At 36.5% G+C, this 115,343-nt stretch carries 109 protein-coding genes, 1 tRNA gene, 1 pseudogene and 2 riboswitches (2 of these 113 cut by a window edge); of the genes and pseudogenes, 24 read left to right on the top strand and 87 right to left on the bottom strand.

The annotated features are described in order from the left end of the window. From QUE18_RS00910 to QUE18_RS13920, 3 genes and pseudogenes are all read right to left on the bottom strand, one after another. Nucleotides 1-712 carry the 5' portion of a CAP domain-containing protein gene (locus tag QUE18_RS00910; protein WP_009203752.1) on the bottom strand. Its footprint begins 194 nt before the window's first position, so 712 of the gene's 906 nt are visible here — the first part of the coding sequence; its start codon is at nt 710-712; the stop codon falls past the left edge of the window. A gap of 36 nt (nt 713-748) precedes the next feature. Continuing rightward, complete coding sequence (locus tag QUE18_RS00905; RefSeq protein WP_008392372.1) at nt 749-1,381, bottom strand: endonuclease III domain-containing protein; 633 nt, start codon at nt 1,379-1,381, stop codon at nt 749-751. 13 nt (nt 1,382-1,394) lie between these two features. Continuing rightward, nucleotides 1,395-1,478, bottom strand: a pseudogene (locus QUE18_RS13920) (IS200/IS605 family transposase); the annotation flags it as partial. Nucleotides 1,479-1,561: 83 nt separating this feature from the next. Here QUE18_RS13920 and QUE18_RS00900 point away from each other — a divergent pair. Beyond that, nucleotides 1,562-2,701 (top strand): RNA-guided endonuclease TnpB family protein, encoded by a 1,140-nt coding sequence (locus tag QUE18_RS00900; RefSeq protein WP_009203751.1) that lies wholly within the window; start codon nt 1,562-1,564, stop codon nt 2,699-2,701. Nucleotides 2,702-2,958: 257 nt separating this feature from the next. Further along, entirely contained in the window at nt 2,959-3,687 is a 729-nt protein-coding gene (locus tag QUE18_RS00895; protein ID WP_009203750.1) for a hypothetical protein, read from the top strand. A gap of 94 nt (nt 3,688-3,781) precedes the next feature. On the opposite strand, the gene QUE18_RS00890 is transcribed toward QUE18_RS00895, so the two are convergent. The 5 genes from QUE18_RS00890 to QUE18_RS00870 form a co-directional block, all read right to left on the bottom strand. Further along, a complete protein-coding gene (locus QUE18_RS00890; protein WP_009203749.1) occupies nt 3,782-5,137 on the bottom strand; it encodes an MATE family efflux transporter in 1,356 nt (451 codons plus the stop codon). A 190-nt stretch (nt 5,138-5,327) separates the two neighbouring features. After that, nucleotides 5,328-5,933, bottom strand: coding sequence for a cytidylate kinase-like family protein (locus QUE18_RS00885; RefSeq protein ID WP_009265921.1), 606 nt, complete (start codon nt 5,931-5,933; stop codon nt 5,328-5,330). A 79-nt stretch (nt 5,934-6,012) separates the two neighbouring features. Then, on the bottom strand, nt 6,013-6,963 hold the full coding sequence (locus QUE18_RS00880) for an Rpn family recombination-promoting nuclease/putative transposase (RefSeq protein ID WP_008392368.1): 951 nt from the start codon (nt 6,961-6,963) through the stop codon (nt 6,013-6,015). A gap of 85 nt (nt 6,964-7,048) precedes the next feature. Beyond that, nucleotides 7,049-7,237, bottom strand: a complete 189-nt coding sequence (locus QUE18_RS00875; protein ID WP_008392367.1) for a DUF6472 family protein — start codon at nt 7,235-7,237, stop codon at nt 7,049-7,051. An 11-nt stretch (nt 7,238-7,248) separates the two neighbouring features. Beyond that, on the bottom strand, nt 7,249-7,974 hold the full coding sequence (locus QUE18_RS00870) for an HAD family hydrolase (protein WP_009203748.1): 726 nt from the start codon (nt 7,972-7,974) through the stop codon (nt 7,249-7,251). Between the two features lie 95 nt (nt 7,975-8,069). On the opposite strand from QUE18_RS00870, the gene QUE18_RS00865 reads away from it, so the two are divergent. Beyond that, nucleotides 8,070-9,767: an ABC-ATPase domain-containing protein gene (locus tag QUE18_RS00865; RefSeq protein ID WP_009203747.1), complete on the top strand. Its 1,698-nt coding sequence runs from the start codon at nt 8,070-8,072 to the stop codon at nt 9,765-9,767. Between the two features lie 711 nt (nt 9,768-10,478). Here the strand turns inward: QUE18_RS00865 and carB are convergent. After that, entirely contained in the window at nt 10,479-13,712 is a 3,234-nt protein-coding gene (carB, locus tag QUE18_RS00860; protein ID WP_009204713.1) for a carbamoyl-phosphate synthase large subunit, read from the bottom strand. A 467-nt stretch (nt 13,713-14,179) separates the two neighbouring features. Between carB and QUE18_RS00855 the strand changes: the two genes are divergently transcribed. Beyond that, on the top strand, nt 14,180-15,544 hold the full coding sequence (locus QUE18_RS00855) for an NCS2 family permease (protein WP_009204712.1): 1,365 nt from the start codon (nt 14,180-14,182) through the stop codon (nt 15,542-15,544). Between the two features lie 74 nt (nt 15,545-15,618). Here the strand turns inward: QUE18_RS00855 and QUE18_RS00850 are convergent, their stop codons facing one another. The 13 genes from QUE18_RS00850 to QUE18_RS00795 all read right to left on the bottom strand — a co-directional run bounded on the left by QUE18_RS00850 (nt 15,619) and on the right by QUE18_RS00795 (nt 26,727). Next, the gene (locus QUE18_RS00850; RefSeq protein WP_226796595.1) at nt 15,619-16,533 is read right to left on the bottom strand and encodes a C40 family peptidase; all 915 of its coding nucleotides are present in this window, start codon (nt 16,531-16,533) and stop codon (nt 15,619-15,621) included. Between the two features lie 112 nt (nt 16,534-16,645). Continuing rightward, on the bottom strand, nt 16,646-17,236 hold the full coding sequence (locus QUE18_RS00845) for a GTP pyrophosphokinase (protein WP_009204711.1): 591 nt from the start codon (nt 17,234-17,236) through the stop codon (nt 16,646-16,648). 15 nt (nt 17,237-17,251) lie between these two features. Continuing rightward, the gene (locus QUE18_RS00840) at nt 17,252-18,328 is read right to left on the bottom strand and encodes a sensor histidine kinase (protein WP_331489789.1); all 1,077 of its coding nucleotides are present in this window, start codon (nt 18,326-18,328) and stop codon (nt 17,252-17,254) included. Next, nucleotides 18,297-18,476, bottom strand: coding sequence for a hypothetical protein (locus tag QUE18_RS13670; protein WP_331489787.1), 180 nt, complete (start codon nt 18,474-18,476; stop codon nt 18,297-18,299). Before QUE18_RS13670 ends, QUE18_RS00840 begins: the two co-directional genes overlap by 32 nt. Continuing rightward, on the bottom strand, nt 18,473-18,988 hold the full coding sequence (locus tag QUE18_RS00835; protein WP_330380050.1) for a response regulator transcription factor: 516 nt from the start codon (nt 18,986-18,988) through the stop codon (nt 18,473-18,475). The genes QUE18_RS13670 and QUE18_RS00835 overlap by 4 nt, the downstream gene beginning before the upstream one ends. Nucleotides 18,989-19,362: 374 nt before the next feature. Beyond that, nucleotides 19,363-20,007 (bottom strand): hypothetical protein, encoded by a 645-nt coding sequence (locus QUE18_RS00830; protein ID WP_009204707.1) that lies wholly within the window; start codon nt 20,005-20,007, stop codon nt 19,363-19,365. 78 nt (nt 20,008-20,085) lie between these two features. Further along, nucleotides 20,086-20,265: a hypothetical protein gene (locus QUE18_RS00825; RefSeq protein ID WP_008392350.1), complete on the bottom strand. Its 180-nt coding sequence runs from the start codon at nt 20,263-20,265 to the stop codon at nt 20,086-20,088. 14 nt (nt 20,266-20,279) lie between these two features. Beyond that, complete coding sequence (locus QUE18_RS00820; RefSeq protein WP_274602367.1) at nt 20,280-20,402, bottom strand: hypothetical protein; 123 nt, start codon at nt 20,400-20,402, stop codon at nt 20,280-20,282. A 74-nt stretch (nt 20,403-20,476) separates the two neighbouring features. Beyond that, a tRNA-Gly gene (locus tag QUE18_RS00815) sits at nt 20,477-20,549 on the bottom strand. 72 nt (nt 20,550-20,621) lie between these two features. Then, the gene (locus tag QUE18_RS00810) at nt 20,622-22,787 is read right to left on the bottom strand and encodes a PTS sugar transporter subunit IIABC (protein WP_009204705.1); all 2,166 of its coding nucleotides are present in this window, start codon (nt 22,785-22,787) and stop codon (nt 20,622-20,624) included. A gap of 1 nt (nt 22,788) precedes the next feature. After that, the gene (locus tag QUE18_RS00805; RefSeq protein ID WP_015530623.1) at nt 22,789-23,844 is read right to left on the bottom strand and encodes an aldose epimerase family protein; all 1,056 of its coding nucleotides are present in this window, start codon (nt 23,842-23,844) and stop codon (nt 22,789-22,791) included. Between the two features lie 13 nt (nt 23,845-23,857). Continuing rightward, nucleotides 23,858-25,246: a 6-phospho-beta-glucosidase gene (locus QUE18_RS00800; RefSeq protein ID WP_009204704.1), complete on the bottom strand. Its 1,389-nt coding sequence runs from the start codon at nt 25,244-25,246 to the stop codon at nt 23,858-23,860. Between the two features lie 152 nt (nt 25,247-25,398). Further along, the gene (locus QUE18_RS00795) at nt 25,399-26,727 is read right to left on the bottom strand and encodes a 6-phospho-alpha-glucosidase (protein WP_009204703.1); all 1,329 of its coding nucleotides are present in this window, start codon (nt 26,725-26,727) and stop codon (nt 25,399-25,401) included. A gap of 205 nt (nt 26,728-26,932) precedes the next feature. Between QUE18_RS00795 and QUE18_RS00790 the strand changes: the two genes are divergently transcribed. Then, nucleotides 26,933-27,784 carry a MurR/RpiR family transcriptional regulator gene (locus QUE18_RS00790; RefSeq protein WP_055072888.1) on the top strand — a complete coding sequence of 284 codons (852 nt, stop codon included), beginning with the start codon at nt 26,933-26,935 and terminating at the stop codon, nt 27,782-27,784. Nucleotides 27,785-27,791: 7 nt separating this feature from the next. On the opposite strand, the gene QUE18_RS00785 is transcribed toward QUE18_RS00790, so the two are convergent. The 18 genes from QUE18_RS00785 to QUE18_RS00695 form a co-directional block, all read right to left on the bottom strand. After that, nucleotides 27,792-28,658, bottom strand: coding sequence for a MurR/RpiR family transcriptional regulator (locus QUE18_RS00785; protein WP_009204701.1), 867 nt, complete (start codon nt 28,656-28,658; stop codon nt 27,792-27,794). Nucleotides 28,659-28,678: 20 nt separating this feature from the next. Then, on the bottom strand, nt 28,679-29,839 hold the full coding sequence (gene moeB, locus QUE18_RS00780) for a molybdopterin-synthase adenylyltransferase MoeB (RefSeq protein ID WP_009204700.1): 1,161 nt from the start codon (nt 29,837-29,839) through the stop codon (nt 28,679-28,681). Nucleotides 29,840-29,855: 16 nt separating this feature from the next. Next, on the bottom strand, nt 29,856-30,794 hold the full coding sequence (gene cysK / locus QUE18_RS00770) for a cysteine synthase A (protein WP_009204699.1): 939 nt from the start codon (nt 30,792-30,794) through the stop codon (nt 29,856-29,858). Between the two features lie 187 nt (nt 30,795-30,981). Then, complete coding sequence (locus QUE18_RS00765; protein ID WP_040344651.1) at nt 30,982-31,800, bottom strand: Cof-type HAD-IIB family hydrolase; 819 nt, start codon at nt 31,798-31,800, stop codon at nt 30,982-30,984. A gap of 218 nt (nt 31,801-32,018) precedes the next feature. Continuing rightward, nucleotides 32,019-33,194 (bottom strand): trans-sulfuration enzyme family protein, encoded by a 1,176-nt coding sequence (locus tag QUE18_RS00760; protein ID WP_009204697.1) that lies wholly within the window; start codon nt 33,192-33,194, stop codon nt 32,019-32,021. An 18-nt stretch (nt 33,195-33,212) separates the two neighbouring features. Further along, nucleotides 33,213-33,551 carry a branched-chain amino acid transporter permease gene (locus QUE18_RS00755; RefSeq protein ID WP_009204696.1) on the bottom strand — a complete coding sequence of 113 codons (339 nt, stop codon included), beginning with the start codon at nt 33,549-33,551 and terminating at the stop codon, nt 33,213-33,215. A 17-nt stretch (nt 33,552-33,568) separates the two neighbouring features. Continuing rightward, on the bottom strand, nt 33,569-34,255 hold the full coding sequence (locus QUE18_RS00750) for an AzlC family ABC transporter permease (RefSeq protein ID WP_009204695.1): 687 nt from the start codon (nt 34,253-34,255) through the stop codon (nt 33,569-33,571). Continuing rightward, complete coding sequence (locus QUE18_RS00745) at nt 34,243-34,998, bottom strand: tRNA threonylcarbamoyladenosine dehydratase (RefSeq protein WP_009204694.1); 756 nt, start codon at nt 34,996-34,998, stop codon at nt 34,243-34,245. Before QUE18_RS00745 ends, QUE18_RS00750 begins: the two co-directional genes overlap by 13 nt. Before the next feature lie 185 nt (nt 34,999-35,183). Beyond that, complete coding sequence (locus QUE18_RS00740; RefSeq protein ID WP_022091211.1) at nt 35,184-36,137, bottom strand: Rpn family recombination-promoting nuclease/putative transposase; 954 nt, start codon at nt 36,135-36,137, stop codon at nt 35,184-35,186. 207 nt (nt 36,138-36,344) lie between these two features. Next, complete coding sequence (locus tag QUE18_RS00735; RefSeq protein WP_242852755.1) at nt 36,345-37,202, bottom strand: YncE family protein; 858 nt, start codon at nt 37,200-37,202, stop codon at nt 36,345-36,347. 443 nt (nt 37,203-37,645) lie between these two features. After that, nucleotides 37,646-37,888, bottom strand: coding sequence for a hypothetical protein (locus QUE18_RS00730; RefSeq protein WP_009204691.1), 243 nt, complete (start codon nt 37,886-37,888; stop codon nt 37,646-37,648). 311 nt (nt 37,889-38,199) lie between these two features. Further along, on the bottom strand, nt 38,200-38,643 hold the full coding sequence (locus QUE18_RS00725; protein ID WP_009204689.1) for a hypothetical protein: 444 nt from the start codon (nt 38,641-38,643) through the stop codon (nt 38,200-38,202). A 19-nt stretch (nt 38,644-38,662) separates the two neighbouring features. Further along, the gene (locus tag QUE18_RS00720; protein ID WP_242852754.1) at nt 38,663-39,946 is read right to left on the bottom strand and encodes a M56 family metallopeptidase; all 1,284 of its coding nucleotides are present in this window, start codon (nt 39,944-39,946) and stop codon (nt 38,663-38,665) included. A 64-nt stretch (nt 39,947-40,010) separates the two neighbouring features. Continuing rightward, complete coding sequence (locus QUE18_RS00715; protein WP_009204687.1) at nt 40,011-40,403, bottom strand: BlaI/MecI/CopY family transcriptional regulator; 393 nt, start codon at nt 40,401-40,403, stop codon at nt 40,011-40,013. A gap of 220 nt (nt 40,404-40,623) precedes the next feature. Further along, nucleotides 40,624-41,511 (bottom strand): DMT family transporter, encoded by an 888-nt coding sequence (locus QUE18_RS00710; protein WP_009204686.1) that lies wholly within the window; start codon nt 41,509-41,511, stop codon nt 40,624-40,626. A gap of 32 nt (nt 41,512-41,543) precedes the next feature. Next, nucleotides 41,544-44,897, bottom strand: coding sequence for an ATP-binding protein (locus tag QUE18_RS00705; RefSeq protein ID WP_040344660.1), 3,354 nt, complete (start codon nt 44,895-44,897; stop codon nt 41,544-41,546). Beyond that, a complete protein-coding gene (locus tag QUE18_RS00700; protein WP_009204684.1) occupies nt 44,845-45,501 on the bottom strand; it encodes a DUF4194 domain-containing protein in 657 nt (218 codons plus the stop codon). The genes QUE18_RS00705 and QUE18_RS00700 overlap by 53 nt, the downstream gene beginning before the upstream one ends. Further along, entirely contained in the window at nt 45,498-46,856 is a 1,359-nt protein-coding gene (locus QUE18_RS00695) for a Wadjet anti-phage system protein JetA family protein (RefSeq protein WP_009204683.1), read from the bottom strand. The genes QUE18_RS00700 and QUE18_RS00695 overlap by 4 nt, the downstream gene beginning before the upstream one ends. Before the next feature lie 184 nt (nt 46,857-47,040). Here QUE18_RS00695 and QUE18_RS00690 point away from each other — a divergent pair, with 184 nt between their 5' ends. Both QUE18_RS00690 and QUE18_RS00685 read left to right on the top strand, forming a co-directional pair. Then, a complete protein-coding gene (locus QUE18_RS00690) occupies nt 47,041-47,499 on the top strand; it encodes a MarR family winged helix-turn-helix transcriptional regulator (RefSeq protein WP_009204682.1) in 459 nt (152 codons plus the stop codon). Between the two features lie 6 nt (nt 47,500-47,505). Then, on the top strand, nt 47,506-48,837 hold the full coding sequence (locus QUE18_RS00685) for an MATE family efflux transporter (protein ID WP_040344647.1): 1,332 nt from the start codon (nt 47,506-47,508) through the stop codon (nt 48,835-48,837). Nucleotides 48,838-49,159: 322 nt separating this feature from the next. Here the strand turns inward: QUE18_RS00685 and QUE18_RS00680 are convergent, their stop codons facing one another. The 4 genes from QUE18_RS00680 to QUE18_RS00665 form a co-directional block, all read right to left on the bottom strand. After that, complete coding sequence (locus tag QUE18_RS00680; protein WP_009204680.1) at nt 49,160-49,567, bottom strand: helix-turn-helix domain-containing protein; 408 nt, start codon at nt 49,565-49,567, stop codon at nt 49,160-49,162. Nucleotides 49,568-49,646: 79 nt separating this feature from the next. Continuing rightward, complete coding sequence (locus tag QUE18_RS00675; RefSeq protein ID WP_009204679.1) at nt 49,647-49,976, bottom strand: HepT-like ribonuclease domain-containing protein; 330 nt, start codon at nt 49,974-49,976, stop codon at nt 49,647-49,649. Further along, nucleotides 49,969-50,445: a nucleotidyltransferase domain-containing protein gene (locus QUE18_RS00670; protein WP_226796584.1), complete on the bottom strand. Its 477-nt coding sequence runs from the start codon at nt 50,443-50,445 to the stop codon at nt 49,969-49,971. Before QUE18_RS00670 ends, QUE18_RS00675 begins: the two co-directional genes overlap by 8 nt. A gap of 308 nt (nt 50,446-50,753) precedes the next feature. Then, on the bottom strand, nt 50,754-51,089 hold the full coding sequence (locus QUE18_RS00665) for a hypothetical protein (protein ID WP_009204677.1): 336 nt from the start codon (nt 51,087-51,089) through the stop codon (nt 50,754-50,756). Nucleotides 51,090-51,209: 120 nt separating this feature from the next. On the opposite strand from QUE18_RS00665, the gene QUE18_RS00660 reads away from it, so the two are divergent. Continuing rightward, nucleotides 51,210-52,577, top strand: a complete 1,368-nt coding sequence (locus QUE18_RS00660; protein ID WP_009204676.1) for an MATE family efflux transporter — start codon at nt 51,210-51,212, stop codon at nt 52,575-52,577. 10 nt (nt 52,578-52,587) lie between these two features. Here QUE18_RS00660 and QUE18_RS00655 read toward each other — a convergent pair whose 3' ends face one another. From QUE18_RS00655 to QUE18_RS00645, 3 genes are read right to left on the bottom strand one after another with little or no spacing between them, the layout of a single operon-like run. Next, entirely contained in the window at nt 52,588-54,075 is a 1,488-nt protein-coding gene (locus QUE18_RS00655; protein WP_022091563.1) for an ATP-binding protein, read from the bottom strand. Beyond that, nucleotides 54,065-55,384 carry a vWA domain-containing protein gene (locus tag QUE18_RS00650; RefSeq protein ID WP_009204674.1) on the bottom strand — a complete coding sequence of 440 codons (1,320 nt, stop codon included), beginning with the start codon at nt 55,382-55,384 and terminating at the stop codon, nt 54,065-54,067. The genes QUE18_RS00655 and QUE18_RS00650 overlap by 11 nt, the downstream gene beginning before the upstream one ends. 22 nt (nt 55,385-55,406) lie before the next feature. Further along, complete coding sequence (locus tag QUE18_RS00645) at nt 55,407-56,366, bottom strand: leucine-rich repeat protein (RefSeq protein ID WP_040344645.1); 960 nt, start codon at nt 56,364-56,366, stop codon at nt 55,407-55,409. Between the two features lie 168 nt (nt 56,367-56,534). Here QUE18_RS00645 and QUE18_RS00640 point away from each other — a divergent pair, with 168 nt between their 5' ends. Next, nucleotides 56,535-57,338: an MBL fold metallo-hydrolase gene (locus QUE18_RS00640; protein ID WP_009204672.1), complete on the top strand. Its 804-nt coding sequence runs from the start codon at nt 56,535-56,537 to the stop codon at nt 57,336-57,338. 16 nt (nt 57,339-57,354) lie between these two features. Here the strand turns inward: QUE18_RS00640 and QUE18_RS00635 are convergent, their stop codons facing one another. Genes QUE18_RS00635 through QUE18_RS00625 form a run of 3 tightly spaced genes read right to left on the bottom strand, consistent with a single transcriptional unit; the run spans nt 57,355 to nt 61,365 of the window. Beyond that, nucleotides 57,355-57,924, bottom strand: coding sequence for an SGNH/GDSL hydrolase family protein (locus QUE18_RS00635; protein WP_009204671.1), 570 nt, complete (start codon nt 57,922-57,924; stop codon nt 57,355-57,357). Nucleotides 57,925-57,927: 3 nt separating this feature from the next. Further along, nucleotides 57,928-58,698 carry a tyrosine-protein phosphatase gene (locus tag QUE18_RS00630; RefSeq protein WP_009204670.1) on the bottom strand — a complete coding sequence of 257 codons (771 nt, stop codon included), beginning with the start codon at nt 58,696-58,698 and terminating at the stop codon, nt 57,928-57,930. A 24-nt stretch (nt 58,699-58,722) separates the two neighbouring features. Beyond that, entirely contained in the window at nt 58,723-61,365 is a 2,643-nt protein-coding gene (locus QUE18_RS00625) for a translation factor GTPase family protein (protein WP_009204669.1), read from the bottom strand. A 219-nt stretch (nt 61,366-61,584) separates the two neighbouring features. Here QUE18_RS00625 and QUE18_RS00620 point away from each other — a divergent pair, with 219 nt between their 5' ends. Beyond that, a complete protein-coding gene (locus tag QUE18_RS00620) occupies nt 61,585-62,115 on the top strand; it encodes a class I SAM-dependent methyltransferase (RefSeq protein ID WP_226799383.1) in 531 nt (176 codons plus the stop codon). A gap of 51 nt (nt 62,116-62,166) precedes the next feature. On the opposite strand, the gene spoIIR is transcribed toward QUE18_RS00620, so the two are convergent. The 11 genes from spoIIR to QUE18_RS00565 form a co-directional block, all read right to left on the bottom strand. Further along, on the bottom strand, nt 62,167-62,763 hold the full coding sequence (gene spoIIR / locus QUE18_RS00615) for a stage II sporulation protein R (RefSeq protein WP_040344657.1): 597 nt from the start codon (nt 62,761-62,763) through the stop codon (nt 62,167-62,169). A 134-nt stretch (nt 62,764-62,897) separates the two neighbouring features. Beyond that, nucleotides 62,898-62,980: riboswitch (ZMP/ZTP riboswitch) on the top strand. A gap of 176 nt (nt 62,981-63,156) precedes the next feature. After that, nucleotides 63,157-64,830, bottom strand: a complete 1,674-nt coding sequence (locus tag QUE18_RS00610; protein ID WP_009204665.1) for a glycoside hydrolase family 13 protein — start codon at nt 64,828-64,830, stop codon at nt 63,157-63,159. Continuing rightward, on the bottom strand, nt 64,827-65,807 hold the full coding sequence (locus QUE18_RS00605) for a pyruvate kinase (RefSeq protein WP_009204664.1): 981 nt from the start codon (nt 65,805-65,807) through the stop codon (nt 64,827-64,829). Before QUE18_RS00605 ends, QUE18_RS00610 begins: the two co-directional genes overlap by 4 nt. A 66-nt stretch (nt 65,808-65,873) precedes the next feature. Continuing rightward, nucleotides 65,874-67,202: a sensor histidine kinase gene (locus QUE18_RS00600; protein WP_009204663.1), complete on the bottom strand. Its 1,329-nt coding sequence runs from the start codon at nt 67,200-67,202 to the stop codon at nt 65,874-65,876. After that, on the bottom strand, nt 67,199-67,948 hold the full coding sequence (locus tag QUE18_RS00595) for a LytR/AlgR family response regulator transcription factor (RefSeq protein ID WP_009204662.1): 750 nt from the start codon (nt 67,946-67,948) through the stop codon (nt 67,199-67,201). Before QUE18_RS00595 ends, QUE18_RS00600 begins: the two co-directional genes overlap by 4 nt. A 163-nt stretch (nt 67,949-68,111) precedes the next feature. Beyond that, nucleotides 68,112-68,273 (bottom strand): hypothetical protein, encoded by a 162-nt coding sequence (locus tag QUE18_RS00590; RefSeq protein WP_009204661.1) that lies wholly within the window; start codon nt 68,271-68,273, stop codon nt 68,112-68,114. A gap of 54 nt (nt 68,274-68,327) precedes the next feature. After that, the gene (locus QUE18_RS00585) at nt 68,328-73,361 is read right to left on the bottom strand and encodes a leucine-rich repeat protein (RefSeq protein ID WP_009204660.1); all 5,034 of its coding nucleotides are present in this window, start codon (nt 73,359-73,361) and stop codon (nt 68,328-68,330) included. Between the two features lie 184 nt (nt 73,362-73,545). After that, the gene (locus QUE18_RS00580; protein WP_154663021.1) at nt 73,546-74,163 is read right to left on the bottom strand and encodes an APC family permease; all 618 of its coding nucleotides are present in this window, start codon (nt 74,161-74,163) and stop codon (nt 73,546-73,548) included. A 342-nt stretch (nt 74,164-74,505) separates the two neighbouring features. Continuing rightward, on the bottom strand, nt 74,506-74,736 hold the full coding sequence (locus QUE18_RS00575) for a hypothetical protein (RefSeq protein WP_009204658.1): 231 nt from the start codon (nt 74,734-74,736) through the stop codon (nt 74,506-74,508). A 26-nt stretch (nt 74,737-74,762) separates the two neighbouring features. Then, nucleotides 74,763-75,383, bottom strand: a complete 621-nt coding sequence (locus tag QUE18_RS00570; RefSeq protein ID WP_009204657.1) for a methylated-DNA--[protein]-cysteine S-methyltransferase — start codon at nt 75,381-75,383, stop codon at nt 74,763-74,765. A 55-nt stretch (nt 75,384-75,438) separates the two neighbouring features. Next, a complete protein-coding gene (locus QUE18_RS00565; protein WP_009204656.1) occupies nt 75,439-75,678 on the bottom strand; it encodes a hypothetical protein in 240 nt (79 codons plus the stop codon). A gap of 239 nt (nt 75,679-75,917) precedes the next feature. On the opposite strand from QUE18_RS00565, the gene QUE18_RS00560 reads away from it, so the two are divergent. The 3 genes from QUE18_RS00560 (at nt 75,918) to QUE18_RS00550 (ending at nt 77,952) form a co-directional block, all read left to right on the top strand. Beyond that, the gene (locus QUE18_RS00560) at nt 75,918-77,018 is read left to right on the top strand and encodes a serine/threonine-protein kinase (RefSeq protein ID WP_009204655.1); all 1,101 of its coding nucleotides are present in this window, start codon (nt 75,918-75,920) and stop codon (nt 77,016-77,018) included. 102 nt (nt 77,019-77,120) lie between these two features. After that, nucleotides 77,121-77,465, top strand: coding sequence for a hypothetical protein (locus tag QUE18_RS00555; RefSeq protein ID WP_009204654.1), 345 nt, complete (start codon nt 77,121-77,123; stop codon nt 77,463-77,465). A gap of 40 nt (nt 77,466-77,505) precedes the next feature. Beyond that, on the top strand, nt 77,506-77,952 hold the full coding sequence (locus QUE18_RS00550; RefSeq protein ID WP_009204653.1) for a helix-turn-helix domain-containing protein: 447 nt from the start codon (nt 77,506-77,508) through the stop codon (nt 77,950-77,952). Nucleotides 77,953-78,105: 153 nt separating this feature from the next. On the opposite strand, the gene ileS is transcribed toward QUE18_RS00550, so the two are convergent. The 4 genes from ileS to QUE18_RS00530 form a co-directional block, all read right to left on the bottom strand. Next, nucleotides 78,106-81,261 (bottom strand): isoleucine--tRNA ligase, encoded by a 3,156-nt coding sequence (gene ileS / locus QUE18_RS00545; RefSeq protein ID WP_040344636.1) that lies wholly within the window; start codon nt 81,259-81,261, stop codon nt 78,106-78,108. 350 nt (nt 81,262-81,611) lie between these two features. Then, nucleotides 81,612-82,445, bottom strand: a complete 834-nt coding sequence (locus tag QUE18_RS00540; protein ID WP_009204650.1) for a class II fructose-bisphosphate aldolase — start codon at nt 82,443-82,445, stop codon at nt 81,612-81,614. Between the two features lie 54 nt (nt 82,446-82,499). After that, nucleotides 82,500-83,756 (bottom strand): zinc-binding dehydrogenase, encoded by a 1,257-nt coding sequence (locus QUE18_RS00535; RefSeq protein WP_009204649.1) that lies wholly within the window; start codon nt 83,754-83,756, stop codon nt 82,500-82,502. A 219-nt stretch (nt 83,757-83,975) separates the two neighbouring features. Next, entirely contained in the window at nt 83,976-84,935 is a 960-nt protein-coding gene (locus tag QUE18_RS00530; RefSeq protein ID WP_009264797.1) for a sugar-binding transcriptional regulator, read from the bottom strand. Between the two features lie 296 nt (nt 84,936-85,231). On the opposite strand from QUE18_RS00530, the gene QUE18_RS00525 reads away from it, so the two are divergent. Beyond that, nucleotides 85,232-86,305: a 6-phosphofructokinase gene (locus tag QUE18_RS00525; RefSeq protein WP_008392283.1), complete on the top strand. Its 1,074-nt coding sequence runs from the start codon at nt 85,232-85,234 to the stop codon at nt 86,303-86,305. A gap of 704 nt (nt 86,306-87,009) precedes the next feature. Here QUE18_RS00525 and QUE18_RS00520 read toward each other — a convergent pair. Beyond that, on the bottom strand, nt 87,010-88,758 hold the full coding sequence (locus QUE18_RS00520) for a 1-deoxy-D-xylulose-5-phosphate synthase (protein WP_009204726.1): 1,749 nt from the start codon (nt 88,756-88,758) through the stop codon (nt 87,010-87,012). A 116-nt stretch (nt 88,759-88,874) separates the two neighbouring features. Between QUE18_RS00520 and QUE18_RS00515 the strand changes: the two genes are divergently transcribed. From QUE18_RS00515 to QUE18_RS00500, 4 genes are all read left to right on the top strand, one after another. Beyond that, nucleotides 88,875-89,312 (top strand): MerR family transcriptional regulator, encoded by a 438-nt coding sequence (locus QUE18_RS00515; protein WP_009204727.1) that lies wholly within the window; start codon nt 88,875-88,877, stop codon nt 89,310-89,312. A gap of 67 nt (nt 89,313-89,379) precedes the next feature. Beyond that, nucleotides 89,380-90,375, top strand: a complete 996-nt coding sequence (locus QUE18_RS00510; protein ID WP_008392280.1) for a TAXI family TRAP transporter solute-binding subunit — start codon at nt 89,380-89,382, stop codon at nt 90,373-90,375. 18 nt (nt 90,376-90,393) lie between these two features. Further along, nucleotides 90,394-91,581 carry a sodium/glutamate symporter gene (gltS, locus tag QUE18_RS00505; protein WP_009204728.1) on the top strand — a complete coding sequence of 396 codons (1,188 nt, stop codon included), beginning with the start codon at nt 90,394-90,396 and terminating at the stop codon, nt 91,579-91,581. Between the two features lie 21 nt (nt 91,582-91,602). After that, nucleotides 91,603-91,833, top strand: a complete 231-nt coding sequence (locus QUE18_RS00500) for a hypothetical protein (protein ID WP_008392277.1) — start codon at nt 91,603-91,605, stop codon at nt 91,831-91,833. A 77-nt stretch (nt 91,834-91,910) separates the two neighbouring features. Here the strand turns inward: QUE18_RS00500 and QUE18_RS00495 are convergent, their stop codons facing one another. The 14 genes from QUE18_RS00495 to gnd all read right to left on the bottom strand — a co-directional run bounded on the left by QUE18_RS00495 (nt 91,911) and on the right by gnd (nt 105,494). Then, nucleotides 91,911-93,284 (bottom strand): MATE family efflux transporter, encoded by a 1,374-nt coding sequence (locus QUE18_RS00495; RefSeq protein ID WP_015530605.1) that lies wholly within the window; start codon nt 93,282-93,284, stop codon nt 91,911-91,913. Between the two features lie 4 nt (nt 93,285-93,288). Further along, nucleotides 93,289-93,792, bottom strand: a complete 504-nt coding sequence (locus QUE18_RS00490; RefSeq protein WP_009204729.1) for an NUDIX hydrolase — start codon at nt 93,790-93,792, stop codon at nt 93,289-93,291. Between the two features lie 757 nt (nt 93,793-94,549). After that, nucleotides 94,550-95,746 carry a chloride channel protein gene (locus QUE18_RS00485; RefSeq protein ID WP_009203899.1) on the bottom strand — a complete coding sequence of 399 codons (1,197 nt, stop codon included), beginning with the start codon at nt 95,744-95,746 and terminating at the stop codon, nt 94,550-94,552. 63 nt (nt 95,747-95,809) lie between these two features. Then, nucleotides 95,810-95,883, bottom strand: a riboswitch (Fluoride riboswitch). Nucleotides 95,884-95,925: 42 nt separating this feature from the next. After that, nucleotides 95,926-96,285, bottom strand: a complete 360-nt coding sequence (locus tag QUE18_RS00480) for a hypothetical protein (RefSeq protein ID WP_009203900.1) — start codon at nt 96,283-96,285, stop codon at nt 95,926-95,928. 336 nt (nt 96,286-96,621) lie between these two features. Next, nucleotides 96,622-97,704, bottom strand: coding sequence for an IS701 family transposase (locus QUE18_RS00475; protein WP_463315489.1), 1,083 nt, complete (start codon nt 97,702-97,704; stop codon nt 96,622-96,624). Between the two features lie 96 nt (nt 97,705-97,800). Then, nucleotides 97,801-98,643, bottom strand: a complete 843-nt coding sequence (locus QUE18_RS00470; protein WP_009203148.1) for an L-ribulose-5-phosphate 3-epimerase — start codon at nt 98,641-98,643, stop codon at nt 97,801-97,803. Further along, nucleotides 98,627-99,328 carry an L-ribulose-5-phosphate 4-epimerase gene (locus QUE18_RS00465; RefSeq protein ID WP_009203149.1) on the bottom strand — a complete coding sequence of 234 codons (702 nt, stop codon included), beginning with the start codon at nt 99,326-99,328 and terminating at the stop codon, nt 98,627-98,629. Before QUE18_RS00465 ends, QUE18_RS00470 begins: the two co-directional genes overlap by 17 nt. Nucleotides 99,329-99,360: 32 nt before the next feature. Then, on the bottom strand, nt 99,361-100,392 hold the full coding sequence (locus tag QUE18_RS00460; protein WP_009203150.1) for a hypothetical protein: 1,032 nt from the start codon (nt 100,390-100,392) through the stop codon (nt 99,361-99,363). 90 nt (nt 100,393-100,482) lie between these two features. Then, nucleotides 100,483-101,544, bottom strand: a complete 1,062-nt coding sequence (locus QUE18_RS00455) for a PTS fructose transporter subunit IIC (RefSeq protein WP_009203151.1) — start codon at nt 101,542-101,544, stop codon at nt 100,483-100,485. Between the two features lie 22 nt (nt 101,545-101,566). Further along, nucleotides 101,567-101,887 (bottom strand): PTS fructose transporter subunit IIB, encoded by a 321-nt coding sequence (locus QUE18_RS00450; RefSeq protein WP_009203152.1) that lies wholly within the window; start codon nt 101,885-101,887, stop codon nt 101,567-101,569. 2 nt (nt 101,888-101,889) lie between these two features. Continuing rightward, nucleotides 101,890-102,369 (bottom strand): PTS sugar transporter subunit IIA, encoded by a 480-nt coding sequence (locus QUE18_RS00445; protein WP_009203153.1) that lies wholly within the window; start codon nt 102,367-102,369, stop codon nt 101,890-101,892. Between the two features lie 15 nt (nt 102,370-102,384). Further along, nucleotides 102,385-104,277, bottom strand: a complete 1,893-nt coding sequence (locus tag QUE18_RS00440) for a BglG family transcription antiterminator (protein ID WP_009203154.1) — start codon at nt 104,275-104,277, stop codon at nt 102,385-102,387. Further along, on the bottom strand, nt 104,274-104,585 hold the full coding sequence (locus tag QUE18_RS00435; protein ID WP_009203155.1) for a hypothetical protein: 312 nt from the start codon (nt 104,583-104,585) through the stop codon (nt 104,274-104,276). The genes QUE18_RS00440 and QUE18_RS00435 overlap by 4 nt, the downstream gene beginning before the upstream one ends. A gap of 12 nt (nt 104,586-104,597) precedes the next feature. Next, nucleotides 104,598-105,494 carry a phosphogluconate dehydrogenase (NAD(+)-dependent, decarboxylating) gene (gene gnd / locus QUE18_RS00430; RefSeq protein WP_022092096.1) on the bottom strand — a complete coding sequence of 299 codons (897 nt, stop codon included), beginning with the start codon at nt 105,492-105,494 and terminating at the stop codon, nt 104,598-104,600. Nucleotides 105,495-105,745: 251 nt separating this feature from the next. On the opposite strand from gnd, the gene QUE18_RS00425 reads away from it, so the two are divergent. The 6 genes from QUE18_RS00425 (at nt 105,746) to QUE18_RS00400 (ending at nt 108,419) form a co-directional block, all read left to right on the top strand. After that, the gene (locus QUE18_RS00425) at nt 105,746-105,988 is read left to right on the top strand and encodes a MurR/RpiR family transcriptional regulator (RefSeq protein WP_009203158.1); all 243 of its coding nucleotides are present in this window, start codon (nt 105,746-105,748) and stop codon (nt 105,986-105,988) included. A 12-nt stretch (nt 105,989-106,000) separates the two neighbouring features. Beyond that, on the top strand, nt 106,001-106,504 hold the full coding sequence (locus QUE18_RS00420) for a MurR/RpiR family transcriptional regulator (RefSeq protein WP_009264807.1): 504 nt from the start codon (nt 106,001-106,003) through the stop codon (nt 106,502-106,504). Between the two features lie 89 nt (nt 106,505-106,593). Next, nucleotides 106,594-107,202, top strand: a complete 609-nt coding sequence (locus QUE18_RS00415) for a class II fructose-bisphosphate aldolase (protein ID WP_022092095.1) — start codon at nt 106,594-106,596, stop codon at nt 107,200-107,202. A gap of 13 nt (nt 107,203-107,215) precedes the next feature. Further along, entirely contained in the window at nt 107,216-107,380 is a 165-nt protein-coding gene (locus QUE18_RS00410) for a hypothetical protein (RefSeq protein WP_009264808.1), read from the top strand. Next, on the top strand, nt 107,377-107,679 hold the full coding sequence (locus QUE18_RS00405) for a PCC domain-containing protein (RefSeq protein WP_009203162.1): 303 nt from the start codon (nt 107,377-107,379) through the stop codon (nt 107,677-107,679). Before QUE18_RS00410 ends, QUE18_RS00405 begins: the two co-directional genes overlap by 4 nt. Before the next feature lie 47 nt (nt 107,680-107,726). Continuing rightward, nucleotides 107,727-108,419 carry a four-carbon acid sugar kinase family protein gene (locus QUE18_RS00400; RefSeq protein ID WP_009203163.1) on the top strand — a complete coding sequence of 231 codons (693 nt, stop codon included), beginning with the start codon at nt 107,727-107,729 and terminating at the stop codon, nt 108,417-108,419. Between the two features lie 74 nt (nt 108,420-108,493). Here the strand turns inward: QUE18_RS00400 and QUE18_RS00395 are convergent, their stop codons facing one another. The 7 genes in view from QUE18_RS00395 to QUE18_RS00365 are tightly spaced (at most 18 nt apart) and all read right to left on the bottom strand, a layout consistent with a single transcriptional unit that may run on beyond the window. Beyond that, on the bottom strand, nt 108,494-109,114 hold the full coding sequence (locus QUE18_RS00395; RefSeq protein WP_009203164.1) for a V-type ATP synthase subunit D: 621 nt from the start codon (nt 109,112-109,114) through the stop codon (nt 108,494-108,496). Nucleotides 109,115-109,127: 13 nt separating this feature from the next. Then, nucleotides 109,128-110,513, bottom strand: a complete 1,386-nt coding sequence (locus QUE18_RS00390; RefSeq protein WP_009203165.1) for a V-type ATP synthase subunit B — start codon at nt 110,511-110,513, stop codon at nt 109,128-109,130. Nucleotides 110,514-110,528: 15 nt separating this feature from the next. Then, nucleotides 110,529-112,295, bottom strand: a complete 1,767-nt coding sequence (locus QUE18_RS00385; RefSeq protein ID WP_009203166.1) for a V-type ATP synthase subunit A — start codon at nt 112,293-112,295, stop codon at nt 110,529-110,531. Beyond that, complete coding sequence (locus QUE18_RS00380) at nt 112,288-112,884, bottom strand: V-type ATP synthase subunit E (RefSeq protein ID WP_009203167.1); 597 nt, start codon at nt 112,882-112,884, stop codon at nt 112,288-112,290. The genes QUE18_RS00385 and QUE18_RS00380 overlap by 8 nt, the downstream gene beginning before the upstream one ends. Nucleotides 112,885-112,902: 18 nt before the next feature. After that, nucleotides 112,903-113,211, bottom strand: coding sequence for a V-type ATP synthase subunit F (locus QUE18_RS00375; protein WP_009203168.1), 309 nt, complete (start codon nt 113,209-113,211; stop codon nt 112,903-112,905). Nucleotides 113,212-113,228: 17 nt separating this feature from the next. Then, nucleotides 113,229-113,663, bottom strand: coding sequence for an ATP synthase subunit C (locus QUE18_RS00370; RefSeq protein WP_009203169.1), 435 nt, complete (start codon nt 113,661-113,663; stop codon nt 113,229-113,231). Between the two features lie 12 nt (nt 113,664-113,675). Next, nucleotides 113,676-115,343: the 3' portion of a V-type ATP synthase subunit I gene (locus QUE18_RS00365; RefSeq protein ID WP_009203170.1), read on the bottom strand. It continues 282 nt past the right edge of the window; 1,668 of the gene's 1,950 nt are visible here — the last part of the coding sequence; its start codon lies off the right edge, out of view — the gene reads right to left on this strand; it ends in the stop codon at nt 113,676-113,678.

The following is a 115,343-nucleotide window of genomic DNA, read 5'->3' as shown; positions in this document are numbered from 1 at the left end:
TCACTGTTGGATACACACCGTACTCTTTCATCATTTTGCCTTGATATGTTGGCTTCATCTGCATTTTTTCTGTTTCCCATATTGTACCGTATCTGCTGTCTAGTTTTAAATAACTCTTCTTTAAATATGAATTCTTTGTCACGATATTTTTTGTAAATTGCTTTCTTGCCTTGGATTTTTCTACTTTCTTTGCTTTGGAACTGCTAAAGTCTAATACCCAGGTATTGGCTTCGTATCCGTCTCTTGACACAACCGTAACTGCTGCAACCCCTACACTTTTTGCATTCGAAAGTAACAGACCTTTTCTATGTGTGGAAGAATTGATCCAACCCTTTACGATCTGCTTCGGTGTAGTTTCTGCGGATTGTGCGCAGTTTTCATAGATGATCTTCTTGTTGATACTTTTTGAAAGCTTTCCATTTGGTCTTCTATGCGGACTTGTTTCTGGAATATAGATCGTTGTTTCAAATCCACGCATAATTGCTGAATTTGTCAATCCTCGATCCATCTTCAATGCTTTGCGTCCATTTTTCTTACGGTATTTGTTCACTTCTTTTAAGATTTTCTGTGCATCGTTATAATCCTGATATCCTGTAACAGATAATTTCCCTGTAGAAGCAGCCTCTACCTTCTTCTGGCTGACTCCTGCAGTTGTAAATAGCATTGCCGCTGCTAATGCAATACTGGCAGCTCTTCTTAATAGTTTCCTCATAAACTTTCTCCTTTCATACTTTTGATCATGGTACCTTTATATAATTTGTGCACAGATATCATTCAAACAACATCTCTCACAATGAGGCTTTGTTCTTGCCGTACAGACATCTCTTCCATGCCATACCAGCCTGTGGCAGAAATCACTTCCTTCTTCTGGTGGAACGATCTCCCATAATGCCATCTCAACTTTTTTAGGGTCTTTTATCCCATCAACCAATCCAATCCGGTTGACCAAACGGATACAATGTGTATCCGTAACGATCGCAGGTTTGCCAAAAACATCTCCCATGATCAGGTTGGCACTTTTTCTTCCGACCCCAGGAAGACTTAGAATCGATTTAAAATCGGTTGGGATCTTACCGTTATATTCATCTCTTAAAACTTTCATACATTTGCTGATATCTCTTGCCTTGCTCTTTCCAAGACCACAGGGTCGTACGATTTCTTCAATATCTGCAACGTCTGCTGCTGCCAGTGCTTCTACTGTTGGATATTTTTCAAATAATCCTTTTACCACGACATTTACTCGTGCATCCGTACACTGAGCCGCCAGTCTTACGCTAACTAATAATTTCCACGCCTGATCATATTCCAGTGTGCAGTCTGCATCTGGATATTCATTCTTCAGACGCTCAATGACTTCTAGTGCTAGTTCTTTTTTATTCATAAATTAAATCCTTTCGTTTGCCATAGGTACTATGTTGTTTTATATGTACTTTTAGGCTGTATTTTCGTCTGTTATGACGATTATATCTATTGTCCATAGTTTACCTCTGATAATGATTGACTCTCACTAACTAATATTATATAATATTTTTAGTGAAATATCAATGAAAGGAGTACATCTATGCAACAGATGACTATAACAGCAAAAGTTCAAATAGTCGCTACTGATACAGATAAAGTTTTGCTTGATAAAACTATGTCTGTTTATCGTGATGCCTGTAATTATGTTTCAGACTATGTATTCCAAACTCATGATTTAAAGCAGTTTTCACTTAATAAGGTTTTGTATTCTACTCTAAGAGAAAAATTTGGTCTTAAATCGCAAATGGCTCAGTCCGTTTTGAAAACGGTCATTGCAAGATATAGAACCATTCTCGAAAATCAAAATGAGTGGATACGACCAACCTTCAAGAAACTTCAGTATGATCTAGTTTGGAACAGAGATTATTCTTTAACGCAAAACTGTTTTTCTGTGAATACACTTAATGGTCGTGTTAAACTGCCATATTTCGCTGAAGGTATGTCTAAATATTTTGACCACACAATCTACAAGTTTGGTACAGCTAAGCTTACAAACAAACATGGTAAATATTATCTTCACATACCAGCAACTTATGATGTCGAAGAAAGTAATATTTCTGACATTTGTAATGTCGTAGGTATTGACAGAGGTATTAACTTTGTCGTTGCCACTTATGACAGTAAGCACAAATCAGGTTTTGTCAGCGGCAAGACTATTAAACAAAAACGTGCTAACTATTCCAAACTCCGTAAAAAACTCCAAATGCGACAAACTCCATCTTCAAGGCGAAGATTAAAAGCGATCGGTCAGCGAGAAAACCGTTGGATGCAAGATGTTAACCATTGTGTATCAAAGGCACTCGTTGAGAACAACCCAAAGCATACACTCTTTGTATTAGAAGATTTGTCGGGTATTCGTAATGTTACAGAGCGTGTCAGGATTAAAGACCGTTATGTTTCTGTATCGTGGTCGTTTTATGATTTAGAACAGAAACTGATTTACAAGGCTAAGCAGAATCAGTCTTCTGTAATTAAGGCAGCCCCTCATTATACAAGCCAGTGTTGTCCTGTTTGTGGACATACTGAAAAGTCCAACCGTAACAAGAAGATACATTTGTTTACTTGTAAAAACTGTGGCTATAAGTCTAATGATGACCGTATAGGAGCTATGAATCTGTATCGTATGGGAATAAACTATCTTGTTGATAGCCAAGTACCTAATACAGTTGTAACAGAGTAAACTTTGTTACAAAGGGTGTTGTCAACCACCCTATGATGTAACGCCACTTTAGATAGCAATATCTATTGGTGTTAAAGGTCGGAGACGTAAGTCGTTAGTACGACTGGGCAGTTACAAGCCCACCACCTTTAGGTGGTGGGTAGTTGACGTAACAGTATCCTCCTTGAATGTTGTTTTATCATTATTATACCTTGTATTTTTGCATATTTCTATGCTATAATGATTTTGTATTTTTTGTTCATCGAAAGGAGAATTTTATGAAGAAAAGTATTTTAAAATGTGCTTCTATTTTTCTGGCATCTGTATTAACAGTAGGTATGTGTTCTGCTTATAGTGTAAATGCGAAAGCAAAATTTTCTCTACCTAAAAAGACAACCTTAAGTTATGACAAAAAAAATAATGGCGAGAATGGTTTTTACACAAATGTGATCTATATCAAGGGAACAAATCGCTCTAATTCAGAATCCATCCTGCGTAATGGTATGAAGGTTAAATCTTCAAATAAAAAGGTTATTTCTACAAAAACTTTTGGAAAAGATTATTATCTTATTGCAGATAACAATCAGGTAGGAATCGGTGTAAAACTTAAGAAAACAGGATCAACAAAAATCACTGCAAAATTTAAATACAGAGGTAAAACTTACTCTGTAAAAACAACAGTCAAAGTTATAAAATACTCAAATCCTTTTAAGAAGATTATAGTGGATGGAAGAGACTGTACTTCTGATTTTAAGAATAAAAACGGATCTGGGATTTCCTTTATGGGACGTAATATCAAGATCACTCCTAATAAGAACTGGAGAGTAAAATCTATTTATACTTACAAGCCAGGAGCTACTAAAATGAAAAGAGTAAAAGGTTCTTCCGTTACAATTCCAACAAATTACCGTGCTTTTATTACAATGGAAAATAAAAAGAATAAATTAATAGAAAAAGTTACTTTTGATGAAATGGATACTACTGAAGATCCTGGATTTACATTCTAGACACAATTTTAAAACAACCCAGAATTGTCTTTTTATACCTGACGATTCTGGGCTGTTCTTATCTTCTACAATTTCTTTATTTGAGCTGTTTCATTTAAATCAATTCCATTCTCTGCCATTTCCCTTGTATGTATCGTTTGACAAACAGGATTCCTCTGAATACCCAGTCTAATGTCATTGCTACCCAGACTCCGAAGACTCCAAGTCCCATCCATTTTCCAAGAACAACGCTGCAGAAGATTCTAAATATCCACATCGTGGCTGATGCTACAACCATACAGTATTTGACATCATTTGCGGCTCTTAATGTGTTCGGGATCGTGAATGCTGGCGGCCAGATCGTTACACAGCATAAAGTATGATATAATAAGATCTTTCTTGTGATCGCTGCTGTTTCTGGTGATAAATGATATACCTGAATGATCAGTGGTAAGATCATAACTACGATGATATTTAATGCGATCAATGCTGCATAGGCTACTTTTAACAGCTTCTTTGTATAGTATCTTGCAGCTTCATAATCCCCAGCTCCGATGCATCTTGATACAACGGTCAGCACTGCAAATCCTACTCCGATTCCTGGGATCAACTCAAATGATGCTACCACATTTCCGATGGCATTGGCTGTGATAGATGATGTCCCAAATCCTGCAACGATACTTAATACCATGATTCTTCCTAACTGGAACATACTATTTTCGATTCCGTTTGGTACTCCGATATGTAAGATCTTCTGTATTAAATATCCCTTAAAATGAAAATGGATATGTTTGCTTAAATGCACATCCTGATTTTGTTTTGCGAGCAGTCTTACCATAACAACTGCTGCAACAATTCTTGATACTAATGTTGGGATCGCAACTCCTTCAACTCCAAATTTAAACCCATAGATCAAAATCGCATTTCCTGCGATGTTGATACCGTTCATCAACATAGACATATTCATAGAAATCTTTGAATTCCCCATGATACGGAATAATGCGGCACATCCATTATATATTGCAATAAATGGAATAGATGCCGTGACGATCATCAGATATATTTCTGCGTTATGCATAACTCCTGGTTCAATATTTCCAAACACTACATTTAAAATAAAGTTTTTACATGCATAAATTCCTGCCATGATCACTACAGATAATGAAACAATAAATAAGATCAACTGGTCTGCTGTCTTACATGCCATGATATTTTTTCTCTGTCCGAGAAACTGCCCTGCAACGACGGCTCCTCCAGTTGCCAATGCCGAGAACAGATTGATCATCAATACCATAACACTGTCTACCAATGAAACTCCTGATACAGCTTCTTCTCCAACATTCGCTGTCATGATAGAGTCCGCAAGTCCTACCGTTACAGTTAACATCTGCTCAATGATCAACGGTATGATCAATCGTACGAGATCTTTATTTGAAAACATCCTGTTCCTTGCACTGTCTGTAATTTCCATATTATTTCCTTTCTTTTTCTGTGTTTTAAAGATTATTTCTGTGTTTTGTCTTTTGTTTTACAGTTTTTATCTTATCACACTTTTGATTTTGTTCAAGGTCTGATTAAAAATATTTACATTTTCTCATTTTTATACAAAAAATATACAAGGTATCTTTTGATACCTTGTATACATTGCATATCATCGTTTTTTATTTCACATAATCCATGATAATTTCAACTGCTTTCTGGATTCCTGTCCTTGCTGAATTGATCATGAGATCATAATTACCGGGGTCTCCCCATTTTTGTTTTGTATAATAATTATGATAAGAAGATCTCTCCCAATCGGTTTGCTTGATCATCTTCTTCGCTTGTCGTTCTGTCACATGTTCTGTCTCTACGATCCGTTTGATCCGTTCTTCTAGAGGACTGTGGATAAAGAAACTGTAGCAGTTTTCGTGATCCTTAAGCACCACATCTGCACATCTTCCCACGAAAATGCAGGATTCATTCTCTGCTGCCAGTTCATGGATCACATGTGCCTGGATCATAAATAATTTCTCTGGTGTCATGATCTCTTCTGTGTCAACGCCTGGAAATCTGTGTCCGATCGGGACATTGATAATGTGGCTGTAGACTGCATTCTCCTCGTGATTCTTTACAAACTCTTCCGACATATCACTTTCTTCGGCAACTCTTGCCAAAATCTCTTTGTCGTAGAAAGGAATTCCAAGCTTCTTGGATAACTGCTGTCCGACCTCTCTTCCTCCACTGCCGAATTCTCTGGAAATGCATATGATCGTATTTTTCTTCATATTGCAACACCCCTTTTCTTGAATTACTTTATGTATTCCTTTGGTAATTGTATTAACCATCCTGTGACTGGTTTTATTCTTATATCAAAAAATTACAAATTTCTTTTTCATCTTTATCAGGATATTTTCTTATTAAATTATATATTTTCTCAATAATTTCTTGATCTTCTAACAGATCATCTGCTATTTTATCTACCGTATCTCCTTTTTCAATTTTTCTCTGTACTAGTGTCACTAATTTTAAAAGTTCACCTTTCCTTATTCCTATATTCTCTGCACTTCTTAATTGACTCGCTTTATCGCGGATTGCCATTTGTTCCCTTAAATAAAGATATCTCTCACTCTCATCTTGGCTCATCTTAATCATTTCATCCCTCACCTTTTCCATGTAATGATTTCCTTCAGATTCTTCTCTGATTTCTTCCCAAGTACTTGCTGAAATTAATTTAGCCCATTTATAAAGATCTTGTTTTCTTGCTTTTCCTTTTGTCGTTGCTATTTTACTTAATTCTATCACATGAAATTGAAATTTACTACTATACAATTCACCTGTTGTATCATCTTTTAATAAAATTCTATGATAAAATCCAGGACTTTTTAAATAATTAAAATCAAGAATTCCTACATGAATACATGGAGGTAATTCATAATAAGATTCTCCCTTTTTTAATCCCTCTGTAAACATCCGACAATTATAAAATAAACTTCTCTCTGCCCAATCTTCCTGATACGTATTTTGCATCTCGATATTAATCTTTTTGCCACCATTTAAGATTAATTTGACATCTAGTATTCCCTCTTTTTCTTCTTTTACTTCACCTTCCACAAAAGGATCCGTAACCTCCAACTCTTCAATATCTGTTTCCTTTAAATGCAACAATGCTATTAAAAATCCTTTTACTATCTCTTCATTCTTAAATATCTTTTGAAATGCATAATTATTGGTCAAACAAATATTTAATTCTTCCTTACTTGCTGCTCTCTTTCTTAATTGCGCTTCATTGAAATCTGTAATGTCTTTATTCCCCATATTTTCTCCTTATATTACAAATTATGTAAATTGTTTCATTTATATTTTAACAGATTTCCATTTATTGTCAATTATTTCTTACCTTTTAATTTTGCTTCCTTACGATTGCATATTCATCGTCCATCTGGAAATAAGGGCAATCCCAATCGCTATAGCTCATAAATCTTGCCATCTCATCTTCATCTAAATTAATATCACATACATAATATTCATAATCTTCATCATACACATAATTACTACAATATTCGCACCCTGCGCTTTTCTTCTTTGCCATATATTCTCTCCTTATTTTTGTGTTTCTTCTATATCTAATGTTACGCCCTGTAAAATCTCTGCAAATTCCAGCAAAGATTCACATTTTCCAAATAATATATCATCGACTTTACTTGTATCCTGCACGATATCTGGGATCATCACTGGATTCATGCCTGCTCCATGTGCGGAACGGATTCCATTGATCGCATCTTCTAATGCGATCGCTTTTGATGGATCGACTTTTAATTGTCTGCATGCTTCGATATAAATATCTGGCTCTGGCTTTCCGTGTTCGATCATATTTCCTGTGATCACGGAGTCAAAGTAGTCAAAAATCCCTTCTCGTTTCAGATTACTTACGGCGTGTTCTTCACTGGAAGATGTTGCAACTCCGATCTTTAGTCCTTTTTCTCTGAGGACTTTCAAAATCTCATGAAGACCTTTCTTGGCTGGCACCCCGTCTTCAACCAATTCATAATATGCATCTCTGTATCCATCCAAAAATTTATCAAATGGAAAATCATTTCCGTAATGTTCTAAGAAATATTTCTTACGATTTGTAAGGTTTGTTCCCAATGTATTGACAATATTATGCCCCAGAGGTCCATATCCCAGACGTTCTCCTGCAATATCCCATGACTTCTGTACATAGCGTTCACTGTCAAACATCAGCCCGTCCATATCAAAAACAACGGCCTGTATCTCTTTTAATTTATTAAGATCCATCGTCTCTATTCCGCCTTCCTTGTTGATCATCTTTCTATGATACCACGGATTTCCTTTGATTTCATCTGGTTTACAAAAATCGCACTGACTGTTATCATGGATTTTAAGATTAGGAGGAACTATTTATGAAATCGTCATCGAATTTAAAATCACTATTAAAAAATATTGACCGTAAAGGATATCCTGCATATAAAAATACGCAAGGTACTTATGATTTTGGAACTTATTTTCTTTCCATTGATCATGTACAAGGCGATCCTTTTGCATCTCCATCAAAATTAAGTATCCATGTGAAAGGAAGATCAGCTGGATTTCCTGCTTCTTTTTATGATACAAAATATAAACAGGTTGCACTCTGTGATCATTTGACACGATTATTTTATCAAACTTTATCTAAGATCTCTTTTCGTGCCAAAGGTTCTGGAAAAAGCGGTTTATTTTCTGTCAGTAAATGTGGACAACAGGTACTAGAACGAACTGCATGTACGATCAATCCTTCCAACGGTGACATCTCTGTTCATTTTGAAGCTGGTTTCCCTGCAAATGGACGAACTGTAAATGCGAGAGAATTGGATAAAATGTTGTTTGGACTGTTGCCAGATTGTGTTTCATCTTCTTTGTTTTATAAAAATATTGATCAAAAAATGTTGGAATCAGTAATTTATTTATCCGAAGATCAACATACAATCCGTAAAAAACTGTCTTCTATGGGACTTGTCGCATTTATTGCAGATGGCTCTGTTTTGCCTAGAGAAAGTGGTATCTCACAGAAACCTTTAAGAAACTGTGTGAAATTCCAGTCACCAGATACTTACCGTGTATCTTTTGAACTTCCACATCAAGGAATGATCACGGGTATGGGAATTCCGAAAGGAATCACCCTGATCGTTGGTGGTGGATATCATGGAAAATCGACGTTATTAAAAGCATTGGAACTTGGTGTTTACGATCATGTCAAAGGGGATGGTCGTGAATTTGTCATTACTGATCCAACTGCCATGAAGATTCGTGCAGAAGATGGAAGAAGTATTACAAATACAGATATTTCTATGTTCATTAATAACCTGCCAAATGGGAAAAATACGGTTTCTTTTGACACAGAAGGTGCCAGTGGAAGCACCTCACAGGCTGCAAATGTAGTTGAAGCCATGGAAACGGATTCTTCTTTATTCTTAATTGACGAGGATACGAGTGCCACCAACTTTATGATCCGTGATGAACTGATGCAGCGTGTAGTTCTTCGTGATCAGGAACCGATCACTCCTTTTATCGAACGGATTCGTGAATTGTACGAAAGATATGATATTTCTTCGATCATCGTTGCTGGAAGCTGTGGATCTTATTTCCATCCGGCAGATCATATCATTCAGATGGATCAGTATATACCAAAAGATATCACTACAGCCGCCAAAGACGCAGCAAAAGATTTCCCTATGGTTTCACTGCCTGAAAAGAAACATCCAGATCCTTGTTTTGACCGTTGTTTCAACGCTGGAAATCATTTGAAGAAAGAACGCAAGATCAAGATGAAAACACTTGGAAAAGATGCTTTTTCGATTAACAAGGATACAGTTGATCTAAGATATGTGGAGCAGATTGCTGATACTGAACAGACAACAGCTCTTGGTTATGCTTTGTTGTATGCGAAACTTCATTTGATGGATGGGAAGAAAGATCTTTGTGCAGTTGCAGATGAATTAATGCAGATGATTGAAACAAAAGGACTTTCTGCACTCTTGGATAGTAAGTATGTGAAAAGTAATCTGGCGATGCCTCGGAAGCAGGAAGTTATGGCAGCGATGAATCGTTATCGAAATCTCTGATTTGTGGATAGTGTTGCATGTATGAGTCAGAAAGAAAATAAGAAAAAATATTTAGAAAAATACAGGGTGACACTCCGCATTTTTGAAAGCGTTTTTTACAAATCGCTGATCCGCGCCTGTTCCTTTGATAACTTCCTGGCTGCGAGCCAAAATGCCCGCAGCTACGGTCAGACAATCAACCACAGGGCGCTGCGAATTTGTAAAAAACGCATTCAAAAAGTGCTCATGTTGTCACCCTGTATTCTTCTAAATATTTTTTCTTATTTTCTTTCTGACTCATACAACGGAACGCTATTCAAATCACTACACAGTGTGTATGTTAAACGGTATTGACTGATAAGTTTTGAATTCGTTGACGGAAGATAAAAGAAACTTACGAAAACCAATAACGTTTAACATACACCCCACCTAAGTTTTCCAATCTTGTAATTGTCCACACTTTAGCCTTCAGGTATATGATAAAAAATAAATAAACGATCGGAAGAGTAGCATTAGAATTTTGCCACGTTTTTTGCGGATTCGCAGCCGGCTTGGTGTGCTGTCTGAGCCTCAAAGAGTTCTGATTTAAACACCCTTGAAGGCGAGTTGCACAAGGAAAGCCGGCGGATCAGCGATCTGCAAAAAACGTGAGCAAAATTCTCTAGCTGCTCTTCCAATCGTTTATTTATTTTTTATCATATACTGAAAGACTACAGTTGGCCAACACACAAATTACAACTTATCAGAAATCTGTGCATGTAATCCCTGTAATGAATTCACTTCTTCATTCTGATCCTGATGTGCTTTTACATAAGCGATTCCTTCAGCTGCTGCTTTGGCTGCTGCGATCGTTGTATAATATGGAATCTTCGCTTTGATCGCACCTTTTCTTAGGTAACTATCATCGTTCACGCTGTCTTTTCCGACTGGAGAGTTTACAATAATATCGATATTACCATTTGTGATAAGGTCAAGGATGTTTGGTCTTCCTTCGCTTAATTTATTGACTTTCTCAGCTTCAATTCCAGCTTCTTTGATCAGTTTACATGTGTTTTCTGTTGCAAGGATCTTGAATCCGTCGTCTGCGAATGCTTTTGCTACTTCTACAACTTCTTCTTTATCCTTGCGATTTACAGAAATCAGTACCGTTCCTCCTAATGGAAGTTTCGCTCCAACACCTTCCTGTGCTTTGTAGAAAGCTTCTCCATAGGATTTGGATAATCCAAGAACTTCTCCTGTAGAACGCATTTCTGGTCCTAGAACTGGGTCTACTTCTTGGAACATATTGAATGGGAAGGCTGCTTCTTTGACTCCATAATATGGAATTGCCTGTTCTTTTAATTCTGGTACTGGTGATGGTTTTCCTGTTAATTCAGATGTGATGATCTGTGTTGCCAGTGGAACCATTCTCACGTTACATACTTTGGATACCAAAGGTACTGTACGAGATGCACGTGGGTTTGCTTCTAATACATAAACTTTATCATCCTCGATCGCATACTGCATATTCATTAGTCCTTTGACATGCATTTCTTCTGCGATCTTTCTTGTGTATTCTTTGATCGTTTCCAGGTTTTCTTCTGAAATATGAACAGATGGAAGAATACAAGCGGAGTCTCCTGAATGAACTCCTGCAAGTTCGATATGTTCCATCACTGCTGGTACAAATGCGTGTGTTCCGTCACTGATCGCATCTGCTTCACATTCCATCGCATGATTTAAGAAACGGTCGATCAGGATTGGGCGGTCTGGTGTTACACCAACGGCTGCTTTCATATATCCTGCCATGCTTTCGTCATCATAGACAACTTCCATTCCACGTCCACCAAGAACGTAGGAAGGTCTTACCATCACTGGATATCCGATCTTTCCTGCGATCTCTAATGCTTCTTCTACTGTTGTTGCCATTCCTGATTCCGGCATTGGAATCTCTAATTTATCCATCATTTCACGGAACAGATCACGGTCTTCTGCAAGGTCAATGACAGATGGAGATGTTCCAAGAATCTTCACACCATTTTTCTCAAGTTCGGCAGCAATATTCAGTGGTGTCTGTCCACCAAACTGAGCGATCACTCCTAATGGTTTTTCTTTATTATAAATACTTAATACATCTTCCACTGTTAATGGTTCGAAATATAATTTATCGGATGTATCGTAATCTGTAGATACTGTCTCTGGGTTGCAGTTTACGATGATCGTCTCGAATCCCATTTTCTTCAGTGCCTGAGATGCATGTACACAGCAGTAGTCAAATTCAATACCCTGTCCGATACGGTTTGGGCCTCCACCTAAGATCATGATCTTTTGTTTATCTGTGGATACTGGGTTCTTGTCTTCTGCATTATATGTTGAATAATAATATGCACTGTCTGGCGTTCCGCTTACATGAACCCCTTCCCATGCTTCTTCGACACCGATTGAAATACGTTTATTTCTGATATCTTCTTCTGGAATCTCTAATAACTGACTTAAATATTTGTCAGAGAAACCATCTTTCTTCGCTGATGTTAACATTTCATCAGATGGCATGTTTCCTTTGCATGCAAGAAGCTTTTCTTCTTCTTCAACTAACTCTTTCATCTGCTCGATAAAGTATGTTTTTACTTTTGTCAGTTCAAAGATCTCATCGACAGTTGCACCTTTTCTTAATGCTTCGTACATGATGAAATGACGTTCGCTTGATGGTGACACTAATTTCTTTAACAATTCTTCTTTTGTTAAAGTATCAAAGTTGTTCGCATGTCCAAGTCCGTAGCGTCCTGTCTCTAAGCTTCGGATCGCTTTCTGGAATGCTTCTTTGTATGTCTTACCGATACTCATAACTTCACCAACAGCACGCATCTGTGTTCCAAGTTTGTCTTCGACACCTTTGAATTTCTCAAATGCCCAACGTGCAAACTTGATAACGACATAGTCACCGTCTGGTACATATTTATCTAATGTTCCGTATTTTCCACATGGAATATCTTTTAATGTTAAACCTGCTGCAAGCATTGCAGAAACTAAAGCGATCGGGAATCCTGTCGCTTTGGATGCTAATGCTGAGGATCTTGATGTTCTTGGATTGATCTCGATAACAATAATACGGTCTGTCACTGGATCATGAGCAAACTGTACGTTTGTTCCACCGATCACCTGTACAGAATCTACAATCTTGTATGCCTGTTCCTGTAATCTCTGCTGACATTCTTCAGAGATCGTGAGCATCGGTGCGGAACAGAAGGAGTCTCCTGTATGCACTCCTAATGGATCGATATTCTCAATGAAGCAGACTGTGATCATATTTCCTTCTGCATCACGGACAACTTCTAATTCTAATTCTTCCCATCCAAGAATGGATTCTTCTACAAGTACCTGTCCAACTAAACTTGCCTGAAGTCCTCTTGCCATAACGGTCTTCAATTCTTCTTTGTTATATACCAGTCCTCCACCGGCTCCACCCATTGTGTAAGCTGGACGAAGTACCACTGGATAACCAAGCTTATCAGCGATCTTCAACCCATCTTCTACGCTGTAAGCAACCTCGCTTCGAGCCATCTCGATTCCAAGTTCGTCCATTGTCTTCTTAAACTCGATACGGTCTTCTCCACGTTCAATACTATCTACCTGTACACCAATTACTTTGACATTATACTTATCTAAAATACCCTTTTTATATAACTCTTCGCATAAATTTAATCCGGACTGCCCACCTAAGTTTGGAAGTAAAGCATCTGGACGTTCCTTTGCAATGATTTCCTCTAAACGTTCTGCGTTCAGCGGTTCAATGTAAGTTTCGTCAGCTGTCTCTGGATCTGTCATGATCGTTGCTGGATTGGAGTTGACCAATACGATCTCATATCCAAGTTTACGAAGCGCCTTACACGCCTGTGTCCCCGAATAGTCGAATTCGCATGCCTGACCGATGATGATCGGACCAGAGCCAATGATCAACACTTTGTTAATATCTGTTCTTTTTGGCATAAAAATAATTCCTCCTTTAGACTTTATTATTATTATATAAGAAAATCAGTGAAATCGGAATCATTTTGTGAAGTTTTTTTAACTATGTTAACTTTGGATTTTCTTACCAATTCATAAGAATTTCTTAATGACAATTTATAAATCGTTTATATTTGTTTATATTCTGTATATTGAATCTCGAAATGGAAATGATTATACTATAACCATACCTCAAGGAAAGACCTAAAAGATAAGACAATAAAAGAATTTCAGGAAACATCCTACAGGTATAGTTTTTTCATATATATTTTTAATCCTCTCTTTTCAAAAAGGAAACCATCACACCCCAGATGGTTTCCTTTTATTTTTGTCAGATTTTCCCGCCTTGCTTTTCATTTTTGCCTATAATATAATGATGTTTGTTACTTTTTTATAGATTTTCAATAAAGAAAGAGAGGAACGTATGTTTTTACATACGGAAAAAAACTATGTTGGAAAACTTATTTAAATTAAAGGAGAATCATACCTCCGTAAAAACTGAAGTCATTGCTGGTATTACTACATTTATGACAATGGCTTACATCCTTGCGGTAAACCCAAGTGTGCTTTCTGCAGCTGGCATGGACCCTACTGCTGTATTATTAGCTACATGTATCGCTTCCTTTATCGGAACTATATGCATGGGACTTACTGCGAACCTTCCATTCGTACTTTCCGCTGGTATGGGATTAAATGCTTATCTTGCCTATACCGTTGTTGGTGTGATGGGTTATCACTGGCAGGTTGCTTTACTTGCTGTATTCGTTGAAGGTATCATCTTCATCGTATTATCTTTGACCAATGTTCGTGAAGCGATCTTTGATGCGATCCCTTTGAATCTTAAGAAGGGAGTTTCTGTCGGAATCGGTATCTTTATTGCCTTTATCGGTCTTCAGAACGCAAAACTTGTTATTGGAAATAAATCTACATTGGTATCTATCACAAACTTTACAAAAGATTTCCATACTGCTGGAATCTGTTCTTTACTTGCAGTTATTGGATTATTGATCACAGTCATTCTTTATATTAAAAAAGTACCTGGATCTATCCTGATCGGAATCCTTGCTACATGGGTGATCGGAATGCTCTGCCAGATAACAGGAATCTATGTTCCTGATTTCAAAACAGGTTATTACAGCCTGTTCCCTACATTTGCAATGACAGATTTTTCAAAATTAGGAGAGACTTTCGGTAAATGTTTCCAGTATGACTTGGGCAAAGTCGGAATCTTTAATTTTATCGCCGTTGTATTATCTTTCTTATTTGTCGATCTGTTTGATACACTCGGAACTTTAGTCGGTGTCAGCACAAAAGCCGGAATGCTTAACGAGGAAGGTAAACTTCCTGGAATCAAACCTGCATTAATGGCAGACGCCGTTGCTACAACAGCTGGTGCGGTTCTTGGTACTTCTACTGTTACAACATTCGTTGAATCTTCTTCTGGTGTTGCTGCAGGTGGACGTACTGGTTTAACAGCTGTTGTTTCAGGATTCTTATTCCTGATCTCAACATTATTTGCACCGCTCTTTACAGCAATCCCATCATTTGCGACAGCCCCTGCGCTGATCATGGTTGGGTTCTTAATGTTTGGAGCAATCTCTGATATCAAATTTACAGATGACAATATGACAGAAGCCGTACCTGCTTACCTTTGCATCATTGCAATGCCATTATTCTATAGTATCTCTGAGGGAATCTCTATCGGGATCATCTCTTATGTGATCTTGAATGTAGTTTGTGGTAAAGCAAAGAAGATCACTCCTTTAATGTACGTACTTGCAGTATTATTCATCCTGAAATATGCCGTTTTATAAGTATAGAAAAACAGCCGTATCATGATCGATACGGCTGTTTTATTCTTATCTCATATTAAATTAAAATGCTTGTCCTACTGAACGATTCTTCTGACACCCCATACAGCTCTGTAATCAGCATTCCGCACATTGATTCCTGTGTCTTTGCTTCCTGCATGAATGATCTGGTTATCTCCAATGTAGATCGCTACATGTCCTACACCGTTCACTACCTGATAGCAGATCAGATCTCCTGGCTGCTTCTCATTCCATGATACTGCTGTTCCTTCATATCTCTGTGCTGTTGAACTGTGTGGCAGTGAATATCCAAAATGTTTATATACCTGCATCGTGAATCCAGAACAGTCAACTCCATTCGTAAGGCTTTCTCCACCCCATACATAAGGATTGCCTCTAAACTGCATTGCGTAGTCTACAACACTTTGTCCTGTTGCCGTTCCATAAACTTCCCATGTATCTTCTTCCGGTTTTGACTCAGATAGATACTGTGAACTTACATAACAATAAACTCCACTATATCTTACCGTTGTCCATCCAGACCGTTCTCCATAACAGGTGATCTGCGTACCTTTCTTGTATGATCCTGCCTTTGCTGCACTTGTCGACGCTTTCTTACGGATCGTCAAAGAACTTGCCGTTACATATCTTGTATATGTATCTGTTGTTATATTCGCTGCTTTCTGTGCTGTTACAACAACTGGTTTCTTCTTTGACAGATATCTTGTTGCGATATATCGATAATATCTTCCATATTTGATCTTCGTATAAGATCTTTTCTTCTTGTAGCAGCGAACCTTTGCTGCTTTCTTGTATGATCCAACGATCTTTCCCTTATTTGATGCTTTTTTACGAACCACTACGTTATTGGCTGTTACATATCTTGAATAGGAAGCATATACATCATGTGTATGTGAACTCATGGATAAGACCACCATACAACATATACTTACTACACAGGAAATGAGGATTCCAGTAGTCTTTCTCTTCATATTTCCTCCCTTTAGTTCCATTTTTTACCGACTACTTCTAGTTTACTACCTCATTTTTCATATGTAAACCATTTCGTAATATTTTTTTCATAAATTCTTATGAAAAATGTACCTATTTGCAACATTTTTCATCGTTTTGAATCAAATCTTTGATTGTCTGCATGAACAAGTCAATCGATGCGATCTCGTCCGCACATCGTTTTAATTCGGAGCGGATTATTATTTCGTCCTTAATATTTTTCTTATACTTCATCTGGTGTTCAAGATTTGCCCAGAAATCCAGCGCGATCGTGCGGATCTGAATCTCTGCATTTAAGCTCAGGTCATTCAGATGAATGATCATATGATAGCTTCGATATCCATTTGGCTTTGGATATGCAATGTAATCTTTGATGTTAACCACTTCTATATCATTCTGTAAAGTAATCCAATCTGATACTTTGTAAATATCATCTACAAATGATGTGATCACACGGATTCCTACTGCATCATTTACTTTTGAAACCGCATTTTCAGCATTTGGTTCTTCCCCCTTTTTCAAGAGTTTCTGCTTCATGCTTTCCGGACTTTTGATTCTAGAGCTGCAGTATGCGATCTTTTTCTTATTTTCGTTTGTTTCAAACTGGGTGATCAGATTCTTCAATTGTTCTTCTGCTTTTAATAAAACCGGATACTGTTCTTTATAAAACTCTTCGTATGTCATAAATCCTCCTGTTTTTCATATCTTTAAGATAACCGTGATCAAAAGAGAGTTCCCATCTTCACTTGATGCCACGATCTTCCCATGATGTGCTTCAACCACAGCTTTTGCGACCGATAAGCCAATGCCATAACCGCCGGTCTTGGAATTTCTTGATTCATCCGTTCTGTAAAACCGGTCAAATAAATGATCAATATTTTCTTTTGTCAGTGGCTGTGAGGTATTGTATATAGATAAAATAATATTTTTCCCTTTATGTGCAGCTGTCAGTCTGATCTGTCCCTGCTCGGTACAATATTTGACCGCGTTGTCCAGCAAAATGGAGATTAGCTGCCGGATTGTTTTTTCATCTCCTTTAAGTGACAACATCGGTTCAATATCTACCATAAAATTTTTTCCTTTGACCTTGGCAAGTCCTTGAAATGACTGAGCTTCTTCTGATATTACTTCCGAAAATGGGAATTCGATCATCGTTGTTTTTGTCTGTTTTTCTTCCATCCGTGACAAATAGATCAGATCATTTGTAAGACCTGCAAGCCGCTTTGTCTGTACCTGAATATCATCAAGCCATTCATTCTCTCCGTATTCCATCTCTAAGATCGATGTATCTGCATCAATGATCGTAAGCGGTGTCTTGATCTCATGTCCTGCATCTGTGATAAAGCGTTTTTGTTTTTCATAGCTTTCTGCCACTGGCTCAATTGCCCGTTTTGAAAGCAACACCACCAAAATAAAAACGGTGCTAACACCAAAAATAGAAACAAAAAAGCTAGTGACAAGAAAAGTCTGAAATGACATCATGGATTTTGTACAATCCAGAAAATATATTTTTACTCCGTTTGAAGTATTTTCTTTCATATATCTGTATTTTGAAATGAATCCACAGTTCTTGTTACTTCTATTGATTTTTTGTGCATATTTAATCGCTGTTTCTTCATCGATCGCTGAGATATTATCGGTATCCGCTTCACATATCTGTCTGTTATTGCTCAAAAATACAGAAAAATAGCGGGACTCAAAGGAAGTTTCTGGTGATATTCCATTTGTCTTTTTATGTTGAGATTTATAGAGATTTTTCTGGCAATTCTCCATCATTCTCTTTCAGGAAATCTAAGATCGTATCTGCATTATGACTCATCTCCCGATAATTCAGCAAATTGATCGATCCAAGAATCAGAAATAATACAATGATCGTTGATGTCATGGAAATCGCTATAAATTTTATTCGAAGTTTTCGGATCATCCTCCCACCTCCAAAATATATTCTGCGTGACTTGCCTCTGTAATCTGAAGATTTGCGTGGAGTGCTTCTAATTTCTTTCTAAGATAAGAAATGTACATCCATACAACGTTCGTCTGTACCTGTTTTTCATCTCCCCAGATTTTTTCCAACAGACGTTTGTGCGTGATACTGTGGCCCTGATTACATAAAAACATCTCCATCATCTGAAATTCCTTATTCGCAAGACGAAAACTTCCTGTTGGTGATGTCAGTTCAAAAGTCGCTCTGTTTAATGTGATATTTCCGACATACAAAATTGATTCTGTTTGTGTTGTCTGCGTTCTGATCATGGTACGGATTCTTGCCAACAATTCTTTTGCCGCAAATGGTTTTGTGAGATAATCATTCGCTCCAAGATCCAGTCCTTCTACTTTATCGTCAATCTCTGCTTTCGCTGTCAGCATCAGAATTGGAATCAGATTTTTCTTATCTCTGATGGTTTTTAATACTTCCTCGTAACTAACGCTCTTGATAATGATCTTTCATCTTCTGCAAGTAATAACCGCATTGTGGAATTCCTCCTTTTTTGCATACTTCTCTGATTTTTGATTTATTATAGATGGAAAATGTTATGAATTTGTGAGAAATGGAATTGTTCACAGAACTTTGACATTTTTATGTATCTATCACCGGAAAAAGGCATCCAAACTTAGAATTTATATGCTAAGCCTGAATGCCTTCTTCCTTATTATTTTACTTTTATTACTTTTCATGTCCGTTCTGGATAATATTTACTTTTCAAGATTCATCCGACCAATGCATCTTAGTCGGAAGGCTCATGATTCTGAGAGCCTATAAAAATATAAAGGGCAGAATTCTATCTTCTACCCCTTATATTTTTATATCATTATTTCATATCCTTACTAACAATAAAGACAATCCCTATTGGTATTTTCACTTTTCCTGTTGTAATTTTATCATCAAAAAATAAGTCTTTTTCATAAAGTTGAATACTATAGCTTTGATAAAAAATACATGCTTTGATATTTTTCTTATATCCATTTTTCACATTGACATATTGTGAGGCAGAAATAAGTACTTTATTTTTTGGATGAATATTTTCTTCAACAACTTTTTTTAAAATCCTCAGATTTTTATTATTATAATCTTTATTTACTTGGTATTCTATTGATAATTTTTCACGAAATTGCATGCCACCTTTCGGTGCCTCATACCAAGATGAATAACTTGGTTCTTGTAGTTCCTTTTTTTCATCTTTAACTTTAATATAATATTCTCCAAATCCAATATCTACAACATTTGATTTATCCGTTATTCTTTTATTTCCTATGATTTTTTTATCCAATGGAATATATCTAATGCTTTCAACGTTTGATACATCTTTTATATAGAAAGATAATAAGCTATTTTCCATATCTTTTGATTTTTTATCATTCGCAAATACATTTTCTGTCTTTCCACTTAATATCAACATACCTAATAAACATATAATTACAACTACATATTTTTTTATCTTGTTTTCTTTTATCATGATTTTTTCATATCCAATCGTATGTTATCAAGCAGAAAATATCTCAAATAAATTCTCTGCTTGATTAAAATCCTTTTATTATCTATTTTTTATAAACCTTCTAATATTTTCCTCACATCTATATCCTAAAACACAAAATAATAATGCTTGTATTCCTCTTCCTACTGCATTATTAATGTCTGGAGTTAGAACAATAAAAAATAAAATAAGATAACCAATTCCTATAATTAAATATCTATTATTTTTTTTATTTTTCAATTCATTTCACCTACCTAAAACAAAACAAATACAATTAATCTTGCTCCTATTCCAGCAAATGTTTTTGGAATTCCTACTTTTTGTAATGCATGCTGAATTGCGTCTGTAATTGTCCCTCTTCCATAACCATTACTCACATTGATATTATCTTCCTTTAATGAAAAAGTCCCGAAACCCACATAAATGCGTGGTTTCGAGACTTTTAACCGAAAGCGATAGACGGGGCTCGAACCCGCGGTCTCGACCTTGGCAAGGTCGCGCGTTACCAACTACGCCACTATCGCATATAATGACTGTCCCTTTTCAGAACAGTCATTATTTTACCTTATTCACAGTTTGTTGTCAATCATTTTTTACTAAAATTCCGCAACAACTGTTTTTCCTGCAACTGTTTTTTCTCCAGTTTTATAAGCTACTTTTGGCAGATTAGAATCTTCTAAGACAACAACCATAATATCTGGGCTATATCCTTCTTTCTTGATCAGATCGATATCAAACTCTACCAACTTATCTCCTGCCTTTACTTCTTGTCCACTCTTGACAAAAGCCTCAAATCCTTTTCCATCTAATTTGACTGTGTCAATTCCAATATGAATTAAAAGATTTAATCCTTCTTTTGTCTCGATTCCAATCGCATGTAAAGATGGTTTCATTAATGCTGTGATCTTTCCATCTGCTGGTGCAACAACGACACCTTTTTCTGGTTCGATTACAACACCATCTCCCATAGCACAAGTTGCAAATGCCTCATCTTTTGCCTGTGTCATTGCAAGAACTTTTCCTGTTGCTACCGCAACTAATTTACCATGTCTGATTTCTTTTTTCTCTTCTTCTTTGGAGGAAACTATGGGTGTTACCTCTTCTTCTTTGGAAGGATCTGTTCCATGCTGTGCATAATATTCCACATATTCTTCAAAATTACTCTTGATCACAGATACCTGTGGTCCATAAATAATCTGAATTCCTGTTCCTTTTTTGATGATTCCTTTGGAACCAGATTGTTTTAAGTACTGATCTGTCACCTTAGTTTCATCTGTTACTGTGATACGAAGTCTTGTAGCACAGCAGTCAATATCTTCAATATTTTTGATTCCACCAAGTCCTTTTAAGATCATAAAGGAAATTGGATCCTCTGGTGCGTCTGTATCTTCATTTGCTGCACCTTTTTTTGCCTGGTAATCAGCTTTTGTATATAATTTTACCTCTTCTTCGTCATCATCTCTACCTGGTGTTGGAAGATCAAATTTCTCAATGACAAATTTGAACACAAAGTAATATAATACTGCATAAACTGCAAATACTGGAAGGATCATCATCCAGTTACTCTTTGTCTGTCCCTGTAATACACCGTATAACATAAAGTCGATCAATCCACAAGAGAATGTTGTTCCGATACAGATCTTTAAGATATGCATTAATGCAAATGACAAACCTGCTAATCCACAATGTAAAATAAATAATCCTGGTGCAATAAATAAGAATGTAAATTCAATCGGTTCTGTAATTCCTGTAAGGAATGATGTTAATGCTGCTGAGAATAGTAATCCTCCAACAATTTTTCTTTTTTCTGGTTTTGCACAACGATACATTGCATAAGCTGCTCCAGGAAGTCCCGCCATCATGAAAGAATATTTTCCTGTCATGAATCTACATGCTTCTACTGCAAAATGTTTTGTATTTGGGTCTGCCAGCTGTGCAAAGAAGATATTCTGTGCACCTTCTACCATCTTTCCAGCAACTTCCATTGTTCCTCCAAGAGATGTCTGCCAGAATGGTAAATAAAATACATGATGTAATCCGAATGGAATTAATGCTCTCTCTAAGAATCCAAAGATTGCTGTTCCAAAATATCCAGAATGCATAACCAGATTACCAAGTGCAAAGATTCCACTCTGAATCGTTGGCCATACAAAGAAGCAGATAATACCTACACCGATATGTGCGATTACACTAATAATTGGCACAAAACGTACTCCTGAGAAAAATGCTAATGCTGCTGGTAATTGCTGTTTATAAAAGCGATTATGTAATGCTGCTGTTACAAGTCCTACGATAACTCCAGCAAATACTCCCATCTGAAGAGAATCAATACCACAGACACTCGTGATCTGTCCGTTTAAGACACTCTTTGCATATGTTCCGTCCGCTAAAATCTTTCCTGATAATTTTAACATCGCATTAATTGTTGAATTCATTACAAAGAATGAAATACCTGCAGAAAGTACTGCGACTGCTTTTTCATTTTTTGCCATTCCTAATGCTACTGCTAATGCAAAGATCAATGGTAAATTTCCAAAGATTGTATTACCGACCTGTGACATGATCGTTAAAAGCGCATTCAGGATAGTTCCCTCTCCCATGATTCCTTGTAAATGATACGCTGCGATCGTATCAGCATTAGTAAATGAAGATCCCAGTCCTAGTAAGATACCTGCAATTGGTAACACAGATACTGGAAGAAAAAATGATTTTCCGATCTGTTGTACTACCGCAAATGCTGAACTTTTCTTTTTCTTTGCCATTTTAATCCTCCTTTGTGACAAATTGATACATGGTTACTGTCTGATACACTTCTCCTGCGTCAAATACTGGTGCATCAAACTCTTTTGTGTTAATACTGTTTGGGAAATAATGTGGTTCCATGCAAAATCCACATCCTTTTCCATAGATCACTCCCCCTTTCCCTTTTGTTGATTTCATTGTATTTCCAGTGTAAAACTGTAATCCTGGAAGATCTGAATAAACTTCCATTTTAATACCCTGTTCTTCGTCCAATGCTTCCGCCATTTTTCGGAAACCACAATCTTTATTCCGAATTACAAAATTATGATCATATCCTTTGCCTTTTTCTAGTTGTTCATCTTCGGCATATAGATCATTCTTGATCTTTTTCCATTCACGAAAATCCATCGGTGTATGTTCTACTTTTCTGATTTCTCCTGTTGGGATCGTATCTTCATTGATCGGTGTAAATTCATCTGCATAAATCCTTACTTTTGTATTTTCGATCGTTCCGCTTTTATGTCCACCCAAGTTAAAGTAATTATGATTTGTCAGATTGATCAGCGTTTTCTTATCGCTGACTGCATGATAGGAAACGATCAATCCATTTGTTTCCGTTACCGTATAAATGATATTTGTTACCAATGTTCCCGGAAATCCTTGTTCCCCATCTGGACTTACATAAGTAAACTTCACTGCATGATCATCAATGATCTCACTATCCCATAAGACTTTGTGAAATCCATGTTCTTTGTCACTGTGAATGTTATGTTTTCCACGATTTTTTGCTACATGATACTCTTTCCCATCAATTTCGAATCTGGCATTTGAGATACGGTTTACATTCCGTCCGACAGTCGCTCCAAACATAATTCCATTCTCAAAATATTCTTCCAAGGTGTCATATCCAAGAGCTACATCTTTGATGTTTCCCTCCTTGTTTTTTACAAGGAGAGAAACAATATTTACACCAAAATCAGTAACTTTGACTGCAAATCCATTTTGATTTTCAATCGTGTATAGAAATGCTTCTCTTTTATCTTCTAAAAAGCCAAAACTTTCTTTTGTTACACCCATATCAGCCTCCTGCTTAGTGTCCATGTTCCATTAAGTCCATAACAACAGGATCTGTAGAATGAACTCCTTTTGCTTTAAGTTCTTCAATCTTTTCTTTAAACTGTGGCAGATATTTTGCATGTGCAACTAACAGTTCATCTAAAACTTTTGTTGTATTTTCATTATTTTCTACTAATGGATTTAATACGAATGCTTCTAATGCTTTTCCGTAATCTCCTGTCAATGCCGCTTCAATTGTACATTCTTCCATTGCTTTCATCATCTGAAGCCATCCTTTTTCTGCTGATGGAAGCTTTCCAAATGCCATTGGCTGTGCTCCTGTCGCTGAAATGATACTTGATACTTCCACGATAGAGTCATCATCTAAGCATGAAATTGCTCCATTGTTTTGTGTACTTACTACCATATGGATCTTCTTATTTGCATAAATTGCACGGATACATTCGCAAGCTGCATCACTGTAATATGCTCCTCCACGTTTTCCAAGTTGTTCTGGTTTTTCATGAAGTTCTGCATTTTTATAAATTTCAAACAACTCATGTTCTACCTGTTTCATTTGCTCTGCTCTAGTACCACCTTCATTGAATTCTTCAATCGCATGCTCAAGCATTGCTTGTTTCATGTAGTAATATCTGTGGTATCCACAAGGCACCATATTCATGCTGTGAAGTAATTCCAATGGAAATTCAGCTTGATAGATATTGGCTGGTGTTCCACCACCTTTTTCATTGATATGATCGATCAAAATTGGTGTCATATCATTTCCATTTTCATCAAATACTTTGTGCCAATGGAAATGGTTGATTCCTGCATATCTGTAATTTAACTGGTTGATATTTTTTCCAAGAATCTCTGGTTCTGCCATCATTGCAATCGTTGGCACATTGCAGAGTCCGATACATTTTTTCCATCCAAAGTGTTTGATCACTGCTTCTGTTACCATTCCGCTTGGATTTGTGAAATTGATCAACCATGCATCTGGACATAACTCTTTCATATCTTCTACAATCTGTCCGATCACTGGAATTGTTCGAAATGCTTTAAACATTCCTCCTGCTCCGTTTGTTTCCTGTCCAAGCATTCCATATAGTGAAGGAATTCTTTCGTCCTTAATTCTGGCATCCAAAAGTCCTACTCGAAATTGTGTTGTAACAAAGTCGGCATCTTTTAATGCTTCTCTTCTGTTTAATGTTGTATAAACTTTTACATCATATGGAGATGCATCCCACATTCTCTGTGCCAGCGCCCCCACGATCTCTACTTTTTCTTTTCCATCTTCAATATCGACTAGCCAGATTTCTTTGATTGGAAGTTCCTCGTATCGCTTGATAAAACCTTCCATCAGTTCCGGTGTATAACTGCTTCCTCCACCAATCGTTACGATTTTTACTGCACCTTTCATCGTTCTATGCCTCCTCAAAATATCTTTGTTTCCTTTGTTCTATTCACATGATACAGAGCTGGCTTCTTTTGTACAATGGATTTTCCTGATGTGGATATTTTTTCCCTGAAAAAGTTTCAGGATTATGAAACCCTCTGAAACTTTTTGAAACTTTATTTCAATTCCGGCCAGTATTCTTTGTTTTCTTCGATCATTTCATCTAAAATTTCTTTTGCCACATTGGCAGATGGAATTGTGCGGTTTAAAGTAAATGCCTGCAATGCTTTTTTATATGATCCTTCGATCACCGCTTCTACTACCAATCCTTCACAAGCATCCTGTTGTTCAATTAACCCTTTATAAAATCTAGGAATTTCTCCAACTCTTACTGGTTCTGGCCCGTCTTTTGTAATATATGCAGGGATTTCAACCATGGCATCGTCTGGGAGATTCTTGACTGCTCCGTCATTTTTTACGATGACAAGCTGTCTGCTTCTCGTGTCATATGCAAGTGCTTTTACTACTTCCACAATAAATTTTCCATGAACTCCTACATAAAACTGTGTCAGGTCGATCTTCTCTCCCTGTTCTAGTTTTTTGACTGCTTCACGGATCTTTGTTTCTCTTCCATGAATAACCTGCATTCCTCTTGTATTATTGATATCCATATAATCTACAATGTCATCTCCAAGAAGGTAATATTGCCAGTATGTATTAGGCAGATAATCTGGAAAATAATTGACGATCTTCTTTGCGTTCGTAAACGTATGCAGCCAGTCTGGATCCTTTACCAGTGCATCTTCATAACTAGCCTTTGATACATAGCCATATTCTGCTACATGTTTCTTCAATTTTTCTGTGACATCTTCACCATTACACTGTACTTTTGTAAACCATCCATAATGATTCAATCCAAAATAATCCACTTCCAGATTGCTAAGATCTGTGTCTAGGATTTCTGCCATTCTTGCTTCTACCTCAACTGGCATATCACAGATATTTAAAATTCTTGCATTTGGACGTAATGTCTGTGTTGCCTTAGCAACAATCGCAGCTGGATTTGAATAATTAACGATCCAATAAGTTTTTGATGCATATTTCTCACAAACATCGATCAGATGTACCATTGGTCCGATCGTTCTCATTCCATATGCCATTCCCCCGGCTCCACATGTTTCCTGTCCAATGCATCCATGTTTTAATGAAATCTGTTCATCTTTTACTCGCATTTTTAGTCCACCGACTCGCATCTGTGCCATAATAAAGTCTGCATCTGTAAATGCCTCTTCTTCATCCGTACTAATTTTCAATTCCAAAGAAGGTCTTAAATCTTTTACAACTTCTTTTACGATCAGTGACACTTTTTCTTGTCGTTCCTGATCAATATCATATAACCATAATTCTTTGATTTTTAATTCTTCCTCTTCCAAAAGATTTTTTACAATCCCTGCGGTATAAGTACTTCCACCACCACATATCACAATCTTAAATTCTTTTTTCATTGATTTTTTCCTCCATATCCGTCATATTATTTCATGTGCCCTGATTATATTTCTTGAAAATTTCAGGCTCAATAGTTCACGCTATTTTTGGAACATCACAACTATTTCATGGACAATCTGCATAAATTTATTCCGGTTATTTGTGCAAATTCACAATAAAAAAAGAAATATTTGAAAACTATACTTTTTTAGGAGAATGATTGATATGATACTAGAACAAATTAAAAATCCTGATTTTTTTAATAATTCTGAACAGAATATGATTTATTTTTTACAAAACAATTTAAACTCTTTTGATCAAGTCACTTTAAACAAAATGGCAAAAGAATCCTTTTCTTCGACTTCTTCTGTTTTACGTTTTTGTAAAAAATTAGGATTTGATGGATTTAAAGATTTCAAATTACAACTGATCCGAGAAGCATCTATTTCTGGTCAGGATCTTAATTTTAATCTACCTTTTTCTCCAGATGATTCTGTTGAAGATATCGGTCTTCATTTATCTGAAATTCTTGCAAATGGAATTAAAAAAACACGGAATCTGTTAGATCCCGTGCAATTAGAAATGACTGCTTATAATATAAAAAAGAGCCACCGTGTATTCCTGTTTGGAAAAGGTGACTCCAGAATTTCTCTTGAGAATTTTAAAAATAAAATGATCAAATTAAATGAATATTTTATTATTGGTGATGAATATCAGAATAATTTTTATACAGTCGGCAATATTACCTCTAATGACCTTGTGATCTTCTGTACTTATAGTGCTATGCATCATGATTACAATTCTTATCTTCCAGTTTTAAAAGATCATAACGTTCCGATCATTACGGTTACAAGTAATATTCATTCCAAACTGGCTGTGAATTCTGATATTGTATTACAACTTCCTGATGATGAATCCTTTGATGAAAAAGTTGCCAGTTTTGCCTCTCAAACAAATATGGATTTTATTTTTGATTACATCTATTCTATCATTTTCCAGAAAAATTATATGGAGAATTATCATTCGAAACATGCTAAAGATGTATATACAAATTCCATGATCTATAACAAACTATAATTTAGTATCATTCATCCTGAATATCTCGATCATCCATAAATCCTATGGATTCTTTGAGATATTCAATATTCTTTTCACGGTCCATATTGTAAATACAGCCAAAAACAACATCCATCATATACTGCATCGCAATATGAGATGAGAACTGAGAGATACGATCTCGTAAGTTTTCTCTGCTGCTGATCGTTAATGCACCGGCAACATACTGTGGATATAAATTCCCACCTGCTTTCCCAACATACACAACAGGCACCTTCTTTTGATGCAGCACCTTTAAAATTGGCTTTACAAAGGTTGCTTTTCCAGAATATGAGAGAATGATCGCTGCATGTTTCGGATTACTTGCTAATGCTGTCAGTCTTTGTTTATAAAATCCATGTGGACATTCTACACTACTTTTGCCTGCTGTTAACATCTTATCCTGAAAATTTTCTGCAACATTCATGTTATGTGAATGGGTATAAATGTCTATAACTTCCGCTTTATGTAATAATTGTGCCACTTTATGCAATTCTATAAAATCCATATAATCATAGGTATCATAGATTGCTGTTTCATATAACTTACTCAGTTTCTTTGCGATCATCTGTGGTCCATCTTTTCGTTCAAATGGATAATTTACATCGATCATCTCAATATCTGATTTCATTTCTGAGATATCTTTTGCCAATATGACTTTCAATTCATTGAATCCTTTTAACCCAATCTTTTTGCAAAATCGATGAATGGCTGATTTTGACACAAATGTTTTTTCTGCTAATTCAATAACCGACATATCTAAGATATCTTCTTGATTTTTTAATATATAATATCCGATTTCTGTCTCAATTGGTGTTAATCCGTTTGATAATTCAATCATATTTTTTAATGTCATACATGACCTCTCTTTATCTTTTATTTTACAGGACAAGCGACCCCGACATATTCCATCCGATTTTCTTTCACACTTTTAATATCCGCATGCTCACCACAAACACGACAATTCTTATTCTTTGATGGGAATTTAACAACTCTTGTATTCATCGTTAATCCATCCATCACAAGCATCTTGCCTGTCAGCAATTCCCCGATTCCTAACAGATACTTGATCGCTTCTAATGCCTGAATACATCCAATGATTCCTGCGACTGCACCAATGATCCCTGCCTGACTGCAGTTTGGCACAGAACCGCTTTCTGGTATCTCCTCAAAAATACATCTGTAACATGGCTGGTCTTCTTCTGGAACATAGGTCATAACCTGACCCTGAAACTGCAAGATTCCTGCATGACAAAATGGTTTCTTTAACAACACACATGTATCATTGATCAGGAACTTTGTCTCAAAGTTATCCACAGCATCAATGATAAAATCGTATTCTTTGAACAATTCTTCTGCGTTATCCGCATATAAATATTCTGGATAGGTGTTTACCTTGATATGCTCATTTAATTCAAGCATTGATTTCTTTGCTGATTCTGCCTTATTTGTTCCTTCTCTTTTGCTTGTGTGAATGATCTGTCTCTGTAAGTTTGACACGCTGACATCATCTGCATCCACAATTCCGATCGTTCCAACACCTGCTCCTGCAAGATATAAAGCCGCTGGTGCACCTAAGCCGCCAGCTCCGATGATCAGAACTTTTGATTTCTTTAATTTCTTTTGTCCGTCACTTCCTACCTGTGGCAGGATGATCTGACGATCATATCGTTTAACCTCGTCTGGTGTTAATTCTTCTGTAGACGAAAACAGATGCAGTCCGTCCTTTGAAACGTCCTGCATCTGTTCTTTTTGGGATGTCACATGTAATAACCATTCTCGGTAACCGCCGGATAAGTTCAAAGCTTCATACCCTTCTTGTCTTAACTGTTCGGCAATTGGGGCGCTTTTCTCTCCATAGTTGCAATATACGATCAGCCTCTTATCCTTTGGAAGTTCCTCGATGTGAGAGAAATCACCAGCCCATTCGTAAGCCTTCGGTATATGTCCATGCTGGTATGCGATCTCACCTCTTACATCTAGGTAGATATAATCATCATCGGACAGTAATTCTACTTGCTGTACCGTGATTTCCATATTCTTTCCTCTTATTCTAGTCTTCAGCGAATAATGCTGTAGATAAGTATCTGTCTCCTGAATCTGGAAGTAATGCTACAATTGTCTTTCCTTTGTTCTCTGGTCTCTCTGCAAGGATCGTAGCTGCTTTTAATGCTGCTCCTGAAGAAATACCAACTAAGATTCCTTCGCTGTGTGCGAATGCTCTTCCTTCTGTAAATGCATCTTCATTCTCGATTGTGATAACTTCATCATAAATCTTTGTATTCAGTGTGTCAGGTACGAATCCAGCACCGATTCCCTGAATCTTATGTGCTCCAGCTGTTCCTTTTGATAATACTGGAGATGTTGCAGGTTCAACTGCTACTATTTTAACATCTGGGTTCTGTTCTTTCAAGTATTCACCAACACCTGTTAATGTTCCTCCTGTACCAACACCTGCTACGAAGATGTCTACTTTACCGTCTGTCTGATTCCAGATCTCTGGTCCTGTTGTTGCTTTGTGTACAGCTGGGTTTGCTGGGTTTACGAACTGTCCTAAGATGACTGCTCCGTCAATCTCTTTTGCAAGTTCATCGGCTTTGGCGATAGCACCTTTCATTCCTTTGGCACCTTCTGTTAATACTAATTCAGCACCATAGGCTTTTAATAAGTTTCTTCTTTCAACACTCATTGTGTCAGGCAGTGTAAGGATCGCTCTGTATCCTTTTGCTGTTGCAACTGCTGCAAGACCGATTCCTGTGTTACCACTTGTTGGTTCGATGATCGTTGATCCTGGTTTTAACTGACCTTTCTTCTCTGCATCTTCGATCATTGCCAATGCGATACGGTCTTTGACAGATCCTGCTGGATTTAAGTACTCAAGTTTTGTAAGGATCGTTGCGTCTTTCACTCCTGCTTTGTCTGCATATCTATCTGCTTTAAGAAGTGGTGTTCCTCCGATTAATTCTAATGCGCTTGCTGTAATCTTACTCATAATTCTAAACCTCCATAAAAAGTTGTTGTTTTTATTCCGTTTTATTTCCTATTTTTCTACTAGGTTTTCTATGTTTTAGATTATACAACCACATATCTTTATTGTCAACATCTTTTGCATTATTTCTGTTATAGGTTTTTCTTTTGATTTGCTATAAGTTCTCTTTATATTTTTAATCCACAGATTCTTATGATCTGGAGATCAAATGTTCTTGCAGAAACACTCCAATTCCATCGTGATCATTGTCTTTGGTAATATGATCTGCAACACTTTTTGTTTTTTCACTTCCATTTGCCATGACGACTCCGACTCCTGCATGCAAGGTCATATCATAATCATTATCTGCATCTCCAAATGTGCAGAGATTTTCCATCGTAAATCCATGCATCTCCATCAGTTTTTGTAATCCAAAGGATTTTGAGATTCTAGGATCCATAAATTCAAACAGGTGTTGCGTCGTTTGAAGACTTGCACATTTGAAACGTTCATTTTTAAAGGTTTTTGCTCTCTCAATAACTGCCGGCATAGTTTCTGGTTTGCAAACAATAAGAAGTTTTAAACGATCTTCTTTTAAATACTCGTCAAAATCAATGACTTCATATGGAAGCTGATCACCTTTAGATAAAATTTTAATAAGTTCATCTTCTTTCGGAGTATACAAAACTCCATCCCCATGAATTGCAAAATTCACATCCATATCTTTATAGTGCTCCATGATATTTGCGATCAGGTTTCCTGGAAGGGCAAAATTTTCTTCATAATAATCGGTTTTGTAATCATAAATCTCACCTCCGTTGCTTCCAACGACCATATCAACAAGCCCGCCAATTCCCCATTTTCCAAACAACCTTTTTACACTTGGAACATCTCTTCCTGTTGATATTCCAAACAAGATTCCTTGTTCTCGAACTTTCTTTATCGCATCAATTGTTTTGGTGGTAACGATTCCCTTGCTATTTAACAGTGTTCCATCAATATCACACATTATAACTTTTATATTCTTCATAACGTTTCTCCCTTGATTTTGTTCATAAATATTATTTTCTACCAATTTAACATATTCTTTCAAACTAAATAAGTCCCAGAACAAAACTTTGTACTTTTTCTGGGACTTATGAATTTTATATATTTAGAAATCAGATAACAATTATTTTAATTGTAACATCGCACCTCCAAATTTTTGAATCTTCTGCATCATTTTTCAAATCACTCCTTTTCAAAAGTTTATTCACCTCGTACTTCTGCAAATACCTCTTCCAGTTCATTTAATAAATCTTTGACATTCTCAATTCCGACAGACATTCTTAACACACAATCCGTGATCCCGTTTTGTTTGCGGATATGTTCTGGAACGTCTGCATGTGTCTGTGTCATTGGATATGTGATCAGTGTTTCCACCCCACCAAGACTTTCTGCATATTTGATCATTCTTACTTTTTCAAGGATATTGATCGCATATTCTTTCTTCGTAAGTTCAAATGTAAGCATTGCTCCAAATCCTCTTGCCTGTTTTTTCATGATCTCGTATCCTGGATGTTCTTTGAATCCTGGATAAACAACTTTCTTTACGATATCCTGTTCTTTTAACCATTTTGCGATCTCGATCGCATTTTCCTGTGCACGGTCCATACGGACTCCTAAAGTTTTGATCCCTCTCTGGATCAGGAAACAGTCAAATGGTGCTAATCCGGCTCCTGTTGTCTTGATCAGGAAGCGAAATCTTTCGCTGATATCTTCTCTGTTTGTAACTAAGAATCCAGCCAGTGTATCGTTATGACCTCCAAGGTATTTTGTTCCGCTGTGTACAACAATATCTGCTCCGAGATCTAATGGATTCTGGAAATATGGAGATAAAAATGTATTGTCAACAATTAGAAGGATGTTATGTTTCTTTGTGATCTCAGCTAATGCTTTGATATCTGTGACATTCATCATTGGGTTGGTTGGTGTCTCGATATAAACTGCTTTTGTGTTTTCTCTGATATATGCTGCAACATTTTCCTTGTGACAGTCCACACTGGAAAATTCGATTCCGTTTTTCTCAGATACGTGATTAAATAGACGGATGCTGCCACCATACAAATCTGCATCCACGATCAGATGATCGCCCGGTTTGAATAATTCCATCATCAACGTGATCGCTGCCATTCCTGAGGAAAATGCCAATGCATCGATTCCATTTTCCAGAGAAGCCACTGTTTTCTCCAGATGTTCTCTCGTTGGATTCTGCAGACGGCTGTAATCATAACCTGTGCTTTGTCCGACTCCTGGATGTGCGTATGTTGCTGACTGATAGATTGGGTAACTGATCGCACCATAGTGGTTGATCGAATTTTCTTCCTCTTCTAAATGAATACATTTTGTCTCTATTTCTCTTGCCATATATATCTCCTGTTTCATCCTATGTTTTATTCTATCTCAAATCTGTTCTATCCAAAAAAAATGTAAGAACAGCATATAACTCACTGTTCCAAGTAAAATGCTGATCAGCGTATTATGTTTCCATTTGTAACTGACTGCAGTAATTGCTGCTGCGATCAGTTTCCATAAGCCATCTGCCATAAAGTCATCTCCGACATCTTTCAGGCAATACACGATCAGTACTGCCATGATCGAAGATGGCAACACCATTCCTAATCGTTTGATCTGATCTGGAAGCTCTTTTCCTTCCTGAAATACAAGAAAAGGGAGGGCTCGAAGTGCAAATGTAATCACGGCGGAAACGAAAATCGCGATCAATGCCATTTTTGTGTTCATTATTTTCCCCTTTCTGTCTAAACTTCCTGTTGTTCACTATTCCAAAAGATTAAAACTCCTGAAACGATCACCAATGCTGGCAGCATAAATGCGGTCTGTCCAAAGATCAGTAATGCGATAATTGCGATCAGAATTCCTGTGACCGCTGGAAAATGCTTGTCCGCTTTCTCCCATTGATCGATAAAAATGATGATAAACAATGCAGTCATACAAAAATCGATTCCTTTAAGTTCAAACGGAATCAACTGCCCGATCAGACCGCCCATCACTGCTCCAAACATCCAGTAACATCTGCTGAAGAATGCAACGAGAAACATCTCTTTTCTGCTGTTTTCATCTTTGTCTTCGATTGTGCAGTTTACTGCATATGTCTCATCTGTCATCGTATGGATCATATAAAGTTTCTTTCTTCCCATCTTGCGGAATGTCTCCAAAAATGAAAGGCTGTAGAAACTCTGTCTGCTGTTCATCAACAAAGCTGTCACTGCGATCGTGACGATGGATGCCCCACTGCTTAAAAATGTAATCAGGACAAACTGAAAAGCTCCTGTATACACGGTAAGGCTTGTAAGAAGCGAATAATACCACGCAAATCCTGCATTCTCCATCATCATTCCATATGCCATACTGACAAATATATAGCTGCACATGATCGGTATGGATTTCATAAATGCTTGTTTTGTTACACTTTTTACGCCTTGCATAAATCCTTCACTACTTCCCCTGCGATGATCAGTCCTGCGACAGATGGTACAAATGCTGTACTGCCTGGAATCGCTCTTTTTTCTGTACATTTGTGCTGTGCTCCTGGAGGGCAGATACAGTTTGTTCTGCAGCTGTTTGCCATATCATCTTTTGGTTTGATCGGCATTTCTTCTGAATATACAACTTTTAATTTCTTAACTCTTCTCTTCTTTAACTCTCTTCGCATAACCTTTGCAAGAGGACATACTTTTGTCTTATAGATATCTGCCACTTTAAACTGGCTTGGATCTAATTTATTTCCAGCTCCCATACTGCTGATGATCGGTACATTCTTTTCCTTTGCTGCCATAACTAATGAGATCTTTGCTGTCACTGTGTCAACGGCATCAACGATGTAGTCATATTCCTCAAATGGAAATTCATCGGCATTCTCTGGTAAGAAGAAACATTTATGAACGTTGACTTTCGCATCTGGGTTGATCTCTAAAATACGGTCTCTCATCACTTCTACTTTGTATTTTCCGATTGTTTTTCTTGTTGCGATGATCTGGCGGTTTAGGTTTGTTAAGCAGACTTTATCATCGTCAACAAGGTCGAATTCACCGACACCGCTTCGTACTAAGGCTTCGCATACATATCCACCAACACCACCGATTCCAAAGACAGCAACTCTGCTGCCAGCTAATTTATCGAGTGCTTCTTTTCCAAGTAATAGTTCTGTTCTTGAAAACTGATTTAACATTTCTTTCTCCTTTTATTTAGAATAAAAAAGCGGATGCTTAGCATTTCTATTCTTGTTATGCTGCGCTTCCGCTGGTATTTTTGTATTTCCTACTATTTCTATTGGTTTTATTATATGCAAACGATGATTGGATGTCAAGACTGGTGTTGTTATTTTTATGTGTCAACAAACGATTGTTAAACTCCTTACAAATTCAACATTTTGTAGATTTCTTCTTTCTCTGCCTCTGGATTCTCTTTTATTAATGTATAAATAGGTTCAATTACTATCGTATCTTCTTCTGATTCTTCTGCAATCTGTGGCAAAGTTTTATTTTTCAAAATTTTCTTTTGAACTAATGAAATTAATTTTAATATTTCTCCTTCCTTACGTCCAATCCTCTGTGCACTTTGTATCTGACTTGCTCTGTCACTCTCTGCCATCTCTTCTCTCAGATACAAATATCTTTCCCTCTCATCCTGACTGATCTTTATCATCTCTTCCAGCGCCCTTTCCATATACTTATTACCTTTTGATTCCTGTTCCAATTCTTCCCATGTCTGTGCAGCTATCAACTTTGCCCATCGATATAATGGTTTTTTCTTTTGTTTCTCTTTTACGTACTTTAGTTTCTTCAATTCTATCATATGAAATTGAAATTTTCTACTATATATCTCTTTGGTTTTTTCATCCATCAGACTAAATTTATGGTAATAATTCGGACTTATCATTTGATTAAAATTTAAAATACCAACATGAATACATGGTGGAATTTCTCCATAAGGATGTCCTTTTTTTAATCCATCTGTAAACATTCGACAATTATAAAAAAGGCTTCTCTCTGTCCAATCATCTTGATAGGTGTTTTGCATTTCAATGTTAATCTTTCTGTTTTGATTTAAAATCAATTTGATGTCCAGAATTCCTTCTTTTTCTTCATCATTTTCTCCCAGTGTAAATGGATCTGTAATTTCAATTTTTTTGATTTCATATTCTTTTAAATCCAGCAATGCCATTGGAAATCCTTTTACAATTTTAGTATTTTTAAATATTTTTTGAAATGCATAATTGTTTGTTAGTTTTACTGTTATTTTTTCATCACTAATCGCTCTGATCTTTAATTGTTCATCATTGATTTTATTTTTTAGCTTTTCTGTCATATGTATCTCCTTATGTTTCTTTTATTTACATGGATTTATTTTACATTATTATACATTTATTTACAATATGTTTTTACATTTTATTCCATATATTTTAAATTCTTATTTGTAAAACAAAAATAAGGATATGAGTGTGAATTCACTTTCACGCTCATATCCTCATTTCTCGTAATCATTTCAAAAAATTCAATCATCTATGATAACATACTATCTCAGAAAAAAGCTACTGATATATCCATCCTTCCAAGATCCTTTGAAAGAGATTTTACTGCTTGCTTCTAAATGCATTTTTTCTCCATCAAATTTATATTTATAGATACTATCATTACTTAGTATATACAAATAGCCCTCTTTTGTTTGACATTGAATTACATTATGCTTGAATTTATAAACTTTGCTTTCTCCTGTTTGTGGGTTTAACAATGAAATTGCTTTTCCCATTCCACTGGTTAGATCACAGTGTGTAACAAACAATTTATTTTTATACGGTAAAATTTGCTGTGGATTTATTTCTTTTAATTTGAGCTTGCTGATCTTGTCTTTTTTTAAATCCATCTGATACAAGATTTTATCTGTATTTCCTGAAGAAAAATAGAGATTTTTATCATCTGAATAGAAAAACACGGATTCATCTTCGCTGTGATTTACCTTTATTTCTTTTACCTTCTTTAATGTTTTGCGATCAATCTTCATTAAATAATTAATCGTTCCTTCTTCCTGATCGACCTGTTTTTCTACATAAATATAATTCCCTGCACAATGTAAATATCCAAACATTCCAACAGGTTCCTCATATCGCTGTATCTTCCCCGTCTCTTCGTTATATTTTGTCAGAGTCGATACACCGTTTAGCCAGTTTGTTGTATAGATATCACCATCCTTCTCATCAAAAGCAAAAAGTCCCGGCCGTCCTATTTTATATAACTTTATTTTTTGTGTATTATGATCAAGCTCCATTACTTCTTCCCGCTCATTTACATATGGAACTCCTTTTGGGATCATATACACTTTATCATTCACTGTCTTTGGAATATCATACTGACTCGCAATGTTTCCGATCTTCAACTTCTTTTGTCCTGTTTTTTGAAGTTGATCATTATAATATAAAATATTGCTTTTATCTTTATTCCCTATTGAGATAATGACTCCAAGTTGATAGGAATTATTTTGTTGTGGTTTGTAAAAATATATGACAGCCGATACAATGATTAGAATACTTATTAGAATTATGCTTCGTTTTTTCTTCATATCAAATTGCTCCTATTTTTCATATTCTTAAATCAACTAGCCTTGTTTTTTCTCATTGATTATATCAATTACAATACTCAAAACCAAATACAATAAAAATAGAACTATATCCTGCACTATAATTTCTTGTCTTGTATACGGAATATATTTTTGTGAGCTACTTAAAACGGTAACAATTCCTAGAAATATTACCAATTGAATTATATTTTTACGAAATGTTTTTAATCGCAATTTTTTTTTCATCCTTTTGCTCCTTTCTCTTAACCAACAACATATCTTACTTTATTCATACTCATTACTGATTTATGAATTTTATAATATACTTTTATTCCTTTCTTTTTATAATAAGCTTTATGAACCGCCTTCTCTAAAGCTGAATATCCTCCATAGGATGATGCCAAGGAAACTGCTGAAAGCCCCCATCCACATCCAGGTACTGCTGATATCATTAGAGAAATTGCTGTTGTTGCAACTTTTGTCTTTTTTAACCCCTCTTTATACAAATACTTTACTCCTGAATATTTTATATATCCACATTCAACTTCTGGATAGTAAGCGCTATTAGCTTTTCTAACTTTACTTCCCGTATTATCATTAGAATTACAAACCCTGCAAATTATTGCTATCGCTGCGGTTATTCTTTTAAACTTCTCATGACTATACCTCCTATATCATACAAATCATTAGTTACCGTTTCTAGTTACCATTTGCAATAATATAAAAATTCATATGATACGATGCTCTTTTATGAACACTGGCTCCACCCAATATATTACATGAACTCTTGCTATTATTTTTCTCCTCCTTTCCTTTATTATTTTGTATAACTTCCAACTGCATATATTGCATTGTCGGATTTATTTGTAACAAAAACACTATATTCCCCTGTTTTTTTTATATTAAATGTCCTTTTTACTGTATTGGTTGTATCTACGTACATCCTACCTATATCTTTTGCCACTATCCCTATACGTACTTTTTGCTTTGGAATAACTTTTATATCTACTGTAATTTTACTACCTGCTTTTTTATAAAATGTTTTGGTTTTCTTTTCTGTCTTCGCACCAACCTTCCAATTCATATTAACTATTGTAGAAAATGGTAATATTTCTTCTACTATTTCTTCTATATATCCATCTTCTATCATCCAATTTTGTGAAAAAATAACATCTTGTTCATTTTCCATAGCAGTTACTGAAGTATTTAAATTACATATACATATTACACAACCCAAAATTATCACTAACAATTTCTTCATAATCACATTCTCCCCTCTACTATTTCTCCGTTTCTACCCAATAATATCCCCCTGCTATTGCTTTTTTCGTTCCTTGATTTTCTATAAACACTCGATATCGTCCATCTTTTTTTACCTTTAAGACACTTACCAGATTTACCCCATTCTCTATATAAGTTTCCTCCCCATCCTCATCAACAATTCCAATTGCTATATGTGTCTCTGGATGTTCTTCTTCAAATCCCATGCAGGCAGCTATGTCAACATAAGTTCCTTTGTTTAAATATCCCTCTTTTGTTTCTATTCTCTCTTTCGGCTTGATCTTCCATGTAAATGGTTTTCCATCATTCTCTTTTAATCTTTCATTTTTTATCATGCACTTTTTGATTCTGGTTTTATCATACATTCTATACTTTGCTTTCTTTTCCTTTATATCACCTTCCGTTCCAACATTGATTTCCTCTCTTGTTTCATCTGCAATCTTATCGTATGCCTTTACAAATCCTATCCCTGAAGCAAATACCGTAGTTGCACTGAGTATGATCATTCCAAATAAGACACTTACAGAAATTCCTCTTCGCAACCTTCTTTGTTGTCGATAAGATTTCATTCGTTCCATTCGTAACTTTAATACTTCCTTACTCTCATATAACCCCGCTGTTGTATATCTTCCATATCTGATCTCTTCCATAGAAATATCTATGATCGTAGAAAAATATCCCTTTACATCTGGCAGATATTCACATACTGTCCTGTCACAGTATGTTTCTCCCCATTGATCTAATTGATAAAAAACATCCTTTAACGCAGGTTGAAACCAGTATATACAACAGATAATGTTCGCCAAGTGTTTCCAAATAAGATCATGATGTTTATAATGAATCAATTCATGTGTAAATATCATATTTAGCTGTTGCGGAGCATAAATTCTTGGCAGAATGATTCTTGGTTTCAAAATTCCATATAACATTGGTCCGCCTGCTTTTTCTAAGATCACTACTTGAATTTCTTTATGAACCCCTAACTTTTTTGATATGCTTTTTACCATACTTTGAATTTCATCGCCACATGGATCTGCATTTAAAATATCCTTCCTTATTGCTCTGTATTTCTCTAGAAATCTGATCGTAAAAATGATCGTTCCAACCAGCCAGATGATCATCAAAATTCCAATGACCCACTTGATCGGACCTGTAACTTCAAATACATAAGTACTCTTCTCAAATCCATTTGCATAGATCAACGTGATTGGTATGGCAAACATCAATAATACCATCTTCCATATCAGATAATTGATATCAATATATCCCTTGTGTTCTATCAAACGTCCTACAGCCTTCCAAAAAAGATATAAGATCGTTCCAAGCAGTGTACATAAGAATATTCCGCTAAATATTTTTATTATGATTATCATCAAAATCAAAGTCATCTAAGATCCCTCTTAACTCTTCCCCGTCTTCTTTTGTCAGTTTCTCTCCTAATGCACTTACTAATCGTTTTGCAGATCCGTCAAACCAACGATCTAAAACTTTCTCAGCTTGATATTTCCCATATGACTCTTCATTGATCAATGGCTGCACATATGCTTTTCTTCCTTTCTTGGTAACTTTGATATATCCCTTCTCTTCTAGCCGGAACAGATATCCGCGGATACTTGTTCTTTTATAATCTTTATTGAGCTTTTCTTTGACTGTCTCTATCAGATCAAGAAAAGGAACTTCTCCTTGATAATCCCAAATGCATTGCATGATTCGTTCTTCTAGTCTGGTTAATTCTTCCATTTTCGTATTCCTCCTTTCTTTTATGTTCTATTTTTAGGTTACTTCTATTTTAACATTGTTTTGTATTTAACACAATATATTTACAGGTTATTTTTTTCAATAAAATAATCATTCTATGAAAAAATCACTGAATCCATATAATTCATATGAACTCAGCGATTTATCTACTATTCTCCGATCAAAACCTTCTTACCTTCAAAGGCAAATCCATAATGTCTGATTACGCATCCACGACCGTCAATGCCGTCACCGCTCCAACAATACATAAGATTCCCACAACATCGATCATTCCAAAGGCCTGTCCAAGCACGGTTGCGGAAAGAATCGTTGCAACCAGCGGTTCCACGCATCCAAGCATACTTCCCTGAACTGGTCCTAACATGGAAATCCCATGGAGATAACAGGAAAACGCCACGATCGTTCCTAAGAATACAACTCCAATTGTCATTGCAACCGTCATGATATCCCAATGTCCTGGGATACTCCACACTTTTGTAAATGGAGTTACCAAAACTCCACCGACAAACATTCCCCATCCTGTTGTCTCTAAAGTACCAAATTCGTCTAGTAGTTTCTTTGGCTGCACGTTATAAACTGCAAAAGCAAAAGCGGATAACAATCCCCAGAATAATGCTGCATTGGTGATCACTAAGTTTTTTATACTTCCATGTGTTGCAAGCAAAAAAATTCCTACGATCACAGCTGCCAGAACAAGCACTTCTTCTTTCTTTGGAAATCTTTTTTCCACTAATACAAAGAACACCATAATTAAGATTGGTGCAGAATACTGAAGAACTGTCGCAGTTCCCGGATTTGACTCCTGAATGGCAAGGAAGTACGTCATCTGACACATAGCCATTCCAATCATCCCGAAGATCAGCTGATTGACCGCTGAATCTTCTCTTTTCCATACACGAAAAATTGAATTCCCTTTTCTCTGATACATAAGCAACAGCAGGCAGATTCCTGCCCCTAATAATCTGACTGTCACAAGCCACGTAGCCGTCAGATCTTTTGCATCAAATAAATATTTCCCCATCACACCAGACATGCCCCAGCAGCATCCTCCTGCAACTGTGAAGCAGATTCCTTTTAAACTTCGATTCATAAATACATTTCTCCTCGTATCTGTATTTTTATCTATTCTTCTGTGAGTAAATTATCAAATTCACATTTTTCGAATTCCTGAATGGAAATATTTTTCTTGTTTGGATTGGCGTATACAAAAGTCTTATCTACATTTTCTAGGTAATTTTGAATCTTATCATTTGTCGCACTGATGATTGCCTGGAATCCTAGATTCCTGATCAGGTCAATACAACTTGCAACTTTCTCTGCATCCATCTTAGAGAACGCTTCATCTAAGACAACCAGACGGATGCTTGGATTTCTTCGTACTTTTGGTGAAAGATGAATTCCATAGGCCTGTGCAAAACTTGCGAGTAATGCAACATATAATGGGTTCTGTCCTTCTCCACCAGAGTTTTTCTTGATCATCTTACTTAATCCGATCGTCAGTTTTTCATCACCATCCACAATCTGTTCCATATCAAAGGACAGATACGTACGATAATCAGAATATTTCTGCATATCACGTTTCGCATTCTCAAGTTCTTCACCGGTTGCACCTTCTGGCGGGATAAAGATCTCGATCAATTCATTCATCAGTTCCCCGTATTTATTCTCATGTTCCATAGAGAAGAGATTCATCTGGTCATCCATCGTTGTATTTAAGACAGATGGATCGATATTCAGAGAATCATCCATAAACATTGGATAATATTTTCCATCGGCTCCTGTATTTCTTGTGATCTTAAATTGATATTTGTCTTTCCCAAAGTCGAGTCCACTGATCATGCGGTTTAATTCATCCCTGCGCTGATAAGCTTCCCTGATCGCGCTTCGAATCTTGTATACAAAGTCATCTTTGAAATGTTCCATTGCTGTTTTGGCCTGTTTTGCAGCTTTTTCACGATACATTTCCATGTGATCAGATGATAATTCCTTATAAAGCTTGTCATACACATCATTATTCTCATCTACTGCTGAGAATGTGCGGTTCGGATATTCCCTTAAATATGCAGTTCTGACTTCCACAAGCTTTCTATATTCTTCTTCCTTCTTCGTTCCGGCATCATAGTATTTCCTTGCTGCACGTTTTTTGAGACGTTCATAGTCTTCTGTGTCTGTCTTCTCGATCTCTTGTGCAAACTGCTGCTCGTACTCTCCATTTTCCGGTAATTCATTCTGTGCACGGATCAATGCTTCATTCTGGTCAATGATCTGCTGTCTGCATTCTTTTAATGCATTCTGTGTTGCCCAGATTGCTTCTTTCATTGCATTGATCTCTTGTTTGCAATCTTCCTGTTTTAACCTGTTCTGGTCTCTTTCCTCTTCCAGACCTTTTAAGGCACCTTCTCTTAATTTTGTCAGCTGATTTTCTAAATCTTCGTATTCTTCCTGACGTTCTTTCGCACGTTCCAGTGTTTCTTGCTGTTTTAAATATTCTTCGGCTGACTGTGGAAGATATTCATAGTCTAAAATAACAACAGCACTTAAAACTTCTTTTTCTAATGGATCTTTTTTATCAAAGATCTTATCCTTTTCTTTCTCTAATTCTTTGATCCTGTGGCGTAAACTGTTGTCTCCAATGTAGGAATTTCTTGTGTACTGTTTTGGATCTAATCGTTTTAACTGGAAATTTTTATAAAGCATTCCATCTGGTGTGATACCAGTACGGCAATTTCTTAATTCATCGATCGTCTCACATTTGATCACACGCCCGATCAAGGATTCTATCAGCTTTTTCACATAAGACTGTTCTGCAAGAACTTCTTCTGACAATGCATTTCCCTCAACCTTCATGTCCTGCTTATCAATCTTTTGTGTGTCTGCGATCGAAATTCTCCAGTATTTCTTCTGATCCATATCACGGTAGATTTCCATGGCATCCTTGACGTATTTTGGTTCCACGATCAGTGTTAATTTATTCGATCCTAAATATCCTTCGACCGCTTTATGCCATTTCTCATCTTTCATGTCTAACAGATCGGCAAGCACATTTACTTTTACAAAATCACCACATTTTTCGCTTAATTTCGTCTGTAATTCATATCTTGCATCCAGAACTTCTTTTGGATATGCTTTGTTACCCTTTTTCAGTTCTTTCAACTCATCAGAAATAGATTTCTCCTGTTTCTTTAAGGCTCTTAGTGCAGACGCATTATCTTGTCGTTCTTCCTCAGTTTCTTTTCTTAAGATATCCAATGTATGTTTTAATCGATTCAGATCATCTTCTGTGATATCTCCCTGTTCAAATTTCTCGATATCCCAGATTGCCTGATTTGGCGTAATATCGAGATCACACCATTTTTTTAAATCTTTTGATGTCTGTTCCCAACGCTGTACGGAATGATTTAACTGTCCTAACAACTCCTGAACATCCTTTTTCCTTGTTGCGATCTGGTCGTATCCACTTCCTGCGATCTGTGCTACTAATGCATCGTATTCTTTGGCGAGTTTCTCTAGTTTCTTCTCAAGAACTGTTTCATTCTCTTCCTGCGTCTTTAGATCTTTTTCTCCATCTTCAATCTTTTGTTGTAACAAATGAATATCTGATTTTAGTTTCAGGACATCCAGTTTGTTCATGCGGTACTGGCAATAATCCTGTTCCTCTTTTTTGGTCTTGAATTTAACGAAACTTTCTTTGATCTCTTCTAAGCTCTTTGCTTCCTTTAATGTATCTTCGATTCTCTGACGCATTCTTCCATACTGCATCACGCTTTCCTGCATATCTTCAATATGAATGTCCTGCTCCATACAGATGTATTCTTTCACAAAATCTTCGAGCTTGATATTCATTTTAAATGGGATCGCGCGTTTAAACAGTCTTGGGAATTTCTCCATATCAAGACCGCCAAGATAGATGTCATACATCTGTTTTCTAAATCTCTCGTTGCTTGTTCCAAAATAGAAATCTTCTTTTTTGAAGTTTTTCTGCATATATTTGCGGAGTTCCGAAATTGTCATCGCATGCTCTTCCGTACGGTAAGCATTCTCTAAAATGCCGCCTTTGTGCCAGAAAAATAATCTGGATGTATCATTTCTTGCTGTATCTACATCAAATACAACTCCCAGACATTCTTTTTCGTCAGATTCTGTCTGTGTAAATTCCAGAACGATCGTTGTGGAGAAGTTTTTATTTCTCAAATAAGTAACTTCATCTTTCTCTCCGACCGCAACCATTCCTCGCAGGTATTCGATCAGATTTCGATCGGAATCGTCTGCTGCCGCCTTATTAAAGAATCCACGACCATCTGTATTCGCATATAAAACGATCTGCATCGCATCGATCACTGTTGACTTTCCACTTCCAGAATGTCCGGTAAAAAAGTTGATTCCATCGTTGAAACTTAATACTTTCTGATCTATATAATGCCAGTTATTCAGGCATATCTTCGATAATGCCAGAAATGGCTGCTTCGTCTTCGTCAAACTCACTGTCTACTTCCTCCTTGCTGAAACTTTCGATCAATCTGCGGATGTCATCTCCTAGTAACACGACATTCACGCATGGATAGATCATCATTCTTGTCTCGTCATTTAACTCTTCTAATACATCGAGTGGTTCGATGATCTGATATTTCTTTAATAATGCGATGGAACGACGCATCTCAGTGATGGATGGCAAGGTTCTCATCAGATGGAAATCATTGATCTTTTCATGGATTTCTCCTAATGATGTATACACACTTGTATTTGATGAAGCCTCTGCCATATGTTCATCGTACAATAATTTTAAGATCAGAAGATAAATGGTTGATAATCTGGAAATCTTCTCTCCGATCAAAGTTTCTCCTTCAATATAAAAGACTCCCAGATGCAGATTTTCTCTTAATTCGATTCCTGAAATCTTAAAATATTCTCTTAAAAATTCCTGATGCAGGTCAATGGTTCTAAATTCTTTATTGTATACAAGTCTTCCGCTCTTTTTATCATATTTTCTTTCTAATACAAATGTCTGTTTTAACAACGTACGGATCACTTTCGTGACCGCATTTTTTTCTTCGTCATTCAATTCTTCATAATACGGTATCATGATTTCGGTTTCCTCCTTACAAAAGTTAATGCCGGATAGCGGTAACTTCCATTATCAATCAATTTATCGTCTCTCTCGATCACTTTATATTTACTGTTTCTTCTCGTACTGTAATCGTAGGCAAGGATTAATTTCTCAAAGGACTCTTCATCCCTGATATCAATATCCTTAACTTCCATATGGTCATCCTGCATATAAGATTCAATGAAATCTTCAATCTCAGCCTGTTGGTATCTTGTATGAATCTTATTTAATCTTAGGACATCTTCTCTTGATAATTCTTCCTGCTGCTTTTCTTCTTCCACCTGACTTGCAAAATCTCTTCGTTTTCTCTTCTTATACAAAGACTTCTCTGAAAGCACTTCAAAATGAGAGAGATTCATACTCTGTCCGACCTTCTCGATCTTTTCCTCGCTGTCCTTAGAATCCCCGATCGTCTTTAACAGCTGGATCATCAGACCTCTTGTGTCGGATTCTCCATTCAGCATGTAATTCATACGCGTTACTGTTGCCCTGATATATTTAGAATGTTCTTTATCCATGTTGGAAATTCGATGTTCAATATCATCAAATCCACGTTCGATCGCATTGATGATGCTTAGCACATCTTCGCCTTTTTCTTTATCTGCTTTCTTCTGTACCTGTTCCATCCATGGAATATCTTCTCTCATTTCTCTTAAACATCGTTTGATATCATTTTTATATAAATAGAAGTTATCATTTGTCTTTAAGATATGATATTTCTTCTCAACGATTTCCTCAACGTAACCTTCCAAATGTTCTGCCAACACTTCTTCATATGATTTCTGTTTTAGCAGTCGGCTAAAGAAATGGTCCATGTTGTGTAACATATCCTGCAAGGCTTTATTTAATTTCTTTGTATTAACAAGCGCTGTTTTTAACATGGCTAAGTTCATCTTCTTATCATGCCAGAATGAAAACAGTGTTGCGTATACATTCTGGATATAGATCTCTGTGTCATCTGTTGATGGGTTGACTAACTCTTCAAATGCTGTTAAAAATACGGCTGCGTAATCAGGAATGATGATATTGGTAGTTAATGTTGAGAAATCTTCGATCCTCTTTAACCAGCCTGTCTTGATCAGCCAGTTTAAAATCCTGTTTGGCGGTGTCTGGCTTGCATCATTTTCTGATTCAAATTCTTCAGGAGATAACCAGATCCGCTGGCTTTCGTTCCAGTCTTCTAATACCTGAAGGCATACTTCTTTACTTAAATAATAATTGTTATATTCATATTCTTCGTTGATCTTCAGCAAAGCTTCCATATAAAGTTCTCTGTTCATCGAACGAAATAAACTCCAGAATGAATCTGGGATATCATAGGCAAATTTCATAGGTAACTTCCTTCTTTGGTTGTACTTTATTCTCTGACTCTTTATTTTAACTGATTCGAATGACCTCGTAAAGTGATTTCCTATGAAATAATAATTGACACAAGTCCGATTTCGGACTATAATTATCATAATCTCATAGTCCGATTTCGGACTTAATCTAATTGTTATAAGAAAGGAAGTCACTATGGAATCGAAACAAAATCGTACCTTAAAGGAATTTGATTCTCTCTATAAGATGATCGATGATGTCTATCATGAGATCGCTCTTTCCATGCATCTTACGGATTCCGCATTTCTCATTTTATATTGTCTGTTAGAACTTGGAGATGGTTGCTCTCAGAAAGATATCTGCAAACTTTACTCCATCTCAAAACAAACGGTGAATTCTTCCGTAAAATCATTAGAAGATAAAGGAGTTTTGATCCGTAAAGCCGGCGTCGGAAGGGATATCCACTTATTTTTTACAGAGTTTGGACGAGAATTTTCTGAAAAACATATCTGTCCTGTCTTTGATATGGAAAATGCTACATTTGAATCTATGGAGCCTTCGGAGTGTGAACAGCTGCTTTCTCTTACGAGAAAATATGTTCAGATTTTAAAGAAAAATATGAAACAATATGTCTTAGAGGAAAAGGAGTTTTAGTTTATCATGAAGATTCAATTATCAGATCATTTCACTTACAAACGTCTGATCCGTTTTGTATTTCCATCGATCATTATGATGATCTGTACTTCGATGTACAGTATTATTGATGGATTGTTTATTTCCAATTTTGCAGGAAAAACAGCATTTGCTGCGGTCAATCTTATCCTTCCTGTTGCGATGGGTGTTGGAGCGATCGGATTTATGATCGGTTCTGGTGGAAGTGCGATCGTTGCAAAAACGCTTGGTGAGGGCAAAAAAGAAAAAGCAAATGAATATTTTTCTATGCTGATCTTTACTGCTTTGATCGGAGCTACGATCCTGTCTGTCTTTGGATTTATTTTTATAAGGCAGATCTGTATGGCACTTGGGGCGCGTGGACAGCTGCTTGAATATGCGTCTACTTATGGACGTATTATGTTTGTATCACAGCCAATGTTTATGATGCAGACGATCTTTTATAACTTCTTTATTACAGCAGAGAAACCTTCTTATAGTCTTCGTATGTCTTTGATTTCTGGCGTGATCAATATTGTGTTTGACTATCTCTTTATCGGAGTTATGCATTATGGTGTTGCCGGGGCTGCGGTTGCAACTGCCATGGGTGAGTATGTTGGCGGGCTTGTACCGTTGATCTATTTTGCGCGGAAAAATAACAGCAGCCGTCTTCGTCTTGTGAAACCTGTCTGGAGAAAAGATATTTTATTAAAGACCTGTTTAAATGGTTCTTCGGAATTTATGACAAATGCTTCTTCTTCCGTTGTAAATATGCTTTATAATACACAGTTAATGCGCCTTGCTGGTGCAGATGGTGTTGCTGCTTATGGTGTGATCATGTATGCGAACTTTATCTTTGCTGCAATCTATCTTGGATATTCTATGGGAAGCGCTCCGATCACCAGTTATAATTATGGGGCTGGAAATCATTCGGAATTGAAGAATATGTTGAAGAAGAGTTTGTCTTTAATTGCTGTAACTGGGGTTTGTCTGACTTTGATCTCTGAGTTTTTTTCCCATCCGCTGATCAATATCTTTGTTGGATATGATGCTGATCTGTTTGCTATGACGTTACATGGATTCCGGTTGTATGCATTTGTGTTTTTGATCAATGGATTTAATATCTGGGCTTCTTCGTTCTTTACAGCTTTGAATAATGGGGTTGTTTCTGGAATGATTGCATTCCTTCGAACTTTGTTGTTCCAGATTGGGTGTATTATGCTGCTGCCACTTGTGCTTGGATTGAATGGAATCTGGATGGGAGTTGTTGTAGCGGAGATGTTGACTTTAATTGTTACGATTTATTTTTTACGGAGTAGAAGGAAAGTTTATCACTACTAAATTATGATTGTAGGTAGTGTTGCATGTATGAGTCAGAACGCTGTTCAAATCACTACACAATGTGTATGTTAAACTGTATTAGTTGATGATTCTTGTACTTATTAACAGAAGTTTAGATAAAATCTACAACACCGATTTGTTGGGATGTTTGAAAATTATCTTATCTTAATTTCTACGAAACCTTAAATTGCGAGAATTTTCAGCTATCGATTACCTAAATATATAAACCAATACAGTAAAACATACACATCACCTTAAATTTTCCAATCTTGTGAATTGTCCACTCTATATACTCGAAATCTACAGTTGGCCAACTACAAAATCAAAATTTCTCTTCAATTGTAGTAATATCCGCATTTTTTTCGTTATATGTCACCGTGCCCAAAACCACTAGAAGCATATTAATAACAATCACAGCTAACAATATAACTCCAATAACTTTCCATATCCTCTTATGCCGTCTATTCTTAAGCGCCAATTGTTCACTGATCTTCGCAAGTTGTTCTGCTACTTCATTCTTATTGGCTTCTTCTTTTATTTCACTACCCAATAATTCACTCACATTAATCTCTAATACATCCGCTAATTTGGATAATGTATCTGCATCTGGTACGGATAGTCCTTTTTCCCATTTGCTGATAGTTTGTCTTACTACATGAATTTTGATTGCAAGTTCTTCTTGTGTGTAACCTTTTGCTTTTCTTATTGTTTTTAGATTCTCATTAAACATAATTATTGTCTCTCCTTATATTTTGATGTATTGAATTTACACCAAAATATGTCGTTGCGGCAAGCAACGTGGGTTAACATTATCCTTTTATCATCTCTAACAATTCTGGTATATCATTTTTTAATGTTTCAAAGACAATATTTAAATCAACATTTCCATAATCGTGTACAATACGATTTCTCAATCCATACATAGCATTCCATGGAATATATCCTCTTTTCTCTTTATACTCATCCGACAATTTCTTTGCATTTTCAGATAACTGAATCATTCGAAACAACATTGAATCCAGTAGTATTTCATTTGCATTCAATTCTTCTATATCTACATCTTTCATATGTTGTACTATAAATTGCAAATCGTTTCGTATTTTTTGAATGTAATAACGATCATTCTTTACATTATCCATATATTTTTATCCCATCTTTTAATATTTCTTGTGTTAATTCTAAATTATCTTTTAATTGATTAATTTCTAAAACATCTACTTTTTTGTGTAGTGCTTCTCTAATTTCTTCGACTAATCCATAAAATTTTAGTCCTTTTACATTTGCTGAAATTAACAGATCCACATCACTGGTTGGCTTTGCTTTCGATTTAGCGTAAGATCCAAAAAGATAACAAAAATTTACATCATATTTTTGAAATACATTTCCGCATTTTTCAGTTATATATTCTATATCAATAATTCCATGTTCTTCGTCTATTGGATTTATTTCTGAAAGTTTTTCTAATATATATTTGTATTTCAAACTTCCTTGTTTTTTCTCATCATTCTCATATGATTTATAAGAACGTAAAGATATTCCTACCAAATCAGCAACTTGTTGTTGTGTCATCTTTTTTTCAGTTCTCATTTTTTTTAACTCACCCATCATAATTGCACCTCTTAATTTATAATAGTGCAATTTTTGCACTTCGTCAATTCGAAGGTGCAAAAATTGCACCATTATTTAAATTCTATAATAGGTATTTTTTTCTTAATAAATTTTTTTATTCTATGATCATGGCTGGCTTATCTGCATATTCATCGAGAAAAATCAATACTTTCTTGCCGTATAAAAGATTTAGATCACTGGATAACTTCCTTGTAACCTTTGATATCTCTGATCTGCCCAGATGGAAAGGCCTTTAAATAAATCTCCTCGATTCTCATATTGTCTGGAAAATAGCGTTCCTTATAAATCTACTTTTGAAATTCCTTCCGCAAAACCTCTTTCGGTGCCTCAATCTCATTTGCCAATGTATGTTCCGTTAATTCTGACAAAATTTTTAATTTCTTATTGATCATCGGGCGCATGCAGTTTGGAACGTGTTCCTGATGGGCTCTGTGAATTGCCACACATTCTTTGCAATTTCCATGATATCTACAGGCTTTTTGACATGGGCAGTGGTCTTTGTCTGCATATTCTTTTCGAAATTCTGATGCGAATTCTTCTTGTAATCTTAAACCTTCTGCTCTGTTTCCTTTGTGGAATTCTGCCATTGCTGCGATTTCTTTTTCATTATATTCGATTTTCATATACTATACCTACTCCTTTATCCATATAGATTTTCTTTCAATTTGTATTATAATAGAATAAATGAAACGATGCTATGATAAATAAAAATATAATGAAACTGGAAAGAGATAATCTTAAAAATGAAACGAATTGATTTTGAAAATGGGTCTGTAACCCAAAATATCTTTGCAGCAGCACTTCCTATGCTTGTTGCTCAGATCTTAAACTTATTATATAACATTGTTGACCGTATTTATATCGCACGAATCCCACATATTGGAACAGCTGCACTTGGTGCTGTTGGACTGTGCTTTCCGCTGGTTGTGATCATTACTGCATTTGCTAACTTATTTGGAAGTGGCGGAGCTCCTTTATTTTCGATCAGCCGAGGGCAAAAGAAAAATAAACAGGCTGTCCATATCATGAATACATCATTTACTATGGTTTGTTTTAGTGCTGTCGTATTGATGCTCATTGGGCTTTTATTTGCACGCCCGCTTTTGATATTATTCGGGGCTTCCAAGGATGTTCTCGTTTATGCTTTTCCATATATGATGCTCTATCTAATTGGTACACTGCCATCTATGATCGCCATTGGAATGAATCCATTTATTAATGCACAAGGATATTCAACCATCGGAATGTTTTCTGTTGCGATCGGTGCCGTTGCCAACTTACTGCTTGACCCATTCTTTATTTTTGCATTAGGGTTTGGCGTTCGGGGTGCTGCGATTGCAACTGTGATTTCACAATGTCTTTCTGCTTCTTTTGTGTTATTTTTCCTTACAAAAAAAGCAGAATTAAAGGTACGTTTTCTTCATAAAAATGAGCTGTCAGAAAGTTTAGGATATGCAAAGAATATCATCAGCCTTGGAACTGCCGGATTTATCATGCAGTTAACTAACGGTCTGGTAAGTATTGTTTGCAACAATGTACTTTCTGTGACTGGCGGAGATATTTATATCTCTGTCATGACAATCGTATCAAGTGTACGACAACTTGTGGAAACCCCGATTTATGCCATGAATGAAGGCGGTTCTCCAATCTTAAGTTATAACTATGGTGCCAGACGTCCAGCTCGTGTAAGAAAGGCTATGATCGTTATGTCTGCTATGATCCTATGCTATACAGCCGTTATGTGGAGTGTTATCATTTTTGCTCCTGGTACATTGATCCGTGTATTCAGTTCTGATCCTTCACTTGTAAAAGATTCCATTCCTGCATTGAATCAGTATTTTGCTGCTTTTATCTTTATGGATCTGCAGTATATTGGACAGACAGTATTTAAATCTCTAAACAAAAAGAAACATGCGATCTTTTTCTCATTGCTTCGTAAGGTATTTATTGTTATTCCATTAACTTATTTTATGCCTTATGTATTGCACATGGGAACTTCCGGGGTATTCCTTGCGGAACCTGTTTCTAATGTGATCGGTGGAGGCTTTTGCTTCATTACGATGCTTTGTACTGTGCTACCTGAACTTAGAAGAATGGATAACTGTGATTGATCTTTTTATGTTAAAATTTTCTCTCCAGTTCATCCATCTCTGCCATGATCTCCGCTTGCTGTTCATCAAACAAAAGTCCTTTATTATATTGATAATACTTATCACATCCATTTTCCTTGATAAACCAGACACTGTAATAATTAACATTCAGTTCTGTCACAAATACAACCATTTCCTGACTTTGTCCAAAGGCTTCTTCCATGAAGTCAAATGCATTGTCTAGTGCTTTGGTTGTATTCTCTATCTGCTGTTCTAATTTTGCTGGTTCTTTCTTGAATTCTTCTCTCACACGTTCAAATTCTGCTTCTGCTTCTAAATGTTCAGCTTTGCTGATCTGTTCGTATGACTCCAGAGTCTTGATCACATCAAGCAACATATGTTCCTGTGCTTTTCCGAGTTTCTCTGTCTTTTTCTTTTCGTCGAAGTCCTCATGGATTTCTTTGACTACCTGACTTAATGTCTTGCCTGTTTTAAGTTGTTTTAGCCAGCCAAATAATTCCGTAACATAAGCATCCTGTCGATAAGATTCAGCAAACATTTCGGATAATTTTCCATTTAACAATCCGACAACACTTAATTTCTCATCAAATGCTGCGAATTTTAATCTGCCGATCGTTTCCTGATTCCACTGTCCTTTTAAAATACGCTCGATTCCATAGTCTTCTTTGTATTTCTTATATAATTCATAATAGTTAGCAAAGTCTTTGGCGATCTTCAGGTGCTGTAAGTACTGAAATACCACTTCTCTGTCAATATCTTTTCCAAGTTCTTCGTAAACTTTTAATAACTGAGACAGATCTTCCCATCCTCTGGCTGTAACAAACGCCTTTCCATCAACTGTTGTTTCCATACGATAGAAATATTCTTTACGGATTTCAAGATATGCAAGGATTGCTGGGTGGATTCCTGCCTGATATGCGTATTCTTTCCACACTTCATAGTCTGCTTCCACATCAATTTTCTTCATACGGTCCAAGGTAACTACGTCAAAATCTCTGACAGATTTATTGTATTCTGGTGGATTTCCTGCCGCTACGATGATCCAGCCATCTGGTACTTTCTGATTTCCGAACATCTTACACTGCAAAAACTGAAGCATTGTTGGTGCCAATGTCTCAGATACACAGTTAATCTCATCGATAAATAAAATACCTTCTTTATTTCCAGTCTGTTCAATCTTTTCATAAACAGATGCAATGATCTCACTCATCGTATATTCCGTAACAGAATATGTTTGTCCACTATATTCTTTTTCTCTGATAAATGGCAAACCGATCGCACTCTGTCTTGTGTGGTGCGTGATCGTATAAGCTACCAATCCAATCTCACATTCTCTTGCGATCTGTTCCATGATCTGTGTTTTTCCAATTCCTGGAGGGCCCATCAAAAGGATCGGACGCTGTCTGATGGATGGTATTTTATATTCTCCATAATTATCCTTTGTAAGATAAGCTTCAATGGAATCTTTGATTTCCTGTTTTGCTCTTTTAATATTCATGTTCTTCTTCTCCTTCATCAAGATCTTCGGCATCGACGATCAATTTAACTGCCCATGGCGGTACATCCACATCTTCGTATTCTTCCTGCATAAAAATAAATGCTGTCTGATATGGTGGTTTCTTCTTTGGATAGGTTCCTTTTCCATCTGTGAAATAGATCAATCCCTTCAGATGATAAAATTCACCCTGTTCGATCAGATGATTCACATATTCAAATGCTGGGCGGAAATCTGTCCCACCTTCTCCGATCAGTTCCAAATGTTCCATATATTCTTTTAATTCTTTTTCGTCTGTGATCTTCTGGTCGTTTTGTACCATCTCATCACACTGAATGATATGAATATTTACCTTATGAAAAAAGCTCTCTGCTTCCGTTAACACACCATATGTTTCTTCCAGAAATTTCTTTACCAGATCACCAGAACATGACATTGATGTATCGATCACGATGGCAAAGTCTTCAACTTTCTTTACTTCCTTCCACTCCTGCGGCTCGATCAATGGCATATTTCCATACATAGAAAGCCCATAACTGTAAAATATATAGTCAAACGAATCTGGATCCACACTGACTTCTTCTCTTAAAACCGAAAATTTTCTTAAAAATTCACGATAATCATAACGGTCTCTGTTTTCTACCTGTACCTGTCCGATCAGATCCCCTGCTTGTTGTGACTCTTCACTGGAAAATGTCTCCATATCTGTTTCCGTTTTTTCACTGATATTCTTCCATTTATTTTCTACTTCCTGATGAAGATCTTGCTTGGGATCTTCGGGCCAATACTGGTGGTCATCTACCCGAAATTCCATCTGCAGTTCTTTTATTTTCTTCTCTTCTAATCCAAAAGAAACTAACTGTCGATAAATCCCCTCAGCTGTCAATACTTTGAGGTTCCTCTCAAGCTGTCCGTAAATGTCTTTGCGCAGCCTTGTTTGCACCATATGGATACATTTTAAATGCCAGTGATCAATAATTGATTCGACTGCGATATCACAAGAAATATTCCATAGAGTCTTATCTCTTCCTTTTCTTCTTGTCACATGATGTAAAATGCAGTGAAGCACCATATGAAGATATGCACGATTCATCCGGACTCTGTTTTGCCTGTACATGCCTCCTAAAGCTCCTGGATGATAAAATATACATATTCCATCCGTTCCAACACCATTTACAGAAGGATCGATCACATAAGCAAAACTGCTTAATGCCACATCTAAAAAACGCATATGGATATATAATTCATTTCTTGTCGTCGCAAGGATCTTTGTTCCAAGTTCACTGAGACGCTCATTGATATTTTCTTCCATTATTCATTTCCCTTTATCTTATCTATAATTCAAATGTTTTCTTTTTCTTTGGAAATCTCTTATGTTGTTCGTTCATCAAAATACTTAAAAGTTCTGTTTTCTGCTTTCTAGATGCCCAGTCGATCGCTGCTTCGATTCCTTCTTTACTGAAATAATTCTTCTCTGCCATCAAATTGATAAATAGCATCTGATCTTCTTCTTTTAAATAATTCATCATCTCACATTGGTTCTGCTTTACATAGCCCTCGTATTGCATCCATGCAAAATCTGATACCCCGTATGGCATTAACATACGCCCAGCTAATATCTCCCATACAATATCCAGATCTTCCTGAACTGCTGCCACTGGAAAAATATCATCATATTTACGATAGTCGATCTCTCCTCGCAAAAAACTTTGGCGATATTGATATCCTGTTCCATGAAAATGTGTCTCCACAATTCTTGCTGGTGTATTTTCCACAGCCTCTTCATAATACTCTGGATAAAATAAACGACTTTGTTTTTTTTCTTCTTTATAACGGATATTTACCTGCAATGGAAAACGAGTATCTCTTACAACGTCTCTTAAAGCACTTTTTTTATCCTCATAAACATCATAGTAGATCTTTTGCAGCTTGCATCCTGTAAAAATTCCTGCTCCTGTTCTTAAAAGAGAATCTGAAAACCCAAGTGTTGTCAGATTTACACATCCATAAAATGCATATTTCCCTATTTCCACAGTATCCGGTGGCAGATAAACTTCTTTTACTGCCTCCCCACAAAACATCGGTTCATCTTCACTGCCCAAAAAGTCTTCGCCAATCATAATCTCTTTTGCTTCATCTTCTTTTCGTTTATGCGCAGAAAATGCATAATCACCAATCTTCGTAACTCTTTTTCCTTCAATTTCCGAAGGAATCTCTACTTGATCTTCTTTGCTGAAACAACGAAGAACTTCGATTCCTCCATCTTTTGCATCTCTGTATTGTATCTTAAGCATCGTCTTTTCCTTCGCCTTTCTCCATGTATACACTATCCTTATTATAGCTGACTGACAGGAAATATCAAGAATCGTAAAAAGGAATTTCCCATCTTCATAAAAATGTAATATAATGCAGAAAGATACGATGATTTTATACACTTATGATGATATATAAAGGAGATTTTTATGGAACGACTGATCGTTTTAGGAACTGGAAATGCACAGGCAATTCATTGCTATAACACTTGTTATGCCATGCAAAAAGGTGAAGAATACTTCCTTGTCGATGCCGGCGGCGGAAATGGAATTCTATCTCAGCTTGACAAAGCTGGAATCACTCTTGAAAGCATTCATAATATTTTTGTGACACATGCTCATAATGATCATATTTTAGGAATGGTCTGGATGATCCGTATGATCGCTACTTCTATGAACAAGGGAACTTATGATGGCACTCTGACGATCTACTGTCATGAAGAACTGGTTCATACGATCAAAACACTGACAAAACTTACCGTTGGTAAGAAATTTTATAAGCATTTTGATGAACGTATTGTATTTCATGTCATTGCACATGGAGATACGATTCAGATTCTTGGAGATTCTTTTACATTCTTTGATATCGGCTCTACAAAAGAAAAACAGTTTGGTTTCACATCGGTTATGGAAAATGGATTAAGGGTATCCTTTCCTGGAGATGAACCTTATCGTGAATCTCTTTATGATTTTGTGAAAGATTCTGACTGGCTGCTTCATGAAGCATTTTGTGTGTATGGTGAGAGGGATATTTTTAAACCTTATGAAAAACACCATAGTACGGTAAAAGATGCCTGTGAATTAGCAGAACATCTAAAGATTCCAAATCTGGTTCTATGGCATACAGAAGATAAAAATATGCTGCATCGTCAAGAAAAATATATGAAGGAAGGCAAGCAGTATTATACTGGAACACTTTATATACCTGAAGATCTGGATGTATTGAAATTGTAATTTGGAAGGTTAATGATCAACCTTCCATCAAATGATAAATGATCGCAGCTACAACATCATAGGCATTTTCCTGCAAATGTATTCCGTCCACGGTATACTCTCTTGACAACTGCCCATCTTCTCCGATCAATTTATCAAATACATCAACATATTCAAAGTTATCTTCTTTACACAATCTTTGTATTTCTGTATTGATCTTTTGAATCTCTTCATTGGATTTTCCTTCTGCCCAGGACGGCATCAATCCAATCCTTTTGGTATATGCCGGATACATAGATTCAATATAAATCTTTGTATCTGGCAATTGCTGCCGAATCCTTCGTGCAAGTCTGATCAATCGTTCCGCTAAAGCTCTTGCTCCTGGATACAATGACATCAGGAAATCATTTGCACCACCTTGCATGATAATGATATCTGGTTTATATGGAAATACGTCATAAGCCAGTCTTGCACCCATCTCTGCGATCGTATCCCCTGCAACTCCGCTGTTAATGAACTGCGCATCTATACCTTTTAATTTTTCCATTGGGAAATAGTCGGTCAGGGAATCCCCAAACATAACAATTGTCCTCTTCTTCTCTTCCATTGTCTACTCCAATACTTTTTGTTTAAAATCCTCTTTTTGCTGCATGGAAATATTTAATCCCTTGATCATAAACTGATTAATAGAACCATATTCTTCTTTCATGGTTTTAAGTGCTGCATTTAAAAATTCTTCTTTTGCCACAAAATAGCCCTCTATTTTTTCGATTTTTTCGCGATGCAATCCTGCTAAATGAAGTTTCTTTTTTAATTTTTCTACTCTTGTGATCGCAGCTTTATTGGTCTTTAGATAATCTTCCATCACGTCATCTTCAGACACATCAAGCAAAAATAAAATGGTTGCTGATAACAATCCACAACGGTCTTTTCCTTCTGTACAATGCCATAAAACCGCACCATTTTTTGTATTCATAATCTCTCTGACTGCTTGTGAGATCTGCTTTCTGCAAAATTCTTCTTTGATCATCATCTTATAAATATCTGACATCTCTGGAAATTCTTCCATATGTAACATCTGTTTTCTTGTTTCCTGCTCCCGGCTGACTCCCACCATGCTTTCCATAAAAAACGGAATATTCTCATAAACAGCTCCCGCCACTTCCAGATCCGGCTCTTGTTCTACTTCCATTGGTGTTCTTAAATCCAGAATTTTCTGTAAATGATATTCTGTTTCCAGTAACATCTTATCTTTCTGCGTAATCCTTGATAAACGGTTGCTGCGGATCAGCTGTTTATCTTTGATCACTGCACCTTCTGTCGTTTTTAATCCGCCAAGGTCTCTCGTATTATCTGCACCTTCCAGATAAATCTTCCCCATGTTACCGCCTCCATTTTTGTATGATCAGTTTTCCTTCTCTGGCTGTTCTTTCTCCAAGGATATTCCATCCATCATATAAGTTTTCTCATTTTTCTGATTCTCCAGATATTCTGTTCTGATCTGTGCTTTTGCTTCTTCATAGTCTCTCTTTAATTCTCTTGCAGAAAGCAGACGGCAGCCTTGTCCGCGGATAATGATCTGTTCCAATCCATCGGATGTTGCAACTGTTACATCGTATTTTCGTCCATGGGTATGGGCAAATTTTTCAATATACTGATCTGCTGTTTCTGCTTCTTTTGTGTAGACTACATGAATATTCATGTAATCTGTGATCTCTGTTTCATGACCTTTCACACGATATGCATCAAACACAACGATCAGCTCCATGCCCTTCATTCCCTGATAATTACTCATCTCATCAAGTAATTTTCCTCTGGCTGCATCTACATTCGTATCTAATAATTCCTTCAGATCATCCCATGCGTAAATGATATTATATCCATCAACCAGCAGGTATTTCTTGGACATATCTCTTTTTACCGATGATTTTTCTGCAGATGTATGATAATCCTGTACAAGCCTTGCTGTTTTCTTCTTCTTCCATTTACTTTTATTATGCTGGTTTGCATAAAATGTTTGTTCAAGAATCCGATCGATTTCCTCTGTATCAATTGATTCTTCTTCAATATAAGCCCTTCGCTGTGTCAGTTCATCAAATTCCTCTTCCTCGATTTCTTTCGCAAGAACGCTCTCTAAATGCATATGTTCTGGTACCTCATTCCATGCGACATTATACCCGGCTCCACGGGAACAGAAAACAGATCCACATGGATTTTCAAAATCTCTATCTGGATCATATCCACTGGCTTCTATGATTTCTTCTTCATTATGGCAGATATCATATCCATTTAAGGTTGTAAATAATCTTCCCATACCTTTGGAATATGCTAATACTTCTTTTTGGTATCCTTGCATCGTAGAAACTGGTGCTATTCCTTGAAGCACTGACATCTCTCCTGCAGTATCTGGTGTATCAAACGTACCTTGCATCTTTTCAATATCTGTCATAGCTCTTCCGATCATCTGCTGTGGAACTTCCAGCCGGAACTTATAATATGGCTCTAATAAAACACTCTGTGCCATACGAAGCCCCTGTCTTACTGCACGGTATGTCGCCTGACGGAAGTCTCCACCTTCTGTATGCTTCTGATGTGCCCGTCCTGCTGCCAGCGTGATCTTGATATCTGTGATCGGTGCTCCTGTTAAAACCCCTCTATGATCTCTTTCTAATAAATGTGTTATGATCAGTCTCTGCCAATTCTTATCCAATACATCTTCGCTGCACTGTGTGTCGATAACAACTCCACTTCCCCTCTCCAGCGGTTCCATCAACAAATGTACTTCTGCATAATGTCTTAACGGTTCAAAATGCCCAACACCTTCTACAACATCTGCTATCGTCTCTTTGTATACAATATTGCCCTGTCCAAATTCCACATCTACATCAAAGCGTTCTTTGATCAGACTCTTTAGGATCTCCAATTGAACCTCTCCCATGATCTGCACCTGAATCTCTTGTAATTCTTCATTCCAGATGATGTGAAGTTCTGGTTCTTCTTCTTCCAGCTGACGAAGTTTTGGAAGTATCACGCTTGCACTTGTCTCTTCTGGCAATATCATCTGGTAAGTAAGTACTGGCTCCAACACAGGTTCATATCCGCCCTGCTCTGCTCCAAGACACTGCCCAGGGATCGTATCTGAAAGTCCTGTAACCGCACAGATTCTTCCTGCCTGCAGTTCATTTACTGTCTCATACTTTTCTCCCGAATAGATACGGATCTGATTAATCTTTTCATCACTTTCTGTAATAACTGTTTTTACCTTTAAATTTCCACCTGTTACTTTCAAATGTGTCAGACGATTTCCATTTTCATCTCTTGTGATCTTAAATATACGTGCACCAAATTCCTCTGGATATTCTCTTTCTTCTGTATAAAATGCAAAATCACCCAGAAATTCATTGACTCCTTGAAGTTTTAACGCTGATCCAAAAAAGCATGGGAAAATCTTACGTTCTGCGATCATTTCCCGGATCTTGGATTCCGTGATCTCACCTGATTCCAGATAATGATCCAGTAACGCCTCATCTTCCATAGCGATCATCTCATAAAACTCATCACTACCCTTTTCTCCAAAATCAATACATCCGCTGCTTAAACGTTCCTGTAATTCTTTCAATAATTGATCTTTTTGTGTTCCGTCCTGATCCATCTTGTTAATAAATAAAAATGTTGGGATCTTATATCTCTCAAGCAGACTCCATAATGTCAAAGTATGGCCCTGCACACCATCTGCTCCGCTGATCACAAGAACCGCATAATCAAGCACTTGCAGGGTTCTTTCCATCTCCGCAGAAAAATCCACATGTCCTGGTGTGTCAAGCAAAGTAAGATCCATCTCATTCATTGAAACCTCTGCCTGCTTGGAAAAAATGGTAATTCCTCTGGACCGTTCTAGTTCATAAGTATCTAAAAATGCATCTCCATTATCCACACGTCCGATTTTTCTCAAATTCCCTGCAGTATATAAAATTGCCTCTGATAGTGTTGTCTTCCCGGCATCTACATGAGCCAGAATACCAGTTACTATGTGCTTTTTATTCTTCATAAATTTCTTTTTCCTTTTTTCGTATTCACTGTAAATAAGTATAACACATATCCTGTTTTCATGTTAACCGAATACATCCATAAGATTATTTGACAAATTTTTCTTCTATGTTATAATCAAAAATTAGTGCTCTTCTTTCCATGTATACCAGAATCTGGTATAATGAAAGTTAATAAAGAGACGGCATACAAACCACAAGGCATACGAAAGGAGTTTCTTATGAGAGATGCTTTACGGGATGAAATGATCAAGAAAATATGCGTCAGAGATACAGATAATATATTAGATGTCGGTTGCGGTGATGGTACTTTTTTACATGAACTGACACGCTGGAAGGATGTTGAAGGATATGGTATCGATGAATCTGAGGATAAGATTCTTATCGCAAAGCAAACTTGGCCAGAACTTCATTTTGAGACAGGTTACAGTGATTTTCTTTCTTTTGATGATAACAGCTTTCGTGTGATCACTGTATGTGACGATTTCCACACCTTTAAAGATCCACAGAAGTTTGTTAATGAAGCATTTCGTGTCTTAGTTCCTGGCGGAAGACTTTATATTGGAGAATCTGCACTTCCTGAGGCATTGCGAATTGTTTCTAATATTCCTTCCTATCTGACTTCTGGTGATGATCGCAGACATTCTACTTATGAGACTTTAGAATATTTTAAAAATGCAGGGCTTACCAAATTCCGTGTATATAAAAAGAAACGTTTACTTCTTATCTCTGCAAAGAAACCATTAGAATAAATTCCAGAACTTAAAATGGAGCTGATACGATCTGTATCAGCTCCGTTTTTCTTATACTTTAAACAACCATCCAAGATATTTATCTTTTGTTATTTTTCTGATCGTTTTTTTCCCTAAAAGTTTCTCCATCTTTTTTCTTGCTGTATTGTTGATCCTTACCTTGTCATCTTTTGTTACGCATAGATCTGGGAACATGACACACCACCAGTTGTGCCCTTTTGCTGCCCCCAGATCGATTCTTACTGCATCGTAAATACCTTCTGGAAATGTATATTGGCCATAGTTTTTCTCTGGAAATTTTTCTTGTACAAAATGTACGTTTACCTTTTGTTTCACTCCCTCTTTCTTTAATATTTCCTGTGCTGTATTTTTTATTCTGTTTTTTTGCATTTTTAAGATTTTAAATGCTTCTTCCTTCGTTTTTGCTTCACTCAATTCTGGACTGATCTGATCAATCACGGCATCTCTTACTTTCAATTTATATGTCTGATCCATCCTGCTGTTACTATTAGCTCTCACATGAAATCGAATCAGATTGCTTTTCAGATTTTGCTGTATTATGTTATTGGATTTTCTTTGTCCTGCCACACAAATCATACATGCTATGGCCAGAAACAGAATCCCTTTGATCATGTTTTTTCTACTCATATTCAGAGGATGTCCTGTTTTTTTCTTTTTATACACAACCTCTTTTGAATTGTCTGAAAATTTATACAATAGCAATAACATTTTCTTAAAATTCAGGGTTGACGAATCTGACCAGTTATAGTAACCTAATATCCATGAGGTCATATGACTGACGGAGCACGTGGAATCAACCACATGGGAGTATGATCATTAATCGCCGGCCGTCTGGGCAATCTTGTCTGGACGTGCGGCGTTTTTTAGTTTGTTACTACATTTTTGACAGAAAAAATATCTGTCAGCCCTAAAAAATCACTCAATTTTTCTCTTTTTAAATTTTTCACTTGGCACGCTCCACTGTCCAGATTTTTACTAAAGATAAAAAAGAATCCTGATCGTTCAGGATTCTTTTTTGATCTACATCTCATAAATAACACATTCATACGGTTTCATTTTTAACGTATTTCCAATGACAGTTGTCTGTTCATAATTCACAAATACAACATTTTCATAGTCTTCTGATAATTCAATATCTTTTTCCTTAGAACTGAAGTTACAGATCAATACCAGTTTCCGACATCTATAAGACCTGCTGTATGCAAAAATATGATCTTCTTTTTCATACATTGGTCTGAAATCACCATATGTTAGTATCTCATTATATTCTTCTGATTTATAAAATGCGATCAATCGCTTGTAAAAATTCAGGATCGATCCATATTCTTTTTCTTCTTCTGCGACATTCACCACTTTATAGTTCTCATTAACTGGCATCCACGGTTTTCCTTTTGAAAATCCTGCATTTTCTTCCGAACTCCATTGCATTGGTGTTCTCGCATTGTCTCTGCTGTGATGTCTTGCAATCTCCAATGCCTGTTCTTTGGACATTCCTGCCTTCAATGCGATCTGATACTGATTGATTGTTTCCAGATCATTAAATTCATCATATTTCCATTGACGATTGCTCATCCCGATCTCTTGCCCCTGATATAGGAAAGGCAGACCTCTCTCACAGAAAATGATCGTTGCAAGTGCTGATAAGCTGTAAAATCCATAATCTTCTTCTGGGATAAACAGACTTGCCCCTCTTGGCTGATCATGGTTCTCAATGATATTCGCTTCAAACCCTGCCTTGGCAACAATCTCTTGATTATGAAAAGTTTCCTCTCTCCATTCATCAAATGGCTGTGGCCAGTCATAGTTCATATAATTTTTGCCTTTCCGATAGGCATGACATGGTTCAAATGCAAAAATCGTAGAAAAATATCCATCTTCACCGATAAATCGTGGAAGAATATCTTCTTTTACAAACATAGCCTCCCCAACGGTCAGTGCATCATATGGTTCAAAGCAACGATGCTTCATCTCCATCAAGAAATCTCCGATTCCTTCGACTTTTCCTGTGATCTTATATACATCTGCGAGTCCATCTGGACCGTCTGGTTTCAGATCACTCCATGTCAGATCTTTCTTTATATTCATGATCGCATCAATCCGAAAGCCTGAAAGTCCTTGGTCCATCCACCAACAGATCATCTCATAAATCTTCTCACGAACAGTCGCATTCTCCCAGTTCAGATCTGGTTGTTCTTTTGCAAAAGAATGCAAATAAAACTTATTGTCATACCCTGGGATCTTCTCCCAGACACTGCCTCCAAAATAAGATCTCCAGTTGGTCGGTGGCTGCCCATCTTTCCCGTCTTTGATATAAAAATATGATCCATATTCCCCTTCTGGATCTGCCATTGCCTTCTGGAACCATTCATGTTCACTGGAACAATGATTCACAACGAGATCCAGCAGAATATACATATTTCTTTTCTTTGCTTCCTTGATCAATTGTTTCATCTCATCCATTGATCCAAACATCGGATCGATCGCATAATAATCGGAAATATCATAACCGTTATCCACCATCGGAGACTGATACATCGGAGATATCCACAAAATATCAACCCCTAGGTCTTTTAAATAATCTAACTTGCTGATAATTCCAGGAATGTCACCGATTCCATCACCATTTGTATCCTTAAAACTCTTTGGGTAAATTTGATATGCAACTTTGTTATGCCACCATTTTTTATTCATCATAATTCTTCTAAACTCCCATTTGCGGTTTCTACTAACATCTTCATGGCTTCTACCGGATATCTGCCGTGAGCGGTTTCCCCCGTCAGCATCAATGCATTCGCTCCTTGATGAACTGCATGATAAATATCATTTACTTCAGCTCTTGTTGGATAAGGGTTTCGGATCATAGAGTCTAGCATTTGTGTAACTACCATGAAATTTTTATTATGTTCTTTGCATACCTTTGCAATATATGCCTGCACTTTGGGGAGTTTGGATAATGGCATGACATTTCCTAAATCTCCTCTTGCTATAACAATATAATCACAGTATGGAAGTAATTCTTCCAAATGCTCTACTCCTGTCATATTTTCTATTTTGGCAAAGATTCGAATATCTTCACAGTTGTTTTGTTTTAGTGCTTCTCTTAGTATGATCAGATCTTCTTTATTCCGTACAAATGGCAGCATAACATCAGTTACTTGATATTGTTTTACCAAAGATAGATTCTTCAGATCAGCCTCAGTTAACGTCGGATTGTTGATATTACATCCTGGCAAAGCTATGCTTTTACGTGCCGTCAATACTCCTCCACAGACAATGCGGCATCTCCAGGATCGTGGTGATATTTTCCGTTCTGCGATCAGTTTTATTTTCCCGTCATCTAATAAAATTTCCTGATCTCTTCTGATATGCGGCATGATTTCTTCTGGTACTAAAATTCCACCATGTCCTATAACCACATGTGCTCCTGTTGAAAGGCCCATATCTCCTTCCAGATATCCAATTCGAAGTTCTGGTCCGATCAAGTCGATCATTAACTTCTTCTCGCCATTTGTCTGCTTCGCTGCCTCAAAATAATGGTAAATCCATGCATGGCTTCCTTCTAATGAACTATGTGATAAATTCAACCGGATCCCTGTCATTCCGGCATCAAACATCTTCTTTAAAATCGTTGGTTCGCAACAGGTTGGTCCCAAGGTTCCGTAATATTCCATTGTGCATCACTTCCTTTGTGGTTATTTTAACATTTTGAGTAGTGGTTTCCAATGGATTTGATGGAATTATTTATCTGGAATTTGAATTAATATCTCAATTTCTCCATTTTCTATTTCTATATCTGTTATTCCCTCATAATTTTCTATGATTTCTTTTATGATCTTCATTCCAACTCCATGAGATTTCGGATCTTTTTTTGTCTTAAATGTTGAAGAATCGATGACTTCTTTCTCTGTTGTATTTTTTACTTCTAAAAATAAATTATTGCGGATTCTCCAGCCATGTATGTAAATTTTCTTATCTAATTTATCCTGAATTCTTTCGCATTCTTCAATCGCATTATCTAAAAGATTTGACAATAATGCCACCAGATCAATTTCTTTCATCTTCTTTGTCTCAAAACCCATCATATCAATGGTAAATTTAATATGCTTTTCTTCACATTGATGCGCTTTATTAACCAATACCGCATTCACAATTGGATTGGAACAATAAATAACTGGTTTCATCTCTTGATATACTTCTTCTAATTGCTCAGAATATAATTTAACCTCTGGGTTTTCCATTTTGCCTAGCATCTCATTCAATACATCCATATGCTTATTGATATCATGATGAAATTTCCTTACAACCTCTACTTGATTTTCCAATGTATCATAGTATTCTTTCATAACGGAATTTTCATATCTTAGATTCTTATTTTCCTGTTCTGTTTTCTGATTCTTTCGCCATCTCCAAAACCATAAAGTTTCATATAAAAACAGAGCTGAAATCACAGAGACCACTATAATATAACGACTTACCTCAAACGAATGATCTTTTGTCCAGACACTTCCATATGTAATCAAGACCATAACAATGATAAATCCCCAATACATCCCCTTTTGTTTTAACTCCCATTTTGCATAATTACCGAATATAATCTCTACAAAATATTTATAAATATAGATTGCAACCAATGTAAGCGCCGATCCAATGACTACATACCATCCAAGTGGTGCATACATATCATTTAATCCATGCCATTCTCCCGTATAAATACGATAGACACATAAATATAAAAATAATGGTGGAAAACTAAGTAATTCTTGTATCACGGAACCTAAAAATACTTTTAACCAGTCAAAGCCTGAAAATATTTTGATTACGATCAAAAAAGAAATCAAAATTGGAAGATTTAAAACCACCTGAATTCTTCCATCTGGCACAATTTTCTGTGTCAATAACGCCATATCCACAACATTCCATAAACTACATTTACATAAAGATAAGACGAGAAAAACTTTCTTTCCTCGTCTTGTAAATTGAAACAAAATGCTTCCTACCATGTATATATTAATTGCCATCAATGTTTCCAATATCAAGTTATGTAACACATTATTATCAACCGTCATTCCTTATATTTCCTTCTGCTGCCCTCCTCCAAAAATTTCTTAGACCAATGAATAAAATGCCTTCTGACATATGGCTGATATTTGCGGCTAATGGAAATATTCTCGCCGTCATCCATTGTTGCACATTCTCTTTTATAATTATCCAGATGTTTCATTGAAATAATAAAACTATTATGGCATCTTACAAAATAGCTGCCAAGAAGTGTTTCCAGCTCATCTAATCGGAGGGATGTTTCTACAATATCATCATCTACTACATGGATATATGTTTTCCGTCCTTTTCTCTCCATATAACGAATACTTTCTTTGTGAAGCATCTTCTGCTGCTTGTTCTTTATTGGAATTATAATTGTGTCATTATGTTCCTGCTCCATCCTCCAGATCTTCTCTTTGATCTGTGGAAAATGCTCTTTTAATTCTTTCTTCAACACATAATACTGATGCTCTGTACTATATACATCCGTAAAATAATCCACATGATTCGTCACATATACAATATAACAATACGGCACTAAATAATTGATCTCTTTCGCCACTTCAATACCTGTCATATCAGGAAGTTCAATATCCATAAAAACAAGATCTGGGGTTAGTTTGCCAGATTTACAATCATCAATTAACTTCTTTCCTGTTGTATATAGAAATATCTCTACTTCTTCCTCAAAAATCCCCTGATCATCTTGCAGCATTTTTTGTATTTTCTTTGCTTCTCTTTCTCCATCCTCACATACTACAATCTTTCTCATTACTATTTTTCAATCCTCTTTGTCTTTATTTTAGCACATTATTAATAATTTTGTACATAAACTATATTTATTTTATCATTTTTAGATGGAAGGATTTTGTCTATTTATTACATGTTTTTGTCTAATTGTGTAGAGGTTTTGGGGCGTTGAGAATGTTTATCGGTTATTTGTGTTTTAATTGCTGATATTTATCTTTTAACTGACTTAGATATTTTTCCAGCTCCTCATTTCCTTGATTTTCTTGAATTAGATGCTCAATTTCTTTCATCTGTTTTGATACATCTTCCTGTTTATTTTTGTCAACTTCTATTTTACTCTGCCACATACCAAAAAGACCAACTGCAAAATTATCACAGTTGATCTTTTTACTATTAATTCCTTATTTAATCTTAATTATTTTTGTTGCTTTCTTTCCACTTCCATCTGTTGCCATTGCTGTAATTTTTACGGTTTTCTTTTTACCAGCTTTTAATGCTTTTACTTTTCCTGAAGAAGAAACTGTAGCATACTTTGTATTACTACTAGTCCATTTTATTTTTTTATTAGCACCTCTAGTTGCAGTAATTTTTGTTTTTAGACTAATTGTTTTACCTACTTTTACCGTTTTAGCTCCAGAAATAACAATTTTCTTTACTTTTCCTTTCATAATCTTTATCTTATACGTTGCTTTTTTTCCACTTCCATCCTTAGCTGTTGCAGTAATTATTACAGTCTTTCCACCAGCTTTCTTATTAATCGTTATAATTCCATTGCTACTGACTGTGGCATATTTTGTATTACTTGTTTTCCATATTAATTTCTTATTTGACGCATTTTCTGGAAGTATGAATGATGTTAATTTTATTTTCTTCCCTGCTGCAATTTTTGTCGAAATACCAGATAATACAATTCTGGTTAATTTAATTTCTTTTTGCTCTGTTGATTCTGGTTTGTGTGTTGTTGTAGACGGCTTTGGTTCTTCAGTTACTGACGGTGTTGGTTTCGATTCTTCGGTTGTTGGTGGTGTTGGCTTTGGTTCCTCGGTTGTTGGTGGTGTTGGCTTTGGTTCCTCAGTCGTTGGCGGCCGCACCGTATTATCTTGTTTTGCCTTAATTTCAGCTACCTTAAATCCATACGCATTTCCACCATTATCTGTTTGCAATTGAATTCTAAGCGTATTTCCAGGGACTTCTATCGTTTTCCCTGCAAGTTCCGTTCCCGTATATTTACCAACTTGTTTTTTATCTTTATCATAAATATACAAATAATCGAACTTATTTTCAAATTCCGTCTTGCTGTCAAATGTTACTTCCAAGGATTTAGCATCTTTTTCAGTATAAATCCATTCGTCTGTACAATTATTCTCATATGGATGAGAGCTTTCCATTTTGCTGATATCGGTAATATTATATATATTATTCCTAACTGTGACTATACAGCTTCTTGAAACATTGCTGCCATCTTTTGCTGTCGCTGTAATTGTTGCAGTTCCTTTAGATACTGCTTTGACCATACCTTTCTGATCGACTGTTGCTATTTTTGTATCAGAGGATGTCCATGTAACTTCTTTATTATTTGCATTATCTGGTCCCACTTCTGCAGTCAATTGATATTGTCCATCTCCATCTAATTTTAGAGCATATTCATTTAACCAGATTTTTTCTATTGGCTGTTCTACCGTTACTTCACAGCTTAAACTAAGTTCTCCTACTGTAACTTTAATTATTGCTGTTCCTCCTGCTTTTGCAGTGATCAATCCATTTTCATCAACTGTTGCTACATCCGTGTTACTTGATTTCCAATTTACATCGTCTGTAAAATCTTCTGGTGTCACATTAATAGATAACTGCTTTTTATCATTTTTCTTTAATGTAACATTTGTATCACTTAATGTTGCCTTTGTTGCTTTTACTGTTCGTCCTGTAAATTTGATATCATGGTCTTTTGCAAATGTTTCGGCATAACTTCCTGCGATTCCTGTAATTGTTATTTTTTCAGGGTAACTGAATGCATTTTCTGAAATCTCTTTGGTTGCTTTTGGAATTATAATATCTGTTAATGCCACGCAATTTGCAAATGCATTATCCCCTATTTTTATTACGTTTCTTGGTATTATAATCTTAGTTAGTTTATCACAATGTTCAAATGTATTACTTGGTACTTCTTTTATTCCCGTTCCAAGTTTAACATCCGTCAACATATCACTATCCTGAAATACTTTCACTCCAAAATCAGTTACTGAATCTGGTATTTGTATTTTCTCTAAGTAATCGCAGTTTGCAAATGCCTCATCTCCTATAATCGTTTCTTGCCAAGAGAATTTTATATTTTTCAAACTGCTTCCTTTAAATGCTCTTGCTTTTATCTCTGTTAATTTTGAAGGCATTGTAATTGTTTCCATACCACTGTTCTCAAATGCTCCTCTATTAATTTTCAAAATAGATTCTGGTATAACGATTTCTTTCAGGCCTTTACATCCACTAAAGATATCTTCACTTATTTCCTCTAAACCATCTGAAAGTGTTACTTTCGATAAGTTTTTGCAGTTTAAAAATGCTCCTATTCCTATTGTCTTAATTGATCGTGGCAGTTCTATTTCCTTCAATGCTGAATCTTTAAATGCATATTTTTTTAACTGTTCTGTCCCGTTCGCAAGCTTTACTTCTTCTAGATTTTCACATCCCGCAAATGCGTATTCACCTACGTTTTTAATAGTATCTGGTAATTCAATTTTTTCCAATCCAGTATTTCTAAGCAAGGATCTTGAAATATCTGTTGTTCCCTTTGCAAATTGTATTGTTTTTAATTCACTGCATCCTGTAAATGGTGCTGGATTCCATGCATCATCTCCTGCAAAATTGCTTGTTTTTATATTTTTAGGAATATAGATTGATGTCAGTTTAATACATTCTTGAAATGCTCCATTTCCAAGTTCTGTTACACTGTCTGACAACGTTACATCCTTTAATTGATTACATCTCTTAAATACATTATTTTCTATTTTAGTTACGGTGTCTGGAATCTTTATCTGCTCAATACCACTTGCATGGAACAATCCATTGTGAATCACTGTTGTTCCTTTTGCAAATTGTATATTTTTTAATGATGTACAACCATAAAACGGACCTACATCTCCACCTAACATTCCTGTCATTGATCCAGTTTCCACATCCTTTGGAATACATACCGATCTTAAACTTGTACATTCACCAAATGCTTCATCCCCTAATTTCTTAATATTATCTGTTAGTCCTGCATCTGTTAATTTTGTACACTCTTTAAACGCTCTGTTTCCTATTACCGTTACTGTATCTGGAAGTTCTAATTTTTCTATTCCACATCCATGAAATAATCCAGTGTTAATAATCGTTGTTCCTTTTGCAAATGTTATATTCTTTAAGGAATCACATCCATAAAATGGTCCCCTATAAGTAAGATCAGATAAATACCCTGCATCCGCATCTGTGTTTACATCTTTAGGAATGGATACTGATTGTAAATTTGAACAATACATAAATGCGCTGTTAGACAATTTTTCTACACTATCTGGAATTGTAACTTGTAAAATTTCTTTATGATCACTGAATGCTCCATATCCAATTCCTACAACTTTATATCCATCAATTTCTTCAGGAATTTCCAAATTACGTGCATTTCCATAATATTCTGTAATAGTTGCTACTTTATTCCCATCTTCGTCATTAGACAATGAATACTTATAGATTTGATACTCTTTTCCTTCATCATCTAAGCCTGCTGATCCATTATATCCAGACCATCCGCTTGATCCATAAGCAGAATAATATTTTGTAAAGTAATCAAATATCAGCCCTCTGCTACATTTAGATATCAACCGTCCATCTTCATAATGATGATATACTCTCATCGGACTATTTTGCAATGTATAAATGTCTGTGTTTTTGCTGTATAAATCTTTCTTAAACATACAACTTGCCTCTGCACCATACGATGCATACATATAAGCCAAAAATGTTCTACAATTTCCTGGTGTCCCTGTTGCCCATACAGTGTCGTTAAACTGTGCTGTGACTCCTGCTTTTCCATATACATATCCGGTAATCAGTTTTAAATCTGTAATTCCAAATTTCAATGTAGCACCAATTGATGCACTGGCTTCTACCGCAGTATTGGAACCTCCATTTTCTTTAAATGATTTAATTGTCCTAAATCCACCTACCTTTGAATATGAAATTCCCGTTAACATATGAGATGTTACCGTTGATGAAAATTTTCCTTCTGCATCTACATTCGCTGTTAATGTTAATCCCCCAATACCTGGAATTTTTACCGCCATAATATCTATTGAAGTATTGGCCGCAGCTTTGATCGTTCCTGTCATGTTCAGATCTCCTTCTACCTGAACCATAACTTCTCCTGTAGATGTCAGAATATTATACTTTACTTGTACATTTTTAAGTGTTCCTTTTACACTGGAAGATAAATTCCCTGTAACTTTAAAAGTTTTATTAAAACTTACTGTTTTAACTTTTTTAACTGCTCGATTTACTCCCGTTCCTTTTTGCCTATTTTCCGTTGTAACATCCAACTGTGTTCCATCCAATGGTTCAAAGGTTAATTCATCGGATTCAATGATTCCTTCTGCATCAACCTTTGAAAATGCATTATCATAATCTTTGACATCTGTGGTTGTTATAATTGTTTTATTTCCTGTTACTGAGATATTTTCTGCTTTTAAAGGCACTCCGACCTCTCCCTGATAGACTACAAAAATATCTCCCGTATTAATCTTTTGTGTTAAATCCGTAATAATTACTTTATTATCTTCAATCACCGCTTCTGTTGTTGCTGGAATCGTTTTGACTCCCGAAACAACATTCCAAGTACTGTCATAATCTTCTTTTACTTCTTGTTTTGACAATATTTCTTTTACATTTTTTGATATACTCTGTATGTCCGTTTCAGTCACTTCACCATTTGGCACAAACTTTCCTGATTCCAATGACAACCATCCTTGATTTATAGCAATCTGGTCATCTTCTTTATATGTACAATCGTTATCATCTGAAAATGTATATTTTTTCTCGTCTAATTGAAATCCCATACAAAAATTTAATGTATGTGCAACAAACTCTCTTGATACCTTTTCCTCTGGTTTAAAATCTTTTCCTGCTGCTGTATCAATCACACCATAAGCCGTTGCTTTCATAATGTCATTATAATATTCTGTTTTTTTATTTACATCATTATAATAATTATCCGGTAGTTGATTATCTTCAACTTTCATTCCTGTCATGTCTACTAGACTGTGAATCCACTGTGCTCTTGTAACTGTAGTTGTTGCTGCTTTAATTTCAATCACATTAAGAATATTAAAATTACTATTTAATCCACCCGCAGCAAAAATAAACAACAACAATACAACTATTATTTTTTTGCATACTTTTTTCCTCATATTCTATTCTCTCCTTCCCATATTACAGCATTTTATAATCCAATTTTATCATTGATACCTCTAAATATTTTGTCCTCTTATGTCTTATTCTTGTCTATTTATGTATCTTTTCCATCCATACAAAAAAGGCACAATCTCCAAGCTTCTCATACCTTTTAAACGCTCTAAATCACATTATTTAATTTCATTTTAACTGCTGATGAATTGCTTCATACGTCTTCTTTAATTCTTCCGCATACTGTTTGATTTCTTCATCATCTTCTGCTTCTTTCGCAATCTCTTCTACTTCTTCCATCTGCTTCACAATATCATTCTGAAACTGTTCCATTGTCTCCATTTGTTTTTCTAATGTTTCACAATATTCTTTCATGACTTTATTTTCATAGTTTAACTGTTCATTCTCCATCCGAATTCTCCGATCTTTTCTCCAACGGTAAAACCATGATGTAATATACAATAATCCTAGTGCCAAAATTATTTGAACTGCCACATACAGCCATGTAATAGATGATCTTTCCTGAACAGAATAAGTATACATTACCCATACAAATCCAATAATACATATAATTCTAAACAAATTTTGAAATGGAATCTTACAAATCGCAAAATTTCGTAAAAACCTTCTTACAATACACCGATCCATCAGATATCCAACACAAATAATTAAGAGAATTGCTACTATTGTATAAATTCCTAAATCTGCTTCAAAATTACGATCAAAACTAAAATCTTTATTGGCAACTGAATATATAAATGTATATGGTACAACAATCGTAATTCCACAAAACGTATCGATTAACATCGTACCTATAATAATTCTTATATAATCTAATCCTGTGATCAATTTATATATTGCAAATATCACCACAATACAAAAAATGTTCAGCAACCCATATCTGTATGTATTCTCTATAACTCCTATATAACATAGATATAGCGTTATAACATTGTACAGACATGACTTTGTAATTACTGTCATTGCGAGATATTTTTTATTTTTTTGTGGCACATGAAATACGGTACTTCCAAATAGATAGCAGTAAATTGCCATAAATATTTCTATGATTATACAGTGTAAAAGATAGTTCATGGTGTTTTTCCTTTTGTTCGTGTTCCTACATATTATTATAAATTCTTTTTACTCTTAATTTAATCTTTGATAAATATCCTTCTCTGTATCTTCTGGATATTCTTTTACCATTTTATATATTGGCGAAATCACGATTTCATCTTCTACAAGATCATCGACTATTTTTGTTATTGAATCTCCTTTTTTCATTTTCTTTTGAACTTGCATAATTAGTTTAGGGTTTTCTCCCTGTGTAATTCCACGCTCAATTCCTTTGTTAATTGCATTACCTAATATTGTACACATTGTAACTTCTCCTTTCCCATCTTTCTTTACATCCCATACACATCCAGATCAACCTTCCCATCAACAACCACAACTCCATCTTCTTCTAACAATTTCGCCTGATTTCCTTCTCCTCCAAACGCAAAGGCCCCTGCTAGTTCTCCCTTTGCATTGACGACTCGAAAACATGGTATATTCTCTGGATCTGGATTCTTATGCAGGGCATTTCCTACTGCTCGTGACATCTTTGGATTTCCTGCCATGGCTGCTACTTGTCCATAGGTTGCCACATGCCCTTTTGGAATTTGTTTGACTGCTTCGTAGATTCTTTTTGTCGGACTGTCCGTGATGATATCGTAGCTTTCTTTGATCATTTTTTTGATGTCTTTTTCTGGAATAGTCCCATCTAAGATGATCGTATTCCAATATTTTTTATTCTGATGATATCCTGGGATGACGGCATCGTAGGCTTCTCTCCAGAATTCTCTCCATTCTGGATCTACTTTGATATTCAGATTGATATAACCATCTTTTTCATAGACCCATAAAAAGGCTTTTTTACTTCCTTTTACCCTTACTAATTCCCAATTGGGATCTTTGAATGGAGATTCCACATATGTGTGTGGGAAAGTCAGACCGTAAGTGATTGCCTGTTGTCTTGTTTTCATGTAAATCTCTTCTTTCTATATTTAGTTCCTGTTTTATCTGAGTTATTTTATCACTTTAATTTAATCTCTGATAAATATCTCTCTCCGTATCTTCTGGATATTCTTTTACCCTTTTATATATTGGTGAAATCACGATTTCATCTTCTGCAAAAATCTCCATAAACTTCAGCATCTCATCTACATGCTTAATTGGTTTATAATTTTCAATGGTTTTATACCCTTTCCTTCTCTTCACAAAATAATCCTCAATAATTCCGAAATCACTTTGAAACATCTTAATCTGTTCTTCCGTCAAATATGCTATCTCAAATACATTTAAGTATTTCCCAGTTTATTCCACATATTTTATTTATTTTTAATATACTATATCTATTTCATGTTTTCAATACTCATTTTGTTTAATTGCACAACAATCACACATCATACAATCCTACTATCTTCAATCCATCTTTTCTCCACGATCAACCTATGTTAAACTAATTATATAACAATTATTCAACGACATATTACATAAACCAAAAGGAATCCTAACACATGACTTTAGAAGAAGAATATCGTCTATCCTGCTATGAGGAACTGACGACTCTTGGAAATCACAATCATATATATTTAATCAAACACAAGTTGTCTGGTGAAATTTTCGTTAAGAAAGTTTTATCCAGATTTTCTTTGGATGTTTATAAACAGTTGAAGGACTTACAAATCTCCGGAATTCCAAAAATTCATGACCTGATCCTTGAAAATGATTCTTTGATCCTGATTGAAGATTATATTCATGGACAAACTTTGGAACAGTTGCTTGAGGAACAGACAACGCTGGTCTATTCGGATGCTCTTGCAATCATGCGTAAACTTTGTGATGTGTTAAAATCACTTCATACTCTGACTCCTCCGATCATTCATCGTGATCTGAAATTGTCGAATATTATTTTGACCAGTGAAAATCTTGTCTATATCGTGGATTTCGATACTGCCAGATATTATGAATCTGGGCAAGAGCAGGACACGGAATTACTTGGAACGAAAGAATATGCCCCTCCAGAACAGTATGGATTTGGGCAATCTGATGCCCGATCTGATATTTATGCATTGGGGATTATTTTTAACCGCTTATTGACAGGAGAATATCCAAAACATCAATTGGCTGATGACAGATATCGTTCCGTCATTTCAAAATGTATTCGATGGAATCCTGAGGAACGTTTCCAGACGGTCGAAGAACTTGAGACAGCTTTACATGATAATATTTCCTCTGATATTGGAAAACCTGGATTTACGCTTTCTTCGATACATTCTGATATTCCAGGATTTCGAACTGGAAAGCTGTGGAAAATAATCTTGGCATTCTTCGGATATCTCTCTTTTCTTTACTGTAGTATGACTTCAGATTTCACAAATGCAAAAACCGGACTTCCTCTAACTGGACTACAACTATGGCATGAGCGTTTTTTTGTATTTCTGATGCTGCTCAGCCTTATTTTTTATAATTTTAACTACAAAAATATCCGAACCAGATCTTTTCTGGGTCATTCTCTCCCTTTTGTACTTCGAATTGTTCTACAGTGTCTGATTTCTTTGGGAATTTTGGTCATTCTTATGATCTTTATGCTGTTAGTCGAAGAAATCATATGGTAGGTTCTTTATCGCTGGCAGTAAAATTTTACGCTGTCAGCGAAACATTTCTATATGAATATTTGCTACTCTTATTATTGTTCATATAGAAGGGAGGAATTAAATATGAAAACTTGGAAATTAGTTTCTGGAATCATCTCAATTGTACTTTTTGCTTTTGTTATGTTTCAGTCTTGTGCAGCTGGAATTTCAAATTCTTTAGCAGAAAATGGGGAAAGTGGCAGTTCTGCCGGATTGATCGTTGCGATCATTTTATTGGCTGGTGGAATTGTTTCTATTGCTACAAGAAATGGTTCAAAGGGCGGTAATATCGCACTGATCGTTTTATTTGCACTTGGTGCACTTTGCGGATTTACTATGGCAGGAAGTTATGCAGATTTAAATGTATGGGCTGCCTGGTGTCTGATTTGTGCGGTATTTGCAGCAGTTTCCTTAAAGAAGGGGCAATGATCGTTTATTATAAGCACAAAGAGAGAAAGGATATTTACATATGCAGGATCAATTAACTGATCATTTAGATCAACAATTAAAATCTACTTCTTTGGAGAATTTTTCGAATTATCTTAAGAATCTTCAGCAGTTACCAAGCCTGCAGGATTTTTTCTCTGTTTATATTGCAAAGCATGACCTGAAAATTTCGCAGATCATCAAAAACAGTGGGATATCACAAAGCTATGCCCATGAAATCTTAAATGGAACGAAACCTCATCCTTCCAGAGATTATCTGCTGGCTTTGTGTCTTGGGGCTCATATGGATCTAAAAACCACGCAACATGCTCTGCGAATCGCACAACTCGGTGAACTTTATGCAAAAGTTCCAAGAGATGCAGCGATCATGATGCATATCAATAATGAAAAATGGAATCTCATTGATATTAATATCTTTCTGGAAGAACATGGTCTTAATGTGATTTCACTTTCAAAGAAAATTTCATAAATAATAGCAAAAAGATCAGCTGTAAAACTTTCTACAGCTGATCTTTTTTATATTTTCTTCGTTATATGATGTAAGTGTCAAAAGTATAAATTGCGTTTGTGCTTGCACAAATAAGCAATTTATACTTATTGACACTCTCATCATTATATGAAATTATCTTTTTTCAACACCTAAAGTAACTTTCTCACCATTGATGTTCCATTCTTTTTCATATCCAGCAACTTCTCCAGCTTTCACTTCATCTGCTAAAACATCTCCAGCAATCGCTGCTTCGTTTCTTCCGATGATGTCTGCGGCTTTGTCTGATCCTTTGTAAGAGAATGTGATATGATCTGTTACTTCGAATCCTGCTTCTTTTCTCATAGACTGGATCTTGCTGACTACTTCACGGACGAATCCTTCTTCTAACAGTTCTTCGGATAAGTTTGTATCAAGTACAACTGTCACTCCGTTGTCTGCTTCTGTTACGAATCCTTCCTGTTTTACCATTTCGATCAACAGATCTTCTTCTGCTAATTCTACTGGTGTTCCATCAACTTCAAATGTTAATAGTCCCTTAGAGTCTAACTGAGCTTTCGCTTCATTTCCATCAACTGCTGCTAAGTAGTTTCTGATTCCTCCAACTAATTTACCGTATTTTGGTCCTACAGTCTTTAACTGTGGTTTGAAGTTGTATGTTGTGAAGTTTGATACGTCATCTGTAAATGTGATGTTCTTTACATTTAACTCGTCTAAGATGATCGCTTCGTCATAATCTGGAAGAGATGCTTCTGCTTTAACATACATCTGTCCGATTGGCTGACGGTTCTTGATTGCTGCTCCATTACGGCATGCACGTCCTAATACGACGATCTTTAATACGAGATCCATATCTGCTTCTAATTTCTCATCGACCTGTTCTGCATTGTATACAGGGAAGTCGCATAAGTGGATACTTTCTTTTGCAGATGCATCAACACTTCTTACGATGTTCTGGTAAATCTCTTCTGTCATGAATGGGATCATTGGAGCTGCTGCTTTACATACAGTAACTAATGCTGTGTATAAAGTCATATATGCATTTACCTTATCCTGTTCCATTCCTTTTGCCCAGAAACGGTCACGGCAGCGTCTTACATACCAGTTACTCATATCATCTACAAATTCCTGTAATGCTCTTGCAGCTTCTGGAATTCTGTAGTTTCCTAAGTTATCATCCACAGATTTGACCATTGTGTTCATCTTAGATAACAGCCATTTATCCATTACAGATAATTTATCATATTCTAACGCATGTTTTGTTGGGTCGAACTGGTCGATCTCGGCATATAATGTGTAGAATGCATAAGTATTCCATAATGTTCCCATGAATTTACGCTGTCCTTCTGTAACGGCTTTTGCATGGAAACGGTTTGGCAGCCATGGGGCACTATTTGTATAGAAATACCAACGGATCGCATCTGCTCCATGCTCTTCTAATGCATCGAATGGATCAACTGCATTTCCTTTGGACTTACTCATCTTCTGTCCGTTTTCATCCTGAACGTGTCCTAATACGACAACGTTTTTATATGGTGCTTTATTAAATAATAAAGTTGAAATTGCCATTAAGGAGTAGAACCATCCACGAGTCTGGTCTACAGCTTCTGAGATAAAGTTTGCTGGGAAGTTATCTTCGAAGATTTCTTTATTCTCAAATGGGTAATGCCACTGTGCGAAAGGCATAGATCCTGAATCGAACCAGCAGTCGATTACTTCTTCTACACGATGCATTGGTTTTCCACAATGTGGACACTTAATTGTTACCTGGTCGATATATGGACGGTGAAGTTCAATATCGTCTGGACAGTTATCAGACATACTCTTTAATTCTTCGATAGAACCGATAGAATGCTGATGTCCACATTCACATTCCCAGATATTTAACGGAGTTCCCCAATAACGGTTTCTTGAGATTCCCCAATCCTGTACGTTCTCTAACCAGTCTCCAAAACGTCCTTTACCGATGCTCTTTGGTACCCAGTTAACTGTATTATTGTTTGCGATCAGCTGATCTTTTACATCTGTCATCTTGATGAACCAAGATTCTCTTGCATAGTAGATCAGTGGTGTGTCACAACGCCAGCAGTGTGGATAGCTATGCTCGAATTTTGGAGCATCATATAATAATCCACGGCTCTCTAAATCTTTTAAGACTTCTGGATCTGCTTTCTTAACAAATAATCCAGCAAATGGTGTTTCTTCTGACATATTACCGCGTTCGTCTACTAACTGTACAAAAGGCATCTCATATTTGCGTCCGACTTTCGCATCGTCTTCACCAAATGCTGGTGCGATATGAACGATACCTGTACCATCTGTTAATGTTACATATCCATCACATGTTACATAGAATGCTTTCTTGTGCTGTTTCTCTGCAACTTTTGCTGCACAGTCATATAATGGTTCGTATTCTTTGTATTCTAAGTCTTTTCCTTTGTATGTTTCTAAGACTTCATATGCAGGTGTTCCTGCTTCTTCGTCTGCTAATCTTCCAAGAACTGTATCAAGCAGTGCTTCTGCCATATAGTATACATATCCATCTGCGGCTTTTACTTTTGCGTATGTTTCTTCTGGGTTTACGCAAAGACCGATATTAGATGGAAGTGTCCATGGTGTTGTTGTCCATGCAAGGAAATATGCATCTTCATCTACTAATTTAAAGCGAACGATCGCTGAACGTTCTTTGACATCTTTGTATCCCTGTGCCACTTCCTGTGCGGATAATGGTGTTCCACAACGTGGGCAGTAAGGTACGATCTTAAATCCTTTGTAAAGTAATCCTTTATCCCAGATCTGTTTTAATGCCCACCATACAGATTCGATAAAGTTATTATCGTATGTGATGTATGGGTTCTCCATATCAGCCCAGAAACCTACTGTATCTGAGAAATCTTCCCACATACCTTTGTATTTCCAAACGCTTTCTTTACATTTCTTGATGAATGGTTCCATACCGTATTCTTCGATCTGTTCTTTTCCATCAAGACCTAACATCTTCTCAACTTCAAGTTCGACTGGAAGTCCGTGTGTATCCCATCCAGCTTTACGAATGATCTTATGACCTTTCATTGTCTGGTAACGAGGGATCATATCTTTGATAACACGAGTTAAAACGTGTCCGATATGTGGTTTACCATTAGCTGTTGGTGGTCCGTCATAGAATGTATATGTCGGATCGTCTTTTCTTTCTTCGATACTCTTTTCAAAAATTTCGTTTTCTTTCCAGAACTTTACGGTCTCTTTCTCTCGATCGACAAAGTTCATGTCAGATGATACTTTCTTGTACATCTTCATCTCTCCTTTTACTTCTTAGAAAATCTAATGAAATAGGAAAAAATAAGAAAAAGCGCTGTCCAAAATAGGACAACGCTGTTGCTTCTAAACCACCTATTTCACATACTATCATATGTTATCCCGTTAACGGAGGATACCGGCACAGCTTACTTCATTCAGCCTGCAGCTTCGGAGTGATCTTCCTTCTTATCTTACTAACACCCGGCTTCCACCGCCCCGGACTCGCTCATGCGTTCATGATAGAAGTACTGTCTCCTTCTTCGCTTTTATCATACTAAGTTATCTTAACACTTAAAATGGCGATTCGTCAATATTGAATTGTATGTTTTCGCATTTCTTTTTGTTTATTTTGTATGGAATACTTCGTAATAATGTTTCAGGCAATCTTTAAATCCATCTTTTGCAAGTGTTACACTATCATAGTAACTTCTTTCGGCATATCCATCTTTTGTATTATCTCTTGCTGCATTTAATAAGTCTGTACAGATATTTACTTTCGCAATTCCAAGTTCTACTGCTTTGGATAAGTTTTCATCTCCAGAACCAGATCCTCCATGAAGTACTAGTGGAATAGAAACCTCGGTTGCAATTTCTTGTAATCTTTCAAAATTCAGATGTGGAATTCCTTTGTATTCTCCATGAGCTGTTCCAATAGATACTGCAAGGGAATCAACTCCTGTCTGTTCTACAAATTTCTTTGCTTCTTCTGGTGTTGTTAACATTGTATTTCCTTCAACATGATAGCTGTCTCCTTCTCCTACGTGTCCGATTTCAGCTTCTACCGTAACATTTCTTTCATGTGCATATGCTACGATTTCTTTTGTCTTTGCCACATTTTCTTCAAATGGAAGGCTTGATCCATCAATCATAACGGAGGTAAATCCGACATCAATAGCTTTCTTAACCAACTCGATCGTAAATCCATGATCATAATGAAGCGCGATATCTTGGTTACTTTTTTCTGCGTAATATTTTACGATCGCTGCTGCTTCTTCAATACCTAATGTCGGTGTATGTACCTCCGCCAGACACACCATCAATGGGTGTTTTGTTTCTTCTGCCGCCTCGATCACTCCTTTGATATTCTCAAGGTTTACAATGTTGGCTGCTGGGACTGCGTAATGTCCTGCTTTGGCTTCTTCTAACATCTTTTTACTGTTTACTAACATCTGTTTCATCCTCCCGAAAATTCATTCTAAAATTTTACTTTATAAGTTCCACTTGTATCATTTTTAAAAATTAGCTAACAGATAATCTTCTGCTTCTTTGGACCATAATCCATTATGTTCTTTTGTAATCTTAGCTAATTCTTTAAATCTATCATCTGTTTTTCCTTTTTCTTCAAAATCTTCAATTGCTGTTAGTTCAAGATTCTTTCCAAGATACATCAGTTTCTTTCCTCCTGGAATCTTTGGAAGATTCAATATCGTATTGATCTGTGCATCAATTCCCCCGATATGCGTGATCATAACAGCTGGATCTAATCTTCCTTCTCCTGCAAGTTTTAAACATTCTTTCATATCATCGGTATTCCCACCGCTTGATCCTACCAGATGGTGCATCTTATAATGTACGTCAAAGAAATTAAACATCGCAGATAATTTTGGATCCACTGGTCCTGCGAAGAAGTTTAAGCATCCATCAAATCCTAAAATCTCATCTGCCATCTCGATCACTGGTCTGACTGGTGCATATACAGATACATCATCAAATCCTGTTCCACCAGTTAAATCTCTTAATGTCTTCACTGGGTCATCGACTTTCGCAGTATTGACAAAATGGATTTCAACACCTCGTTCTTTGGCATATTCTTCTGTAAATAATTCACTAGCTCTTTTTAATCTTACTTCATCAATGTCTGTGATCACCAGTAAAGAAGGTTTACGATCACAATTTAACATATAACTGATCGCTCCTAATCCCATTGGACCACAGCTTGCAAGAAGTGCACTCTTTCCACCTTCTACAATTCCCATCTTATGTTCATAAACACCACGTTCACTGTGGTACATAGAATGGAATGCTCCAATGATACAGCTCATAGGCTCCGCCAGTGATGCCTCAAAAAATGCACTGTTTTCATCAAAAGGTAATAAGCAGTCTTTTTCCATTACAATTGGCGGAACTTTGATAAAGGTTGCTGCTCCTCCGCAGTATTCATAAGAATATCCGATGGCTGCCATAGAACCTTTGATATTGATCGCTGGCTGCATGGTATATTTTGTTCCAACTTGATATTTATCTTTCCACTTCGCCCCAACTTCACGAATGATTCCTGCAAATTCATGTCCTACGATGATCGGATGTTCGCTGATATCATCGTTGACTCTCTGATGTTTTGCTCCCTGAATAGATTCTTTGTAAGTAGACATGCAGACACTGTCAGTGATCAGTTCCATTAAGATCTCATCGTCTTTCAGTTCTCCCATATCAAATTCTTCTAATCTTAAATCTGATTCCCCATAAAGTCTGACTGCTCTTGTCTTCATAGCTTATCCCTTTTCCTTTCTGTTTGTGTTGTGTGGTCATATGACCATGTACATTGTCATTTGATATTTTTTATTATAGATTCAACGTTTTTATTTGTCAATACAATTTTTTATTTTTCCATCACACAAAAAGTGCTGATTTACAAGATTTTTACAATAAAAAAGAAGCTGATATGCTTACTTTTATTTGCATATCAGCTTCATATTCTTATCTCTATATTATTTTAATAATAACTCTGCCGTCGGCACATCTGTTACCAACACATTCACTAATCCACCTGCGATCGCACCTTTGATTGCTTCGATCTTATCTTTTCCATAAGACATTCCGACTCTGACTGGTATCTTTGCGATCTTATCCAATGAAATTCCAACCATTTTTCTTTTCAGATCCTCATCAACCGTCTGGCCATTCTTGTCATAAATCCTTCCAACGATTTCTCCAACAGCACCTTTTCTCACTAGTTCCTTGTATTCTTCCTTTGTCCGTATTTCTGCCTTGATAATCGAAGAATCGTCCTGCATCGATCCGATTCCGATCAATGCAATGTCCGCTGTTTCTGCCATATGAAGAACTTTAGCGATTTCATCAATACTTTCGATCAACTCTTTTTCTTTTGTACCTTCCACATACATTGGTGCAGACAAGTTATAACTTGCACAGTGTAATAAATTTCCGACTTTCGTTGCAAGTGTATTGGAATATGTTGTTGTATTCCATGAATCTGACTGTATCGCTCCCGGTGTTCCAAGAAATGGAACAACTTTTACATTCTGAAATGAAAGAGATCTAAGACGTTCATCTTTCGCCAACTGCTCCACAAATTCATGCATGGCTCTTCCCCATGTCATTCCAAATACCATGTTTTTTTTCAAAACTCTTAGAATATAGTCTACCGCTTGAAACGCTACTTCTTGATCCGATGACTGTTCATATGCCGGAACAGCGATCAATGCTTCTGTCAATCCATATTTTTCTTCTAATTTCCGTTCCAATGCAAGATCACTTTGTTCAGGATATTGAATCCTGATCTGAACATACCCTTCATTTCTCGCCTGAATCAATGCTCTGGAAATACTGGTTCTTGATGTATGTAATTTTTTCGCAATCTCTTGTTGCGATAATCCATCACGGTAATAAAGTTCTGCTGCTTTTATTAAAAAACGATCACTTTTCATCTGGCTTCCTCCATCGTGAATATGCCACATTTCATATGTGACTTTCTATATTTATATTATCTGGTTTTTTATTTATTTTCAATGCACATTTTTATATTTTCTTAATCTGTTTTATCGGATATTTTGATTGTACGAAAACAAAGATCATGATCTTATCTTTTTATCAGATTTTACGCTTTCTTAACGTTTTATTTACTAAATTTTATAATTTTTGTATATAATTATATGTTAAAATAGTAGTTAACTAATGTTAGATGGTTTAAATACAAATATAAAACCAGAAGGGAGATAAATTCATGTTAAGAATTGGAATTTTAACCAGTGGCGGCGACTGTCAGGCATTGAATGCTGCCATGCGTGGTGTAATAAAAGGTTTAAGTGTAAAGAGAAATGATCTGGAGATCTATGGTTTCCGCGATGGATATAAAGGTCTGATCTACGATATTGCTGACCGTATGACACCAGATGATTTTTCTGGAATCTTAAACCGTGGAGGTACAATTCTTGGAACTTCCAGACAGCCATTCAAAAAGATGCGCATCCCTGATGAAAACGGTCTTGATAAAGTCGAGGCAATGAAAAGTAATTACCGCAAATATAAATTAGACTGTCTTGTAGTTCTTGGCGGTAACGGAACTCACAAAACTGCAAATATGCTTCGTGAAGAAGGTTTAAATGTTGTAACACTTCCAAAGACAATTGACAATGATCTTTGGGGAACTGAAATGACATTCGGATTCCAGAGTGCCGTTGATATTGCAACTGATACGATCGACCGAATCCATACAACAGCTTCTTCTCACAGCCGTGTATTTATCATCGAGGTTATGGGGCATAAAGTCGGACATGTTACCCTGCAATCAGGAATTGCTGGTGGAGCTGACGTAATCCTGCTGCCTGAAATTCCTTATGATATTGATAAAGTAGCCGAAGTTGTAGAAAACCGCTTTGCAGCTGGAAAGAAATTCTCGATTATCGCAGTTGCTGAAGGTGCTATTTCAAAAGAAGATGCGAAGTTAAAGAAGAAACAGTATAAGGCAAAACTTGCAGAAAGAAGATATCCTTCTGTTGCTTATGAGATTGCAGCTGCACTAGAAGAAAAAACAAATCGTGAGATCAGAGTCACCGTTCCAGGACATACACAGCGTGGTGGTGCTCCTTGTGCTTACGACCGTGTACTTGCTACAAGAGTTGGAGCATATGCCGCTGAATTGATCCTTAATAAAGAGTATGGCTATATGGTTGGTATCGTTGATGGAGATACAAAAAAGGTTCCATTATCTGAAGTTGCTGGAAAATTAAAATATGTTGATCCGAAGTGCCAGATGATTAAGGACGCTAAGACGATTGGAATAAGTTTTGGTGAGTAAATTGTAGTTTGATGACGGAAATTATTGGTGGAATATTATAAAAATGGTTATATGTCTGCGACGCGCTCTCGCTCGACTCACTACGCAGCTGTACTAAGCTCCTGAATGATCTTACGATCATCCACTCGCTAAGTACAGGCGTGTTCCTACGGTCGCCGACATATAACCATTTTTATAATATTCAAATAATTTACGTAATTCAAATCACTATACAGTGTGTATGGTATTGATTGATAATTTTTGTATTCGTTAACAGAAGTTTAGCTAAAATCTACAAGCACCGATTTGTAGGGTAGTTTGATGAACTGAAGTTATTGGTGGGGGTGAATATTTTACTATATTAGCATTTATAATAAACATCTGTCTACCACTACAAAAATTGAAAAACAATAATGTTTAACATACATCCATCAGCCTGAATTTTCTTATTTTTATGATTGAAAGTCTTCAGGTATTTAGAGAAAAAATGAAAGATAGCATGTGAGCAACGATCGAATCCCATAGGAGTTTTGACGGAATCGCAGCTGGATCGGGCAATTGTTTGAGCGTCAAAGACTACTGGTTTCAGTAACTTTCAACGCGAGTTATTGCAGGAGATCCAGCGAATAGGCGTTCTGTCAAAACTCCGTCAATGGAATTCGTGTTGCTCATATGCTATCTTTCATTTTTTCTCTAAATACTCGATGACCTTCAACTCATACAAATTAAAATTTAAGATCCCCCACAATCTGCTGAACCGTCAAATGATTCTTCTTAAGAAGTTCTTCAATATCATATCGATCTAATAATTCTTTCTTCACTCCATAATTAAATACCTTCATATCAGAATCCCCATAGAATCGTGCAATCTTCTCTCCGAATCCTCCTTCTAAAAATCCATCTTCTAATGTAATAACTACATCATGATCTTTCTTTAGATCTTCTAATAATACTTCATCAATTCCAGTAATATAATATGGATTTATCACAGTTGCTTTTGTTCCTGTCTTTTCTTCTACTGCTTTTGCAACTTCACATCCCATATTGTAGAATGTTCCAAGTCCAATGACTGCAACTTTGCTTCCTTTTTCTGTGACTTCATATTTGTTTAACTGACTGAAATCTTTTGTTATTTTTTTACCGTCAGAGATCATTTCTCCACCTGGAAGTTTGATCGCGACTGGATATTGATCCTGATCGATACTCCAGTCCAACATTGCCAGATATTCTTCTTTTGTTGTTGGTGCGAGGTATACTAAGTTTGGAATATTGCTCATCATTGGAATATCCTGTAATCCAAGATGTGTTACATCATTCATTCCATATACAGATCCCCAGAATGTAACGATCGTTGCTGCATTGCTATCGATGCACAGATCCTGTGTAATCTGATCGTAAGTTCTCTGTACAAATGTTGAATATACTCCATAAACCGGTTTTCCACCACCTGCTGCGATTCCTGCCGCCATTGCCATTGCTGTTTCTTCCGCGATCCCAACATCGATAAACTGTTTTCCAGCTTCCTTACGTTTATCTTCTGTAAATCCCATAACTGTTGGTGTTGCAGAAGTGATCGCTACAACCTTCTTGTCTTCTTTCATTTTCTTTAACAGGTATTGTGCTGTTACACTTGAGAAATCCTCACCATCAAAAGAATCTAAAGGCTTTCCTGTTTCCACATCAAATGGCGCACAGTAATGCCAGTCTTCTTTATGTTCCTCAGCTAATTTATATCCTTTTCCTTTTTGCGTATTAATATGAACGACAACTGCTTTTTTTGTATCTTTGACCTGTTTGAATGCTTCGATCAGATCAGCGACTTTATTTCCTTCTTTGACATAAATGTAATCTAATCCCATGGCTTTGAATAGATTACATTTAGATTCTCCGTTTGTTTCACGAAGCGCTTTTAGATTCTCATATAATCCACCGTGGTTTTCTGCGATCGACATATCGTTATCATTAACTACAATGATCAGATTTCCACCTAATTCTGCGGCATAATCAAGACCTTCTAATGCTTCCCCTCCACTTAAAGATCCATCTCCGATCACTGCGATCACATTTCCATTTTCTTCTTTTAGGTCTCTTGCTTTGGCAAGTCCAAGTGCAAGACTTATAGAAGTTGATGTATGCCCAATTGTGAAATGATCATGCTCACTTTCTCCTGGATTACTGTATCCTGATACATCATCATAATGTTCTTCATATAGGAATGCATCCTTACGTCCAGTCAACATTTTGTGTGGATAAGATTGATGGGAAACATCATATACGATCTTGTCTTTTGGCGATTCAAATACATAATGCATGGCGATCGTTGCTTCTACCATACCGAAATTCGGTCCAAAATGACCTCCATGCTTACTTAATTTTTTTAATAATGCATCACGAATTTCTTCTGCAAGTACATTTAACTGATCCTCGGATAATTTCTTGACATCTTCTGGACCATTGATATTTTCAATATACATCTATTTTTCTCCTTGTCTGGTTTCTTGTAAATACACTAGCAATAGTGTATGATATTTATATCATATAACCTAAAGTTAACTTTAGGTCAAGAATATTTTTGAAAGAAGGTTTTTTTATGTACACAATCGGTCAAGTCTCTACAATGTTTGATCTTCCTGTTTCTACCTTAAGGTATTATGACAAGGAAGGATTTTTCCCTAATCTGGAACGTAAAGGAAACATCCGTTATTTTAGTGATAATGAATTGGAAGCGCTTCGTATTATTGAATGTCTGAAGAAATCCGGTCTTGAGATCAAAGATATAAAGCAATTTTTTCTCTGGGTATCTGAAGGCAGCGCAAGCTATGAAAAAAGGAAAGAATTATTTGAAACCAGAAAATCAGCTGTTGAAACTGAAATCCAAGAACTTCAAAAAACTCTTTCCCTCTTAAAATTCAAGTGCTGGTATTATGAAACAGCAATGAAAGATGGTAATGAAGATGCTATAAATGCCATGTTGCCTGATAAACTTCCTGAAAACATACAAAAACTATATAACGAAGGTCATGAATAATTTTTTTGCCCTAAAACTATTCGAAATAACAATTTAATGTTAAAATAAAGATAAGGAAAGGTAAAAAATGAGAGGTGATATTTTGAAAAAGAAACTTATGGTACTTTGTGCTGTCGCAATTATGATCAGTACATGCTTGACTGGGTGTAAGATGAATTCTGGAAAAATCCGCTTTGGTTCTGCTGGAATCGGTGGTACTTACCAGATTTTTGGTGATACTTTTGCCAACCTTATCTCATCTAAGAGTAAAAAATATAACATTGAAGTAAAAACAACTGCAGGTTCTGCTGCAAATCTTCGTCTGTTATCTAAAGATTACATTCAGATGGCTGTTGCCCAAATGGATTTGATCAATGATGCTTATAACCGCACTGGTATTTTTGAAAATGATAAGAAATATCAGGGATATCGTGCTGTTGCTTCCCTTTATACAGAAGCCTGTCAGATTGTGGTTCCTGCGGATTCAGACATTCAGTCTATGGATGATCTAGAAGGGAAAAAGGTCTGCATTGGTGAAGAAGAATCTGGAACTGAACAGAATGCGTTGCAGATTTTAAATGCTTATGGATTAAACGAAAGACTTGTTGATACTGTAAATCTGAATTATACAGATGCCGCCAAGAAATTAAAATCTGGCGATATTGATGCATTTTTCTGTACCGCAGGTGTTCAGACGACTGTGATCAATGAGCTGTCAAAACAGTGTAAGATTCGTCTGGTCAGTCTTGATCAAAAAGGGGTTTCTCGTCTGAAGAAATCTTATAAATTTTACACAGAATATACAATACCTGCAGGTACATATGTAAATCAGACTAAAGAAATTAAAACTGTTGGTGTCAAAGCTGTTCTTCTTGCAAGTGATAAACTTTCCGAAGATACTGTCAAAGACATTACACAGATTCTGTTTAAGAATCAACAGCAGATTCAGTATGCACTACCTGTAGATATTTCTCTTGATGAGACAACTGCCGTTGATGGTATCACGATTCCATTCCATGACGGTGCTGCTGCCTATTATAAACAACATGGAATCACAGTAAATACAGAGAAAGGAAGCAATTAACCGCTGCGGTGTAAATAAATGACAATACAACTAGATATGTATCAGACGATTGCGGTTGCCGTAGTCGTTTTGATGTTAGGAAACTTTTTAAAACATAGGATTGCGATCTTAGAACGATTTTGTATTCCTGCACCTGTGATCGGCGGTGTAATCTTTGCAATCTTTACCTGTGTATGTTATGTAACTGGATTTGCCGAATTTTCCTTTGATGATATTCTAAAAGAAGTCTGTATGGTATTCTTCTTTACATCTGTTGGATTTCAGGCAAACTTAAAAGTCTTAAAAAGTGGTGGAAAATCTTTGATCATTTTCCTGATCCTTGTGATCATGTTGATCATATGCCAGAACTTTCTTGCAGTCGGTCTGTCCAAAGCACTACAGATCAGTCCTTTGGTTGGACTCTGTACAGGTTCTATCCCTATGATCGGTGGTCATGGTACCGCTGGTGCATTTGGACCTGTTCTTGAAGACTTTGGTGTTAAAGGTGCCAGCACTTTATGTACAGCTGCTGCTACATTTGGATTGATCGCTGGAAGTATCATGGGCGGTCCCGTTGGAAAACGTCTGATTGAGAAGAAAAATCTTTTAAAGACTGCAATTCCTGAAGATAACAGCCTGTTAATTGAAGAAGAGAAAAAGCATGAACGTCACACAAGTATGTATCCAGCTGCCGTGTTCCAGCTGATCATCGCCATGGGGATCGGAACGATCATTTCCAAATTGCTTTCCATGACAGGTATGACATTCCCAATCTATATCGGTGCCATGATTGCTGCTGCATTTATGCGTAACATCGGCGAATATTCTGGACAATTTACAATTTATATGGGTGAGATCAATGATATTGGTGGTATCAGCCTATCTTTATTCTTAGGAATCGCCATGATCACTTTAAAATTATGGCAGCTTGCAGACCTTGCACTTCCACTGATCACATTACTTGCAGGACAAACTATTTTGATGTTCTTATTTACTTATTTTGTAATATTTAATATCATGGGAAGAGACTATGATGCCGCTGTATTATCTTCTGGCGTATGTGGTTTCGGAATGGGTGCCACGCCAAACGCCATGGCGAATATGCAGGCAATCTGTGAACGTTATGTCCCATCCGTCAAAGCTTACCTTCTGGTACCTTTGATCGGTAGTTTATTTGCAGACTTCTTAAATAGTCTGGTGATCACGTTCTTTATCAATTTTCTATAATCTAGAGGGAGACGATGAAAAATGTTTGGAAAAAGAAAAAAAAGACGCGAAGCAATCCGAAATAAGCTCCGTGAGAAATCAGAATATAAAATGAAAAGCGAAAATGTTGCAATACCCGAGATCCATACAAAAGATTTTGATGAGATTGAGGAACATATTGATGAAATAGAACAGGAAAAAGAAGAAAAACACTCTATTCTCTATGATAATGTAGCAATTCCTGAGGTTCATATTCATAAAAAGGAAAAATAGAATTCCGATATACAGGATTCCAACAAAAAATGGCAGTACATTCTTCCAGTTCTGGTTAATGTACTGCCTGTTTGTTATTATGCTTCTGCTCTCATTTTTGCATATAATTGTTTTCTCACAAAGTAATAACAGATCACCTGTAATACGATTGTTATGATCCAGGATGCTGGATATGATATAAATAAAATATCCAAAGATCTATGATTCGGGAAGATCCAGAAAATCCATACGATTCTTGTTCCTACTGTCCCAATGATCGAAAGGATCATTGGCACACCAGAACGCCCCATTCCACGAAGTGCTCCAGGAAACAGATCCATAAATCCACAGAGGAAATACGTAACCGTTGTATATAACAAGATTTCCATTCCACATTGAATTACTTTTGAATTACTTGTATAGATCGTCAAGAGTTTAGGACCAAAGAAATAAGCGCTGTTTCCCAAGATCATCATTGCAACAAATGATAAGATCAGACAGTCGATCAAGACACGATCCATTCGTTTCCATTTTCCAACACCATAGTTCTGACTGGTAAAACTCATGCAAGCCTGTGTCACTGCATTCACTGTAACATACAAAAATCCAAAAATATTATTTGCTGCCGTATATCCTGCCATTGCGATCGATCCAAAAGAATTCACTGATGACTGCAATAATACATTAGAAAAATTAATAACAGTGCTTTGAATTCCTGCTGGAATTCCCACCTGAAAAATCTGTTTTAAATATTCCTTTTGAATCTTTAATTTTGAAAAACGCAGTTGGTAACTTGTTTCTGATCGATACAGACATCGAAGCACAAGTATACTTGAAATCAGCTGTGAAATTACCGTTCCGATCGCAACTCCTGCAACGCCAAGATGAAAAATGATAACCAGACACATGTTAAGACCTGCATTTGCAATTCCAGCAACGATCAAATAAAACAGCGGACGTTTTGTATCTCCGACCGCTCTTAAAATGGATGCTCCATAATTATAAAGCATAAAAAACGGCATCCCCATAAAATAAATTCTCATGTAAAGAGTGGAAAGATTGATCACATCATCTGGTGTATCCATTAATTCTAATACTGGTTTTGCAAAGATCAATCCTACAAAGACCATAATAATTCCGCTGATCAGCGCCAGTGTGATTGCCGTATGAACGGTTTCAGACATTTCTTTATCTTTGCCCGCCGCATAAAATCTTGCGGATAAAACATTCGCTCCAAGGGATATTCCAATAAATAAATTGGTAAACATATTGATCAGGGCAGTGGTTGATCCAACCGCTGCAAGCGACTGGCTCCCACTAAATCTTCCAATAACTATAATATCCACTGCATTAAACATCAGCTGCAAAATTCCGGATAACATCAATGGTAACGAAAATGAGATCAGTTTATCCATAATCGTTCCATTGCACATATCAATTTCATATTTATTACGTTTTATTGTTGAACTCATTGCCTTACTCAAATACCTTTTTTATACTGTCATAGTGCAGGAAAATTCCTTCCTGTGCAAATACTTTGATCTCATCTATTGAGGCAAACATATAGCCGTCAATCTCTGCTTCCTGAAAGTTTACATCACTGTCATCGATATCTAATGTAAAACGATAAACATCTACAAAATAGTTATCTCCTTCTCCTGGATTCTCTCTCTTGTATGTAAACATATATCCGCCTTCAGCATCTTTAACATCCAGTCCTGTTTCTTCTTTCACTTCACGAAGAACCGCATCATAAGATGCTTCTCCTGCCTGTGCAGCACCACCAGACACTTCCCACCATCCTGGTGCCCATGCCTTTGTCATAACTCTCTTTGTGATCAAAAATTTGCCATCTGATCTTCTAATGACTCCAAGAACTGTCAGATGATATTCATCATCTTTTAATGTCCAGTCATTTCTCTTCATTGTACGGCCTGTCAGTTGTTTATTCTTATCGTAAATGTCCCATCTTTCTTCCATTTTTGCATTTCTCCTTGGGTGTGTTTCTTTATTAATCTTAACATTTTACGAAATTTATTGCAAATTGTGATTTGTAGTTTGAAGACGGAAATTATTGGTGGAATATTATAAAAAGAAATCATGTGTCTGCAACCCACTCGCGTTCGGACTCCCACGTAGCTGTACTAAGCTCCTGAATGGTCTAACGACCATCCACTCGCTAAGTGCAGACGTGTCCGTACGGTTGCCGACACATGATCTCTTTTTATAATATTCAAATAATTTACGTAATTCAAACCACTATACAGTGTGTATGTTAAACGGTATTGACTGATAAGTTTTGGATTCGTTGACAGAAGATGAAAGAGCTTAAACAGCACCGATTTGTTGGGATGTTTATGAAGCATAATAACATTACTTTCTGTCTGAAAGTTCCCTATTTTACAACCAATGCTGTCCTCCATACACACCCACTTAAATTTTTCAATCTTGTAATTGTCCACACTTTAGACTTTAGGTATATGATAAAAAATAAATAAACGATCGGAAGAGCAGCATTAGAATTTTGCCACGTTTTTTACGGATTCGCAGCCGGCTTGGTGCGTTGTTTGAGCCTCAAAGAGTACTGTTTTCAATACCTTTGAAGGCGAGTTACGCAAGGAAAGCCGGCGGATCAGCGATCTGTAAAAAACGTGAGGAAAATTCTCTAGCTGCTCTTCCGATCGTTTATTTATTTTTTATCATATACTCAAAATCTACAGTTGGCCAACTTACAAAATTAAAATTTTTCTTGTGCATAAATAGATATATTCCCATTCACCCCATAAGCAATCACACAGACAATAACAAACAGCACCATATCAGCTCCTCCAAACACTTCTAATCCAATCATGATCGGTGCGATCAGTGTATTTGTTGCGCTTCCAAAGACTGCTGCATATCCTAGTGCTGCACATAACATTGGTGGTAATCCAAGTAGACCTCCAAGGATCACTCCAAGAGATGTTCCAATCGAAAACAGTGGTGTAACTTCTCCACCCTGAAATCCAATTGCCAGTGTAAAAATCGTAAATAATAACTTTAGGAGCCAATCATAACTATAGATTGTCTGTCCTGCGAATCCTGCTGAGATTATATTTGTTCCAAGTCCACTATATCTTGATCCGTGAATAATAAACAATAATGCTGCTAATGGAATTGCCATAACTCCGATTCTTAAATACTGATTCATGATCGTTTCTCCCATGAATACTTTTAACTTACTTAATGAAAAAGAAAACAATCTTCCAGTCAGTCCAAATAAAATTCCAAGTATGATTACTGATATGATCGTTTTTGTACCAGTTAAATTTATGGTATTTTTAATCGCAACTGAAAATTTTTCTAACCCCAGGCTATGAGATGTAAATGCTGCTATATATGCAGACGCCAATGCTGGCAGTAGTGCTTCATAATCCATTTTCCCGATTACGATTACCTCGATTGCAAAGAATGTTGCACTTAATGGTGTCTGAAATAACCCTCCAAATCCTGCTGCCATACCGATGACTAACATTATTCTTCCATTCTCTGGGAAGTTTAATTTTCTTCCGAGTGCATGAGACAGGGTTGCTCCGATCTGAACTGCAACTCCTTCTCTGCCAGCACTTCCTCCGAATAGATGCGTTAACCATGTTCCGATCATTACTAATGGAATTAGTAGTAATGGGATGGCATCTGTTTTTTGCTGGCCAACTTCGAAAATGAGTTTCATTCCTTTTAGACTTAGTTTACTGAATACGTAATACATTGCTGTGATCACCAGCCCAGCAATTGGCAGGAATGGCAGTAAATATTGATAATGTATGGTCCTGAACTCTGAAATTGCGATCAGCACTCTTCCAAACAAGGCATCGATCGTACCTACAATAATTCCTACAACGATTGCCATGATGATATATTTTAGCAGTTGTATAATATAGTCTTTCTTTTGCATTTTCCTAAAATCCTTTCTTTTTTATATAATCCAAACATCAAAAAAGCTGATAACCCCTGTGTTCATTACACAGAAGTCATCAGCTTAATAAGCGGTTTCGAATCTCTTCGAGGGAGAACTTCATTCCCTTTCTCTTTTGTTAAGATAGCATATTTTTTATTTTGTGTCAATTTTGTAATTTATTCTAATATTTCTTTTACTTCTGATTCTTCAATATTGCATTTTTCTGCTATTTGTGCTATTGTACAACCTTTTTGTGATAATTGAAAAACTTTTTTAGTCAATTTAATTCCTCTTTTTTCTCCTTCCTTTATTCCTTCCTTTATTGCTGTCCTCATTCGACTCACTTCATCACTAACTGCCATTTCTTCCCTCAGATACAGATAGCGTTCTTTCTCATCCCGACTCATCTTATACATCTCTTGCTTCACCGCTTCTCTATACGGATTCCCACGAATTATCTCTTCAACTTGCTGCCAGTCTTTTGCTGTCTGTTTTTCTTCTTCTGTTGCTGATTCTATTTGTTTTAATTGTACCACATGAAATTGAAACTTACTACAATACTCTTCTTGATATCGATTTTGTATTTCGATATTAATTTTCTTTTTATTATTTAAACACCAGTTTACAACTTTATAAATGACAGACTTGTTGACAAATCAACTGTTTTAAAGCCTTTATCATAGTCTCTGATTTTATATGTGTTTCGATATTTTTCACGAAAGTGGCAAAAAATATCTGTTTACGGATTTCCTGACTTAATTCAAAACGAAACTCCTGTACACTTTTTGTACGGTATTTAGAAAAATATTTATCCTGATAAGGCAGGATCTTCATAGCACAGTAACTGATATTAATCAGGGTTACCAGCATTTCTATTCCCTTGCGACTCCGTACCATATAGTCGCAAAAAGACCAGAACGTTTTCTGTTCATAGTAGCCGATTTCGATCTTCCATCGAAAGGCATATAGTAACAGCGGATATAGTTTACTGGATCATGATCTGTCTGGTCAGAAGATGAGTGTTCCTCCTCCGTACAAAAGACCTTCAGATCTTCTGAAAAGATTGTGCTGAAAAATAGACGTTTTGTGCCGTTTCCTTTTTCAGTATCCGTGACATAAGCAAGAACTTCCCGGTCGCCAAAGATCTTTGTGAAAACCCGGCGGACACCTGTATAATAATCACCGATCTTTTCCTTGGAAAAAGTAAAATCTGTTTCAACGCAAAGCCGTTTTCCATGCTTGGCAGGACGTCCTCTGCGCCCAGTCCGTTCAGGAGCGAGATCATACATGACAGAATCAATCCTTGCATTGCCAATGAGATCAAGGTTTGGATATTCATCAATAATAGAGACCAGATTTTTCTTTGTATACCAGCTGTCACAGAGAATAATGACATGTTCTTTGCTGAGAAATTCAGGCATGACCTGACGGATCATGGAAGCTGCCAGTTCCAGTTTAGATTCTTTTTTCTGCCACATACGATAGCCATAGCCAAGAGGAACAGACAGGTAAGATATCTTATCATGATCCAAAACAGGCACGCATAGCATGATACTTACAAAACAGTGTCCATTGAGATAGTTGGAACCATTGTGTGCAGCATGATTGAACAGTTTTGAAACATTTTCAAATTTTTTGCCAGACTTGGATACCATGGTATCATCAACACATAGAAAAACCGGATGTGTTTTCAATGGATCGGGTATCAGCTTTAAAGCAGTACGGGCTGTAATATTCATAAAGTTTGAATAATCAACCTTTGCATAGGAACAGGCATAATAAAAAACATTCAATGATTTTTTTGTAATGCCAGATAAAAAATGGTGATACAAAAAGCGAATGGAATGTGCGGATTCCAATGCAAGTATTGAAAATATCAGTAGAAAAAGAGAATCTGCTGTAGATACAGAAAAAGTTTCAAAATAAATCAAAAAATATCGGCGAAGTCTACCCATCAGAGTTTTTTCGTTGTATGTGGTGTTATTTAAATAATACATACAAAAAAATGGAACTGTCTTATTACAATTCCATTTTTCAATAAATTTATTCTATTATGCCTGTTCCAGCTTATCTCTTAAGAAATCATTTGCATCTATAATTACCTGTTTCCAGTCATCATTTCCGACATACCAGAATTCTCCTACAAACATTCTGACTCCCAGTCTTTTTAAAGTCTTTATATTTCTTACAAACTCAGTATGTCCTGTTCCAAATGGGATTTCTCTATATTTTCCTGGAACTGTCTCTTTTAAATGTGTTGCAAAAATATGACCTTTTCCTGTCATTATGTCTTCATTCACATCTACATTATATAGAAGAGAAGCATTTTTCAGATTACCGATGTCTGGATATACTCCAAGATATGCCTGATCCACATCTTTTACATATGCCATAGCCTTTTCTACTGTATCCATAAAAGGTGTTTCCATTGTTTCAAATCCTAGCAATACCCCCTGCTTTGCTGCCATGATCGCAGCCTCTTTCAGATTCATCTTAAAATAATCTCTTGTTTGAAAATCGCCTTCTTCATAATATACATCATACCCGGCAAGCTGTATGACTCGTACTCCTAATCTTGCTGCCAGACAAATGGCTTTCTCCATGATTTCCATTCCTCGTTCCCTAATCTTTGGATCATGTGAGCCTAATGGATATTTTCGATGACCACTTAAGCAAATAGATTTTATAGGAACTCCTGTTTTTTCGATTGCCTTTTCTATTTCATCCACTGACTGGTCAAGTCTTGCAAGCTTTTCTTCTGTCTCATCAATGCTCATTTCCAGATAATCAAAACCTGCTTCTTTTACCACTTTCAGTTTTTCTTCCCATGAAAGTGTGTTAGGCATACTTTTCTCATAAAGTCCCAGATAATATTCTTTATTTTGATTGACCATAATACGCCCCCGGACCATGTTTACGGTTAAAATGTTTCTCTAATAATGTCTGCTGCATTGACCCAATTTCTGGATTTTTGACCAGCATCGCAATTGCGTTCATTTTTGCACATTCCTCTAAAACAACCGCATTATGAACTGCATTAAATCCATCACTTCCCCATGTAAATGGTCCATGACTATGTACTAAAGCTCCTGGTACTCTCTCTGGATCAATTTCTCTTTTTTGGAATTCCTCTACAATCACTTTTCCTGTCTCTAATTCATAGCTTCCCTTTATTTCTTCATCTGTCATGAATCTGGTACATGGAATTGCTCCATCAAAATAGTCTGCCTGCGTCGTCCCTAACGCAATAATATCTTTTCCTGCCTGTGCAAAACCAGTTGCCCATGTGGAATGTGTATGTACAACACCGCCAATTCCTGGCCAGTTTCGATAAAATTCCAAATGTGTATCTACATCAGAACTTGGTCTTAATTCTCCCTCAAGAATATTTCCTTCAAGATCTACAAGAACAATATCTTCCGCTGTCATCTTGCTGTATTCTACTCCACTTGGTTTAATTGCAACAATTTCTTTTTCCCGGTCAATCTCTGATACATTTCCCCATGTAAATGTAACTAATCCATGCTGTGGTAATAATAAATTTGCCTCTAATACTTTCTGTTTTAATTCTTCTAACATAAAATCCCTCGCTTATTAAATGTATTCAGGTTTTATTCTGTTACAAAGTATACAGCTGCTTCATTTGCTGTGTGATTTGCTGCTACAATGATATCTCTGTCTTTTTCGTTAACTACACACAGATTTGCAGGACCTACTCCTTTTTCTATCATTGTGACTTTATATTCTCCATCTTCATAAGTAACAGCAAATAATTCACAATCTTTTCTTCTTACGCCACATACAAATGCATTCTGTCCAGCTAATTTTGTTCCAACAAGGGCATGTGCAAAATCGATTTCATTATCGTACTTCCAGACTTTTGTATATTTTCCATCAATCTTTTTATAAATCTGAATCGTATCTCCATGAAATTCTTCGATTGTCATGATCTCATCTTCACCGTCATTATCAATATCAATCGTTGCTATTTCTCCGATATGCCCTTCCATGATCAGTTCTGTCTTCCACTGGCCTCCTCGTTTCTCTGGTGCACTGACACGAAGGATTCCCTGATCACTTCCAAAATATCCGACATCTTTTCCACCTTTTTTTGTCTGCCAAAATCCATGATTTCTATATAATCCATCTACTAAAATTTCAAGTTCTACACCTTTTGATGGATCTTCTGGTAATTCTGCAACGTAAATACGTCCCGGTACACTCCAGTCATTCTTTTCTTTTTTGGATGTTGCAACCGTTGCTGCGATCAGATAATTAATTCCGTTCGCATGAAAAATACCAAAACGATGCACATATGGAATAGATACTACATCTTTAAATTTCCATTCTCCATCCTCATATTTTCCCCATACGATCTTAGCTAAAGATGGTGTTACTTTTAAATAAAATTCCTGTACTGCAAGAAATTCCTTCTCTTTTCCTGGAATTGGAACGATTGACATACATCCACCTGGTATTGTCCAGACATTTTGTTTCTTTTCGAAATCTTTTCCATAATACATGTTGCAGGCAACTTCTGGATCTTCACTTGCAAGTAGTACATGATTTTCTCCATCAAAGGAAATATTGCTTGCACAGTAGCATCTTTTCATCTCATCTAAATATTTTTTCTCAATTTTCATGGTTTTTTCTCCTTTTTTGGGTATAAGAAAAGCTGCATAATGCAGCTTCTCTATTCTTCTATAAAATACGTTTTACTGCGAATTGTCTGATTATCCAATTTCAATATCAAAATCATCTTTCAATTCTTCATCTTCATGTACTGTTTCAACTGGACGCGCTGGTTTTGTTACAGAAACAATTACCGCTGTAACCATAGCTCCGATCAACCATGCTGCAATCCATAACATTGGATTACTTGCCAGTGGAACCGAGAAGATTCCACCATGCAGTACAGGAACTGTTACTCCCCAAGTTAAGATTAATCCATGAGCAACACCTGAACCAATTGTTACCGCCGGAATGACTCGTTTCGGATCATTAAAGGCAAATGGTAATGCACCCTCTGTTACCTGACACAATGACATTGCGATCGCAACTTTTGCATCTTCTCTTTCTTGTTCTGTATATTTTTTAGGAGTTAATACCAGTGCTGAAATTGCCATACCCATTGGAGGTGCCATAGCCGCCGCATTTTTTCCGGCTGCAGGTCCCCAGATTCCAGAGGCTGCGAATGCACTGACAACAGAGAAACAAATTTTATTCACAGGACCTCCCATATCAAATCCGGTCATACATCCTAAGATAAATCCTAATAAGAATTTTGATCCCGTGTTCATATTCATAAAGAAGTCAATAGCTGCCTGTGTTAATGCTGCAAGAGGCGGTCCAAAGACAAACATGATCAACAGCGTCGCTATAATTCCGGATATTACCGGATAAATAACGATCGGATACATTGATTTCAAAGCTTTTGAATCTGGGAAATGTTCCTGCATCCATAAGATCATAATACCAATTAAGATTCCACAAATTAATGCTCCAAGGAAACTGGCTTTTACCTGTGTTGACAAATATCCTGCTACTACACCTGGTGCAATTCCTGGTTTACCACAGATAGAGTAAGCAATTCCTGCACAAAGTACGGACATCATTAATGCAAATGCTGCATTTCCTGCCTGTAAGAATGCATATCCAATAGTTCCTGCTGTATCAACATTTCCTGCCAGACGAGCAAGTGCTGTACAAAATCCACCGATAACGATAACAGGGATCATATAAGAGATACCACTCATACAATGCTGCTTTAAGTTTTTTAATACGTCTTTTAACATATCTTCTCTCCTTTTAGCACTTTTATTTCTTCATTGCACCTAATTTTTCTTCAATCTTACGAAGAAGATGTTCTGGTGATTTGATTGCTGTTGCAACAGGTACTTTAACCATTGGTTTTCCTTTGAATCTTTCTGTTCCAGATACAGCAACATCAGATGCGATCAATACACAATCTGCAGCATTGATATCTTCATCTGTTAACGCAAATTCAACACCACCGCTTCCCTGTGTTTCGATTTTTACACTCCATCCAAATTTTTCTCCAGTTTCTAACAGTTTTTCTCTAGCCATATAAGTATGTGCGATTCCACAAGTGCAAGATGTAATTCCAACAATATTCATAATTAAGCTTCCTTTCTCTTTGTAAATTCATTAAAATAAGTTTCAAATAGTTCAAAAAATTCTTCTTTTGTTTCACATTTCATTAACGCGTCGACATGTGCTTTATGTGCTACAACGCTAGCAAGCTGTGATAGATTCTGAAGATGTGTCTTCTGAAGATCTCCAGTTGGTGCTGCTAATAAGAAAATCAGACTTACTGGCTGATCATCAAGGCTTTCCCATTCTACTGGCTGTTTTACTTTTCCGATTGCAACACTTGCATTGATTACCTGATCTGTTAAACCATGAGGAATCGCAATCCCTCCAAGACCTGTTTCTCCAATGCTTTCTCTTTCATAAACTGCTTCCAGGAATTTATCCAGATCTTTAATATTTCCTTTTTTATAAAGCATGGAACTTAACTGTTTTAAAACTCCATCTTTATCTGTTGCGTCCATATCCAGATCTATTAAATCAAGATCCAGAATGTCTAATAAATTCATAATATGTACCCTCCTTTAAAGTTTTTTACTTGCTTCTATTAATGTTTCATATATTTCTCTGTCTTTCTTGCATTCTCTTATCTTGTTGACTATCTCCATATTGCTTAACATTTTATACAACCAGTTCATTTGCATTACATTTTTTGCATCTGTTTTTGCAACTGCTAACATTACGATAAAATCAACTTCCTGTGTCTTCCAGACAATCGGATGATCCAGCTTGCAAAATGCAATCTGTGTTCGCTTTACATCCTCATGGAATCCATGTGTCAGAATAATACCATCTCCTACTTCCGTAGATCCCATATTTTCTCTTTTTAAAACACCTTCAAAAAATCTTGGTGTCACTGCGCCGCACATGCGAAGATAATTTGACATCTCTTGCAAGATCTGAATCTTATCAATTTGCTCATGAAAGACTTTTACTGTCTGCATGGAGAAATTTGTTTTATTAATACTTGGATTTTTTCTTAATAGTGTTCGTATTTTCTGTACATCTACTTCCATCAGCAGCGGATTTACTTGTACATAAGGTTTGTCTGTGTTAAGTTCCACTGTTGAAATGATATATTTACATTTTTCTAACTGTTCCTCATCATTCATGGAACAATGAATAAATGTTACATCTGGGAAGTTTTCCTGAAGCTTTACAGAAAGTAATCTTGATACTCCTACTCCAAGAGAACAGACAACCGCTACCTGCACATGATCTTTTGCCTGCTGTACAGCTACTGACAAATGCAATGCCACATAAGCAATTTCTCCTTCACTTGCATTTACTCCGATATATTTTTTGAAACTTGAATTGATGATCAGAGCCAGATAATAATAGCTGGCATAATTAGTCTTAATCTCATTCAATAATGGGTTATATAGATTTAATCCATATTTCAAACGATATACTGTTGGAAGCAAATGAAGCATCAGTGATCTTTTAAACTGGTCATTTGATTCTAAATCTAATGACATGATCTTATCGGATTTCAAAATAAAATCTTCTGCTATATTTTCAGCAATCTTTCTCAGATCATTTAAAAAATCATTTTCTAAAAATGAGCTTTCATTCAAATACATACCTAAAAGATGCATAAGAAGATAATCTGCTTCATCTTTTGGAATCTCACAATTTCCATATGTTGAAAGTTCATTTATTAGGATGTCGAACTCTTCTTTATAAGAAAATGTCTCACTATCCAAGGCTTTTGAATTTTCTATTAATAATGCTTTATTTTTACCTATTCTCATTAACATAACCGATGCATGAAAAGCCAGATTGTTTATATTCACTTCATTTAAGTGCATATTATAATTGTCATTCCAGTTATGTATAATGTCTTCGATTTCCTTAACATCTATATCCAAATATGTTTCCATCAAGCTTTCAATGGACTGATTTTTTTCACTCAGTTCACCTGCTAGTGCAGCAACTGCATTTCGAATATTTTCTTCATCTCCACTGACATAAAGACCTATACTTGGTTTCTTCATTAAACTAAGATCATATTTCTCCAGCCATTTTGAGATCTCCTGAAGATCTTTTTCAATTGTTGACTTGCTTACATAAAGATTATTCTGTAATTTATATGGATATATTTTATTTTTTGACAGCAATATCTGTACTAAAATGCAGCCTCTTCGGTATTCTTTCGAATAAGACTCTACTAAGTCATGTTCTCCTTTTACATCAAGAAACAATGCATCTTTTTCATCTTGTGTACCTTCAATCCAAATACCAACTCTTGGTTTCTTTTCAAGTTTCATGGAATGAACCAGGATTTCTGATTCTATTTTTTCAAGATCAGATCGGATTGTCCGGCTGCTGACATTTAACTGCTCTGCTAATTCTTGTGTTGTAAGTGGTTTTTCTGCTTTTAAAAGAATCTGAATTAAATTTTCTTGTCTGTTCATATATTTCTCACCTGCGGAATTGTTACGATCAATGGATCTTTAAATGAATATTGGCTACCTGTATATTCTAATCCCTTTTTTTGTTCATGGCTATGAAGTATTCGAACTAGATTTCCATATCGATATAAATAATATGTCAGTGCCACAGCTAAAATCGTTAAGCATATTGCTGCAAGCCATACAAGATTAAACAAACATGCTCCTACACCGACAACTCCTAGAATACTTTTGATGTATGTCATTGTCGTATTCCATGTGATATTGATATATTTATTTTTTTCATCTCTTTCAATCTTGTAAAACCACATATAATTTCTCCTTTATTTTGACTGAGCTTTGTGTCCTCCAACCTCATCTCTTAAAGATGCGATCACTTTCGCTGAAAATGAATCATCCTGTTTTGATCTTAAACGCATCATCAGTGAAGTAGAAATAATTGGGATTGGAACTCCAAGTTCACAAGCAGACTCGATTGTCCATCCTGTTGTTTTACTTGCTCCAACAACTCCTTTGATCTTTTCTAGATCTGGATCTTTTCTAAATGCATTTGCTGCAAGTTCTAACAGCCATCCTCTAATAACACTTGATTTACTAAGTGAATCTGCAACATGTTCCAGATCGTAATCAAATTCACTTTTTTCAAGAAGTTCAAATCCTTCTCCTAATGTCTGCATGTATCCATATAACATTGCATTGTGAATCATTTTAAGATAATGACCACTTCCTGTTTTTCCTGTGTAAAGACATCCGTTTGTTGTTGCAATGCTTTCTAACATTTCCTGAAGATCATTTTTAAATACTTCCGGATCTCCTCCACACATAAAACTTGCTCCGTGTCTTGCTCCGTAAACCCCTCCACTTGTTCCAATATCAAAGAAATAAATTCCTTTCTCTTCCATCTTCTTTGCTGTCTTTAAGCTGTCTCGATGATCTGAATTTCCACCATCGATCACGATGTCTCCTTTTTTACATAAACCACTTAATTCATCTAATACTGAATTTGTGATCTTTCCAGCTGGTAACATAACCCAGATCACATCTTTCTGATCCGCAGATACCAGATCTTTTAGAGTTTCATATGATTTAATTCCAGATTCTTCAGCCTTCTTTCTGGCTTCTTCATTTACATCGAATCCTTCTACATCAACCTCGTGGTCTTTCATATTCAGGGCTAAATTAAATCCCATTTTCCCAAGACCTACCATTTTTAATTTCATGACTTGGCTCCTTTCTTTTGTCACTTTTGTCTTTCGATGGGTTTATTATATGATTTCTTTTGTGACATTTCTATAGTTTTTAGTCTATTCCAAACCAAAGGTACTTCCGCTTTTATATTTCCACATTTTCCTCCATTTCCGCATTTGAATTTCCACATTTCCACTTTTCGCATTTCCACTTTTTGAAAGATATCAAATTGACACACTTTATAATTCGTGTTAACTTTCTTAGTATCAGAAAGGAGCTGTCCATGCAAATTATAAAAACATCAGTCATCGAAAATATTAAACATAACTTTGAAGAACTCTTTCCTGCAGAGAAAAAAACTGCACAATATATCCTTGATCATCTTGAAGAAGTAACCCTTCTTAATATCTCACAGCTTGCTAAAAAAGCTCATGCAAGTGAAGCTTCCATTGTCAGAATGGCAAAACATCTAGGGTATAATGGTTTCTTCCAAATGCGGCTTCTTCTTTCAAATGATGTCGCATAAAAAGACAATGATATGTTAAACAATGCCCCCTTACTTACAAGTGAAAAAATATTTTCTGCTTGTGCAAACCGCATTCGTTCACTCTCAAGTTTCATCTCTACAAATGATCTGCTCTGTGCTGCAAAATTGATCTGTGAAGCCAGAATGTGTCATATTATAGGGGCTGGAAATACAATCCCGATTGCTTCTGATCTTGTAATTGCGATCAGTCGTTCTGGTGCTTCAACACAGGTTTTAAAAGCGCTTTCCCTTGCTAAGAAAAAAGAAATGAAGATTCTTGTGATCACTGCTGATCCAAACTCTCAGATCATGGATTTTTCAGATGCTATTTTACAGATTAACGACACGAATGAAATGCATGATCAAAATGTTCGTGCTGATTCTCATTTATTAGAACTCGCTGTCAATGATGCTCTCATTTATGTTATTAAAAATTATCCTCTCTTTAATTTTGATGATAAATTGCCAACTCAGATAAACGATGTAGAATTATTGCTTAGCGAAACTAAATTTTAGATATGAATTTTTATGTAGATGAAATATATTTTTATTTCATCTATTTTTTATTGACTTTTGCGAAAATATTTTTTACGAAGGAGGTATTTATGTTAGTTACAATGAAGGAAATTCTTGATCGAGCAAAAAAAGATAATTATGGTGTTACTTCCATTATGGTCGATCGTTCTTCTTTAAGCTATGAAGATAATATCGCACAGACAAAAGAGACTGTGAAAATGTGCCGTCCTCTTAATATCAGTGTAGAAGCTGAATTAGGCCATGTCGGTCAGAGTGAAGATTATTCTTCCGATGTTTCTGATCATTTTACAAAGCCTGAAGAGGTGAAAAAATTTGTTGAAGAGACAGGAATTGACTGTCTTGCTGTAGCAATCGGAACTGCTCATGGACGTTATCACGGCACTCCTCACATCGATTTTGATCTGTTAAAACAGATTACCGATGTTGTAGATATACCACTTGTATTACATGGTGGAAGTGGAACTGGTGATGAAAATTTAAGAAAAGCTGTAAAAAATGGTATTCAGAAAGTCAACCTTGCAACAGAACTTGTCGTTGCCGGGAAAGAAGAATTAGAAACTTTTATTCAAGATAAAAACTTTGATAAATGGCAGTTGATTCCGTCTTTTATCAAGGGATATTCTGACCGTCTGGAACATTATGTGAATTTATTTGATCAGGAAAATAGAGCTTGGTAAGGAGGATTTTATTATGATACGTTTTCATGATGCCTGCGGAACTACAGGTAAAACAGTTGCTGCAAGATTACTGCCCGACACAGATTTGATCGAAGGTATTGAAGAAGTATGTAAAAAAATGATATTAAACATGCTTACGTTACCTGTTTGGGAAGTTTCAAAAAATGTGGTTATATGAATCTTGTTCCAAAAGAAGATGCGAAAGTTGGTGCTGGATATGGCGATGTTCTTCAAAAAGACGGTCCAGTAGAATTTCTAAATGGAACAGGTGTTGTTTGTCAAAATAACAATGACTATGACACACATTTTCATGCGACAATGTGTGATGCTTCTGGTCAGGTCTTTGGTGGCCACATTGTAAAAGGATATACTCCAACACTGACTACGGTTGATCTTCTTATTTTTGAGATCAAAAATATTGAAATGCTGCGTGTTTACGATGAAGAAACTGATCTTACACAATTTCTTCCTAAGTAATATCGTTTATTAGAATCATATCGTTTGTTGATGGAAGGGGTGTACTTATGAATCGTATTAAACTTGCTGTGATTGCAGATGATTTCACAGGCGGAGCCGATGCTGCAAGTTTTCTGAAACGGAAGCACGCAAATGTTGTCTTATTAACAGGAATTCCTCTAATGCTTCCTGATTGTGACTGTGTAATTTTTGCTTTGAAAATACGCAGTGTTCCTGTATCTGATGCAATCAAGAAAGTTCATGATGTCCTGCTGTTTTTAGAACAGTATCAGGTAGAACATTTATATTATAAATATTGCTCTACTTTTGATTCTACCCCAAAAGGAAATATTGGGCCTGTTATGGATTTCCTTCTCGACTACTATGATCTAACTTACATTACATCACTTATTGATGCGCAGAAAAGTCCATTGTTAATATATAGTGATGCTGTGTTGAAAGATTTTAAAACAGAAAAAAAATCCCCTGCATTTTATACAGCAGCTAAGAAAATAGAATCTATTCTGTCTTTTATTGCTGTTTATGCAAAGGATCATAACTATCATAAGATCATTGTTGCTGGTGGAGAAACCTCTGGAGCTGTTACTACAGGATTAGGGTATTCCTCTTTTTATATTGGACAGGAAATCTGCCCTGGGGTTCCTGTTTTAATTCCTGAAGAAAATAGGTATTTGCAGCTTATATTGAAATCTGGAAATTTTGGTAGTGAGGATTTCTTTTTGAAAGCTATGGAGATGTGATTTCATGGAAATGTCATAAAGGACAGAAGATTGATGATTGAGGGCAATCTTCTGTCCTTTTGTTTGGATTAAATTCATCCTTTCTGCTTCATCCGCTTAATCACTTTAAGCCGTGTAAATTCCTCTCTTTCCTTCTCTTCCAACTCATTCGAAATCTTATAAACCAACCCGGTATAAGTCGGAATCGTAATATTCTTCAACGCATTTGCCCTCTTCTGCGTTTTCTTAATACTAGTTGCTAAACGATACGCCGCGTTTTCAACCATTGACAATTTAATTGTCAGATCCTTCACCTGCCGAAACGCTTCCCTGGCAACATCAATTGATTCAAATGTCCCATCCATCGCATATGTCAACTGATTCTCATGTGCATCATATTTCACATGTGGAATCTCTGTTCCCATGATACTTCTTGTCTGAATCTGTATCGAGTCCTCGATCGGAACTGTATAGGCAAGTTCTTCTACCTTACTGATCCCATGCTGGATATTCGCCCTCTGAAGGCATGCATACGCTCTTGTAAATGTTGTATCAATCTCTTCCTGAATATCTTTCGCCTCATCGATTAGATCCATCAGCTCACGAATCAGGATATTTCTTTTTTTATCCATCAGATCGTAACCCTGTTTTGCCAATGTAAGAGAGTTCTTGGCTGCGATCAGATTTCCTTTGGTCGGGAATTCTCGTGGGTCCATAATCTCACCACCTTTAGCTTTCCTGCTCTTTTGGCAGGTATTTATCGATGATCTTCGTGTCGATTCGATCCAATTCTTCTCTTGGCAGGATCTTTAATAATTCCCATCCAAGATCCAATGTTTCGATCATGGAACGGTTTTCTTCCGGCCCCTGACCGATATATCGTTCCTCAAATGCCTTTCCAAATTCCAGATATTTTTTATCAATTGGGGATAACTCATCTTCTCCGATAACAGATGCTAAGTTTCTTGCTTCTCCCACTTTCGCATAAGCGGAAAATAACTGGTTTGCAAGATCCTGATGATCTTCTCTTGTGTATCCTTCTCCGATTCCATCTTTCATCAGACGAGAAAGCGATGGCAAAACACTGATTGGTGGATAAATGGTCTGTCCGTTTAAGTTACGATCCAGTACGATCTGCCCTTCTGTAATATAACCGGTTAAGTCAGGAATTGGATGAGTGATATCATCATTTGGCATAGTTAAGATTGGTAACTGTGTGACCGAACCTTCTGCTCCTTCGATGATTCCTGCACGTTCGTATAATGTTGCAAGTTCACTGTACAAATATCCTGGATATCCTTTTCTGGATGGAATTTCTCCTTTCGATGAAGATACCTCACGCATCGCTTCCGCAAACGATGTCATATCTGTCAGGATAACTAAGATATGCATATTACAGTCAAATGCAAGATATTCTGCTGCAGTTAAGGCTACTTTTGGTGTGATCAATCGTTCTACAACTGGGTCATTTGCAAGATTTAAGAACATACATACATGATCTGCAACACCACTTTCCTCAAATGTCTTCTGAAAGAAATCCGCAACATCATGTTTGACACCCATTGCTCCAAAGACTACCGCAAATGGCTCATCTGAACCATCACCAAGAGATGCCTGTTTTACGATCTGGGCTGCCAGCTGATCGTGTGGAAGTCCGTTTCCTGAGAAGATGGGAAGTTTCTGTCCACGGATCAGTGTTGTTAATCCGTCAATTGCTGAAATACCTGTACGGATATAGTTTCTTGGATATTTTCTGCGGACCGGATTTAATGGAAGACCGTTGACATCTCGTTTGACATCGGTGATCAGTGGTCCTAATCCATCGATTGGTTTTCCGATTCCGTTAAATGTTCTCCCTAGCATATCTGGTGCAAGAGAGACTTCCATCGGGTGTCCAGTTAATTTTGTTCTTGTATTATCAAGGGACATATTTTCCGTTCCCTCAAATACCTGAATCACCGCTTTATCTTCGTATAATTCAATGATCCTTCCGATTTTTTTCGTTTTTCCATCAACCGTAAATTCGACGATCTCATCAAAAAATGCGTCCTGTACTCCTTCCAGAATGACAAGCGGACCATTGATGCTGCTTAGTCCTAAATATTCAATTCCCATAAAATGACCGCCTCCTTATGCATTCTTTTCCAGTACTGCGTCATAGAAATCATCAATCTGTTTACGGTAAAGATCCAGTAATTGCAGATTGTCATTCGGAACATCGTATTTGATCGCAATGACTTTCTCAAAGATCCCTTCTGCTTTTAGCACGCTCATTGGCATTCCTCTCGCTACAAGTTCCCTGCTCTTTTGATACAGATATAAAATAACTTCCATCATTTTAAATTGCTTCTCCATGGACACGCAAGTGTCATCTTTATGGAAAGCATTTTGCTGCAGAAATCCTAATCGGATCACCCTTGCGATCTCTAACGTTAATTTCTGATCATCTGGAAGAACATCCCCACCGATCAGTTTTACGATCTCCATCAAACTACTTTCCTGATTTAAGATCGCCATCAGACGATTTCGATAGTCCACAAAATTGGGGGATACATGATCTCTGTACCAGCCACCGAGATCTGTCAGATATTCACTGTAACTCGTTAACCAGTGAATCGCTGGAAAATGTCTTGCGTAAGCCAAGGATTTATCAAGTCCCCAGAAGCAACGGACAAATCGTTTGGTATTCTGTGTAACTGGCTCTGAGAAATCTCCTCCCTGCGGAGATACTGCACCGATGATCGTTACAGAACCGTCCGTTCCATTTAGGTTGTGCATCATTCCAGCTCTCTCATAAAAAGCTGATAATCTGGAAGCTAAATATGCCGGAAATCCTTCTTCTGCTGGCATCTCTTCCAGACGACCGGACAATTCTCTTAACGCTTCTGCCCATCTTGAAGTAGAATCCGCCATGATCGCGACATCATATCCCATATCACGGTAATATTCTGCCAACGTAAGTCCTGTATAAATAGATGCTTCACGTGCTGCTACCGGCATATTGGATGTGTTGGCGATCAGTGTTGTTCGGTCCATCAATGGATTACCACTCTTTGGATCAACTAATTCTGAAAATTCTTCCAATACCTGTGTCATCTCATTTCCACGTTCCCCGCATCCGATATAAATGATAATATCCGCATCGGACCATTTCGCAATCTGATGCTGTGTCATTGTCTTTCCAGTACCAAAACCACCTGGAATTGCCGCAGTTCCACCTTTAGCAATCGGAAACATTGTATCCAGTATTCTCTGGCCTGTTACCAGTGGCACACATGCCGGAATCCTGTCGTGAACAGGTCTTGGAACCCTGATTGGCCATCTCTGGATCATTGTTAACTGTTTTTCCGTTCCATCGTCCAATCTTAACGTGATCATATGATCCTTGATCGCATGTTCTCCATCAGATGCCACAAAAGTAACCGTTCCTGTAAGATCTGGCGGCACCATGCATTTGTGTACGATGGCTCTTGTTTCCTGCACTTGGGCATAGATATCACCGCCATGAAGAACATCTCCTTCATTGACAACTAATTTTGTGTCCCACAATTTCTCCATATCAAGCGAATCTACGCTGATACCTCTTGTGATAAATGCACCTGCATTTTCTGCGATCCTCTCTAAGGGACGTTCAATTCCATCAAAAATGTTATCAAGGATTCCGGGAGCTAATGTGACGGATACTGCCTCCCCGCTTGCTTCCACGATCTCGCCCGGTTTTAATCCTGATGTTTCTTCATATACTTGAATCGTCGTACAGTCTTTATCCAGAGAAATGACTTCTCCAACTAATTTTTCTTTGCCGACATAAACCATTTCTGACATCTTAAATCCAGTATTTCCAGCCAGATAAATGACAGGTCCATTAATTCCATAAATTGTTCCAGTCTTACTCACCTGTCACACCCCCTTTAAAGGTAAATTCTTCGTATTCTTTCTCCAAAGCACCTGAAAATGAATGATCGATCAAGATATTTCTTCCCGGAATAATCGAACGGATTCCTCCAAGAAAATCTTCTTCGCTGACTGTTACTGTCATTCCAGTTCGTTTTTCGAGGAATTCTTTTTTGTCCTCATCCGAACTGTTAATATAGATTGTCAATGGATTCCCATCTGCGAATCTCGCCGCTTTTGCAATATAGGATACAAGTAATTCTTTATACGCTTCGGTTTTCATGTATTCTTCTGCCATTTCCCGGACTTCCTCAAACAATTTATTTTTTAATTCATTCTGCACTCGGCTTAATTGTCTTCGAAGTTTTAGCTGCCCTTTGGATGTTACTGTATTTAACTGCTGCCTTGCCGATGCTGTTTCGGTCTTGATCCTCGTATCTGCCTGCATCACAGCTTCTTGTTTATGTGTTTTGAACACGCCTTCCAATGCCTTCTGGTGCTGATCTATGATTTCATTTCCTCTGGCTCTTGCTTCTTCCATGGCAGCTTCTCTGATATGTGAAATCTTTTCTTCTACTGTCAATGTTGTCACCTTCCTTCTACAGCCGGCTTACAATTTCAATCCAATCGCCTCATTGACATAAGACGTGATAAAATCTTTCTTCCGTCCAGTTCCGTGCCTGTCAGGAATCTCGATCAGAAGCGGCATTTTCCGCTCCAGCTTGATCTCGTCGATCAATTCTGGAAATTCTCTTCCAAATTTCTCTGTCAAAAGCACGATCCCAATCTCTGGATCACTCATAGCTTTCTCGATTGCTTCTTTTAATTCATCCCTTTCATGAACTACAATCCCATCAACCCCGGCTAACCGCATTCCTGTCAATGTATCTAAGTTATCGCTGATCAAATACATCTTCATAACTATCACTTCCTGATCTATCCAAGTTTACCAATGATCATAAATGAAATGATCAATCCATACAGACATACACCTTCTGCCAGGCCTACGAAGATCAGTGATTTACCTAAGGCACTTGGATCTTCACTGATCGCTCCTAAAGCTGCACTTGCGGCACTCGCTACGGCGATACCACCACCAACACAAGAAAGTCCTGTTGATAATGCTGCTGCCAGATATCCAAGTCCTGTAGCCATTCCTGCATCAGAACCTGCTTGTGCTGCCTGTACCGGATTTGTGACAAACATCATCACTCCGGCGATCACAATGATCCCGAAGAAGAAAAAAGCGTTAAATGCAATACTTCGTTTATAACGTTTCTTTGTTCTCTCTCCATGAAGAAAATAACCAAATGGAATAAATATACTTAAGATTAATGCTGCGATGATCGCTAATTTGATTGCTAATGTCATAACCGATACCTCCTAATTTTCCTTGCCTGCATGATTGTCATACGGATGGAATTCTCTTCCTGATCCCGTATAGAAACGACTGAACATTTCATAATATTCCAGACGCAATACCTGAATTCCGACAACCAGACCTTCTAGTCCACACACGATAATATTTCCAAGAACAATGATGATCCAGTTTGGATTTCCTGCTCCATCTGTGATCCCTCCGAGCATCAGAACAACTTCCATCATAGCCGCATGGCTCACTGCAAATGCCCCGATACGCACAAATGAGATCGTGTTAGAGAAGAAACTTAACATCGTCTCGAACAATTCAAAAAATCCCTGCACCAGAAACATTCCAACGCCGCCTTCTGCTTTTGGTTTCTTTCCTTCCACGAGCTGTCCTAATGGTTCTTTTAATAAGAACATGATCACTGGAATTCCAAGGAAAATGATCATCATGATATTTCCTGGTGTTTTATGACCTGTCATATAAAGCACGATCGTTAAGACAAGGAATCCATAAAATACAAGTCCTGCAACTCCATTTGGGCTGAAGAATAAATTTTCTTTATCCCCACGTTTCTTTGCATTGATGATCTGAAATACCATCGCAAGCAGGATTAGTGCCATACCAAATGCAACTGCCACGATAAATACAGTATTTAACTGCCCAACAAACGGTAATTTCATCATCGCATGCATTGGCGATAACCACATTGGTTTAATGATCGTTCCTTCAAATCCAAAGAAGCTTCCAAACATAAAGCCAAAGAATGTAGAAAAAATTCCGGCAACAGAAATAATTCCTGCTAGATTCCATTTCTTGATCTTATATAGTAATCCCCCGCCGATAAACAAACACAATCCCTGACCAACATCCCCAAACATCGCTCCAAAGATAAAGGTATAAGTCAGTGCCACGAAAATGGTTGGATCCATCTCATCATGGGATGGCAGTCCATACATTCTGATAAACATTTCAAATGGTTTGAAGAATTTGGGATTCTGTAATTTCGTTGGTGGATCACCGAAGAATTTTTCTCTTCCTTCTTCAACAATGATCGTGATCCTATCATCATCTTTTGTCTCCTCAATAAATGCCTGTGTATCTTTTTCACTCATCCATCCACAGAGAATGTAGTAATCTTCCTGTTCTTCATTTTCCATACAGGCTGCCATTTTACGCACATCGAAGTTATTGGATAATTCTTCTAACTTATATCTCGCTCCTCGAATCTTCTTTGCCTTGACTGATAAGAAATCATTCATCTGTTTCTGGACATTTTCGATTTCTTTTTCAATCTCATCGATCTGATTTCTTAAATTCCTGCAAATCTCTGCCGGCATTCCTTCGTAATCGTCTGGAAGTGCGATATTTTCAAAATGCAAAGATTTAAAGGTAGAATCAATCTTTCCCATCTCCTTATGTGCAGCAAAATAACATCCATACACATAATTTTCATTTCGGATCCCTTCTAAAAAAATTGCATTGAGATCATCGAATAAATATTTTTCAAGTTTCTGATAATACTCTATGTTTACTCGTCCGAATCTGACTTTCATATATTGATAGCCATAAACTTCTTTTAAATTTAACTCTAAAGGCTGAAACGGTTCAAGTTCATGAAGTTTTTCTAATAATTCTTCTTTCTGCTTCTTTAACCGGTCTTCCCTTGCCTTAAGGTCCAGATA

It is taken from the genome of Anaerostipes hadrus ATCC 29173 = JCM 17467, assembly GCF_030296915.1.
Taxonomy (GTDB): Bacteria; Bacillota; Clostridia; order Lachnospirales; family Lachnospiraceae; genus Anaerostipes; species Anaerostipes hadrus.
Note: the sequence above shows the minus strand (reverse complement) of the source record. Positions and strands in the feature narration are given on the sequence as shown.

Excerpts from the sequence above, each read along its gene's own strand:
- QUE18_RS00855 (WP_009204712.1), top strand. The coding sequence starts at position 14,180 with ATGTTGGAAAACTTATTTAAATTAAAGGAGAATCATACCTCCGTAAAA.
- QUE18_RS00750 (WP_009204695.1), bottom strand. The coding sequence starts at position 34,255 with ATGCAAGGCGTAAAAAGTGTAACAAAACAAGCATTTATGAAATCCATA.
- QUE18_RS00580 (WP_154663021.1), bottom strand. The coding sequence starts at position 74,163 with ATGTTAATCGATACGTTTTGTGGAATTACGATTGTTGTACCATATACA.
- QUE18_RS00850 (WP_226796595.1), bottom strand. The coding sequence starts at position 16,533 with ATGAAGAGAAAGACTACTGGAATCCTCATTTCCTGTGTAGTAAGTATA.
- QUE18_RS00395 (WP_009203164.1), bottom strand. The coding sequence starts at position 109,114 with ATGGACCCACGAGAATTCCCGACCAAAGGAAATCTGATCGCAGCCAAG.
- QUE18_RS00810 (WP_009204705.1), bottom strand. The coding sequence starts at position 22,787 with ATGGCAAAGAAAAAGAAAAGTTCAGCATTTGCGGTAGTACAACAGATC.
- QUE18_RS00495 (WP_015530605.1), bottom strand. The coding sequence starts at position 93,284 with ATGAGTTCAACAATAAAACGTAATAAATATGAAATTGATATGTGCAAT.
- QUE18_RS00490 (WP_009204729.1), bottom strand. The coding sequence starts at position 93,792 with ATGGAAGAAAGATGGGACATTTACGATAAGAATAAACAACTGACAGGC.
- QUE18_RS00660 (WP_009204676.1), top strand. The coding sequence starts at position 51,210 with ATGAAACGAATTGATTTTGAAAATGGGTCTGTAACCCAAAATATCTTT.
- QUE18_RS00390 (WP_009203165.1), bottom strand. The coding sequence starts at position 110,513 with ATGGGAATTGAATATTTAGGACTAAGCAGCATCAATGGTCCGCTTGTC.
- QUE18_RS00840 (WP_331489789.1), bottom strand. The coding sequence starts at position 18,328 with ATGATGGAGAATTGCCAGAAAAATCTCTATAAATCTCAACATAAAAAG.
- QUE18_RS00470 (WP_009203148.1), bottom strand. The coding sequence starts at position 98,643 with ATGGTCAATCAAAATAAAGAATATTATCTGGGACTTTATGAGAAAAGT.
- QUE18_RS00600 (WP_009204663.1), bottom strand. The coding sequence starts at position 67,202 with ATGACGGTTGATAATAATGTGTTACATAACTTGATATTGGAAACATTG.
- QUE18_RS00570 (WP_009204657.1), bottom strand. The coding sequence starts at position 75,383 with ATGAAAACAAGACAACAGGCAATCACTTACGGTCTGACTTTCCCACAC.
- QUE18_RS00805 (WP_015530623.1), bottom strand. The coding sequence starts at position 23,844 with ATGGGTGTAACAAAAGAAAGTTTTGGCTTTTTAGAAGATAAAAGAGAA.
- QUE18_RS00885 (WP_009265921.1), bottom strand. The coding sequence starts at position 5,933 with ATGAAGAAAAATACGATCATATGCATTTCCAGAGAATTCGGCAGTGGA.
- QUE18_RS00765 (WP_040344651.1), bottom strand. The coding sequence starts at position 31,800 with ATGAAGAATATAAAAGTTATAATGTGTGATATTGATGGAACACTGTTA.
- QUE18_RS00560 (WP_009204655.1), top strand. The coding sequence starts at position 75,918 with ATGACTTTAGAAGAAGAATATCGTCTATCCTGCTATGAGGAACTGACG.
- QUE18_RS00795 (WP_009204703.1), bottom strand. The coding sequence starts at position 26,727 with ATGAAAAAAGAATTTAAGATTGTGATATGTGGTGGTGGAAGTACTTAT.
- QUE18_RS00655 (WP_022091563.1), bottom strand. The coding sequence starts at position 54,075 with ATGAATATTAAAAGAGCAAAACAGGAAATCAAAGATTCCATTGAAGCT.
- QUE18_RS00830 (WP_009204707.1), bottom strand. The coding sequence starts at position 20,007 with ATGATAAAAGAAAACAAGATAAAAAAATATGTAGTTGTAATTATATGT.
- QUE18_RS00715 (WP_009204687.1), bottom strand. The coding sequence starts at position 40,403 with ATGGAAGAATTAACCAGACTAGAAGAACGAATCATGCAATGCATTTGG.
- QUE18_RS00620 (WP_226799383.1), top strand. The coding sequence starts at position 61,585 with ATGAGAGATGCTTTACGGGATGAAATGATCAAGAAAATATGCGTCAGA.
- QUE18_RS00590 (WP_009204661.1), bottom strand. The coding sequence starts at position 68,273 with ATGTGGCAGAGTAAAATAGAAGTTGACAAAAATAAACAGGAAGATGTA.
- QUE18_RS00880 (WP_008392368.1), bottom strand. The coding sequence starts at position 6,963 with ATGGGGAATAAAGACATTACAGATTTCAATGAAGCGCAATTAAGAAAG.
- QUE18_RS00415 (WP_022092095.1), top strand. The coding sequence starts at position 106,594 with ATGTTAGTTACAATGAAGGAAATTCTTGATCGAGCAAAAAAAGATAAT.
- QUE18_RS00370 (WP_009203169.1), bottom strand. The coding sequence starts at position 113,663 with ATGACATTAGCAATCAAATTAGCGATCATCGCAGCATTAATCTTAAGT.
- QUE18_RS00675 (WP_009204679.1), bottom strand. The coding sequence starts at position 49,976 with ATGGATAATGTAAAGAATGATCGTTATTACATTCAAAAAATACGAAAC.
- QUE18_RS00530 (WP_009264797.1), bottom strand. The coding sequence starts at position 84,935 with ATGAAAAGTGATCGTTTTTTAATAAAAGCAGCAGAACTTTATTACCGT.
- QUE18_RS00440 (WP_009203154.1), bottom strand. The coding sequence starts at position 104,277 with ATGAACAGACAAGAAAATTTAATTCAGATTCTTTTAAAAGCAGAAAAA.
- QUE18_RS00585 (WP_009204660.1), bottom strand. The coding sequence starts at position 73,361 with ATGAGGAAAAAAGTATGCAAAAAAATAATAGTTGTATTGTTGTTGTTT.
- moeB (WP_009204700.1), bottom strand. The coding sequence starts at position 29,839 with ATGGAAATCACGGTACAGCAAGTAGAATTACTGTCCGATGATGATTAT.
- QUE18_RS00670 (WP_226796584.1), bottom strand. The coding sequence starts at position 50,445 with ATGATGGGTGAGTTAAAAAAAATGAGAACTGAAAAAAAGATGACACAA.
- QUE18_RS00460 (WP_009203150.1), bottom strand. The coding sequence starts at position 100,392 with ATGAAAATTGAGAAAAAATATTTAGATGAGATGAAAAGATGCTACTGT.
- QUE18_RS00540 (WP_009204650.1), bottom strand. The coding sequence starts at position 82,445 with ATGAAACAGATGTTAGTAAACAGTAAAAAGATGTTAGAAGAAGCCAAA.
- QUE18_RS00475 (WP_463315489.1), bottom strand. The coding sequence starts at position 97,704 with ATGGGTAGACTTCGCCGATATTTTTTGATTTATTTTGAAACTTTTTCT.
- QUE18_RS00650 (WP_009204674.1), bottom strand. The coding sequence starts at position 55,384 with ATGGAAGAAAATATCAATGAGCGTCTCAGTGAACTTGGAACAAAGATC.
- QUE18_RS00435 (WP_009203155.1), bottom strand. The coding sequence starts at position 104,585 with ATGTGGTTTTACAAGATTGAAAGAGATGAAAAAAATAAATATATCAAT.
- QUE18_RS00875 (WP_008392367.1), bottom strand. The coding sequence starts at position 7,237 with ATGGCAAAGAAGAAAAGCGCAGGGTGCGAATATTGTAGTAATTATGTG.
- QUE18_RS00455 (WP_009203151.1), bottom strand. The coding sequence starts at position 101,544 with ATGTTAAAAGACGTATTAAAAAACTTAAAGCAGCATTGTATGAGTGGT.
- ileS (WP_040344636.1), bottom strand. The coding sequence starts at position 81,261 with ATGTACAAGAAAGTATCATCTGACATGAACTTTGTCGATCGAGAGAAA.
- QUE18_RS00485 (WP_009203899.1), bottom strand. The coding sequence starts at position 95,746 with ATGCAAAAGAAAGACTATATTATACAACTGCTAAAATATATCATCATG.
- QUE18_RS00790 (WP_055072888.1), top strand. The coding sequence starts at position 26,933 with ATGATACTAGAACAAATTAAAAATCCTGATTTTTTTAATAATTCTGAA.
- QUE18_RS00525 (WP_008392283.1), top strand. The coding sequence starts at position 85,232 with ATGTTAAGAATTGGAATTTTAACCAGTGGCGGCGACTGTCAGGCATTG.
- QUE18_RS00900 (WP_009203751.1), top strand. The coding sequence starts at position 1,562 with ATGCAACAGATGACTATAACAGCAAAAGTTCAAATAGTCGCTACTGAT.
- QUE18_RS00845 (WP_009204711.1), bottom strand. The coding sequence starts at position 17,236 with ATGACATACGAAGAGTTTTATAAAGAACAGTATCCGGTTTTATTAAAA.
- QUE18_RS00800 (WP_009204704.1), bottom strand. The coding sequence starts at position 25,246 with ATGAAAGGTGCAGTAAAAATCGTAACGATTGGTGGAGGAAGCAGTTAT.
- QUE18_RS00785 (WP_009204701.1), bottom strand. The coding sequence starts at position 28,658 with ATGACATTAAAAAATATGATTGAATTATCAAACGGATTAACACCAATT.
- QUE18_RS00425 (WP_009203158.1), top strand. The coding sequence starts at position 105,746 with ATGCAAATTATAAAAACATCAGTCATCGAAAATATTAAACATAACTTT.
- QUE18_RS00625 (WP_009204669.1), bottom strand. The coding sequence starts at position 61,365 with ATGAAGAATAAAAAGCACATAGTAACTGGTATTCTGGCTCATGTAGAT.
- QUE18_RS00535 (WP_009204649.1), bottom strand. The coding sequence starts at position 83,756 with ATGAAGACAAGAGCAGTCAGACTTTATGGGGAATCAGATTTAAGATTA.
- QUE18_RS00685 (WP_040344647.1), top strand. The coding sequence starts at position 47,506 with ATGAAGATTCAATTATCAGATCATTTCACTTACAAACGTCTGATCCGT.
- QUE18_RS00630 (WP_009204670.1), bottom strand. The coding sequence starts at position 58,698 with ATGGGGAAGATTTATCTGGAAGGTGCAGATAATACGAGAGACCTTGGC.
- QUE18_RS00610 (WP_009204665.1), bottom strand. The coding sequence starts at position 64,830 with ATGATGAATAAAAAATGGTGGCATAACAAAGTTGCATATCAAATTTAC.
- QUE18_RS00410 (WP_009264808.1), top strand. The coding sequence starts at position 107,216 with ATGATACGTTTTCATGATGCCTGCGGAACTACAGGTAAAACAGTTGCT.
- QUE18_RS00745 (WP_009204694.1), bottom strand. The coding sequence starts at position 34,998 with ATGTTAAATCAGTTTTCAAGAACAGAACTATTACTTGGAAAAGAAGCA.
- QUE18_RS00725 (WP_009204689.1), bottom strand. The coding sequence starts at position 38,643 with ATGAAGAAATTGTTAGTGATAATTTTGGGTTGTGTAATATGTATATGT.
- spoIIR (WP_040344657.1), bottom strand. The coding sequence starts at position 62,763 with ATGAGTAGAAAAAACATGATCAAAGGGATTCTGTTTCTGGCCATAGCA.
- carB (WP_009204713.1), bottom strand. The coding sequence starts at position 13,712 with ATGCCAAAAAGAACAGATATTAACAAAGTGTTGATCATTGGCTCTGGT.
- QUE18_RS00550 (WP_009204653.1), top strand. The coding sequence starts at position 77,506 with ATGCAGGATCAATTAACTGATCATTTAGATCAACAATTAAAATCTACT.
- QUE18_RS00500 (WP_008392277.1), top strand. The coding sequence starts at position 91,603 with ATGTTTGGAAAAAGAAAAAAAAGACGCGAAGCAATCCGAAATAAGCTC.
- QUE18_RS00645 (WP_040344645.1), bottom strand. The coding sequence starts at position 56,366 with ATGCTTAAGATACAATACAGAGATGCAAAAGATGGAGGAATCGAAGTT.
- gltS (WP_009204728.1), top strand. The coding sequence starts at position 90,394 with ATGACAATACAACTAGATATGTATCAGACGATTGCGGTTGCCGTAGTC.
- QUE18_RS00700 (WP_009204684.1), bottom strand. The coding sequence starts at position 45,501 with ATGATACCGTATTATGAAGAATTGAATGACGAAGAAAAAAATGCGGTC.
- QUE18_RS00755 (WP_009204696.1), bottom strand. The coding sequence starts at position 33,551 with ATGAACACAAAAATGGCATTGATCGCGATTTTCGTTTCCGCCGTGATT.
- QUE18_RS00450 (WP_009203152.1), bottom strand. The coding sequence starts at position 101,887 with ATGAATATTGTTGGAATTACATCTTGCACTTGTGGAATCGCACATACT.
- QUE18_RS00445 (WP_009203153.1), bottom strand. The coding sequence starts at position 102,369 with ATGAATTTATTAGACATTCTGGATCTTGATTTAATAGATCTGGATATG.
- QUE18_RS00520 (WP_009204726.1), bottom strand. The coding sequence starts at position 88,758 with ATGTATATTGAAAATATCAATGGTCCAGAAGATGTCAAGAAATTATCC.
- QUE18_RS00905 (WP_008392372.1), bottom strand. The coding sequence starts at position 1,381 with ATGAATAAAAAAGAACTAGCACTAGAAGTCATTGAGCGTCTGAAGAAT.
- QUE18_RS00555 (WP_009204654.1), top strand. The coding sequence starts at position 77,121 with ATGAAAACTTGGAAATTAGTTTCTGGAATCATCTCAATTGTACTTTTT.
- QUE18_RS00405 (WP_009203162.1), top strand. The coding sequence starts at position 107,377 with ATGAATCTTGTTCCAAAAGAAGATGCGAAAGTTGGTGCTGGATATGGC.
- cysK (WP_009204699.1), bottom strand. The coding sequence starts at position 30,794 with ATGAGTAAGATTACAGCAAGCGCATTAGAATTAATCGGAGGAACACCA.
- QUE18_RS00515 (WP_009204727.1), top strand. The coding sequence starts at position 88,875 with ATGTACACAATCGGTCAAGTCTCTACAATGTTTGATCTTCCTGTTTCT.
- QUE18_RS00595 (WP_009204662.1), bottom strand. The coding sequence starts at position 67,948 with ATGAGAAAGATTGTAGTATGTGAGGATGGAGAAAGAGAAGCAAAGAAA.
- QUE18_RS00680 (WP_009204680.1), bottom strand. The coding sequence starts at position 49,567 with ATGTTTAATGAGAATCTAAAAACAATAAGAAAAGCAAAAGGTTACACA.
- QUE18_RS00870 (WP_009203748.1), bottom strand. The coding sequence starts at position 7,974 with ATGATCAACAAGGAAGGCGGAATAGAGACGATGGATCTTAATAAATTA.
- QUE18_RS00890 (WP_009203749.1), bottom strand. The coding sequence starts at position 5,137 with ATGGAAATTACAGACAGTGCAAGGAACAGGATGTTTTCAAATAAAGAT.
- QUE18_RS00375 (WP_009203168.1), bottom strand. The coding sequence starts at position 113,211 with ATGAAGATGTATTTGATCAGCGATAACTTAGATACATTGACAGGAATG.
- QUE18_RS00465 (WP_009203149.1), bottom strand. The coding sequence starts at position 99,328 with ATGTTAGAAGAATTAAAACAGAAAGTATTAGAGGCAAATTTATTATTA.
- QUE18_RS00695 (WP_009204683.1), bottom strand. The coding sequence starts at position 46,856 with ATGAAATTTGCCTATGATATCCCAGATTCATTCTGGAGTTTATTTCGT.
- gnd (WP_022092096.1), bottom strand. The coding sequence starts at position 105,494 with ATGAAATTAAAAATGGTAGGTCTTGGGAAAATGGGATTTAATTTAGCC.
- QUE18_RS00760 (WP_009204697.1), bottom strand. The coding sequence starts at position 33,194 with ATGAAACAGGAGATATATATGGCAAGAGAAATAGAGACAAAATGTATT.
- QUE18_RS00740 (WP_022091211.1), bottom strand. The coding sequence starts at position 36,137 with ATGACAGAAAAGCTAAAAAATAAAATCAATGATGAACAATTAAAGATC.
- QUE18_RS00635 (WP_009204671.1), bottom strand. The coding sequence starts at position 57,924 with ATGGAAGAGAAGAAGAGGACAATTGTTATGTTTGGGGATTCCCTGACC.
- QUE18_RS00640 (WP_009204672.1), top strand. The coding sequence starts at position 56,535 with ATGGAACGACTGATCGTTTTAGGAACTGGAAATGCACAGGCAATTCAT.
- QUE18_RS00420 (WP_009264807.1), top strand. The coding sequence starts at position 106,001 with ATGTTAAACAATGCCCCCTTACTTACAAGTGAAAAAATATTTTCTGCT.
- QUE18_RS00400 (WP_009203163.1), top strand. The coding sequence starts at position 107,727 with ATGAATCGTATTAAACTTGCTGTGATTGCAGATGATTTCACAGGCGGA.
- QUE18_RS00605 (WP_009204664.1), bottom strand. The coding sequence starts at position 65,807 with ATGGAATATTACGGAACCTTGGGACCAACCTGTTGCGAACCAACGATT.
- QUE18_RS00895 (WP_009203750.1), top strand. The coding sequence starts at position 2,959 with ATGAAGAAAAGTATTTTAAAATGTGCTTCTATTTTTCTGGCATCTGTA.
- QUE18_RS00510 (WP_008392280.1), top strand. The coding sequence starts at position 89,380 with ATGAGAGGTGATATTTTGAAAAAGAAACTTATGGTACTTTGTGCTGTC.
- QUE18_RS00710 (WP_009204686.1), bottom strand. The coding sequence starts at position 41,511 with ATGAATCGAAGTTTAAAAGGAATCTGCTTCACAGTTGCAGGAGGATGC.
- QUE18_RS00690 (WP_009204682.1), top strand. The coding sequence starts at position 47,041 with ATGGAATCGAAACAAAATCGTACCTTAAAGGAATTTGATTCTCTCTAT.
- QUE18_RS00575 (WP_009204658.1), bottom strand. The coding sequence starts at position 74,736 with ATGTGTACAATATTAGGTAATGCAATTAACAAAGGAATTGAGCGTGGA.
- QUE18_RS13670 (WP_331489787.1), bottom strand. The coding sequence starts at position 18,476 with ATGATCCGAAAACTTCGAATAAAATTTATAGCGATTTCCATGACATCA.
- QUE18_RS00665 (WP_009204677.1), bottom strand. The coding sequence starts at position 51,089 with ATGAAAATCGAATATAATGAAAAAGAAATCGCAGCAATGGCAGAATTC.
- QUE18_RS00865 (WP_009203747.1), top strand. The coding sequence starts at position 8,070 with ATGAAATCGTCATCGAATTTAAAATCACTATTAAAAAATATTGACCGT.